Origin of the sequence: Martinezella miluonensis, assembly GCF_900094545.1 — a bacterium.
GTDB classification, from domain to species: Bacteria; Pseudomonadota; Alphaproteobacteria; order Rhizobiales; family Rhizobiaceae; genus Rhizobium; species Rhizobium miluonense.
In genome coordinates, this window is record NZ_FMAH01000010.1 from 1 (window position 1) to 114,174 (window position 114,174).

A 114,174-nucleotide genomic window follows, 5' to 3' on the forward strand; every position below is an offset into this window, starting at 1 on the left:
CCTATCACATCATGTCCATGCCGCCCATGCCGCCCATGCCGCCCGGCATGCCGCCAGGAGCGTCCTTCTTCGGCAGCTCGGCGATCATGGCTTCGGTGGTGATCAGCAGCGAAGCAACCGAAGCTGCGTCCTGGAGAGCCGTGCGAACGACCTTGACCGGGTCGACGATGCCCATGGCGATCATGTCGCCGTAGACGCCCGTCTGAGCGTTATAGCCGAAGTTGTCTTCGTTCTTGTCGAGGATCTTGCCAACAACGATGGAGGCTTCGTCACCAGCGTTTTCAGCGATCTGGCGGCAAGGAGCCTGCAGAGCGCGGCGAACGATGTTGACGCCGGCTTCCTGATCGTCGTTTTCACCCTTGACGGTGATCTTGACGGAGGAGCGCAGCAGAGCCGTGCCGCCGCCCGGTACGATGCCTTCCTGAACAGCAGCGCGCGTCGCGTTGAGAGCGTCGTCGATGCGGTCCTTCTTTTCCTTGACTTCAACTTCCGTCGAGCCGCCAACGCGGATAACGGCAACGCCGCCAGCGAGCTTGGCAAGACGTTCCTGCAGCTTTTCGCGGTCGTAGTCAGAGGTGGTTTCTTCGATCTGAGCCTTGATCTGGGCAACGCGGCCTTCGATGTCGGACTTCTGGCCAGCGCCGTCGACGATCGTGGTGTTTTCCTTGGAGATCGAAACCTTCTTGGAACGGCCGAGCATGTCGAGCGTAACCGACTCGAGCTTGATGCCGAGGTCTTCGGAGATGACAGTGCCGCCCGTCAGGATGGCGATGTCTTCCAGCATGGCCTTGCGGCGATCGCCGAAGCCCGGAGCCTTGACAGCAGCGATCTTCAGGCCGCCGCGCAGCTTGTTGACGACGAGCGTAGCAAGAGCTTCGCCTTCGACGTCTTCAGCGATGATGAGGAGCGGCTTGCCGGTCTGAACGACGGCTTCGAGAACCGGGAGCATGGCCTGCAGGTTCGAGAGCTTCTTCTCGTGCAGGAGGATGAACGCGTCTTCGAGATCGGCGATCATCTTTTCCGGGTTGGTCACGAAGTAGGGGCTGAGGTAGCCGCGGTCGAACTGCATGCCTTCGACGACTTCGAGTTCGGTTTCGGCGGTCTTGGCTTCTTCAACCGTGATAACGCCTTCGTTGCCGACCTTCTGCATGGCTTCAGCAATATCGAGACCGATCTGCTTTTCGCCGTTTGCCGAGATCGTGCCGACCTGAGCGACTTCTTCCGACGTGTTGATCTTCTTAGCCTTGGCCTGGAGATCCTTGACGACTTCAGCAACGGCGAGATCGATGCCGCGCTTCAGGTCCATCGGGTTCATGCCGGCTGCAACTGCCTTGGCGCCTTCGCGAACGATGGCCTGGGCGAGAACGGTTGCAGTCGTGGTGCCGTCGCCGGCGATGTCGTTGGTCTTCGAAGCAACTTCGCGGACCATCTGGGCGCCCATGTTTTCGAACTTGTCTTCGAGTTCGATTTCCTTGGCGACGGTGACGCCGTCCTTGGTGATGCGCGGAGCGCCGAAGGACTTGTCGATAACGACGTTACGACCCTTCGGGCCGAGCGTTACCTTGACTGCGTCGGCGAGGATATCGACGCCACGAAGCATCTTTTCGCGGGCGTTGCGGCCGAATTTTACTTCTTTAGCTGCCATGTCTAAAAACTCCTGAATTCGCATTGTCCGGGTTTATGGCCCGTCAGCTGTATCGGAAAAGGGAAAACCGGCTGGATTAGCCGATGATGCCCATGATGTCGGCTTCCTTCATGATGAGAAGGTCTTCGCCGTCAAGCTTGACTTCGGTGCCCGACCACTTGCCGAACAGGATGCGGTCGCCAGCCTTGACGTCGAGCGGGATGACCTTGCCGGATTCATCACGAACGCCGGAACCGACGGCGACGATTTCGCCTTCCTGCGGCTTTTCCTTGGCGGTATCGGGAATGATGATACCACCCTTGGTCTTTGCTTCGGACTCAACGCGACGAACGACGACGCGGTCATGAAGGGGGCGGAAATTGGTGCTTGCCATTGTCTAATCCCTCGATCAAATGACATTCACGGATCAGCGGGGATCCGTATGGACTTTGTTAGCACTCAGCATTGGCGAGTGCTAGCGACCGTGATTTAGGGGTGGCTACAGGGCGAGTCAAGAACAGCACTGTGAAATTTTTGCGGCGCCGTTCGGCTTGTTTCGAGGATGATTAACGGCCAAGGCCACCCTGCATAGCATGCCGTTGCAAAGACTCTCCCGTTCTGATCTCGTGCAGAAGGATGTGGCAACGCCCTTTCTCGCTCGTTCCGCCGAGGTTTCCGCCCCGTCGTTTTCGCTGATTGCCGGCGCTGCTTTCGCTTGTCCCTCGAGCCTTGTGCGGCGCAAAAACCTTGTGTGCCGCTCTTGTAATTTGCCGGCCGGTTTGCGATGTCAGCCCGTGATTTATTTGATGCGAGGACGGCATGGGCAAACGGATCGAAAGCTTTCGCGACATCGGCGGACTTTATGACGTTGCGCTCTGCGATGTCTGGGGCGTGCTTCACAACGGCGTCACCGCCTACAAGGAAGCCTCGATCGCGCTCGAAGCTGCCCGCGCCGAAGGGCTGACCGTCGTCCTCATCACTAATTCCCCGCGCGTCGCTCCCAAGGTGGTCGAGCAATTGCGGGCGATCGGTGTTCCCGACAGCGTCTACGACCGCATCATCACCTCGGGCGACGTAACGCGCAAGCTGATCGCCGAAGGCCCGAAGAAGGTATTTCTCCTCGGCCCCGAGCGGGATATTGGTATCCTTGAAGGACTCGATGTGCAACGTGTCGACGTCGGCGAGGCCGAAAGCATTGTCTGCACCGGCTTTTTCGATGACGAGACGGAGACGCCGGACGACTATACGGACATGCTGATGGCGTGGTCCGCCCGCGAGGTGCCGCTCATCTGCGCCAATCCGGATCTCGTGGTCGAGCGCGGCCATCGGATGATCCCATGCGCTGGCGCCATGGCCGCCTATTACGAGCGCCTCGGCGGCCGGACGCGGATTGCTGGCAAGCCGCATCAGCCGATTTATGAGGCGGCACTCGCAGCAGCCCGCGAGGTGAAGAGCGAATTCCCGCTGTCGCGCGTCGTCGCCATCGGCGACGGCATGCCGACCGACGTGCGCGGCGCGCTCGATTACGGTCTCGATCTTCTTTATATCAGCCATGGCATCCACGCCCGCGAATATGTTGTCGACGGGCACACCGACGAAGCTGCACTCGGCGCGTTCCTTGCGCGCGAGCAGGCATCGCCGAAGTGGTGGATGCCGCGCCTTGCCTGAGGAGAGTGGCAGACGATGACCGTTTTCCATCGCAATGAGACGCGCGAACCGCTTCCAGACGCTCTCAAGGGCGGGGTCGTCGCCATCGGCAATTTTGACGGCGTGCATCGCGGCCATCAATCGGTGCTCAATCGCGCGCTGGAGATTGCCAGAGAGCGCGGCGTTCCGGCCCTGGTGCTGACCTTCGAACCGCATCCGCGCACAGTGTTCAAGCCGGATCATCCGGTCTTCCGCCTGACGCCGGCGCCGCTGAAGGCCCGCCTGCTGGAAGCTCTCGGCTTCAACGCCGTCATAGAATATCCGTTCGACCGCGCCTTCTCCCAGCGCTCCGCTGATGAGTTCGTCCATTCGATCCTCATCGATTGGCTGCACGCCTCCGAAGTCGTCACCGGTTTCGATTTCCATTTTGGTCACGACCGTCAGGGCGGCCCGGCCTTCCTGATGAATGCCGGCAGCCACAACGGCTTCGGCGTGACGCTCATCGACGCTTTCCGCGACGAAAATACCGAGGTCATCTCATCGAGCCGTATTCGCACGCTTTTGGCCGAAGGGGAGGTGGCCCAGGTCGCCGGTTTGCTCGGCTATCGCTATACCGTTGAAGCTCCCATCATCGGTGGCGAGAAGCTCGGCCGCACGCTCGGCTTCCCGACGGCCAACATGCAGCTTCCGCCGGAAATATCGCTGAAGGCCGGCATTTATGCCGTCAGGTTCCGTGCAGCCGATGGCGTCATTCGCGACGCCGTCGCGAGCTATGGCCGCCGTCCGACGGTGACCGACAACGGTGCGCCGTTGCTCGAGACCTTCGTCTTCGATTTCAGCGGCGATCTCTACGGCCAAAACTGTTCGGTTTCCTTCTTCGGCTATCTTCGCCCCGAACTGAAGTTCGATGGCCTGGATCCGCTGGTCGCGCAGATCCGCAAGGATGAGGACGAGGCGCGTACATTGCTCGCTGGCGTCCGGCCGCTCGGCGACCTCGATCGGGTCATCGCCTTTAGCTGATTTCATCCAGCAATCGCGCGCGGAGATTGCGGCAGTGCGGTATCTTTTTGCCTTGAGCGGGTAGGCAGATACTGCAATGCTCGTGCTGTAGGGCGCGAGTCGCCGCGCCCGTTTTCCGAAAGGCGCACGGGATGGATAAACGTTTCGGAACGGCGGCCTGCTGGCTGCTCGTCATTCCATATATCGGCTTGCTTTGGGTCCCCTTCTATAACGGTCACGATCCGGTCCTGCTCGGGTTTCCCTTCTTCTATTGGTATCAGCTCGCCTGGGTGCCGGTCACGGCCACCCTGACGTGGATCGCCTATCGGAGCATGCGCAATGATGACTGAGATCGATACGACCGCACTCGCCGTCTTCATCTTCTTTTTGGCGCTCGTGACCGTCATGGGCTTTGTAGCCGCCCGTTGGCGCAGGCCGAAGACCCTTGCCCATATCGACGAATGGGGCCTTGGCGGACGCACCTTCGGCACCTGGATCACCTGGTTCCTCGTCGGCGGCGACTTCTATACCGCCTATACCGTGATCGCCGTCCCGGCCCTTGTCTACACGGTCGGTGCCTATGGCTTTTTCGCGCTGCCTTATACGATCGTCGTCTATCCCTTCGTCTTCATGGTCATGCCGCTTCTGTGGAGGCGCGCGAAGGATCATGGCTACGTTACGGCGGGCGATATCGTGCACGGCCAATACGGCTCGCGTGCGCTCGAATTGGCAGTTGCGCTCACCGGTGTCATCGCCACCATGCCCTACATCGCTTTGCAACTCGTCGGCATGACGGTGGTGTTCAAGGCCCTGGGGCTTCATGGAGAATTGCCGCTTGCCGTCGCTTTCATCATCCTGGCGCTCTACACCTATTCGGCAGGTCTTCGTGCCCCGGCGCTGATCGCCTTCGTCAAGGATATCATGATCTATATCGTGGTGATCGCCGCCATTGCGCTCATTCCGGCGAAGCTTGGTGGCTACGCCAATGTCTTTGCAGCGGCCGATGCGGATTTCAAAGCCAAGGGGGCGGGCAGCTTGCTGCTCGGCGGCAACCAGTACGTCGCTTATGCGACTCTGGCGCTCGGCTCGGCGCTTGCGGCATTCATGTATCCGCATACGCTCACCGGCATCTTCGCCTCCAACAGCGGCAACACCATTCGCAAGAATGCCGTGCTGCTGCCGGCCTATACGCTGCTGCTCGGTCTGTTGGCTCTGCTCGGCTATATGGGCCACGCGGCAAATCTGAAGCTGGACAGCCCGAATGATGTCGTTCCGGCGCTGTTCCAGACATTGTTCCCAAGCTGGTTTGCGGGCTTCGCCTTCGCAGCCATCGCCATCGGCGCCCTCGTTCCCGCCGCTGTGATGAGCATCGGCGCCGCCAATCTCTTCACCCGTAATTTCTGGAAGGCTTACATCGATCCGCAGGTTTCCGATGCTGGCGAGGCAAAGGTCGCCAAGATGACCTCGCTCGTCGTCAAGGTCGGCGCGCTTCTCGTCATCATTTTCTTGCCGACGCAATTCGCGCTCGATCTCCAGCTTCTGGGCGGGATCTGGATACTGCAGACCCTGCCGGCTCTGGTCTTCGGCCTCTATACCAAATGGTTCCGCGCGCCTGCGCTGCTTGCCGGCTGGTTCGTCGGCTTCTTTGGCGGCACCTATCTCGTCTGGGATGCCGGCTGGAAGCCGCTGCATATGGTTCCCCTCGGAGAAGCTGGTTTCACCGTCTATACGGGGCTGCTGGCGCTCGCAGCAAATATCGTTGTATCTGTAGTCCTCAACGCGGTCATGCCGGCTCGCGCGACGGCGCGCGCCTGATCCGAACAGTGCCCTATTGGCCGCGGGCGGAAACGTCCGCGGCCTTTCTATATGTCGCTGGCGTTGTTTCCTCTTCCTTTCCTTGGAAAAAACGCCTATGAACCGGCGGCTATGACCCAATTTCGGCTGAGCCTATCGATACGAATTATTGGCCCGGCCTTCCGCGCGCTTTGAGCTGCCGGAAGGTCCGGGTTTCCGGCGCCCGTTCCCAGGGTGCTTTCAGCCGCCGAAAATCCCCATATGGCTGCGCCAGATGAGGCGCAAGACGCCCGAGACACCGAGGCAATTGTCACGACTATGACCGATACCGCTGAAAAGATGGACTATTCCAAGACCCTTTACCTGCCGGAAACCGATTTTCCGATGCGCGCCGGATTGCCGCAGAAGGAGCCGGAGCTGGTAAAGCGCTGGCAGGAGATGGATCTCTATAAGAAACTGCGCGCTTCTGCTGCCGGCCGCGAAAAATTCGTCCTGCATGACGGCCCGCCCTACGCCAACGGTCACATCCACATCGGCCATGCGCTGAACAAAATCCTCAAGGACGTCATCACCCGCTCGTTCCAGATGCGCGGCTATGACAGCAACTATGTTCCCGGCTGGGATTGCCACGGCCTGCCGATCGAATGGAAGATCGAGGAAAAATACCGCGAGAAGGGCAAGAACAAGGACGAGGTTCCGGTGAACGAGTTTCGCCAGGAATGCCGCGACTTTGCCGCCGGCTGGATCAAGATCCAGTCCGAAGAGTTCAAGCGCCTCGGCATCACGGGCGATTTCGACAATCCCTATTTGACCATGAATTTTCATGCGGAATCCCGCATCGCCGGCGAACTGCTGAAGATCGCCCGCACCGGCCAGCTTTACCGTGGTTCGAAGCCCGTCATGTGGTCGGTGGTCGAGCGTACGGCTCTGGCTGAAGCCGAAGTCGAATATGCTGACGTCGACAGCGACATGATCTGGGTGAAATTCCCGGTGGCCGAAGGTTCGGCTCATCTTGCCGGCGCCTTCGTCGTCATCTGGACGACCACGCCTTGGACGATCCCCGGCAACCGGGCGATCGCTTATTCGTCGCGCGTGTCCTACGGGCTTTACGAAGTCACGGGAGCTGCCAATGACTTCGGTCCGCGCCCCGGCGAAAAGCTGATCTTCGCAGACAGGCTCGCCGAGGAATCTTTTGCCAAGGCAAAGCTCCAGTACAAGCGCCTCAGCGACGTGAGCGCAGCCGATATGGCTGCGGTCATCTGCGCCCATCCGCTGGCCTCGCTCGGCTATGATTTCAAGGTGCCGCTGCTCGACGGCGACCATGTCACCGACGATGCCGGCACGGGCTTCGTGCATACCGCACCCAGCCACGGCCGCGAGGACTTCGACGCCTGGATGTCGCATGCACGCCACCTCGAAGCGCGTGGCATCTCGTCCACCATCCCGTTCCCGGTCGATGATGCCGGCTTCTACACCGCCGATGCCCCTGGCTTCGAGGGTGGCCGCGTCATGGACGACAACGGTAAGAAGGGCAATGCCAACGATCTGGTCATCAAGGCTTTGATCGAGACGAACATGCTGTTTGCGCGCGGCAGGCTGAAGCATTCCTATCCGCATTCCTGGCGGTCGAAGAAACCGGTCATCTTCCGCAATACGCCGCAGTGGTTCGTCTACATGGACAAGGACTTTGCGGACGGCTCGACGCTGCGTTCGCGTGCCCTGAGGGCCATCGACGATACCCGCTTCGTACCCGCCGCCGGCCAGAACCGCCTGCGCGCCATGATCGAGCAGCGCCCGGATTGGGTTTTGTCGCGTCAGCGCGCCTGGGGCGTGCCGATCTGCATCTTCGTCGACGAGCACGGTAACATCCTGCAGGACGACGCTGTGAACGCCCGCATCCTCGAGGCTTTCGAGCAGGAAGGTGCCGATGCCTGGTTTGCCGAAGGCGCACGCGAGCGCTTCCTCGGTGAGAAGGCCAACGAGCCCTGGACGCAGGTCATGGATATCCTCGACGTGTGGTTCGATTCCGGTTCGACCCACTCCTTCACGCTCGAAGATCGTCCGGACCTGAAATGGCCGGCAGACGTCTATCTCGAAGGCTCCGACCAGCATCGCGGCTGGTTCCATTCGTCGCTGCTCGAAAGTGCCGCGACCCGTGGCCGCGCGCCATACGACACGGTCGTTACGCACGGCTTCACCATGGACGAGCAGGGCCGCAAGCAGTCGAAGTCGCTCGGCAACGTCGTCGCCCCGCAGGACGTGATGAAGGACGCCGGCGCCGATATCCTGCGCCTCTGGGTCATGACCACGGACTACTGGGAAGACCAGCGCCTCGGCAAGGCCATCATCCAGACCAATGTTGATGCCTATCGCAAGCTGCGCAACACCATCCGCTGGATGCTCGGCACGCTGGCGCACGACAAGGGCGAAGTGATCGCCTATGCCGACATGCCGGAGCTGGAGCGGCTGATGCTGCATCGCCTCGCCGAACTCGACGAGCTGGTGCGTGAAAGCTACGATGCCTTCGATTTCAAGCGCATTGCCCGCGCCCTCATTGATTTCGCCAATGTCGAGCTTTCGGCCTTCTATTTCGATGTCCGCAAGGATGCGCTCTATTGTGATGCCCCGTCGAGCCTGCGCCGCCGCGCCTCGCTCGCCGTCATCCGCACGATCTTCGATTGCATGGTGACGTGGCTGGCGCCGATGCTGCCCTTCACCACGGAAGAAGCGTGGTTGTCACGCAATCCGTCGGCAACCTCGGTTCATCTCGAGCAGTTCGTAACCGTTCCCACCGAATGGAAGAACGAAGCGCTGGCCGAGAAGTGGAAGAAGATCCGTGCCGTGCGCAGCGTCGTCACCGGCGCTTTGGAAATCGAACGCAAGGACAAGCGCATCGGCTCCTCGCTGGAAGCTGCCCCGGTCGTCTACATCGCCGATCCGGAGCTGCTGAAGGTGCTCGAAGGGCAGGATTTCTCGGAAATCTGCATCACGTCCGGCATTGCCATCGAGGGCGGCGAAGGCCCCGCCGACGCATTCCGTCTTGACGATGTCGCCAAGGTCAGCGTCCTGCCGAAGCTTGCCGAAGGCCGCAAATGCGCCCGCTCCTGGCGCATCACCACCGATGTCGGCTCGGACCCGGAATACCCGGATGTGTCGGCGCGTGACGCCTTGGCACTGCGCGAACTCGCGGCTGTAAACTGAAGAATATTACCGGGTGAATTGCCTTTGCGGCACTCATCCGGTAAAAGCTGCCTGAAAATGGCCTGATTTTTACGGCAGTTGCCGTCAAATGGGGTCCTGTTAAGTTTATTCCGGCATAGCTGGGAAGGGTTTTCATGAGAGCGATGCATAGCGTTCGTGTCGGCGTCAGCTTGACGGCACTTGTGATTGGCTGTGGCGTGATGTCCGGTTGCCTCAGCAGCCCGACTTACGGCACTGACAAGACGGCTGGCGTGCAGCTCCTGGACGATATCGGGGACATGGCTTCCATCTCGGCCGCAACGGCCAAGGACAAGGGCGTTAAGTATCCGAATCGCCCCGGTCTGGTTGTGGGGGGCGACAAGGACAATCTGACCGCGCCGCAGCAGTCGCTGGCAAGCAAGGACAATCCGGCTTGGTTGGAATCGCCTGAAGAGGCCCGCAAGCGTCTTGCCTCAGAAGCTGACCAGAAGAAAAACGACGTCAACTATCGCTCGCCGCTGGCTCAGGCCGATAGCGTCAAGAACCACATGACCGAAGCGCAGCAGACGGCGGCCTATCGCGCCGCGCGCCAGGATCAGGCAGGCACCTACATCGACCAGCGCCGTTATCTGATCGACCCGCCGCAGCAATATCGTCAGGTTTCCGATCAGGCAGCCCTCAACGACGTCGGCACCCCCGAATCGAAGAAGGAAAAGAAGCGCAAGAAGGATGCGGAAGCTGCGCAGCAGTCCACCAACAGCAGCTGGTGGAAGCCCTTCCAATAAGCAATTTGCAAAGCGGCAGCATCAACTGCTGCTTTTCAGTCTTCGGAGCGTTTCGCTTGAAAGAAATCTCTGAGGATGCCGGCGGATGCCGTTTCCCCGATGCCTGAGTAGACTTCCGGTGCGTGATGGCAGGTCGTTTGATTGTAAAAGCGCACGCCATTGTCGACAGCGCCGCCCTTTGGATCCTCGGCGCCGTAATAGAGGCGGCGGATGCGCGCAAAAGAAATGGCCGCGGCGCACATGGTGCAGGGCTCCAGCGTAACGTAGAGATCGGCACCGGTAAGACGCTCTTGCCCCAGTTCCTCACAGGCCAGGCGGATGGCGACGATTTCGGCATGGGCGGTAACGTCGTTGAGCTCGCGAGTGCGGTTGCCGGCCTTGGCGATGATGGTGTTGTCAAGCACGAGAACAGCGCCGATCGGCACTTCGCCACGCTTGCCGGCGCTGCGTGCTTCGGCCAAAGCAAGCTCCATGAAATGATTTGTAGCCGCCATTCAAGATTTTCCACTTAACCGCAGGGGCGCGACCTGATAGGAACACGCCTTAAAAATTCAGGCAAACAACAAATGACAATGAATGACAAGCCCAAGCGGCCTGGGCCGAAACCCTTTAGCGGCGACAAGAAGACGATAAAGCGCGATGGCGCGAAACCGGCAAAGGCCTCTGCCGCCGGTGTGGCGGATGAGGCGGCGGCCGGAGATGGAAAGGCCGAGCGTATTTCCAAGGTGATGGCACGCGCCGGCGTGGCTTCGCGCCGCGACATCGAGCGCATGATCATGGACGGCCGTGTCACGCTGAACGGCGTGCTGCTCGATACGCCCGTGGTCAACGTGACCCTTTCCGACAAGATTGAGGTCGATGGCGTGCCGATCCGCGGCATCGAACGCACGCGTCTGTGGCTCTATCACAAGCCGGCCGGTCTGGTGACCACCAATGCCGATCCGGAAGGGCGCCCGACCGTTTTCGACAATCTGCCGGAAGACCTGCCGCGTGTCATGTCGATTGGCCGCCTCGACATCAATACCGAAGGTCTGCTGCTGCTGACCAATGACGGTGGCCTGGCCCGCGTTCTCGAATTGCCGACGACCGGCTGGCTGCGCCGTTATCGCGTCCGCGCCCATGGCGAGATCGATCAGGAAGCGCTCGACAAGCTGAAGGAAGGCATTGCCGTCGACGGCGTGCTCTATGGCTCGATCGAAGCGACGCTCGACCGCACGCAGGGGTCCAACGTCTGGATCACCATGGGCCTGCGCGAAGGCAAGAACCGCGAAATCAAGAACGTGCTTGGTGCGCTTGGCCTTGAGGTCAATCGCCTGATCCGCATTTCCTACGGCCCGTTCCAGCTCGGCGAGCTGCCGGAAGGCCGTGTACTCGAGGTGCGCGGCCGCACGCTGCGCGATCAGCTCGGTCCGCGCCTGGTCGAAGATGCCAAGGCGAATTTTGACGCGCCGCTCTATAATGCTCCGGCTGTTGCCGATGCAGAAGAGGCGGAGGTGAAGCCTGTGCGCGCGGCCAAGGAGGAGCGCCCGCGTCGCGAGCGTCCCGAAGACAAGCGCGAGCGCGCCCTGAGCCGCCTGGACACCAAGCGTGACGACCGTCGAGATGAGGGGCGCCGCGAAGGCGGCCGCAAGGATGATGATCGGCCGAAGCATCAGCCGGTTGGCCCCCGCCGCAGCGCAAACGTCTGGATGGCGCCCGGCGCCCGTCCGCTCGGCGAAAAGGCAGCTGCAAAGGCTGCCAAGAATGCAAGGACCGCCACAAAGCGCGGCGAAACGGAGCGCCCGCAGCGCAGCGGCTTCGATCGCTCCGACGAAGGCCCTCGCGTCCGCATCAATCGCGTCGACGAAGGCGATGGCGAATGGATCCGTTCGAGCGAAGAAGCCCCGCGCAGATCGCGTGGCGATGACGAGGGCTTCGATCGCAAGCGCTCCCGCGGCGATCGCCCGCAAGGCGACCGGCCTGCTCGTGGGGATCGTCCGTCTGGCGATCGTCCCCGCGGTGATCGAGCGTTTAGCGATCGTCCGCGTGGCGAACGTGGCTCGCGTCCTGAGGGTGGTGATCGCCCTCGTGCGAAGTCCTTCCAGGGTGAAGCCCGTTCCGAACGCTCATTCGGGGATCGCCCGTCGCGCGGCGATCGGCCTTTCGGCGACAAACCGCACGGTGATCGTCCGTTTGGAGACAAGCCCCGTGGCGACCGGCGTCCGCGTGCCGAGGGAGACGAGCGTCCCCGCGGCAAATCTTTCGGCGGCGAACAGCGCTCCGAACGTCCTCGCGGCGATCGCCCGTTTGGGGATCGTCCACCCCGTGGCGACAGGCCCTTTGGTGATCGTCCGCAGGGCGAGCGCTCTTCCGGTGATCGGCCGGCCGGCAAACCATTCGGCAAAAAGCCGGGCGGCGGCAAATCCTTTGGCGGCAAGCCGGGTGGTAAGCCCGGCGGCTCGCGCGGCTTTGGCGGCAAGCCAGGTGGCGCAGGCCGTCCGTCCGGTGGCCCCGGTCGCGGTGGTCCCGGTCGTGGTGGCGCCGGCAGAGGCGGTCCCAAGGGTGGAAGGGGTTAACGCGCTGTGAGGATCGTCGGCGGTGAGTTTCGCGGTCGTTCGCTGGCAGCGCCGAAGTCGAACGACATTCGGCCGACGGCGGACCGCACGCGCGAAAGCCTGTTCAATATCCTGAACCATGCCTATCCGGGATCGATCGACGGCACCCGGATGATGGACGTGTTCGCCGGCACCGGCGCGGTCGGGCTGGAAGCGGCCTCGCGCGGCTGCCGCCATGTGCTTTTCGTGGAAAGCAGCGTCGAGGGCAGGGGCCTTCTCTGGGAAAATATCGACGCGCTCGGCCTGCACGGCCGCACGCGCATGTTGCGGCGTGATGCGACCGATCTCGGCAGCGTCGGCAACCTCGAGCCTTTCGAGTTTCTCTTTGCCGATCCGCCCTATGGCAAAGGTCTGGGCGAAAAGGCTTTTGCGGCTGCCGCCGCCGGAGGCTGGCTGGTTCCTGGCGCTCTGGCGATCCTCGAAGAGCGTGCCGACGTGACTGTTTCCGTGCCGTCGGATTTCCTGTTTCTCGAAGTGCGCACCTTCGGCGACAGCAAGATGCATTTCTTCCGCTATCAGCCGCAAACGGCTTAACGGTGGAAGGAGAAGGATATGGGCGATTATGCTGATTTCGTCGGCAGCGACTATCCGCTTGCTGCCTCCAGCACGCCGAGCGTCGCAGTCGCTTTCGGCTGCGGCGGCGCCCGCGGTCTTGCCCATATCCATATCATAGAAGCTCTGGACGAACTCGGCATCCGCCCGGTTGCGATCGCAGGCGCCTCCATCGGCTCGATCATGGGTGCGGCCATGGCGGTCGGCATGAGCGGCGCCGAAATCCGCGATCATACGCTTGCAACCGTCGGCAATCGCCCCGCAGTGCTCAACAAGATCTGGAGCTTGCGGCCGATCAGCATGCGGAGCATCCGTTTCGGCCAGTTCAATCTCGAACGCATCCTGCGCACCTTCCTGCCGACCACATTTCCGGAGAATTTTTCGGAATTGCACATACCGCTGAAGGTGGTGACGACGGATTACTACGATCAGGCCGAGGTCGTGATCGAAAAGGGCGAGCTCTTTCCGGTGCTTGCCGCCTCCGCCGCCATTCCCGCCGTGTTCATGCCGGTCAGGCTCGGCGAGCGCGTGATGATCGACGGCGGCATCATGAACCCGGTCCCCTACGAGCATCTGGCCGGGCTTGCCGATATCATCATCGGCGTCGACGTCGTCGGCGGCCCTGAAGGTGGCGGCCGGCATATTCCCAATCGCATCGAAAGCCTGTTTGGTGCCGGTCAGCTGACGATGCAGTCCAACATCGCGCTGAAGCTGCGCCTGCAGGCGCCGCAGATCTTCCTGCGCCCGGCCGTCGGCCGCACCGGCGTCCTCGATTTCCTGAAGGCGCGCGATATTCTCGCCATGTCGGCCGGCGTCAAGGACGAGCTGAAATTCGCCCTCGACCGCGTTATCACGGCAAAGAACTGAGAACATTCAACCGGAGCCTTGCCTTTCGCCTTTCGCCCCGGCGCTGCGCAACCGATAGGGGCTAAGCCCGCTCCGGTTCCTCCTGCGGCAAGGCCACGAGATCGTCGGCATCGCTGTAGGTGTCGGCTGCGCGCTTCGGCTTGACCAGCGGTTCCGGCTTGACCGGACGCGAATAGAGCATGTCGGTTCCGGCCTGCAGCCCCTCGCTCACCTGCAGCACGAGCCGCTGCTCGTCACGCTTGCGGATATCCTCGCCGATGTCATAGGCTTCGGTCTCGCTGACGCCGAGCGCCTCCAGGGTGCGGCGGCCGAAGAGCAGGCCGGATTCCAGCGTTTCGCGCAGCTCGTAGTCGACGCCCTTGTGGCGCAGTTCGATCGAATGAACGCGGTCATACGAGCGGACGAAGATGCGCGCGTGCGGATAATCCGTCTGCACGAGCTCGACGATCTTGTCCGTCACCTCGCGCAGATGCGTGCTGACGACGACGATCTTCGCGCGATCGATACCGGCGGAGCGCAGCACGTCCTTGCGGGTGCCGTCGCCGAAATAGATGCGGAAACCGAAGCTTGATGCCTGGCGGATGCGGTCGGCGGAGAAGTCGATGACGGTCACGTCCCGTCCGCTGGCAAGCAGGATCTGCGCGGCGATCTGGCCGAAACGCGAGAAGCCGATCATCAGCACATCGGAGCCGGCGCCTTCGAAATCCTCGTCCAGCTCCTCCTGCGCATCACCTTTCACCAACCGCTTCGAGAGCGCCGAGCCAAGCGGCGTCAGCGCCATCGATAGCGTGACGATCGCGATCAGCATCGATGCCGTGCTGGCCGAAAACAGGCCGCCGCTGGCGCTGGCCGCACTGAACAAGACGAAGCCGAACTCCCCGCCTTGCGGCAGCAGTCCGGCAATGCGCACGGCGTCATTGTACGATGAGCCTGCCACGCGGCAGAGCGCATAGATGACGACAGCCTTGATGATCATCACGACCGGGACGGCGAGCAGGATCAGCAACCAGTTGTCCAGGATGACATCGAGCTTCAGCGACAGGCCGACGGCGATGAAGAAAATGGCGAGCAGCACGCCGCGGAAGGGCTCGATATCGGCTTCCAGCTCATGACGGTAAGAGGATTCTGCCAGCATCACGCCGGAAAGAAACGCGCCCATCGCCATTGAGAGGCCGGCAAGCTGCATCAAGGTCGCCGATCCCATGACGACGAACAGGGCGGCGGCAATCATCGCCTCGCGTGCGCCGGTGCGGGCGATCACCTGGAACAGCGGCGTCAACAGGTAGCGGCCGGCAATGACCATAGCCGCAACCGCACCGAGGGCGATGGCAAGGTCCGGCAAAGGATTTGAGGTTTCCTTCGCGCCGTCGAGAACGGTGATGAGCGCCAGCAGCGGCACGATGGCAAGATCCTGCAGCAGCAGCATGGAGAACGAGCGCTGGCCGTATTTCGTGTTGACGTCGCCTTGTTGCTCCAGGATCTGCATTGCAAAGGCCGTGGAGGAGAGCGCCAGGCCGAAACCGACGATGATGCTGCCCTTCCAGCCGGCAATATTGCCGAGATAGGCGGCAAGCGTCAGAGCCAAGCCGCTCAGGATGACCTGCGCCGTGCCGAGGCCGAAAATATCGCGCCGCATCTGCCAAAGCCGCGATGGCTTGAGCTCAAGGCCGATGATGAACAAGAGGAAGACGACGCCCAGTTCCGCAACCGCAAGCACGGCCTCGCTATCGCCGATGCCATGCAGGATCGGCCCGATCACGACGCCTGCCGCCAGGTAGCCGAGCACTGTGCCCAGGCCTAGCTTCTTGAAGATCGGCGCGGTGACGACAGTGCCTCCGAGCAGCATCAGGGTTTCGGTGAAGAGACTATTGGGGGCGGACATCGTCTGTTTCTTTCCGTAGAGCAGGCGGTATTGCGACACATGGCCATCGTAAACAACCAGGCGTGAAGGGATTAGAACAAGAATCGGCTTTGCCGCCCTTGATGCTTCATGTAGTGCACAATAAATGGAACGCGAAGGAAAGGCCAAATCATGACCTCAGAAATCGATTCCGCCACTCTGCTTTCCCGCGCCAGCCAGTTGATCGATCTCGCCCGGAAAGCCGGGGCGGATGCGGCCGATGCCGTCGTCGTGCGATCGCGCGCCCATTCCGTCAGCGTGCGCCTCGGCAAGGTCGAGGGCACCGAGTCCTCCGAGAGCGACGACTTCTCGCTCAGGGTCTTCGTCGGCAATCGCGTCGCCAGCGTTTCGGCCAATCCCGGCTTCGACCTGAACGCCCTTGCCGAGCGCGCCGTGGCCATGGCCAAGGTCTCGCCGGAGGATCCCTTTGCCTGTCTGGCCGATGAGGCGGATCTGGCCAAGAGCTACCCCGATCTCGAACTGTTCGACCCGACCGAGGTTTCCACGGAGCAGCTTCGCGAAGCGGCCTTGGCGACCGAAGCGGCAGCGCTCGCCATTTCCGGCGTCACCAATTCTTCCGGGGCCGGTGCTTCGGCCGGCATGGGCGGCCTGGTGCTCGTCACGTCGCATGGCTTTGCCGGCCACTATATGGGCTCGCGCTTCGGGCGCTCCGTCAGCGTGATTGCCGGCGAGGGCACCGGCATGGAGCGCGATTACGATTTTGACAGCCGCCTCTATTTCGCCGATCTGGACACGGCTGAGGAGATAGGGCGCCGCGCCGGCGAGCGTGTGGTCAAGCGCGTCAATCCGCGCCAGGTTCCGACAGACAAGAATGTCACCGTCGTTTTCGATCCGCGCGTCGCGCGCGGCTTCGTCGGCCATATCGCCGGCGCCATCAACGGTGCCTCCGTCGCCCGCAAGACCAGCTTCCTGCGCGACAAGATGGGGCAGCAGGTATTGAAGGCCGGGCTTTCGATCACCGACGATCCGTTGGTCGTGCGCGGTCCGGCTTCGCGCCCCTTCGATGGCGAAGGCGTGTCGGGCAAGCGGCTCGTCATGATCGAGGACGGCGTGCTGAAATCATGGTTCCTCTCCACCTCGGCGGCGCGCGAGATCGGCGGTGGCCTGAAGACCAACGGCCGCGGCGTGCGCGGCGGCACGGCCGTATCGCCATCCTCCACCAATCTGGCGCTGGAACCCGGCGATATATCCCCGGAAGAACTGATCCGCAGTGTCGGAACCGGCTTCTACGTCACCGAGCTGATCGGCCAGGGCGTCAACATGATCACTGGCGAATACAGCCGCGGCGCCACCGGTTTCTGGATCGAGAACGGCGAATTGACCTTCCCGGTTTCGGAGGTGACGATTGCCTCCAACCTGAAGGAGATGTTCATGCGCGTGACGCCGGCCAACGATATCGACCGCGATTTCGGCGTTGCCGCCCCGACGCTCGCTATCGAAGGCATGACGCTGGCCGGACGTTGAGGAACAAGCTGAGATTGGAAGTTGTGAATGAGCGATAGCCAGAAGGCCGGCCGGCCGAGCGATGTGGACCTGATTGTCGAGGCCGCGCTCGAGGCAGGCAGGATCGCTCTCGGCTTCTTCCGGCAATCGCCGGAGGTCTGGTGGAAGAACAACGGCCAGTCGCCCGTGAGCGCGGCCGATTTTGCCGCCAATGAAAGCCTGGCGGCCGCTCTGCGTTTGGCGCGGCCCGACTATGGCTGGCTTTCCGAGGAAACCGATGACGATGCCGAACGGTTGTCGCACGCGACCGTCTTCGTCGTCGATCCGATCGACGGCACCAGGGGCTTCCTCTCGGGATCGGATTTGTGGTGCGTCAGCGTCGCCGTCGTGACCGACGGCCGGCCGGTGGCAGGCGTCCTTTATGCCCCTGCGCTGGATGAACTCTTCGTCGCGACCGCTGGCGGCCAGGCGCTGAAGAACGGCAAGCCCATCAACGTGTCTCAAAGGCTTGGCGACGATCTTCAACGGCTGGCGACCGGCGAAGATATGCTCAAGGGGTTCGATCCCGACTTCCGCAAGACCGTCGAGCGGGTCAAACACATTCCTTCGCTCGCCTATCGCTTGGCCATGGTGGCGGATGGCAGGCTGGAGGCGACGCTCGTCAAGCGCAACTCGCACGACTGGGATCTCGCCGCTGCCGATCTCATTCTGGAGCGGGCAGGCGGAGCACTCGTGGACCTCTCGGGCAATGCCTTGCTCTATAATCGCCCGGAAGTCTCGCATGAGGAACTTTGCGGCGCCCCTGCATCGCAGCTTCCCGAATTTCTCCGCCAGCTTTCACACAGACGAGACGGTTGACCTTTCGGTCAAAATCCCTCAGATGAAGGGCGGAGGGGGACGACAGTAGAAAGAGACGAAAATGACTGATACCAGCGGCAAAAAGCAACTCCTGCACCTCGTCTTCGGCGGCGAGCTGGAAAGCCTCGAAGACGTCCAGTTTCGCAATCTCAGCGAACTCGACATCGTCGGCATGTATCCCGATTATGCGAGTGCACTGACGGCCTGGAAGTCCAAGGCGCAGCAAACCGTTGACAACGCCCACATGCGTTATTTCATCGTTCACCTGCATCGTTTGCTCGATCCGATGGAAAAAGCGGCGTCCTGAGCTGCCTAACACCGAAATTAGCGTTTGATATTCTCGTCCGGAGAGGCGTTCTCGCTTTAAAACCGGATATGAAGCAGTATCTTTGACACAATAAAAACGAAAAATCGGCCGTTTATTCGGCCGTTTGACAATCGGGATTTGGCATCGATGATGATCAGCTGGGATAGGAGTCGATCGAGATGAGCAGCCTCAGGGCGCGTCTTGCCTTGAGCGCCTATCGTCTTGGCGGCATCGCCCTTTATCCGTTTATCGGGCCGTATCTCGCCGTCCGGGCGGCGAAGGGCAAGGAAGATGGTGCGCGCAAGCTGGAACGTTCCGGCTACGCGAGCGCCAACCGCCCGCAAGGACCGCTGATCTGGTTCCATGCCGCAAGCGTCGGCGAGACCTCGGCAGTCATTCCGCTGATCCGCGAAATCCGCCGCCGTGATATTCACGTCATCCTAACGACGGGCACGATCACCTCCGCCAAGGTGGCGCATGAGCGCCTCGGCGAAGAGGTGATCCATCAATACGTGCCGCTCGATCTCAAACCCGCTATCAAGCGCTTCCTGGAATACTGGCAGCCCGATTGCGCCATCTTCGCCGAATCCGAGATCTGGCCGACGACGATCACGGAGCTCGGCCGCCGTCGCATCCCGCAAATCCTCGTCAACGCCCGCATGTCGGATCGCTCCTTTGCCCGCTGGAGCAAGCATCCGTCGCTTGCCGAGGCGCTGTTCGAAAATCTTGCTTTGGTGGTCGCACAGTCAGATCTCGATGCTGAGCGTTTCCGCGATCTCGGCGCCGTGCAGGTGCTCAAGTCGGGCAACCTCAAAGTGGATACCGACGCGCCGTCTTATGACGCGCCGACGCTTGCCAGCTATATGAAGCAGATCGGCAATCGCAAGACTTGGGCCGCGGTTTCGACCTTCGAGGGCGAGGAGGGGGCTGCCGCCTCTGTCCACGCCATGCTCAAGGAGCATAACAGTCAGCTTACCATCATCGTGCCACGCCATCCCGATCGCTGTAACGCGATCGAGGCGATGCTCGTGGAGCAGGGCCTCAAGGTGGCCCGCCGAACCCGCAACGATATCCTGTCAGCGGATGTGGATGTCTTCCTCGGCGATACGATCGGCGAGATGGGGCTTTATCTGCGCATGACCGAAGTCGCCTTCATGGGCAAATCGCTGTTCAACGAGGGCGGCCAGAATCCGCTGGAGCCGGCAATGCTCGGCTGCGCGATCCTGACCGGCGGCCATGTCCAGAATTTCCGCGATGCCTATCAGGTGCTCGCCCGCCGCGGCAGCGCCCGCATGGTGCGCGATACCGAGATGCTGGCGCGGGGCGTGCATTATCTGCTGACCAACGACACGGCGCGGCGCACTATGATCGATGCCGGCTTCGTTGCCGTGCATGATATGCGCGGTGCACTGGCGGCAACCGTCAAGGGTTTGGAACCCTACATCAATCCGCTTTCGGTGAAGGCGCGGTTGATGCCGAAGACGATGGCAAACGGTTAAGAAGGAAAAGGCATGGCAGCGGTCAAGCTGGGAGCGATTGCGGGTATTCTTTTCGACAAGGACGGCACGCTGCTCGACTATGACGCGAGCTGGTTGCCGGTCAATCGCGAGCTGGCCAGAATTGCCGCCCAAGACGATCCCATTCTCGCCGATCATCTGCTTTCCGCCTGCGGCATGGATCCGATCACCGGTCACATCGTCCCCGACAGCCTGCTGGCGGCCGGCAATACCAGACAGATTTCCGAGGGCCTCGTGGCCGCCGGCTCGAAAGTGGCTGTTTCGGAGCTGGTAGGAAAGCTCGATGCACTCTTTGCGCACGCGGCGGATTTCTCCTCGCCGGTTACCGACCTCGCCTCTTTCTTTCAGAGATTGCATCAGCGAGGCTACAAACTCGGGGTGGCCTCGAGCGACAATGAACGCTCCATCCGCCAGACCGCCCGCCGCTTCGGCTTCATCGACTATCTCGATTATATCGCAGGCTACGACAGCGGTTTCGGCACCAAGCCGGAGCCGGGCATGGTACTCGGCTTCTATGCGGCAACCGGTCTTTCTCCGGCCCAGGTGGCCGTCGTCGGTGATAACAATCATGACCTCCATATGGGGCGCAATGCCGGCGTGGGCCTGACCGTCGGCGTGCTGACCGGTACCGGTTCGCGCGAGACGCTGACTGCCGCTTCCGACTATTGCCTCAACGATATTACGGAGCTGGAAAGCCTGCTCATGCCGGTCGCCCAGTTGGCGTAATCTTGGCAAAGGCTTGCTTTTTCACGCAATCTGCCCTTTCTTGCCGCCTTGCTGAAGTCGCAGGCGCGAGACGGGGTTAGAGTATGGTATCGGAAGCACCACCCTTCTGGTGGCGAAAACCGGATTGGCGTGCCTGGGGGCTCTCGCCCTTTTCCTTTCTTTATGGCCGCATTGCCGGACATCGCATGGCGCATGCCCGCCGCGCCTCCGTGCGGGTGCCGGTCATTTGCATCGGCAATTTCACTGTCGGCGGAGCCGGCAAGACGCCGACGGCGCTTGCTCTCGCCCAGGCTGCGAAAGCCAAGGGTCTGACACCGGGCTTTCTGAGCCGCGGTTATGGCGGCTCGCTCGATGTCACCACGATCGTCGATCCCGCACATCACCACGCAACGGCGGTCGGCGACGAACCGCTGCTGCTTGCCCGCGAGGCACTGACGGTCATCGCCCGTCGCCGTGCCGAAGGGGCAGAACGGCTCGTGCGTGAAGGCGCGAACCTCATCATTATGGATGACGGTTTCCAGAGCGCGCATCTCGCCATCGACTACGCCCTCGTGGTGATCGATGCCGGCCGAGGCATCGGCAACGGCTATCTCGTTCCCGCCGGCCCGGTGCGAGCGCCGCTGCGCACACAGCTTCTTTATGCCTCTGGCATATTGAAGGTCGGCGAGGGCATTGCGGCCGACCGCGTCGTGCGGCTGGCAGCGCGGGCCGGAAAGCCTTTCTTCACTGCCTCGGTCAAGGTACGTGGCCAAGAGGATCTGCGCGGCCAAAACGTCCTTGCCTTCGCCGGCATCGCCGACCCGAGCAAATTCTTCCGCACGGTTGAGGCGCTCGGGGCGAACATTGCGGTCACCCGCACTTTTGGAGATCACGAGCATCCGGGCGAGGATGAAGTGTCGGATATGCTCGACATCGCCTCCCGCGAAGGTCTGGAGATCGTCACCACATCAAAGGATTACGTCCGCTTGATCGGCCATCACGGCCGCGTCGACGAATTGCTGAGGCGTTGCAGGGTGATCGAGATCGATATGGTCTTCGAGGATCCGCAAGCGCCCGGCCTGATCATCGACAGGGCGATCGCAGCCGCCCGCGAGCGGCGTCTAGGCGAAGGAAGCAGCATAAAGACTGGCTAGAGCGCTATTGCCGTGCAATGCGGACGCGCGAAGAGAAATCAGCGCTTCTGATTGGGAAGCGCGCCGGCGCGCTTTTCGGCTTCGAGCGAGGAGATCACGTCGGCATAAGGCTCTTGGCGGGCGACGCTCCAGTAGCGCAGCTCATCCAGCGCGATGCGCTGGCCGGTCACGGCGCAAATGACATGAGAGCCGGGCATCAGGATCTGGAAATCGCCGTCGAGATAGCGAATTTTCGCCTCGCGGTTCCCATGTCCCTCGAAAAGATTCATATGCTGCCCGTCCTCGATCTCTGTCACCTGTTTGCCATACAGCGCCGGACGGGACTTTTCCAGAGCATTTCCCGGAAAAGTGCGCAGCGATTTTCCGTCTGGAATGCATGGAACACTCTACTCCCTTCGAAGCCGGCTGTCTTCAGCTGCGTCCGAAGAGCCGCTCGATGTCCGTGAGCTTCAGCTCTATATAGGTCGGCCGGCCGTGATTGCACTGGCCCGAACCCGGCGTTGCCTCCATCTGGCGCAGCAACGCGTTCATCTCCTCGGGCCGCAAGCGCCGTCCCGAGCGCACGGAACCGTGGCAGGCCATCGTCGCCGCGACATATTCGAGCTTGGCGGCAAGCCCGGAGGCCGTATCCCACTCCGCGATCTCGTCGGCCAACTGCCGGATCAGCCCTTGCGCATCGACCTCGCCGAGCAAGGCCGGCGTCTCGCGCACGGCAATCGCCCCGGGGCCAAAACGCTCGACGGCAAGACCGAGTTCGCCAAGCTCCTCTGCAAACACCATCAACCGGTCGCAATCCTCTTCCGGAAGATCGACGATCTCCGGGATCAGCAGGACCTGCGAGGACAGCCGTTTCGAGTGCAAGGCTTTACGCATCGCCTCAAATACCAGCCGCTCATGCGCAGCGTGCTGATCGACGATGACGAGGCCATTGTCCGTCTGGGCAACGATGTAATTCTCATGCAGCTGCGCCCGCGCGGCACCCAGCGGGAAGCCGGCCGCTTCTTCTGCCCGCACCGATTCAACCGGCGGGGTGGCTTCGGCGCGTGCTGTGGGCGTGATAAGTCCTTCAAAGGCAGCTTGAGACTTTTCTCCGAAACCATATCCTCCCGCGGGTGCGGGCCTCTCATAGGGGCGGGATGGCGAGGTCTCCTGCGTCCAGGGTGCAGCTGGTGGCGATGGCCGCCATCCCGGCTGGAAACCGGAACGGCCGGCGCTGAAGGCACGCAACATGCCATCCGCGCCTGTGGTCGCGGCGCGATCCCCCTCCCGTGCCAGGGCCTCGCGGACAGCGCCGATGATCAGGCCGCGCACGAGGCCGGGATCGCGGAAGCGTACGTCGGATTTCGCCGGATGCACGTTGACGTCAACCAGCGCGGGGTCGAGCGTCAGGGAGAGAACGGCGACCGGATAGCGGCCGGCGGGAATGGTTTCGGCATAGGCGCCGCGGATCGCCGACAGGATCTGCTTGTCTTGCACCGGCCTGCTGTTGACGAAAGCATATTGATGGGCCGAGTTGCCACGATTGAACGTGGGAACGCCGGCAAAGCCGGTGAGACTCACATCCTCGCGCACCGCGTCGAGCGCGATGGCATTGTCCTTGAAGTCGCTGCCGAGGATCTGCGCCATGCGGGCGAGATGATCGTCGCCGGTTGCCGGAAATTCCAGCGTCGAGCGGTCGCTGCCCGACAGCACGAAGCGCACCTGCGGGAAGGCGATTGCCATGCGCTTGACGACTTCGGTGATGGCAGCTGCTTCCGCCTTCTCGGTTTTCAGGAACTTAAGCCGGGCCGGCGTGGCGAAGAACAGGTCGCGCACCTCGACGATCGTGCCGGGATTGGCCGCTGCCGGACGCAGATGCAACACCTTGCCGCCGGCAATCGCAATCTCGGCGCCACCGGCGGCACCCGCCCTGCGGCTGGCGATCGACAGTTTCGACACGGAAGCGATGGAGGGCAGGGCCTCGCCGCGGAAGCCGAGCGTGCGGATATCGTCCAGCGTCTCGGAAATTTTCGAGGTGCAGTGTCGCCGGACCGCGAGCTCGAGGTCCGCTTCTTCCATGCCGGAGCCGTTGTCGCTCACCCGCAGCAGCGCCTTGCCGCCGCCGGCCGTCGCAATTTCGATGCGCGTCGCGCCGGCATCCAGCGCGTTTTCGATCAATTCCTTTGCGGCGCTCGCCGGGCGCTCGATGACTTCGCCGGCGGCGATCTGGTTGATCAGGGTTTCGGAAAGTTGCTTGATGGCCATGTTGTCATTCTCGTGGATTCGCGGCGGCGAGGGAAGAGGAAAGGCGGTCCGGCCGTTCTCATCCACGCGTTTCCACCCCGGACTTTGTTAAGGAATTTAATCAATGTTTAAGGGAATGATGACAGGTTGCGAGGCAATAAACTTGAAATGACTGCAGGTGGCGCGCCTCGTGCACGCTGAGGGCTCTTGATGGCAGGTTGGCGGCCATCAACTTCCACGAGCTAAGTTCCATCTGTTTCGAGTGCCCAGGCCAACATGATATTTTCATAAATTTGCCCTGCAGAGCGAGCGGCGCCCTGCCGATTTGCCATGCTGTGAAACTGGTTGAGTGTAGGAATCGAACGAATGACTGCCGAGATTGAGAAGGCAGCTTTGGCAATGATGACGGAAGATCTACCTTCCGGCAGCGTTCTGCACCCGATGTTCTTCGACGCTCTCTGTGACGGACTTTCCAGCGCCTTCTTTGCCTACGACAAGAACGATCTCCTGCTGTTTGCCAGCCGCCAGGTTCTGAACTTCTTTCCAATCCAGCCCGAGTTCCTGCAATCCTCGACGCGATTGCGCGATTTCCTGGGCGCGGTCTTCGATAGCGGTGTGCTGAGCCAGGGAAATCAAGGCAAATCTCCGGCCAACCGTGACGGCTGGATCTCGCAACGCATCGCCTCGCATTGGCGTGAGCGCGTCGAGATGACCGAACATTTCGTCGACGATCGTCGGATCCGCATCATCAATCGGCGGCTTTCGTCCGGGATCGGCTTCTGCATCCTCTCCGACGTCTCGGAAATGAAGAAGCGCGAAGAGCAGTGGCGCATCGACATGGAGCGGGTGCAGCTCACGGAAGATATTCTCGACAACTTGCCTTTCCCGCTTTTCGTCAAGGACCAGAACATGGTCTACGTCGCGGTCAACAGAGCATTTTGCGATAAATTCCAGACCGCGGCAGACGAGGTTCGCGGTCGCAAGGGCGTCGATCTGTTCTCTACTGACCTTGCCCATCGTTTCGACGAGAGCGACCGGCACGTCATCGACACCGGAGAGATGTCGATTTCGCGCCAGCGCCAGATCGCCCGTGATGGCGTCGAGCGCGATATCGTGACGCGCAAGCAACGCATCGGCAAGCCCGGCCGCTATTTCCTGGTCGGCACCATGCAGGACCTGCCGAAGGCCGGAGCCGATTTCGACGAGTTTGCGCTGGCGTCGCACATCAAGGAAAACGGCGACCGATCCTATCGGCGCGCCTATGTTCCGATGGCTGCCCTGCAGACCATTTCGCGTCGTCCCGCCGCGATGGAGACCTTCGCTCCGGAGAATTTCAGCGGTCGCAAGATTCTCGTCGTCACGTCAGATTTTGCCGCCGAGACGGCGGCGCTGAAGACTCTCGGCACATATGGTTTCGACGCCTGTGTCGTCCACGACGAGAACGAGGAGGCCGCGTTTCTGGATGTGGCAAGCGCCCACGACGTCAAGATCGATCTCGTCATCGTCGACAATCAGCTCGGCAAGCGCGGCATCGAGCTGGCGGAGCGGCAGAACGTGCCCGCCCTGTCGCTGGATGGCTCGCAGCTCACCACGGAGCTGCCGTTCCTGATCGCTCGCCATTTCAACCGCAATATTCGCGGCGAGCTCGGAGACGTCAAAGGAGCTGCGCTTGCGCAGGAGTGGCGGCACGGAAGCGGCGAAGACCGCCGCGTGCAGGTTGTGGTCGCCGAAGACAACGACATCAATCAGATCGTCTTCGCGCAGATCCTCGAAGGTCTCGGATATAGCCATGTCATTGCCGCCAGCGGCGATGACGCCGTGCGCCTCTGGCAGGAACATCGCCCCGAACTGATCCTGATGGACATCTCGTTGCCGGGCCTGAACGGGTTCGAGGCGGCAAGATTGATCCGAGGTGCGGAAAAGGGCAGCGGCTCGCATACGCCGATCATCGGCGTGCTCACCCAGGCCTTTGAGCGCGATCGCAACGAATGCGCCGATGCCGGCATGGACGATGTCATCCTGAAACCGGTCAGTCCGGATATTATCGAGACTGTATTCCAGAAATACATGCGCAATATCCGCAAGGTACAGAGCAGGTAGATGTTACGATGATACCACATTCGGCGGCGGGTTATTGTGGGCGTCGAATAACCGTCGTCTTGCCATCCTTTGTTAAGACTTCGCCTTCATGCTTTTTCCAGGGTGGAGAAAACATCGGAACCGAATATGAAATCGGCTGAAATGCTGCTTGGGCCAGTCAGTCAGGAATCGCAGGCCTTAGCTTATACCGATCCGCTGACGGGATTGGGCAATCGCCATCGCATGCGCGAACGCACGCGCCAGCTTTCGCTCGAGCGCGCCAGCGATCCCGCGCCCTTCACCGTCGGTATTGTCAATCTGGACTCCTTTAAACCGATCAACGATCTGTTCGGCGTCGAAGCCGGGGACGAAATCCTCTGTCAGGTTGCGCATCGCCTCAAGGCATGCATTCCGGATGGGGCGGCTGTAACCCGTCATGATGGCGACGAGTTCGCCTTCGTCCTGCCCCTGGTTTTCGAGCGTCTCGGCGCCGAGAAATTCGGGCAGATGATCCGCGAGGTGCTGTCGGCTCCCTATGATCTCGGCGATCGCAACGTTCGACTATCCGCCTCCTTCGGCTTCGCCATCCATCCCTTCGGAGGCGAGGAGTTCGACGATCTCCTGAAGAACGCCGAAACGGCACTCTACCGCTCCAAGCGCCGCGGCCGCGGCCAGATCACCGTCTATTCCCGCGAGATCGCCCAGGAGATGAAGCGGGCGACGCAGCTGGAGCAGGCGTTGCGAAATGCCATCATTTCCGACGCTATCGACGTGCATTTCCAGCCGATCGTTTCGCTCGCCAACAATATGGTACTCGGTTTCGAGGCTCTTGCCCGATGGAACGATCCCGATCTCGGCTTCGTTTCTCCTGCCGTCTTCGTGCCGCTCGCCGAGGAGCGCGGCTTCATCGACGCGCTGTCCGAAACGCTTCTGCGGAAGGCGGCGGAGGCGGCGCTCTCCTGGCCGCGCGAGCTTTTCCTGTCCTTCAACTTGTCTTCGGCACAGCTGATGGATCCCGGCACCAGCAGCAGCGTCCTTGCCATTCTCGCCCGCGTCGGCCTGGATCCGCATCGCCTCGAGCTCGAAATCACCGAAACCGCTGTAATGAGCTCGGCCGAAACCGCGCATCGTATCATCGCCGATCTTCGGGCTGCCGGAGTCCGCATTTCCCTCGACGATTTCGGCACCGGTCAATCGAGCCTTGGCCGTTTGCGCGAATTCATCTTCGACAAGGTGAAGATCGATCGGGCCTTCGTCTCCCGCATGAATTCCGACAGGGCCTCCGAGCACATCATCAAGGCTGTTCTTGCCATGTGCGAAGGGCTGGAGCTGCGCGTGGTCGCTGAAGGCATCGAAGAAAATTCGGAGGCCGCGAAGCTGAGGGCGCTCGGCTGCGCGATGGGGCAGGGCTACTATTTCGGCAAGCCGGCCGATAGCGCTGCGACGCTTCGCTATCTGCAAACACATTATTTCGAACTCGGCAGCGAGCGCGAGATCGCTTGAGGCGGCAAGCATGTCCAAAGAAAGCGGCGGCCGGAAAGGGTCGCCGCTTTCTTTTTGATCAGGCTAATCCTGTTACTTGCTGGTCGACGACGTCGTCATGTTGTCGGTCGCCGGCATGGTTGTCGTTCCCTCCAAACGCGCCGCCTTTTCCGAAGCCTGCATCATAAGCGTCTTGAACTCGGGCGCCGATTTCAGCGCGGCGGCCGTTTCCGTCGTCGTCAGCTTGATTGTACCATCCTGTGCATTCTGGGTGGCGTTGATCTTGCTGAACGGCACGGCGACATTCTTCTGGCCGAGGCCGAGGAAGCCACCGACGCCGACCACGGCTGCGACGACACCGCCCTGCTTCTGCAGGATCAGGTCGTTGATGCTGCCGATACTTTCATTCTGACCATTATAGACCGACTGGCCCATATAGGTCCTGGCACTGATCTGATCCGCGGACTGCGTGGTCAGATAGCCGCCCGCCTGCTCGGTGCCCGTTGAGCCTGTTGACGCAGCGGGAGCCTGAGCCTTGGTTTGCGGCGTTGGGCTATCCGGCTTTGCGGCGCCGGGCGTCGCCGGAGCGGATTGTGTCAGCGGCGCATTGCCGCTGTTGCCTGTGCCTCCGTTCGACGGCTGTTGCGCCTGTGCGAAAGCCATCGGCGAGAGCACGGATCCAGCGGCAAAGATTGCGCCTGCAGCGACGGAGGTGAAGAGTTTCCCAGTCATCGTGAACCTACCTTTCATTCTGATGGGCATGCCTAGTGACAGGCATGCATACCAGTGCGAGTGGATTTCCTGATTACTGACCATCATCGTACCGGTCGTAAGGCAAATGGCTCAGGGAAGCTTTGGTTCCGTCAAAAGTTGCAGAAAGTCGATGTCTCGAGGTTGCAAACGGGGATAATGTTATGAGAAAACAATGCGTTGATTTACCAATGCGGTCCGAAAGTTTAAACGCGTCAGCTGCGTCGAAATATGGCTGCGCCTATTTTTACGACATATAACCTGATCGCGGCGGCGCCATCCGCATAGCGGAAATCGCCTTCGCACCCGAGCGCGAAGGCGAAGGTCAATCAAAGCTTGTAGGGCGGATCGAAGACGCCCCGGACAGTCGGGCCGAGCTCCAGAAGCGCGCCGGCCTGTGGCTGCATGGAGCGCGCTTCGTCATCGAGCCCTTCCCAAGCGGTGGTCACCGCCAACCGGTCGGCATTCTTGCCGATGAAGGCGGGGCAGGAGGGCTGCATGGCAGGCACGCGATAGCGCTCGATGCGCAGTCCGTCCGGGCTGTATTTGTCGACGAAGCCGGATCCCCAGCGAGCATTCCAGATATAGCCGTCGGCATCGCAAACCGACCCATCGAGACCGCCCGGATCTTCCATACTGTCGACCATGACGATCGGCTCGCCCGCCGGAAGCCCGGTCTCCGGATCGACGAGGACGCGCATCAGCTGGCTGACGCGCGTGTCGGTAAAATAACCGATGGTGCCATCTGGTGAAAAGCAGATCGAGTTCGGGATGCTGATCTGATCGAAGATCTTGGTGACCTTGCCGCCGGCGACATGATAGATGGCGCCCGCCTGCATCTCGGCGCGCTTGCCCATGGTGCCGATCCAGAGCGAACCGGAAACATGCGTGCGTCCATCGTTGGAACGGTTTTCCGGCTTGTCGGCCTCGATTGCCGCATAGAAGCTCAATTCGCCGCTCGCGATGTCGCGGAGGAACAGGCCTTCTTCGGTGGCGATCATCTGCCGCTCCGCATCGACGCGGGCAAGCACGCTCGCCATCATCGGCAGCTCGTGGACCTGCTTCTTGCCGGTCGGCAGATGCAGCTCATGCAACTCTTTGCCGAGGATATTGAACCACCAGACAGTGTCCGTATCGGGATCGTAGGTCGGGCCTTCTCCAAGGACGGATGAGGTATTGCAGAGAATATTTCCCTGAAAATCATGAATATCGGTCATAGATCAGGCTCCTATGGCGGCGTCATAGGCGTAAATGGTGGTCTTGGCGCGTTCGGCAACCTCTGCGGCCGTCATTCCCGGCTTGTAAAGGCTGGTTCCCAAACCGAAGGCCAGGATGCCAGCTTTGGTGTAATCGGCGAAATTCTTGTCCGAAACGCCGCCGACTGCAGCGATAACAAGCTCCGGCGGCAGAACGGCGCGAATGGCTGTGATACCGGAAGCGCCGAGCACGCCGGCGGGGAAGAATTTCAGGCCGGTAGCGCCGGCACGGGCGGCCGAAAGCGCCTCGGTCGCGGTGAAGACACCGGGCATCGTCACCATGCCCTTGTCGCGCGCGCGGCTGATCACCGCGGGCTCGACATTCGGCGTCACCAGCAGCTTGCCGCCGGCGCCGTCCAGCCTGTCGACATCTTCCACAGTCAGCACCGTGCCTGCGCCGATCAGGCAACCGGCAGGCGCCATCTTGGCAGCGATTTTGATCGAGTGAAAAGCCTCGGGCGAATTCAACGGGATTTCGATGGCAGTGAAACCGGTTTCGATCAGCGCGCCGACGATATCGGCGGTTTCCTCTGGCTTGATGCCGCGGAGAATAGCAATCAGCGGGCGCTTCATGGGCGGAAAGGGGACACGGGTTGTCATCAGCTTTTGCTTTCGTTCTTGAGCCAGATCGCTTCGGCCGCAGCGGAAAGCCCGCGACGAACGGCAGCATCGGCGTCGATGGTCTGGTAGGGGAGGGACAGGCTGCGGAACGCTTCTTCATAGAGCGTCTGCAGGCGTCCGGAGGCGACGAGCGTGATGGCGGCTCCTTGCCCGGCAGAAGACAGAGCGCCGGCGATCTCGGCGCCGATCAGCGTGCCCGAGATCAGCGCCTGCGCCCCGGCCGCCGTTGTGCCGTGGAGAAGCTGGCCGGAGCGGGCGGTGAACATCAGATTGGTGACGAGCTGCGGCTTTTCGAATGCAGCCTTGAGGGCCGCTTCGAAGGCCGTGGTGTCGGCAGGCATGTCAGCGGCGCCGGCCACGGCATGCGACAGAATGCTGTGCTTGGTGATGACGTCGAAAAGTTCGCCCGTCATGAAGGTGGAAAAGCCCGTCACCCGGCCGTCGACAACGCGCACCCATTTCGAATGCGTTCCCGGCATGCAGACGATCTGCTCGCCTTTGGCATCGGCGGCAATCGCGCCGAGCAACTGCGTTTCTTCTCCACGCATGACATCCGGAGCGTCCTTGGCTCGCTGCGCCAGGCCTGGCAAAATGCGCACGTCGCGCGACTGCCCGGGAACGACAACTGCGCCCGTGAGAATAGCTGCCAGCGATGTCGGCGTATCGATGTAGCCGGCTTCGACCCAGCCCTGGCGCGCACCTGCCATGCCGCAGACGATGACAGGAAGATCCAAGGGCGCGGAGATGGCATCCAGATGCGCCTGCAAGATATTGGCGAAGCCGGCTTGAGCTGCCGTCGTCATGCCTTCGCCGCTTCGGCGTTCCGCCAGAATATTGCCGTCTTCGCCGATCAGCCACAGCCGGAAACTGCTGGTGCCCCAGTCCACCGCGATAAATGCGGGCTTAGTCATGAGAAATGCTCCAAGTCTTTCATTAGAAAATGCCGCCATCGACGATAACGGATTGTGCCGTCATCCCGCCCGAGCAGTCGGACGCAAGGAAAAGCACGGGTCCCACAAGATCCTCGGCCTTCAGCACGCGCTTGAGGCATTGCCGCTCGATGGTTTTGGCCATGCCGTCCGCCGTCAGCCACAGCTCGAGCTGTCGCTCCGTCACGATCATGCCGGGCAAGACGGCGTTGACGCGGATGTTTTCCGGACCGAAGCGACCGGCAAAACTTTTCGTCAGCCCGATAATGCCGGATTTCGCCGCTGCATAGGAAGAAAGCGCCGGCGGGTTCATCTTGAAGACGATCGAGGAGAAATTGATGATCGATCCGCCACCGGCCGACCGCATGCCGGGTGCCGCAGCCTGCGAAACGAAAAAGACCTGCTTGAGGTTGATCGACTGGCTGTTGTCCCAATATTCCTCGGTCGTCGTGTCGATATCGTGCCGGTCGTCCCAGGCCGCGTTGTTGACGAGCACGCGGATCGCACCGAGATCGGATTCCACTGCCGCAACCGTGCTCTTGATCGTGCCGACATCGCGCAGATCGGCGTGGTAGAAGGAGACGGGATGCGCCGACTGCGACGAGAGCCTCGCGGCGAGCGCCTTGCTCGGCTCCTCCGCAATGTCGATGAAGGCGACTTTCGCGCCTTGTTGGGCGAACCCTTCGACGAGTGCTGCGCCAATGCCGGAGCCGCCGCCGGTGATCAGCACCGTACGATCCTTCAGATCGGGAAATTGCGCCTGTGTCTCAGCCAAGGTGTCTCCTCCTCGGTTTGCGAATTAGTTCCATTATTTGGAACAAAATTTGACTATGTGGAATTATCTGATTACACTTCCATCGTGTCAAGGATACCGCGCCAGTGCGAGCGATAAATGAAAGGATGTGGAGCTGAGTTCGGATAGCGAAAAGGCAGATCGCCGTCGCGAGCGGGAAACCGGCACGCTGGGAAAGCTCGTCGCACTGCTCGACCTCGTTGCGCTCGCCGAAGGTCCAATGCGCTTCACCGATATTCTTTCCCTGTCCGATCAGCCGCGGGGCACGCTGCACCGGCAATTGTCGCATCTCGTCGAAGAAGGGCTCCTGGAGGTCGATCGCGATGGGCGCTACCTCATCGGCATCAGGCTCTTGAAACTGGCCTCGCGCAGTTGGGCGCGCAACGAATTTCGCGCCGTTGCCGAGCCGCATCTGCGACGCCTGCAGGAGGTCACCGGCGAAACCGTGCATCTTGGCGTCCTGCGCGGTTCGGAAGTGATCTATCTCGACAAGGTCGAGGGCCGGCAGTCCGTCCGCATGTATTCCCAGATCGGCAACGCGTCCCCGGCGTACTGCACCGGCGTCGGCAAGGCAGCCCTCTCTGCGCTCGACGATGCCAAACTTGCCGAGCGGATCGCCGACCTCGAATTTCGACCCTATACCGAGCACACGCTGCGGAGCGCCGCTGAATTGCTCGCGGATATCCGCGACATCAGAGTGCGGGGCTATGCATTCGATCGGGAAGAGCATGAGAGCGGCATATGCTGCGTTGCCGCGCCGATCTGCTCCGATGGCGATCACATGCTGGCGGGTGTCTCGGTAACCGGTCCCGCCTATCGTGTCACGTCGGGGAAACTGCAGGATTGGGCGCCCCTGGTGGTCGCAACTGCCGATTCGATTATGACTGATATGCGCAATCGGATGGGTCCGAAGCGATAATCCGGTGCCCGTTTGCCGCAGCCATCACATGAAATTCGTCAATTTATCGCTGTTCGCGCTGGACCTTAGCGAAATTGCGTATTTAACTTAAATTTGATTATTGAGATGTGCGTAAGAACTGCCATTATCCTCGCATGATTGCTGAGATCATAAAGGATTTGGCGGAATGGCAGACGGACATCGTAGTAATGAACGTTGAAGCGATCGGAATCCTGTAAATCTTATATTTGCGCAAACGCCGGTTATCCGGCGCCGGTACGATGACGTCGACGGAAAAGGCGACAGAAGTTACTCGTTTTTTCCTCTTTTACATAAAGAAGACTAGCAAATGGCAGCATTGATGCAGGCGGGAGCGTCTCCTCGAGGCGAAGATTTTATTGAGGAAATTGGCAGGCTGAAGACACAGTTTGATGTGTTTCGTTTCATGAAGGGATTGACCGAAGCCTATCGTTGCCGGGCCTTCATGGTCGTCAACCTGCCGCCGATCACCTCCTTCGAATTGCAGAGCAATACCGTGATCAACAATTGGCCGGCAGAGCTTCTTTCGACCTACGATCAGGAGGGATTGCTGCCAACCAGCCCCGTGCTGCAGCGTCTGCGCCGCACCACGCTGCCCTTTGTCTATGACCTGGCGCTGGCCCCGAACCGCGAGGCGAGCAAATCCCAGCTCGTCATCGCCTTGTTCGAGAAGTTTCGCATGACGCGCTTCATCTGCCTGCCGACCCATGATGCATCCGGCATGCGTGGCGCGGTCTCCCTGGCCGGCGATCGCGAACCCTTTTCGCCCGAGGAGATCAAGGATCTTTGCTACGTTGCGATCCACGTTTATGACCGGCTTGCGGAGATCCGCAGCATGGATGTGCGGGTCGTCGATGCGCTCACGGATCGCGAGATCGATTGTCTCAACTGGACCGCGGCGGGCAAGACCAGTGCCGAGATCGCCGAAATCCTTGCGCTCTCGGAGCACACCGTCAATCACTACCTGAATCGAGCGACCAAGAAACTCGACACCGTCAACCGCACGCAGGCCGTCGCCAAGGCCTTGCGGGTGGGATTGATCAAGTAGCAGCCTTTCCGGCCGATAGCTTCGCTGGCGTCTTAATGGCAGAGCCCGATGATCGAGATTCGAGCAGCTTTGTGCCCGAATCTGGCATGTTGCGCATAAAATATGCGGAAGCGCCGCTCTGCGGCTGACAGGTCAAGTGGGCCGACTGCCGCCAGACGATTGAAATGCATCGATTTTCGCGGTCCTGTGAAAAGTGGCACGCTTCCTGCTTCTTAAGTGGCAGAAGTCCGGAGGGGACTTTGATAACAGCGCCGAACAACGTGCGCGGATCAAATGACCGTCGCCGATGCCCTTGTCGAAGTTTTTTCGGCGAAAAGTATCGGCGGCGGTTGTTGCTTATTTGGCACGCCGGCCGAGATCAGTGGCGCTCACTGGGCGATTTTCGCATTCTTGCCTTATTCCTTTCGGCTGCCTGCCCTATGTCCGCCCGCGAAAACGTCCTTCCCGTTTGGGAGAGTGTTGCGGCTGGTAGGGTCATAGACCCGGCGGACCTGCCGGCCGCAACCAAGACGCTTTTTAACGACTGCGCCGAATTTCGTTTGGCGAAGTCCTGCCACTCCACTATCTAAGCCAGATGGATGTCGAGAGTTTGCTGTGAATGGCGCTCTCTCGATGCAGCGCGTAGTGAGGATGGCATGGCAGACATCACCAAGGAACAGGTGCTGGAAACGTTGAAGACGGTTCGCGGCCCGGATCTCGAGCACAATATCGTCGAGCTTGGCATGGTGTCGGATGTCTTCATCTCGGACGGCAAGGTGTATTTCTCCATTACCGTCCCCGCCGAGCGAGCCAAGGATCTCGAGCCGATGCGTCTTGCGGCCGAGCGTGTGGTCAAGGACATGCCCGGTGTGAAGGGCGCCATGGTTGCTCTGACCGCCGACAAGAAAGCCGGCAGCCCGACGCCCCCTCCGCCTCCGTCGCAGGCTGCCCCTCATGCTCATGGCCATACTCATCCGCACGGTCAGCAGCAGCCGCGCGCTGCCAAGATTGGCGTTCCCGGCGTCGGCGCCATCATCGCGGTCGCTTCGGGCAAGGGCGGTGTCGGCAAGTCGACGACGGCGGCCAATCTCGCGCTCGGCTTGGTGGCCAATGGCCTGCGCGTCGGCATACTCGACGCCGACATCTACGGTCCGTCGATGCCGCGCCTGCTCAAGATCTCCGGTCGGCCGACCCAGATCGATGGCCGCATCATCAATCCCATGCAGAATTACGGCTTGAAGGTCATGTCGATGGGCTTCCTCGTCGAAGAGGAAACCGCCATGATCTGGCGCGGGCCGATGGTGCAGTCCGCACTGCTGCAGATGCTGCGCGAAGTCGCCTGGGGCGAGCTCGATGTGCTCGTCGTCGACATGCCGCCAGGCACCGGAGACGTACAGCTGACCATGGCGCAGCAGGTGCCGCTTGCCGGCGCGGTCATCGTTTCGACGCCGCAGGATCTGGCGCTCATCGATGCCCGCAAGGGGCTGAACATGTTCCGCAAGGTCGAGGTTCCCGTCCTCGGCATCGTCGAGAACATGAGCTATTTCATCGCTCCGGACACTGGCACCCGCTACGACATTTTCGGCCATGGCGGTGCGCGCAAGGAGGCCGAGCGGCTCGGCATCCCCTTCCTCGGCGAGGTGCCGTTGACCATGGGTATCCGCGAGAGCTCGGATGCGGGAACGCCGCTGGTTGCGGTCGAGCCGAACGGCGTCGTCGCCGGTATCTACCGCGAGATCGCCGCCAAGGTTTGGAAGCAAATAGCCGATACGCCGCAGCGTTCTGCCCCCTCGATCGTGTTTGAATAATTCACGGCACCTTGTCTGCTTTCTGTATAGCGACGGATTGTCTTGCCTGTATCCTGTGCTATGACTTCGCCGGATTGTGAAATCTGCGGTGAAAGCGCACGGTAAAGGGGTTGTGACTTGATTCTTTGCGAGCTTTGCTGCATATGCGCCGCCGGCGTGGAGCTGGTCGGTTATTTCCGATGATTGCCCTCCGCCGAATGGTGGTTCCGTTTCGTCCGGTCAGGCGGCTTCGCCGGGACGGACAATTGATTGGTACAGCAGCGCAGTGCAACGTGGACACGGATTCCCGGCCGGCCCGGCGGGATAAGGCCGGGGTTTTATGAGCTTTTTTCGTTGGTCATTGTTGGGATCGCGGCAGGCGTGCGTAACGCGCTTCGGCCGTCGCTCCGTCTCCGCCGCGGGAGCGCGCAGTTGATCACTGCCTATTGCTCAGATTCCAAGCAGCTTGAGCTTCCCGATCTCTCGGCCGCGGCCCGATTGCCCGACAACGCCGTCTGGATCGACATGGTCGAGCCGTCCCGCGAGGAAGAAGCCAACATTGAGCGCCTGCTTGGGCTCGAAGTGCCGACGCGCGAAGACATGAAGGATATCGAGCCGTCGAGCCGCCTCTATATCGAGAACGGCTCGGTTTTCCTGACCGGCTCGTTGCTGTGGAAGGCCGATACCAATCTGCCGATGCTGACCGATGTCGCCTTCATCCTGACGGGAGATCGGCTGGTCACCATTCGCTACGCACGGCCGAAATCCTTCGCGTTGTTCATTGCAGCGCTGCAGCGAATTCCGCAGGAGCGGCGCACGGGCGTGGCGCTCCTTGCCAAGCTGCTCGAAACGATTGTCGACCGTACCGCCGAGGTTCTTGAACAGGCCGCCGCCAGCATCGATATATTGTCGGTGCACGTCTTCGGCGATCGCTTGAAGAAGATCCGCCGTCCGTCGAATTATCTGGAAGAAAAGCTCAAGGACATCGCTGGCTATCACCGTACGATCAGCAAGGTACGTGACAGCCTGAGTTCCCTGTCCCGGCTGCTGACCTTCCTTTCTACCATCCCCGCAATGCAGCAGGACACCGAGGCCAGGGAGCTCTGCCGCAATGTGTCGCGGGATGTTCAGTCTCTGTCGGAGCATGCCTCTTTCGTCGCAGGCAACATCACTTTCCTGCTGGATGCATCGCTCGGGCTGATCAATATCGAGCAGAACGCCATCATCAAGATCTTCTCAATCGCTTCCGTGGTGTTTCTGCCGCCGACGCTCGTGGCGTCCGTTTATGGCATGAATTTCGAGCGTATGCCCGAACTGCATTTCGCTTACGGCTACCCGGCTTCGTTGACGCTGATGGTCGTATCCGCCGTCGTCCCGTTTTTCTTTTTTCGCTGGAAAGGCTGGCTCTGAGAGTCTAGTGATCCTGAATGTCTAACGAAACCAATCATTCTCCCGACGGGACAATGAACGCTCGTAAGCTTGCCTACCTAGCCCTCGGTTCGATCGGTGTGGTGTATGGCGATATCGGTACGAGCCCCCTCTATGCCTTTCGCGAAGCGCTGAAACCGGTGGCTGCCGACGGGCTGACCCGCGGCGAAGTCATCAGCGTCATCTCGCTGATGTTCTGGACGCTGACGATCATCGTCACCATCAAGTATGTCCTTTTTCTGCTCCGCGCAGACAACGACGGCGAAGGCGGCACGTTGTCGCTGCTGGCCCTGTTGATGAAGACGGCGAATGGCCATACTGCCATTCTGATGCTGTTAGGCCTGCTGGGCGCGGCACTTTTCCTTGGCGACGCCATGATCACGCCGGCGCTTTCGGTTCTTTCGGCAGTCGAAGGTCTGAAACTCGTCACACCGCAACTGTCGGACTATATCGTGCCTATATCGGTCGCGATCATGGCGCTGCTTTTCGCGATCCAGTCGCACGGCACCGGCGCGGTCGCCCGCTTCTTCGGCCCGATCACCGCCCTCTGGTTCATCGTCATGGGCGTTGCGGGCATCATGCACATTTCCGATGACTACAGCATTCTGGCAGCGCTCAATCCCTGGTATGCGGTCAGCTTTCTCTTGCGTGAAGGTTTTCTGGGCGTCGTCGTGCTTGGTGCGGTGTTCCTGACCGTGACGGGTGCGGAAGCGCTCTATGCCGACCTCGGCCATTTCGGTCGCCGCCCGATCCAGTGGGCGTGGTTCGTGCTGGTGTTCCCGTCGCTGACCCTAAACTATTTCGGCCAAGGCGCCCTGGTGCTGCGCCAGCCCGAAGCCATGTCCGATCCGTTCTTCCTGATGTATCCGCATTGGGCGATCCTGCCGGTGGTCATTCTCGCCACGCTCGCGACGATCATCGCCAGCCAGGCCGTCATCACGGGTGCCTTCTCGCTCACGCGCCAAGCCATCCATCTCGGCTTCCTGCCGCGCATGGAAATCCTGTTTACCTCCGAAACCAACACCGGCCAGATCTTCCTGCCGTCGGTCAACACCGTGCTGTTCTTCGGCGTCATCTTCCTGGTGCTAAGTTTCAAGACCTCGGATGCCCTGGCGACGGCCTATGGTATTTCGGTCACCGGCGCGATGGTCGTCACCTCGATCATGGCCTTCGAATTCGTCCGTGTTCGCTGGAACTGGTCGCTGCCGATGGCGGCCGCCGTGCTAACGCCGCTGGTATTGCTGGAATTCGTCTTCCTCGGCGCCAACCTGCTGAAGATCCACGACGGCGGCTACGTTCCGGTGACGATCGCAACGGCCTTCACCGTCATCATGTGGACCTGGCGCCGCGGCACCAGGATCCTGATGGAAAAGACGCGTCACACCGATATTCCGCTGTCGTCCTTCGTCAGCTCGATCGAGCGCAAGAGTGATCATTCTCCCGCGCATGTGCCGGGCACCGCGATCTTCCTGACCAGCGATCCGGAATCGGCACCCGCCGCGCTGCTGCACAATCTGAAGCACAACCACGTTCTGCACGACAAGAACGTCATCCTGACGATCCGCACCACCAACAAGCCGCGTGTCGTCCAGGAGGATCGCTATTCGGTCGAGAAGGTTTCCGAACGCTTCTCACGCGTCGAACTGCGCTTTGGCTTCATGGAATCGCAGAACGTCTCGCAGGCATTGGCGACCCTTCGCAAGACTGGCCTGAAGTTCGACATTATGTCGACCTCCTTCTATCTGGGCCGCCGCAAGCTGGTGCCGGATGCGAAGTCTGGCATGCCGCATTGGCAAGACCGGCTCTACATCGCACTCGCCAATGCCGCGACGGATCCCTCCGACTACTTCCGCCTGCCGGCCAACCGCGTGGTGGAACTGGGCTCGCACGTCATCATCTGAGGCGGGTGCTATCGTTGTTTGTTGGAAGGCTCGGCGGATATCCGCCGAGCCTTTCCTCTGTTTAGGCCTGCCACGTTCGTGACACGTCTTCACCCGAATTAACCATCCATCAAGGTTAATGGGAGATTATTCCGGCTCCTGGTTTCGAGTGCCGTTTGGAGTTCGGTGTTGTCTCGTTCGCGTCATGTCAGTCGAAAATTGCGGTTTCTGCCGCAAAACTGGACGTCTCCAGCCGTTTTCGGGCTTTGCGCATGGCTGATCTTTCCATCGCCCGCGGCCTATGGAGATCTTGCCGGTCTGCTTGCGGGCATAGACAGGCAAGGGGCCAACTGGCGCATGGTGATGACCAATTCGCCGGCCGGTTCCACCCACCAGGCGGAACTCGCCTTCGGTGATGCAAGTGCGGCCGCAGCCATCGGCGATGGCGGCCTGCTGTTGCCGGATGGAAGCCGCGTCGCTTTCCAGTCCGAACGGAAGGGCAGCGATCCCAGGCCGGATGAGGAGCGCATCAACCGTCAGGCAAAGAAGGGCCGGGTGGTTGCCGTCGCGCCGATGCTGCCGCCGAAGGATTTTTCCGCCGGTTCCGTACTGCAGCGTAACAGCATGCTGCTTCGTCCCGAATCCGAGACCGGCGAGCGTACCGCTTTCCTGAAGCCGAAGTTGGGCGGCAAGGAGATCCAGATTGCCACTGCCTTCTACAAGAAGCAGCCGCCGAAGCCGGACGGCAGCGTACCGGCCTACCTGGCTAACCTCGTTACCAATCAGAATGCCGATATTCTTGCGGCCGCCTATGCGCCGCCGACGCCGGACTACGCCCGGACCTCTCCCTTTGATTCCATCCTTGCCAAGGATCAGGACGGTGAAGGTCGTTTCGTGCCGCAGATCGGGCCGAAGGATCATTCCTGGGCCGCCAATGTCCTGCCACCCTCGGTGTTCTCCTCGGATGAGCAGCAATGTCTCGCGACAGGCATTTATTTCGAGGCGCGCGGGGAATCGGTGAAGGGGCAGGCAGCCGTTGCCCAGGTTATTCTCAATCGCGTCCGCAACCCGGCCTATCCCAAGACCATTTGCGGTGTCGTCTATCAGAATGAGGATTGGCACAATGCCTGCCAGTTTTCCTTTGCCTGCGACAACGTCAAGGAGCGGGTCAACTCGCCGGAGCACTGGCGTATCGCACGCCAGGTCGCCATGGCGGTTACCGCCGGCAAGATCTGGTTGCCCGAAGTCGGCTCAGCCACACATTATCATGCTGTCTATGTCAGGCCGAATTGGGCGGCCGAAATGGTGAAGGTCGGCCGCATAGGCATGCACATCTTCTATAGGACCTATGGCGGCGGCTGGAGCTGAACCGTCCGGGCTTGCAGATTTCGACCTTTCGAACGCCCCGGTGGCTGACAAAAAAGCCGCAGCAACGCGTGGGCTGAAGAGGATTCTTCGGCTCAGTTTTCGCCTCTGATGGTTCTTTCAATTTAACGTCATGATTTAATTGGGCTAATTTATGGCTGGACAGATGCCGTCTACGCCTTGACTATGCTTTTTGCTAAAACTATGTTGCGCGCGACTTCAAAACGGGCCGAAAGGTGGCGAAACCTGCTGTTCGTTTGCGCGTTGACCGGGGATTGGGATAGCGCGCGACGGAAAGAGAGGACATCACCATGACGGATGACCGCGACAAAAGTCTGGAACAGCGGCGTGCGCAGCTGGATGCCGAATTGGCAAGCAAGCGCGCTGCGATGAGAGAGGATGAAGACGGGGAGGTTCGCGCCGAGGAAAGCCGTAAAGGCTATGCTCAGGCGATGAAGCTTTCCAGTGAATTCATAGCCGCTATCATCGTAGGTGCTGTTCTGGGCTACGTCTTCGATCGTTTTGTCGGTACGGCGCCGTGGGGCATGATTATCTTGCTGCTGCTCGGATTCTGTGCCGGTGTACTGAATGTGCTGCGTTCCGCAGGCAAGGTGGCGACACCGGCGCTCGAGGAACGTCGCTCGGACAAGAAATGAGCGGAAACAACGCTGCGGCGCTGTTTCCAAGTGAGAGGCATCCGCTCGCTCGAGCGGAAAAATGAAAGAGAACAAGCGGTGGCAAACGGACCTACCCATCAGTTCCTGATCTTCAAGATTATCCCGATCGATATCGGCGGAATTGATTTTTCGTTCACCAATGCCTCCCTGTTCATGGTCGCCTCTGCAGTGATCTCGGCCGGCTTCCTCTATTATGCCTGCGCACCGCGCAGCGTTATCCCGAGCCGCTCGCAGTCGGTTGCGGAAATGGCCTATGAGTTCATCGCCTCGATGCTGAAAGAAGGGGCGGGAACGAAGGGAATGAAGTTCTTCCCGTTGGTCTTCTCGCTCTTCATGTTCGTGCTGACGGCAAACCTGCTCGGCATGGTTCCCTATTTCTATACCGTCACCAGCCAGATCATCGTCACCTTCGCACTGGCGCTGCTGGTTATCCTGACGGTCATTCTCTACGGCTTCATCAAGCACGGCTTTGGCTTCCTCAAGTTGTTCGTGCCGCATGGTGTTCCGGGCATTCTTCTGCCGCTGGTGGTGGTGATTGAAATCATCTCCTTCCTGTCCCGGCCGATTTCGCTCTCCGTTCGTCTTTTCGCCAACATGCTGGCTGGTCATATCACGCTGAAGGTGTTCGCAGGCTTTGTCGCCTCGCTTGGAGCCCTCGGCGCGCTCGGCATCGGTGGCGCAATTCTTCCCCTCATCATGACCGTCGCCCTAACCGGTCTCGAGTTCCTTGTCGCCTTTCTCCAGGCCTACGTCTTCGCGGTACTGACTTGCATGTACCTCAACGACGCAGTTCACCCGGGTGGCCACTAAGGATAAAGACATTGGCGTCTAAGGGCGTCAGTCATTCACCGCACAACCATTTCAAAGGAGTTCAACATGGACGCGGAAGCAGCAAAGTTCATCGGCGCAGGTTTGGCTTGCTTTGGTATGGCCGGCACGGCTCTTGGCCTCGGCAATATCTTCGGCAGCTACCTGTCCGGCGCACTGCGCAATCCGTCTGCCGCTGACAGCCAGTTCGGCCGTCTGGTATTCGGCTTCGCCGTTACGGAAGCTCTGGGCATCTTCTCGCTGCTCATCGCTCTCCTCCTGCTCTTCGCCGTCTGATATCAGCGGCGTCATAGATCACGGTTCGCGGGTAGCGAGCCGTGATTCTTTGTATTTGCAGACCACCTGGAGGTGAGCATGTTTGTGACCCCGGCATATGCTGACGAAGCACCGCCGGCCGCCGGTGCGGTGCACACGGCAACGGGTGCGCCGAATGAAGGCCATCACGCCGGCGTTTTCCCGCCGTTCGACCATACGACGTATCCGTCACAGCTGCTTTGGCTGGTGATCACCTTCGTTATCTTCTACGTGGCCATGCAGAAGATCGTCATTCCGCGCGTTGGCAATATTCTGGAGAGCCGGCATGACCGTATCGCCCAGGATATCCAGGAAGCCTCTCATTTGAAGGCTGAGGCCGATGCAGCCGTGGCGACCTACGAAAGCGAATTGGCCGCTGCACGCGCCAAGGCAAATTCAATCGGCGCGACCGCTCGCGATGCTGCCAAGGTAAAGGCTGAGGAAGATCGTAAGACCATCGAAGCAAGCCTTTCCGAAAAGCTCAAGGCCGCTGAAGCTCGCATCGCCGAGATCAAGGCGAAGGCATTTGGCGATGTCGGCGCGATTGCGGAAGAAACGGCTTCGGCCGTTGTCGAGCAGCTCGTTGGCAATGTCGCTGGCAAGGCAGATGTCGCATCGGCCGTTGCTGCAGCATCCGCGAAGCAGGAGGGTTGATCCATGACATTCGGTCTTGACGAAACTTTCTTCGCTTTTGTTGCTCTCATCATCTTCCTTGGCCTGATCGTCTATCTCAAGGTTCCGGGCATGATGGCAAAGTCGCTGGACGACCGCGCCGACCAGATCCGCAACGAACTGGCGGAAGCCAAGCGCCTGCGCGAAGAGGCCCAGCACCTGTTGGCCGAATACCAACGCAAGCGCAAGGAAGCGGAGGCAGAGGCAGCGAATATCGTTGCTGCCGCAGAGCGCGAAGCTGAGATGCTGACGACTGAAGCCCGCAAGAAGACAGAGGAATTCGTCGCCAACCGCACGGCTCTGTCAGAGCAGAAGATCAAGCAGGCTGAAGCCGATGCGATGAAGGCGGTTCGTTCCGCAGCCGTCGATCTGGCGATCGCAGCTGCTGAGACCGTGCTTGCGAAGAAGGCTGATGGAAGCGTTCAATCCGGTCTCTTCAACGACGCAGTCAATGAAGTGAAGACCCGCCTGAACTAAGCGTGCGAGAGATCATGCTTCGAAAGCCCCGCCTCGGCGGGGTTTTTTGTTTTCGCATGCTGCCTTTTGGCGTTTGACGAAGGGGCTTCGCACGCGTAGATCCCGTCATGTGGTTGGGGGCGGTAGATGCAGGCATCGAACGATCTGGGACCATTTCGCGAGGGCGACAGCGTCCTGCGGCCGGTTCGCCCATGGACAGCGAGCATTCACGCTTTGCTGGCCGCCCTGCGGCGGCATGGATTTGCTGCGGCGCTTCTGCCTCAGGGATTTGATGAGGTCTGGGAGAGGGTAGCCTATCTGCCCGGGACGACCGGCGACCTCGACGACAATGAAGAAATGCGCTCCGAACGGGCTCTGCGATCTGCAGCATCGCTCCTTCGGCGTTACCACGATTGCTCCAGGCTGCCTCTGCGCGACCTCGCGGTCGATGGCCTATGGCAATTGCCGGCCCGCGCGCCGGCGGAGGTCATCTGCCACGGGGATTTCGCACCCTACAATGTCGTTTTGAACGATGGCGAGGTGACCGGCATCATCGATTTCGAGACGGCTCATCCTGGCCCGCGATGCTGGGATCTGGCCTATGCCGTCTATCGCTGGGCGCCGTTGTCCTCGGAGAGCCGCGTGGAGGGTCTGAGCAGGCTGGATGATCAGATCCGGCGCGCCCGCATCCTTCTCGATGCCTATGGCTTGCCCGTCGCCGAACGCAGCCTCATGCCGGACACCATCATCGCGCGATTGGAAGCACTGCTGACCTTCATGGAGCAAGAGGCGGCCCGCGGTGTCGAGAGATATCGCCGTGACTTGCAGGACGGGCACGATAACATTTACCGTCTCGACATTGCCTATGTGTCGAAATGGTCGCCGGAGATCATTGCGGGGCTCTGCGAATGAGGCGCTGCCTCAGGCGCTGTCCTTCTTCAGAGGGCGAAAGCTCATGCGATGCAGGGAGCAGGGGCCATGCTGGGCGATGCCGGCGCGATGCCGGGCAGTACCATAGCCGGCATGCGCTGCGAAACCATAATCGGGAAACACAATGCCCGCGCGCGTCATCATCCGGTCGCGCGTCACCTTGGCGACGATCGAAGCGGCGGCGATCGAGAAGGAGCGTGCGTCACCCTTGACCACGGCCTTTCCGGGGCAGGCGAGACCAGCGGGCACATCGAGGCCATCGGTCAGCACATAGCTTGCCGGCATCGCCAGGCTGCAAATCGCACGGCGCATCGCATCGAGGCTTGCTTTGCGGATGTCGGTCCTATCGATGCTGGTGGCGCTTGAGGAGGCGATGGACACCGTCGCCGTTGCGAGAATTTCGGTAAACAGCGCTTCTCGCTTGGCGGCGGTCAGCTGCTTCGAATCGTTTAATCCCTGCGGAATACGGTCGGGATCGAGGATAACCGCCGCTGCCACGACAGGCCCCGCGAGCGGCCCGCGGCCAGCCTCGTCGGCACCGGCAACCGGCCAATGGCCGGCGCGTCGGGCGATCAGCTCCAGCTCGAAGGTCGGAACGATCGGCCCCTCGTCAAAGAGCATGGGAGAATCGGGTGATGTGCGGCGTGGCATGCGGCGAAGCTCGCACACCACCCGATCTCCTGCAAGCCCCCGGTGGATCAGAGCGGCGAACCAGGGGGCTTTTCCGGCGGGTACAGGGAAAACCCGCGAGGAAGGTCAGAGCATGTCGCGCAAAAGCGTGCAGCGGTTTTGCGATGACGACATGCGAGAAATCAAAGACCTAAAGCGCAAGAAGCGAATCTGAAAAATCGCGATGCGCTTTAGAGCAGCGACAGCTGGACGCCGCTGCCGTCGGGCGGCACGAACATGTCGTCGCGCAATGCAATGTTGCGCCTCACAAGCTCGAGCCGCCGCGTCGCCATTTCGAAGCGTCGGCTGATCTGCCAGGCATAGGGTCCGGCACCCTTCATGCGTTTGCCGAATTCGGCATCGTAATCCTTGCCGCCGCGCATCGAGCGGATCAGCGACATGACGTGGCGATAGCGGTCCGGATAGTGCTGCAGCAGCCAGTCGCGAAACAGCGGGCTTACCTCCAGCGGCAGCCGCAGGATCACATAGCTTGCCTCCTGCGCGCCGGCGGCCTTGCCGGCATCGAGGATACGTTCGATCTCATGGTCGTTGAGAGCAGGAATGATCGGCGCCACCATGATCGAGGTTCGGATGCCCGCCTCGTTCAGGGCCTGGATCGCCTCCAGCCGCCGCGGCGGCGTCGCAGCACGCGGTTCCATGGCGCGCGCCAGCTTGCGGTCGAGCGTCGTCACCGACAATCCCACCCGCACCAGGTTCTTGGCAGCCATCTCCTTCAGGATGTCGATATCGCGCATGACCAGCGCCGATTTGGTGACGATGGCAACCGGATGGTTCGCCCTGTTCAGCACCTCGAGAATCTGGCGCATGATCCGCCATTCCTTCTCGATCGGCTGATAGGGGTCCGTATTGGTGCCGATGGCGATGACGCGCGGCTTGTAGCCGGGCTTTGCCAACTCGCGTTCCAACAGCTTCGCCGCATCCGGCTTGGCAAATAGCTTCGATTCGAAATCGAGCCCCGCAGACAGGCCCATATAGGCATGCGTCGGCCGCGCGAAGCAGTAGATGCAGCCATGCTCGCAGCCGCGATAAGGGTTGATGGATCGGTCGAAAGGAATATCGGGCGATTCGTTGCGCGTGATTGCGGTGCGCGGCTTTTCCACCTGCACCTCGGTCTTGAACGGCGGGAGCTCCTCCCAGTTTTGCCAGCCGTCGTCGATGGCTTCGCGCTGCTGCGGTTCGAACCGGCCGCTCGGATTCAATCCGGCGCCGCGCCCGCGTCGGCGTTCGGCCTCGACCCTGAGGCCGGCATCGGCGATCAAGGCGTTGGCAACGTCTGCCGTATTGGCAGGCGCAAATGCGGCCTGCCCTGCAAGGGACTGCTCGTTCATCGGTAGCTCCAGGGCGATTCATGCCATTGCATGCCGCGTCTAAGATGATTAAATTCCTATCCGACAAACGAGAACATTGCAAGAACAAAATCTCGAACCAAGCGGCTGCGGCGCAACATCCTCCGAGATTTAAGGTGGCCGTGGAGGCGCTTCATATCCGTCCATAAGCCCTCGCTCAAACAGTCGGGGTGACGGCTTATACGCTGGCAATAAATTGTGCGTCGCTCTATAAATGGGCAATGTTGACGGTAATCATCGAATGCCAGGATCACGAACCCGAGCTGGCGCAGACATTGGCGGCATTGGTGGCAGGCGCGGTCGAGGGGCTGGTCAGCGATGTGGTCGTGCTCGATCACGGCAGCAGCGACGGCACGTCGCAGGTCGCGGATGCAGCGGGATGTCGCTTCCATTCGCAATGGGATATCGAGGACATATTGCGTTCGGCGCGTGGCGAATGGCTGCTGCTGGTCGAGCCGGGCGCGCGGCCGCAGGCGGGCTGGATCGATGAGATCGCCGAATATGTCTCTCTGAACAAGGTCCCGGCGCGATTCACCGCTTCACGAGGCTATCGCCGGCCCCTCCTGCAGAGAATCGGCCGCAGCACTCCGCCGCTGGAACTCGGCCTGTTGCTTTCCAAACATCAGGCTATCTCCGTCGCCAGAAGCGGCATGCGGCTGGCGGAGTTCGCCAAGGGACAGAAGGGACGGCGGCTTTCAAGCGAGCTCATTCCCTCCTGGGTGGCGCGCGCGGCACGGTAAGGCGCCTTGCCCGATCCGAGATTTCATTTGAAAAGTTACAAATAGCTGCGATAATTCTTCTGTGGCGGCACCTTTCGCGTGTCGCGTCAGGCAACCGACCATGAAATGCCGATATGCGGCGGAATAGGTCAGCAAAACACTCCTTGTCTGCCGGGATACCGGCGAAAGGAGGTGCGTCATGAAACGCACGATGCTCACACGCCTCGCGGCAATGGTCCTTGTAGCAACAGCAATCCTTTACCCCGGCGTAGCCGCTTCCCAGGCGATACTCGCTTGCGCCAAGCGTGTCGATATCGTTGTCTTCCTCAGAGACCACCTCTCGGAACGGCTTTCGGCCGTCGGTAAGCTCGATCCCAACACGATCGTTGAAATCTATGCTGCCGATAGTGGCAACTGGACGCTGATGCTCAGCGACGCTTCCGGCCGTAGCTGCATCATCCTCAGCGGCGAGGGCTGGGAATCAATTCCTGTTTTGCCGGGGGAGAAGGCATAGCGTCCTGGTAAGCATTGCGAACCAGCGAGGCCTACTTGGGGCCGGCGCCGCGCCTCAGATGCTCGTCAAGGCGCGGCATGATCTCAACAAAATTGCAGGGCATGTGGCGATAGTCGAGCTGCGCCTTGAGGATGCCGTCCCAGGCATCCTTGCAAGCGCCGGGGGAGCCCGGCAGCACGAAGATGAAGGTGGCGTTGGCGACGCCGCCGGTTGCCCGCGACTGGATCGTCGCCGTGCCGATCTTGTCGTAGGAGATGCGATGAAAAACCTCGGAAAAGCCGTCCATGCGTTTTTCGAACAGAGGCTCCAGCGCCTCGGGCGTGACATCGCGGCCGGTAAAGCCCGTCCCGCCGGTGGTGATTACGACGTCGATGGCATCGTCCTTCGTCCAGGCTTCCACCTGCGCGCGGATGCGCTCCTTGTCGTCGGAAACGATGGCGCGGGCGGCAAGCCTGTGGCCGGCGTCCGCGATGCGCGCAACCAGCGTGTCGCCGGATTTGTCGTCGGCCAGCGTGCGCGTATCGGAAACGGTCAGCACGGCGATGCCGACGGGAATGAAGGATCTTTCACTGACTGAACCTGCCATCATACGTCTCCCGCAATCGTCTCCGTCACCTGGAAATACCAGTCCGGCTTCAGTCCGTGAAGCGAAGCGGCCGCTTCCTTTGCCTGTTCGACGTCAACGAAGATGCCGAAGCATGTCGCGCCGGAGCCCGACATGCGCGTCACGATCGGAGACTGGCTTTCGATCAGGCCGGAAAGCACCGAAATCTCGCCGCAGATCGAGCGCGCCGGTGGTTCGAGGTCGTTGCGCAGGTTTCGGATCGTGTCGATCCATTCGCCGTATCCCTGCGGCATCTGCGATGGAAACAGCAATGGTGGATTGTCCTTGCGGACCAGCTGACGGAAGACCTCCGGCGTGGAGACGCCGACGAGCGGATTGCCGAGAACAATGGCAAAAGAGGGAAATGCCGGCAGCAACTCGATCGCCTCGCCGATTCCGCGCGCTATCAACGGCTGGCTGGCAAGGCACATCGGCACATCGGCGCCAAGTTTCAAGGCGATGGCGTTGATCTTCTCTTCCGGCAAGACGAAGCGCCAGAGCCGCATCAGCCCGCGCAACGTCGCGGCCGCATCCGCCGAGCCGCCGCCGATGCCCGAGGCGATCGGCAGGTTCTTTTCCAGATGGATATGGGCAGCGGGCGCATCGAAGCCGGACGCGTGAGCTGCCTGTCGCAGAAGATCGCGCGCTTTGAGCACGAGATTGTCGCCAGCCTCGGCGTCGGCGGAAAGAAGCGGGCCGAAGCGTCCGGATAGACTGAATTCATCATGCTCGTCTGCGCGAAAGCCAAGGCGGTCGCCGTGACGGGTAAAGCTCACCAGCATGTCGAGCAAATGATAGCCGTCGGCGCGGCGACCGGTGACATGCAGCGCAAGATTGATCTTTGCGGGCGCCTCCTCCGTGAGGTCGAATTCGCCCGTTGCCAAGATCGCGTTCATGAGAAGTTTTAGGACTTCTTGTCGACCGGAGCCGGCGCTTTCGAATCAGGCGCGGGAGCCGGCACCGGATCGGGCTGCTTGCTCTTGTCGACGGTCTTCGGGTCGGTGTCGAGCGCAGGCAGGCCCTTCTCGATCTTTTCCTTGATCTTCGGGATCTCGGCTTCTTCCGGCTTCGAGGCCAAGGCCCGGTTCCACTGGTAAACGGCTTCCAGCTTGCGGTTGACGCGCCAGTAGGCATCGCCGAGGTGGTCGTTGATCGTGGGGTCGCCGGCCTTGAGCTGCGCTGCTCGCTCCAGCTCGTTCACCGCGTCGTCGAAGCGGTTGAGACGGAAATAGGCCCAGCCGAGCGAATCGACGATGTAGCCGTCATCCGGCTTCAGATCGACGGCCTTGCGGATCATGTCGAGACCCTGGTCGAGGTTCATGTTCATGTCGACCCAGGAATAGCCGAGATAGTTCAGCACCTGCGGCTGATCCGGGTTCAGCTCGAGGGCCTTCTTGAAGTTTGGCTCGGCCTCGGGCCACTTCTTCAGCCGCTCGTAGGCGATGCCGCGCTGGAAGAACACGGCCCAGTCGCTGCGCCTCGGCGCGGGGCCGATGATCTGCACGGCCTTGTCGTAGTTCTCGGCCATGGCCTGGAAGTCCTTGGCATCGGAAAGGACGCTGCCATAGGCGAGATAGCTGCGGACATCGTTGGGATCGGAATCGATCAGCGCCTTCAGATGCTTGCGCGCATCGTCGACCTTGCCGGATTGGGCGAGCGCAAGGCCGAGCTGAAGCTCGGAGATGCGGGCCATCGGCGAATTGTCCGGCACTTTCTTGTAGAAGGCGATGGCGCGATCGGTCTGTTCCTGCTTTTCGGCCAGCCCGCCGAGCAGAACCAGCGTATCGGCAGCCTTCGGGTCCAGCGAATTGGCAATCTGCAGGTAGAGCGAGACGACATCTTCGGCGCCGTCGCGGTTCAGCGCCGCGCCGATGCTAAAGAGCACTGCGGCTGCCCCTTCGCTGGCGTTGGTCACCTGCTGGTCGGGCGTATCGCCCTTGCTGATGCTCGCACGGAGCGCATTGAGCGGCGCATAATTGCTGACGAGATTGTCGCCGACCGAAATCGCGTCGAGGGCCTTCTGCTTGTCGCCGGCCTTGGCTTCAAGGCGTGCGAGCGCCATGACGGCGCGCATGAAGGTGTCCGGAGCGGTGGCGCCGCCGGTCTTATCGAGGACCGCGTCGTTCAGGTGCGAGCGCGCCGATTTATTATCGCCGATCGTCAGGGCGATGGCGGCGGCATGATAGTTCTTGAAGATGTTGAACCAGTCAGGGCCCTTCATCTTGTCGACCATCGAGATCGCTTCCTTGCCGCGGCCGGCGCCGGCGCGGGCCCAGGCCGAAAGCAGGTTGGTCATCATCCGGTCGAGATCGTTCGGACCGTTATATTTCAGGATGTCCTGCGCTGCCCGGTATTCGTGGCGGCGAATGGCGTCCATGCCGCGCACGATCGTGGTGACGCGCTCGACGGAGGGATCGCTTTTCAGCTCGTTGGCGTATTTGACGCCCTCCTCGAGATTGCCGTTCAAAAGCAGCGAGATCATCAGCCGCTGACGAATTTCCGGATTGCCCGGGTCGATCATCAGCGCCTTCTTGTAGAGCGCGATGGCAGTATCGTAGTCGTGATCGACATCGGCCGTGCGGGCAGCCAGGAAAGCCCCTGCGAAAGTATCGACACTATCCGGATCGAAGGCAACCGGGGCGCTGACCTCCGGCTTTGCCGGCTTGTCCTCAGCCCGCGCGACACTCAGGGCGGACACCGAAAGGACCGCCGCCAAGGCTACGCCCGAGAGGAAACGGATGGCAAGTCTTTGCCGCATTAGAAAGCCTTTCATCGAGGGACGGCCAGCGAAGTCGCCGGCGGCATAACGCATTCGTGTCAACTGATTCACAACAGGATGGCTTTTTTGAAGCGGCCCTGCAACAAATTCGGGCGCCGCTATCAATTAACGCGTTCGATGCAGAAATCGATCACTTCCAGAAGTGCCGATTTCCAGGGCGTTTCCGGCAATGGTGCCAAGGCGTCGCGGGCGATGGTGCCGTAGTGGACGGCACGGGCTATCGTGTCGGCCAGCGCGCCGTATTTCGTGATCAGCCCGAGGGCCTTTTCGAGATTCTCGTCGCTGTTGTTGCCGGATTCGATGGCGTCGCGCCAGAAGGCGCGCTCCTTCTCGGTGCCGCGGCGATAGGCGAGGATCACCGGAAGCGTGATCTTGCCTTCGCGGAAATCGTCGCCGACATTCTTGCCAAGATCGGCAGCCTTGCCGCCGTAATCGAGCGCATCGTCGACGAGCTGGAAGGCGAGGCCGAGATTGGTGCCGTAGGATTTCAGCGCATTGCGCTCGGCTTTGCCGGCATTGGCGACGATCGGGCCGACCTCGGCCGCGGCGGCAAAAAGCGCTGCGGTCTTGGCGCGAATGACCGAGAGATAATCGTCCTCAGTCGTTTCCATGTTCTTGGAAACCGAGAGCTGAAGCACCTCGCCCTCGGCGATGACGCAGGCGGCCGACGACAATACGTCGAGCGCTTCGAGCGAGCCGACTTCCACCATCATGCGGAAGGCCTGGCCGAGCAGGAAGTCGCCGACCAGAACGCTTGCCTGGTTGCCCCAGATCATGCGGGCGGTGGACCTGCCGCGACGCAGATCGCTTTCATCGACCACATCGTCATGTAGCAGCGTAGCCGTGTGCAGGAATTCGACAGATGTCGCGAGTTTGATATGATTGTCGCCCTGATAGCCGTAAAGTGCGGCGGAAGCGATAGTCAGCATCGGCCGCAGGCGCTTGCCGCCGGAGGAGATGAGATGCTCCGCAACCTCGGGGATCATCTGCACATCGGAGCCGGCCTTCGACAGGATGAGCTGATTGACGCGTTCCATGTCCGCCTTGGTCAGATCCACCAATGGCTTGATGGATGCCAGTTTATTCTTGCTTTCTTCCAGCGGTATCACGACGCCCAACGATCCGGACTCCTGTTCATTTTCTGCAAAGCACAATAAGAAGGGGCGAAACAAGCGGCAAGAGGCGAAATGTCTCGTCGCATAAATTTGACAGGAATTCTAAGGCTTATGCACGAGCTGATCCGCACCAACGACCCGGTCATCCTCTCATTTGCGGAGAGTCTGATGAAGGATGCTGGGATTCACTGCTTCGTTGCGGATCAGGCCATGAGCATCCTTGAGGGCTCGCTCGGCATGCTGCCGCGCCGTTTTCTGGTGGAAGAAGCGCGCGCTGATCAGGCGCGGCGTATCCTCATCGATGCCGGTCTCGGCGACGAGTTGCGCCCGGCGAAGACTTGAGATCCGCCATGGTCGTCAGCCCCTCCGAAACGATAGATGCCTTCCATCGCGGCGCCTTCCATGTCGTCCAGCCGAAGGGCAGGGGGCATCGTTCGGGCATGGATGCCATGCTGCTCGCAGCGCTCGTGGCGGACGAGCGCACGATCAGGGTCGCCGATCTCGGCGCGGGAGCAGGGGCGGCTGGAATGGCAGTAGCGTCCAGGCTCGCTCGTGCGGAGGTCGTACTTTTCGAACGTTCGCCCGATATGGCTGAGTTCGCCCGCAAAAGTCTTTTGCTGTCGGAAAATGCCCGTTTCGCCGAGCGTGTCTCAGTTATCGAGGCCGACGTGACGCTGACCGGCAAGGATCGCAACGAGGCGGGCCTGGTCGACGACAGCTTCCATCACGTCATCATGAACCCGCCTTTCAACGACGCCAGCGACCGGCTGACGCCCGATGCGCTGAAGGCCGAGGCGCATGCCATGACCGAGGGGCTGTTCGAGCGCTGGATACGCACGGCGGGCGCCATCATGATCCCCGGCGGCCAGCTTTCGCTGATTGCACGACCGGAATCGATCGGCGAGATCATCGCCGCCTGCGGCCGACGCTTCGGCGGTATCGAGATTACATCGATCCATCCGCGCGAAGGCGAAAATGCGGTGCGCATTCTGGTGACGGCGATCAAGGGGTCGAGGGCGAGATTGGTGCTGCGCGCGCCGTTGACGATGCACGGCGAAGGAACGCATAAATTCACCGATTTCGTCGATGACATGAACAATGGCCGCGCCCCATATCCGCGCCGATAGCGTCCTGCCCACATAAATCCAGACGTGAAATGCGATCCGCAATGTTGCGTTTGCCGTTTCCATGCATACATCACGGAGCAGCAAATATCATGATTCAGGGATGACGAATGGTTGGGTTCTTGAGACGTATGCTTCCGAAGCGCTTCCGCAAGGAACGAGTGATCGTACCCGTCGTTCGTCTGAGCGGCGTCATCTCGTCCGGCGGCGGCCCGCTGCGACAATCGCTGAATCTGGCGGGCGTATCCCAGGCGCTTGAAAAGGCCTTCGAGATAAAGGCCGCGCCAGCCGTTGCCATCGTCGTCAACTCGCCGGGGGGCTCTCCGGTGCAGTCCCGGATGATCTACAATCGCATTCGCGATCTTGCCGCCGAGAAAAAGAAGAAGGTTCTGGTCTTCGTCGAGGATGTCGCTGCATCCGGCGGCTATATGATTGCACTGGCAGGCGATGAGATCATTGCCGACGCCACCTCCATTGTCGGTTCGATCGGCGTCGTCTCCGGCGGCTTCGGTTTTCCGGAACTGTTGAAGAAGATTGGCGTCGAGCGCCGCGTCTATACCGCTGGCGAGAACAAGGTGATTCTCGATCCGTTCAAGCCGGAGAAAGAGAAGGACATTGAATATCTGAAGAGCCTGCAGCTCGAGATCCACAAGGTCTTCATCGACATGGTGCGCGAACGTCGGGCGGGAAAGCTGACATCGGACGAAACCGTGTTCTCCGGTCTGTTCTGGACGGGCGGACGCGGGCTGGAGCTCGGCCTAATCGATGGCCTCGGCGATATGCGTCAGGAATTGAGGAAGCGTTTCGGCGACAAGGTCAAGCTTACGCTGGTCACCACCCCTCGCAGCCTTTTCGGCCGCAAGGCTCCGGGCATTTCGCTTGGCGGCATGGACGGTCTCGGCGCCGGTCTTGCGTCCGGGCTTGCGGAAGCGGCAGAGGAAAAGGCATTGTGGGGAAGGTACGGATTGTAATCGGGAGCGCTGGGTAATGCCCCAGATCATCTTCTTCATCATCGCCGTCGGCGGCATCTGGTTCTTGTATCGGCGCTTCGTGCGCGATGCCCAAAAGCTCGCCGAAAAATCCCGCCGCGCCGAAACGGAACGCCGCACCGGTGCCATGGGAACGCTGGTTAAGGATCCGAAGACCGGCGAGTATCATGTGAAGCGCGACGACGAGTGAGCATTTGCAGCCGCCGCGGGGCGGACAACGGCTAGGCGACAGTTTGCGCGCCGAAGTCTTGACCCTTTCGTCCCGCCGTGGCACCTGTCCGCCAAACAACTCGCTAGCAGAAGAAATCAGCTCTCATGACTGCCAACGTGCCCGACCATATGAACCCGAAGCGCTCCTTTCAGGCGCTGATTCTGACGCTGCACAATTACTGGGCCGACAAGGGTTGCGCGGTTCTGCAGCCCTACGACATGGAAGTCGGCGCCGGCACGTTCCATCCCGCGACCACGCTGCGTGCGCTGGGTCCGAAGCCTTGGCGAGCCGCCTATGTCCAGCCGTCCCGCCGCCCATCCGATGGCCGCTATGGCGAGAACCCGAACCGCCTGCAGCACTATTATCAGTATCAGGTCATCCTGAAGCCCAATCCGCCGAACCTGCAGGAGCTTTATCTTGGTTCGCTGAAGGCGATCGGTCTCGATCCGCTTCTGCACGATATCCGCTTCGTCGAGGACGACTGGGAAAGCCCGACGCTCGGCGCATGGGGCCTCGGCTGGGAATGCTGGTGCGACGGCATGGAAGTCTCGCAGTTCACCTATTTCCAGCAGGTCTGCGGCATCGAATGCGCGCCGGTCGCCGGCGAGCTGACCTATGGTCTGGAGCGTCTGGCGACTTACGTTCAGGGTGTCGACAGCGTCTACGATCTGAACTTCAACGGCCTCGAAGGCGAAGACAAGATCACCTACGGCGATGTCTTCCTGCAGGCCGAGCAGGAATATTCCAGGCATAATTTCGAATATGCCAATACCGAGATGCTGCATCGCCATTTCATCGATGCCGAGAAGGAATGCCTGGCCTTGCTGGCAGCCGGCGCCCCCGGCGACAGCGATAACCGGCGCCTGCACAAGTGCGTCTTCCCGGCCTACGACCAGTGCATCAAGGCGAGCCACGTCTTCAACCTGCTCGACGCCCGCGGCGTCATTTCGGTGACGGAACGCCAGAGCTACATCCTGCGCGTGCGCACGCTGGCCAAGGCCTGCGGCGAGGCCTTCTTGCTGACGGATGCCGGCGGCATCAACTGGAACCAGCAGGCCGCCTGAGTCTGAAATGCGGCCGAAGAGGGCGGCGTGTTCGCGCTCCCTAAAGCCATGATGATGTCTGGCAATTCCGGCACGGCTTTCCCCGGGATTGGGCTAAGCTGGCCTGATCTTGCTTCTGTTGTCGCTAAAGCCGGGTGACATTGCCGGCAAATCTGCCTAGTGTCCCCATGGTTGCAGTCGCCATGGGGATTCGAGATGTTTATTCTTCTAGCGATTATAGTGCTGGCCGCGCTCTATGTCGTCTTCATCTATAACGGGCTCGTTCGCGCACGCCAGGTCGCGGAAGAAGCGTGGTCCGGTATCGACGTGCAGCTGAAGCGTCGCGCCGATCTCATTCCCAATCTGGTAGAGACCGTCAAAGGCTATGCCGGCCATGAGAACAAGACGCTGGTCGAGGTCACACAGGCGCGGGCTGCCGCCCAGGCTGTGCCCGCTGGCGACGTTGCCGGTCGCGCCGCCGCCGAGGGCATTCTCAGCCAGGCGCTCGGTCGTCTGATGGTCGTGTCCGAAGCCTATCCGGACCTGAAGGCCAACACGGGCTTCGTCGAGCTGCAGCAATCGCTGGAGACGACCGAAAACGAGATCCAGATGTCGCGCCGTTACTACAACGGTGCCGCACGCGATCTGAACGTCAAGGTCGAGACCTTCCCCAACAATCTCATCGCCGGCCCCTTCGGCTTCGTCAAGAAAGCCTATTTCGAGATCACCAACGAAGCGGATCGCGCCGTTCCCGCGGTAAAGTTCTGAGATTTCCGCTATCGGTTTTTCATGCAAGGCGGTAAAGGATGCCGACCGCCGGCCATCGGCCGTTTTCCTGACTGACCAAAGAGAATGATGATGGGTAGAGCCAAACTCACGATTATCCCGCCGGGCAAGCCTTTGACCGGGCGCGCCATGCCGCCGGGATCGAAGTCGATCACCAACCGCGCGCTCCTGCTGGCAGGCCTCGCCAAGGGCACGAGCCGCCTGACCGGCGCGCTGAAGAGCGACGATACCCGCTATATGGCCGAAGCGCTGCGCGCCATGGGCGTTGTCATCGACGAACCCGACGACACGACCTTCATCGTGACCGGCAGCGGCAAGCTGAAGGCGCCTGCGGCTCCTCTCTTTCTCGGCAATGCCGGAACGGCGACACGCTTCCTGACGGCGGCTGCAGCACTGGTAGACGGCAAAGTCATCGTCGATGGCGATGAGCACATGCGCAAGCGGCCGATCGGCCCGCTCGTTGACGCGCTGCGCTCGCTCGGCATCGATGCTTCGGCTGAAACCGGCTGCCCGCCTGTGACCGTTAACGGCACCGGCCGTTTCGAGGCAAGCCGCGTGCAGATCGATGGCGGCCTCTCCAGCCAGTATGTTTCGGCGCTGCTGATGATGGCTGCCGGCGGCGACCGCGCTGTCGATGTCGAGCTGCTCGGCGAGCATATCGGCGCCCTGGGTTACATCGATCTGACGGTTGCGGCAATGCGTGCTTTCGGCGCCAAGGTCGAGCGCGTGAGCCCAGTCGCCTGGCGCGTCGAGCCCACCGGCTATCATGCCGCTGATTTCCTGATCGAGCCGGATGCCTCTGCCGCGACCTATCTCTGGGCTGCTGAAGTGCTGAGCGGCGGCAAGATCGATCTTGGCACCCCGGCCGAACAGTTCTCGCAGCCGGATGCGAAAGCTTATGATCTGATTTCGAAGTTCCCGCATCTTCCGGCCGTCATCGACGGCTCGCAGATGCAGGATGCCATCCCGACGCTTGCCGTCCTTGCCGCTTTCAACGAAACGCCGGTACGCTTCGTCGGCATCGAGAACCTGCGCGTCAAGGAATGCGATCGTATCCGCGCACTGTCGAGCGGCCTGTCGCGCATTGTTCCGAACCTCGGCACGGAAGAGGGCGATGATCTGATCGTCGCTTCCGATCCGAGCTTGGCCGGCAAGATCCTGCCGGCCGAGATCGATAGCTTCGCCGACCATCGCATCGCCATGAGCTTTGCCCTTGCCGGCCTGAAGATCGGCGGCATCACCATTCTCGATCCCGATTGCGTTGCCAAGACCTTCCCGGCCTATTGGGATGTGCTGGCGTCGCTCGGCGTCGCCTACGAAGACTGACGTTCTGCCATCCCAAAGAGGGGCGGGGCGCGGAAGCATCTTGACGTGAAGCGGCGCCCGCAACGGCGCCGCGTATCTCTTGGGGGAGTGATGACACGGCTTTGCGGGTTCTTCCTGGCCTTGTGCCTGCTGCTTTGCGCAACGGCGGTAACTGCGGCCGAGATCATCACCAATTTCGATCAGGCGATCGCCCTGCACCGCGACGGTTCCATGCGGGTGGTCGAGACGATCTCCGTGAATGCCGAAGGACGTGATATCCGTCGCGGCATCTTCCGCGATTTCCCGCTGACAATGACCGATGCCAACGGCCGTCAGATCCTGGTGGATTTCAAGGTCGTCTCCGTCGAACGCGACGGCCAGCCGGAGGATTGGCGCACCGAGCGCATCAGCGGCGGCGAGCGCATCTATATCGGCAACGCCGATCGTGTCCTGAACCCAGGCCCGCATACGTTCCGCATTACCTATGACACCAATCGTCAGATGCGCTATTTCGACGATCATGACGAGCTTTACTGGAACGTGACAGGCAATGGCTGGCTGTTCCCGATCATGAATGCCAAGGCTTTGGTCACATTGCCCGATGGCGTGCAGCCGCAACAACTTGCCTTTTTTACCGGCCCACTCGGCGCGCAAGGTAAGAATGCTAACGCCAGCACTCAGCGTAATACGGCCACCTTCGTCACAACCCGCCCGCTTGATCGTGCCGAAGGCCTGACGATCGCCATCAAGCTTGCCAAGGGAGCGATCGCGCCGCCGAGCGGCAGCCAGCAATGGAGCTGGTTTCTCCGGGATCATCTCGACACGAGCATTGCCATCGGCGGGTTGATCGTATTGTTCGTCTATTACCTGCGAAGCTGGATTGCGGTCGGCCGTGATCCTTCGCCCGGCGTCATGGTTCCGCGCTGGGATCCGCCCGAAGGCATTTCCCCGGCGCTGGTCAACTATATCGACAATAAAGGCTTCGCCAGCTCGAGCTGGACGGCGTTTTCGGCAACGGCAATCGATCTTGCCGTGCGCGGCTATGTCATTCTCGATGACCTGAAGGGAAAGGTGGTCATCCGCCCCACGGGCAAGGCGGGTAGCGATCTGGGCGGCGGTGACAAGGTGCTGATGCAGGCCGTTGGTCCATTCTCGCCGCTTGTCATCGACAGGGAAAACGGCGAGGCGGTGCAGCAACTCGGCTCGAAGTTCCGCAGCGCCATCGAGCGCGATCATCGCGGCGAATATTACAAGGCCAATTCAATTTATGTCATCGCCGGCATCGCGCTATCGGTTCTCATCCTGGCCTCCATCGTCATATTCGGCCGCCTGCACGAGAATGCGTTGCCGCTCATCTTCGTACCTGGATTTCTGTCGATATTCGTCACGATTTTCGCGAGTTCGATTGGCCGCAGGTTCCGCAGGCACAGCGCCAGCCTCGCACAGCGCATTTTTTCCGTGCTGGTCTTTGCCTTCTTCGGCTTCGTTTTTGTCTCGATTGCCGTTAGCGGCTTTGCCGCGGCCGTCATGCCGCTATGGGAAGCGGGCTTGTTGCCGCTGGTGGCCGGCATCGTCGGCATTTTCGCGCTCAACGTCGTCTTCTATTTCCTGATGGGTGCGCCGACGCCGCTCGGGCGCAAGATGATGGATGGCATCGCCGGCCTCAGGCAATATCTGACGCTCGCCGAACGCGACCGTATGAACATGCAGGGCGCTCCGCAGATGTCGCCGCAGCATTTCGAAAAGCTGCTGCCCTATGCGGTCGCGCTCGGCGTCGAAAAGCCCTGGTCGAGCGCCTTCGAGACATGGCTCGCGACGGCTGCCGGTGCGACTGCGGCCGCTGCCTATGCGCCGATCTGGTATTCGGGCGATTTCCGCCCGGGCAGCATCGGCGGAACGATCGGTGATTTCTCTTCCTCAATGGCCTCCACCATCGCCTCGACGATTCCCGCGCCCGTCTCGAGTTCCTCCTCGGCCTTCTCAGGTGGTGGGGGTGGCGGCGGTGGCGGTTCCTCCGGAGGCGGTGGCGGAGGTGGCGGCGGCGGCGGATGGTAAATTCGCCTTTTGCCTTGGTGACTTTTGCCGCCGGGCTTGCTAAGTCCGCCCGGATCATTTCCGCCTCAAGGTAAAGACAGCTCCCATGCCCGATCTCCTGCTCGAACTCCGCTCCGAGGAAATTCCCGCCCGTATGCAGCGCAAGGCTGCCGGCGACCTGAAGAAGCTGGTGACCGATGCTCTGGTCGAAGCAGGCCTTTCCTATGAAGGTGCCAGGGAATACTGGACGCCCCGGCGGCTGACGCTCGATATCCGCGGCCTGACGGCGCGCTCGGCTGACGTACTCGAGGAGCGCAAGGGTCCGCGCACCGATGCCAACGAGAAGGCGATCGAAGGCTTCCTGCGCGGCGCCGGCCTTTCCTCCATCTCCGAAGCGCAGGTGCAGAGCGACCCGAAGAAGGGTGATTTCTACGTTGCGATCATTTCCAAGCCCGGCCGCGCCGCGGAAGAAATCGTCGCCGCCGTGATGCCTGATATCGTAAGAAATTTCCCCTGGCCGAAATCCATGCGCTGGGGCAAGGCATCGGCCAAACCCGGCTCGCTGCGCTGGGTGCGCCCGCTGCAGTCGATCGTCTGCACCTTCGGCACCGAACATGAAGAGACCGTCGTCATCCCCTTCGAGATCGATGGCATCGTCGCTTCCAACGTGACCTACGGTCATCGTTTCCATGCGCCTGATGCGATCACGGTCAAGCGCTTCGATGACTACGTATCGAGCCTGGAAAAGGCCAACGTCATCCTCGATGCCGAGCGCCGCAAGGACATCATCCTGCACGACGCCCGCGATGTCGCCTTTGCCAATGGCCTGGAACTGGTCGAGGACGAAGGCTTGCTGGAAGAGGTGTCCGGCCTGGTCGAGTGGCCGCAGGTGCTGATGGGTTCCTTCGAGGAAGACTATCTCTCGATCCCCTCGGAAATTATCCGCCTCACCATCAAGACCAATCAGAAGTGTTTCGTCACCCGCCCGCAGGTGGGAGAAACCCTGTCCAACCGCTTCATTCTCGTCTCCAACATCCAGGCGACGGATGGCGGCAAGGAGATCATCCACGGCAACGGCAAGGTCGTGCGTGCCCGCCTGTCCGACGCGCTGCATTTCTGGAAGCGCGACCAGGGCGATCTGCCCGATCTCGAAACGCTTGAAGCCTCTGCTGCGAAATTCGGTCTCGACCTGAAGAAACCGCTCGATCAGCGCATGGCCAAGCTCGACGCACTGAACGTCACGTTCCATGCCAAGCTCGGCAGCCAGGGCGAGCGTGTTGCCCGCATTCGTGCGCTGGCCGCTGACCTCGCCAAGATCACCGGCGCCGATGCCGCTCTGGTCGACCGCGCCGTCGTGCTGGCCAAGGCAGATCTGCGCACCGAAGCCGTCGGCGAATTTCCCGAGCTTCAGGGCCTCATGGGCCGCAAATATGCGGTGCTGCAGGGCGAGAATGCCTCGGTCGCCGCTGCGATCGAAGATCACTACAAGCCGCAGGGCCCTTCCGACCGCGTTCCCGAAGACAAGGTCGCGATCACAGTCGCGCTTGCCGACAAGCTGGATACGCTCGTCGGCTTCTGGGCAATCGACGAGAAGCCGACAGGCTCGAAGGATCCTTACGCGCTGCGCCGCGCCGCCCTCGGCGTCGTTCGTATCCTCTTGGAGCGGGGCGTGCGCCTGCCACTGCTGGCAACCACCAAGGACGCCGATCTGCTGGCGTTCTTCCATGATCGCCTCAAGGTCTACCTGCGCGATCTCGGCGCCCGCCATGACCTCATCGACGCCGTGCTGACACCGGTGACCGACGATCTGCTGATGGTCGCCCGTCGCGTCGAGGCGCTGACCGCCTTCATCACGTCAGAGGACGGCAAGAACCTGCTCGCCGGCACCAAGCGTGCCACGCAGCTTCTGGCAGCCGAGGAGAAGAAGGGCACCGTTGTCGCTGACAGCGTTTCGGAAGCGCTGCTGAAGCTTGATGCCGAAAAGGATCTCTTCGCCGCCGTCAAGGCCGCCTCCGCCGAGGCATCCGATGCGATCGCCAAGGAAGATTTCCGCTCGGCCATGGCAGCCCTTTCGAAGTTGCGCGCGCCGGTCGATCGCTTCTTCGAAGACGTGCTCGTCAACGATGAAGACGCCGCTATCCGCGCCAACCGCCTGGCGCTGCTGCGTCTGATCCGCGAGGCAACCAGCACGGTCGCCGACTTCTCGAAGATTGCGGGATAAGATATGGGGGCGCGATGACCGGAAAGATCCTCGTCAGCGCCTGCCTCATGGGCCACGCCGTCCGCTATGACGGCCGTTCCAAGCCGCTCATCCATCCGGCGATCGATTGCTGGCGTGAGGAGGGGCGGCTGGTGACGATCTGTCCGGAAATGTCTGCGGGCATGGCCGTTCCGAGGCCGCCGGCCGAAATCGCAGACGGCGCCACCGGCGAGGATGTGCTTGCCGGCACTGCGCGGGTGATGGAGATCACCGGCGGTGATGTCACGGCGGAATTTCGTCAGGCGGCTGAAAATGCTCTGGCGCTCGCACAGGATACCGGCTGCCGCTATGCCCTGCTGATAGACGGCAGCCCATCCTGCGGCTCTGGCTTCATCTATGACGGAAGTTTTTTCGGTGGCCGGCAGAGCGGCCGGGGCGTCACCGCGGCGCGGCTGCAGCAGGCCGGTATCGAGGTCTATTCCGATCGCGAGATCGAAAAATTGGTCGAGCTGCTGAAGGCGGCAGACTGAAGCAGCCAATTAAAGCTCAAAAGAAAACCGCCGGACGCAAGCCCGGCGGTTTCTCATTTTCTGACCTATGCTGCTCAGGCGGCGCGGCGGCGGTGATCCATGGCCGGGTGGCCGTCGTTGACACGGAAGCCGCGGATGAGTGCGAGCAGATCTTCCGTATCGGCGGCGAGCGTCTCGGCCGAGGCCGTCGTTTCTTCAGCCATGGCGGCGTTCTGCTGCGTGGCGGCATCGAGCTGGTTCATCGAAGACGAGATCGAGCGCAGCGTCGTATCCTGCTCGGAGGCGCTGTGGGCGATCTTCGAGACGATCTCGTTGGCAGCCTTGATCTGGTCGGAGATGCGCTTCAGCGCTTCGCCTGCCTCGCCGACAAGGCGGACGCCCTGGTCGACCTGGCCGGAGGAACGGGCGATCTGGTCTTTGATTTCCTTGGCGGCCGCCGCGGAACGCTGAGCCAGTTCGCGCACTTCCTGGGCGACGACGGCAAAGCCCTTGCCGGATTCGCCGGCGCGGGCGGCTTCGACGCCGGCGTTCAGAGCCAGAAGGTTGGTCTGGAAGGCGATCTCGTCGATGACGCCGATGATCTTGCCGATCTCCGCCGAGGACTTCTCGATGCCGCTCATCGCTTCGATTGCCTGGGCAACCACGGCGTCGCTGCGCGATGCTTCGGTGCTGACGGTGTGAACGCGCTTGCTGGCCTCATGCGCGCCTTCCGCGGTCTGACGGACGGCGACCGTGAGCTCGTCGAGGGCCGCCGAGGTCTCTTCCAGGCTGGCGGCCTGACGCTCGGTGCGCTGCGACAGCTCGTTGGAGGCGCGACGGATTTCTTCCTTGCTGAGGCCGATGTCGTTGCCCTTGGCGTTGACCCGCCCCATCGCGGCTTCCAGATGCGACAGCGCCTCGTTGAAGTTGTTGCGAAGGCCGGCATAGCTGGCGCCGAGATCGCCGCAACGCACCGTCAGGTCGCCGCGCGCGAGATCTTCGAGCGCCTTGCCGATAACGGAGACGACGCGCGCCTGTTCGCGGGCTTCGTCCTGCTGCTGGCGCAGGTTCTGTTCGCGCTCGCTGCTGATTTCGAGCTCCTGCGCCGCCTGGCGGTCGGCCAGGATGTGGCGTTCGCGGATCTTTTCCTGCAGCGCCTGGGTCGCCTTGGCCATCAGGCCGATCTCGTTGCGCATCTCGACATGCGGGATTGTGATCTTCACGTCTTCGTCGGCCACGGCCTTGAGGGCTGCGTGGACGTCGGCGAGTGGCCGGGCGATGCCACGGATGCAATAGAGAGACGCGCTGATGCCGACGAGGAAAACAAGTCCGCAGATCAGCAGGGCACGCCACATCGTCGTGTTGATCTGCTCCTGCAGGTCATCCATGTAGACGCCGCAGCCAAGCACGATCTGCCAGGGAGCGAAGGCGCCGGAATAGCTGCCCTTCAGGAAGAACTCGCTTTCGGGGCGGCCAGGCTTGTTCCAGTAATAGATCGTGCGGCCACCGCCCTTGATGGCCTTTTCGACCATTTCCTTGCTGAAATGCGTGCCGTTCTTGTCGACCTGCGAGGACATGTCCTTGCCGATATTGACGGGGCTTGGGTGAATGCGCTGGATGACATTGAAATCGAAGCCGAAGAAGTAGCCTGCCGGCGCGAAGCTGACATGCGACAACACCTTGAAGGCCTCGGCCTGAGCGGCCTCATGCGTCATCTCGCCGGATTTTTCGCGCTGATAATATTGGTTCAAAACAGAGATGCCGGATTCGACCTGCGTGCGCAGCATGTCGAAGCGGTCGTCGTAAATGGTATCGGCTTGAGACCGGATCTGGAAATAGGTGGCCACCGCGAAGGCAGCCATCAGCAGGCCGAGCAGGGCGAATAGTTGATGTGCGATCTTGAGATTCTTCAATAGTGCCTCCACAGGTAATTGAATACCGGTGCGGTATCCTACCGCCTGTGCGATCGCCTGAGAGAGTCCCAATACGCTTGCCGCTGCTTCAAATGACATGCTGCTGTCCGGTGGACAACAAAGTCGCTGTTTATGTCTAATAAAGCTTTAATAGCAGGGGTTCGATTGTATTTCGCAAGAGATGAAACCAGGGATATGCTCTCGCTGATGTCAGTAATACATAGTTAGATTTGAGAATATTATCCACAAATCTATCATATTTTCGAAAATTCGAATATTAGCGAAGTTTGTTTTGAGATACTGCTGCGCGGCGGCTGATCCGTCGACCTAAGAGTCGCAATTATTGGCGAAGCTGGAAGGCGGAGAGATCGAGCGGCGCCGGCTCGGGAGCTGTTGCCACTTCCGTCAAGGATGCGGTCTTTGCTGTCACGTCGATGCCGTCGGAAGAGGTGCCGGCCGCAGCCAGGGCTTCCGGAGTAGGCTTGCTGACGAACATGACCGGAGAGCCACCCATCCAGGCTTCAGTGCGCACGACCCTTTTTTCGCCGTCGATATTGCGGATGACAACCGTCTGAGTGCCGGGTGCCAGCGTCGGAACATTATATTCCTTTTCCACCATTTGCGGCTTGAGGGGAGGGCAGTCGGCGCAATTCTTGGCGACGATGCTGCCCTTGCCGCCGATCATCTTGCCGTCGACCGGCTGGATCGACGAGGCCATGGCGGAGCCGCCGGCCAGCACGCATGCCAAGGTCAGGAAGAAGGAACGCATCACCAACAACTCCGTCCGAAGCATGTCGCGCAAAACTGTGCAGCGGTTTTGCGATAACGACATGCGTAAAATCAAAGAGCTAAAGCGCAAGAAGCGAATCTGAAAATCGCGATGCGCTTTAGATTGATGGAGACATTAGCGAAGCTTTGTTTCCATACCGTCAGGAGATTAGGTAAAAATTTAATGGACTTTCAGTGACCGGATCGGCTCGGTAGTTTACGCTTCGCGCTCGACCGCGCGCCAGCCGATGTCATTGCGATAAAAGCCGTTTTCCCATTCCACCTCGCCGGCAAGGGCATAGGCGCGCTTCTGCGCTTCGCCGACCGTCTTGCCTGTCGCGGTAATGTTGAGAACGCGGCCGCCAGTCGCGATCAGTGCGCCGTCCTTCAAGGCTGTTCCGGCATGAAACACCTTGGCTCCCTCGCCATCGGCCGGTAGCGCTGCGATCGGCGTGTTCTTGGCATAGGAGCCGGGATAGCCCTTCGAGGCCATGACCACGGTCAGAGCGACATCGTCGCTCCATTCGGCGGCCACCTGATCGAGCGTACCGTTGGCGCAGGCGAAGAGTAGCGGCAGCAGATCGCTCTTCAGCCGCATCATCAGCACCTGGCATTCGGGATCGCCGAAGCGGACATTGTATTCGATCAACTCGGGGCCCTTGGCGGTGATCATCAAGCCCGCGAAGAAGACGCCGGAGAAGGGATGGCCGCTTTCCGCCATGCCGCGCATCGTCGGCTCGATGATCTCCTTCATGGTGCGCTCGACCATGTCAGGGGTCATGACCGGGGCGGGGGAGTAGGCGCCCATGCCGCCGGTGTTCGGTCCGGTATCGCCGTCGCCGACGCGCTTGTGGTCCTGGGCGGTTGCCAGCGCCAGCGCATGCTTGCCGTCGCAGAGGCAGAAGAAGCTTGCCTCTTCGCCGTCCAGATAGGCTTCGATGACGACTTCCGCGCCGGCCTCGCCGAATGCCCCTTCGAAGCAATCGTCGATGGCCGCCAATGCTTCGTCGACCGTCATGGCCACCGTCACGCCCTTGCCGGCAGCAAGTCCGTCGGCTTTGACCACGATCGGCGCACCCTGCGCACGGACATAGGCTTTCGCCTTCGGCGCGTTGTTGAAGCGCTGATAGGCTCCCGTCGGGATGTCATAGCGTGCGCAGATATCCTTGGTGAAACCCTTGGAGCCCTCGAGCTGGGCTGCCGCTGCCGAAGGGCCGAAGACGGCAATGTCTGCGGCGCGCAGTGCATCGGTGATGCCAGCGACCAAGGGTGCTTCCGGTCCGACGACGACGAAATCGATGGCCTTCTCCTTGCAGAAGGCGACGACGGCATCGTGATTGTCGATATCGAGTGACGCAAGCGTCGCATGCTCGGCAATGCCCGGATTGCCGGGTGCGGCATAGAATTCCGTCATGAGAGGCGATTGCGCCAGTTTCCAGGCCAGTGCGTGCTCGCGTCCGCCCGATCCGATCAACAGAACTCTCATGGCTTGCCCTTTCGTTGCATCCCTTTGCGCGGTTAAGCGGGCTTGGGCCAAAGGTCAAGCATCAAATCCTGTGGAGGTTTGGCGACCAACATTGCCACGCCTTTTTCTATCGCTAAAGCGGGTATGGTTTTGGACGCGAGATCTCCCCTTCCATGCGGGATCGGCATGATCGGCGTCGAAAACTGTTTCTTATACCAACGGGATCGTGCTTATGGTCCCCTCACGATTGTCCAGTTCAGAGAGTCACATGGCCGCCGATATCCGTTCCCTTGCTGCCACCATCGCCGCCGAGATCAATGCCCGCCCGGATCAGGCCAAATCCGCCATCGAGCTTCTCGACGAAGGCGCGACCGTGCCGTTCATCGCCCGCTACCGCAAGGAAGTCACCGGCGGCCTCGATGACACACAGCTTCGCACGCTGGCCGAACGGCTCGTCTATCTGCGCGAACTGGAAGCCCGCCGCGCCGCCATCATCGAATCCATCACCGGCCAGGGCAAGATGACCGACGAGCTGATGCGCAAGGTCGCAACCGTCGCCACCAAGGCCGAGCTGGAAGATCTCTATCTGCCCTACAAGCCGAAGCGCCGCACCCGCGCCGAGATCGCGAGGGAGCGTGGGCTCGGCCCGCTCGCCGACACGATCCTCGCCGATCGCTCGAAAGAGCCCGCCGTTCTCGCCGAAGGCTTCATCACAGCCGAAGTTACGGATGTGAAGACGGCGCTCGAGGGCGCGCGCGACATTGTCGCCGAAGGCATTGCCGAAAATGCCGACCTGCTCGGCAAGCTGCGCGGCTATATGAAGACGAACGCCACCCTCAAAGCCGCCGTCGTCGACGGCAAGCAGGAAGCCGGCGCAAAATTCTCCGACTATTTCGCGCATCAGGAGCGCTGGGCAACGGCCCCTGGCCATCGTGCACTCGCCATGCTGCGCGGCTGGAACGAAGAGTTCCTGACGTTGAATATCGAAGTCGATGTGGACGCCGTTTCGCCGAACAAGCCGGTCGAGCGAATGATCACCACCGCCTATGAAATCGGCTCGAACCGGCCCGGCGATCGCTGGCTCATGGACGTCGCCAGCTGGACATGGCGCGTGAAGCTCTCCATGTCGCTGTCGCTCGATCTGATGCGTGAGCTGCGCGAGCGCGCCGAAGAAGAGGCGATCCATGTTTTCGCCCGCAATCTGAAGGATCTGCTGCTGGCCGCGCCAGCCGGCTCGCGTGCCACCATGGGTCTCGACCCAGGCATCCGCACCGGCGTCAAGGTGGCTGTCGTCGACGGCACCGGCAAACTCCTGGAAACGACGACGGTCTACCCTTTCCCGCCGAGGAACGACGTGCGCGGTACGCAGGCGACTTTGGCGGCCCTTGTCCGCAAGCACAATGTCGAGCTGATCTCCATCGGCAACGGTACCGGCAGCCGCGAGACGGAAAAGCTGGTGGCCGACATGCTCGCTGATCTGCCGGCGCCGAAGCCGACCAAGGTTATCGTCTCGGAGGCAGGCGCTTCCGTCTATTCCGCCTCGGAAACGGCAGCGCTGGAATTCCCCGGCCTCGATGTCTCGCTGCGCGGCGCCGTCTCCATCGCCCGCCGCCTGCAGGATCCGCTGGCTGAGCTGGTGAAGATCGAGCCGAAGTCGATCGGCGTCGGCCAGTATCAGCATGACGTGGATCAGCAGAAGCTGTCCCGCTCGCTGGATGCGGTTGTCGAAGATGCGGTGAACGCTGTCGGCGTCGATCTGAACACGGCCTCGGCGCCGCTGCTTGCCCGAGTCTCGGGCCTCGGTCCCTCGATCGCCGAGGCGATCGTCAAGCATCGTGACGGCGAAGGGGCATTCGAAACCCGTCGCGATCTGTTGAAGGTCGCCCGTCTCGGCCAGCGCACCTTCGAGCAATGCGCCGGCTTCCTGCGCATCCCCAATGGCAAGGAGCCGCTGGATGCTTCCTCCGTGCATCCGGAAGCCTATGGCGTCGCCAAGAAGATCGTCGCCGCCTGCGGCCGCGATCTGCGGACCCTGATGGGCGATACTGCTGTCCTGAAGGCTGTCGACCCGAGGCAGTTCATCGATGACAAGTTCGGCCTGCCCACCGTGCGCGACATCATCGCCGAGCTGGAAAAGCCCGGCCGCGACCCCCGTCCGAGCTTCAAGACCGCGACCTTCGCCGAAGGCGTCAACGAGATCAGCGACCTCAAGCTTGGCATGCTGCTGGAGGGAACGGTTACCAATGTCGCTGCCTTTGGCGCCTTCGTCGACATTGGCGTCCATCAGGACGGTTTGGTGCATGTCTCGCAACTGGCCGACCGCTTCGTGAAGGATCCGCATGAGGTCGTGAAGGCCGGCGATGTGGTGAAGGTGAGGGTGGTCGAGGTCGACGTGAAGCGGAAGCGAATCGCCCTCTCCATGCGCAAAGATGGCGGCACTGTGGCGGCCCCCTCCGGGCGTGAGTCGCGCGAGCAAGGCGGCGCTCGCAACGCTGGCGTTAGGAGCAACACCCGTCCAAAGACCGAGGAACGGGGTAGTTTTGGTGCCGCCTTGGCGGACGCATTCAAACGAAAATAAGGACTTAGCGAGAGATTATGCAAGAATGTCACACTCTGGCAGAGTTGTTGCCAGAGTGCCAACGTGTGCGAAAAGCTGCGCTTGCCACAAGGCTGTGAAGCGCTAAAGTTGCCTCAATGTCATGTCATAACATTCGAGGCGTCCATGGCGTCGGTACTTCTCTCTCTCGTTAAGAAGCTTATCCGTAAAGGCTCCCTCAAGCTTATGCTCGCTTCCGGCGAGACCCATATGGTCGGCGACGGAACCGGTGAGACAGTGGCTGTCCGCATTGCCGACCAGCAGGCGGAGGACGCGATTGCTCGCGATCCGACGCTCAAGCTCGGCGAAATGTACATGGAGGGGCGCTTCATTCTTGAGCAAGGGGATATCTATGAATTCCTCTCGCTGGTGAAGCAGAACACCACCAATGAGATCTTTGATTTCCGCATGGCGGCGCTGCTGCTCGGCCGCATCGCCTTGCAGCAGATCAAGAGCCGCTCGCCGATCAACCGCAATAAATACAATGTTGCGCATCACTACGATCTGTCGGCCAAGCTGTTCGATCTCTTCCTCGATGAGGATTGGCAATATTCCTGCGCCTATTTCAATCCGCCAGGCATCAGCCTCTACGAAGCGCAGGTGGCCAAGAAGCGCCATATCGCTGCGAAGCTGCTGGTCGAGCCCGGTCAGAAGGTGCTGGAGATCGGCTCGGGCTGGGGCGGCATGGCGATGTATCTTGCCGAAGCCTATCCGGGCCTCGACGTCACCGGCATCACGCTTAGCGAAGAGCAGCTGAAAGTATCGCGCGACCGTGCGGCCAAGCGCGGCCTGTCCGATCGCGTCCGCTTCGAGCTGCAGGACTATCGCTACCTGACCGGCAAGAAGTTCGACCGCATCGTCTCCGTCGGCATGTTCGAACATGTCGGCATCGGCGATTACGGCAAGTTCTTCCGCAAGGTTTCGGAATTGCTCGACGACAACGGCGTGATGCTGTTGCATTCGATCGCGCGTCCGAAGCCGAGCTACGCCACCAATGCCTTCATCGAAAAGTATATTTTCCCGGGTGGCTATATTCCGTCGATCGGCGAAACCACGCCGCCGCTTGAGAAGGCCGGTCTGCTGACGAGGGACGTCGAAACCCTGCCGATGCACTATGCCTATACGCTCAGGCATTGGCGCAACAACTTCGTCGCCCGCAAGGCCGACGCCGTCGCGCTCTATGACGAGAAGTTCTTCCGCATGTGGGAATTCTATCTGGCAGGCTCCGAAATGGGCTTCCGCTGGGATGAGCTTTTCATCATGCAGATCCAGATCGCCAAGAATCAGTTCGCCGTTCCGGACAACCGCAATTACATCGGGGAGCGCGAGGCGAAGCTGAAGGAATTCGAGGCGACGCGCGCACCTCTGGAAAAGGTGACGTTCTAAGCCTTCGCGTATCAATACGTCGTCGCGCCGGACTATGGGTTTCCATGGTCCGGCGTTTTTGTTCAGTCCTGCCAGTCAGCGAGGATATGAGTACTACTTGACCACTTTGACGGTCAGATTCTCGTCGCTGACTTTACTTCCGTACAACACGGTTACCCGCAGGGTGAATTGGTCGGTGCCGACAAAACCGGGATCGGATGTGTAATATATCGTAGTGCCTTCAACGGGCTTGCCGCTGCAGATATAGGCGTCGCTATCCTTGTCGTATTTGACGTGAACCGTGCCATGTTCGAATGTGACTTTGCCATGGCTGGGCTGCTTGACCACCCCTGTATAGGGGTAGGAGTTGAATGTGCAGTCCCGCTTCACCGACGAAGCCATTCCGAGCGCCGTCTTCTTGCCGGAAATGACTCTGTGCGAATATTGATCCTGCTTGGCGCCGCCGATCGGTGCGCTGACGCAACCTGATAGTACGACGTTTACGCCGAGGAATAGGCCTAGGGAAATCAGGGATGTGGTCTTCATTTGTTTCTCTTTTAGGGACCTGGGGCTGTGAATGGCCATGTACCACAGAGGATAGCTGGCATTACTTATGATTGAGTAGCCTATAGCTTAATTAAATCACCGCGACAGATCGGCGCAGGCCGGAGGATGCCAACTTCAACTTAAATTCGATCTCCCTGCCGATTCAGCTGCTTTTGGTTAAGAAGCCGGTAACGCGATCCGAATAATTTGAAGCAACTCTAGGGCCGCGTGTACGGCCCTTTGTATTGCGTATTATGGAGTTGCATTGTGTTTGCAAAATCGCGCCTTTTTATCAGTTTCGGTTTACTTGTCGCCTCCGCTTCTGCGGCTTCAGCTGGAGACGGCCAGCATTTCTGGTCGGGAAATTGGTATCTAAGCGTCGGGGCGGCCGGTTTCTCGGCGCCGAAATTCGAGGGCGGCAAGCACAACAAGCTGCAATGGCAGCCGCTGGTGTCGATCGGCAGGCAGGGGCCGGGGCCACGTTTCTCCTCGCGCAACGACAATCCATCTTTTGCTTTCATCGAGAGTGATGCCTTTCGGGTCGGCATCGTCGGCAAGTTCGTGCGTAGCCGCGACAGTGGCGACGGTCGCGAGCTTACGGGCCTGAAAAAGGTGAAGTGGGGCCTGGAAGCCGGCGGTTTTGTCGAGGCTTACCCGACCGATTGGCTGCGCGCACGCGTCGAAGTGCGCCAGGGCATCCGCGCTCATAGCGGTCTCGTTGCCGATGCCGCCGTCGATGCCTTCACCGACATTACCCCGGAACTGCGTCTCTCCGGTGGTCCGCGCATGACGCTTGCCACCAACGACTATTTCAACACCTACTACGGCGTCAATGCACGGGACGCGGCGGCATCGGGCCTCAGCCAGTACAATCCGGGCGGCGGCATCAAGTCCGTCGGCGTCGGCGGCGCGCTGACCTGGAAGGCATCGGAAAACTGGACCGCCAGCACGTTCGTGGAATACACCCGCCTGACCGGCCCTGCCGCAGACAGCAGCCTGGTGAGAGAACGCGGCGATCGCAACCAGCTCCTGATCGGCATGTCCGCCAGCTACAAGTTCAACTTCACGACGAACTGAGAAATGAGCGGGGCTGCGACCCCGCCGCCGCTTGACCTTGAGCGCCAGATGTCACTACTACTCGCTCATGCAAAAGACAGGCGACATCAATGGGCGCGTCGCTGACGCGCCTTCCGGCAACTGGGTGTACCGCGTTCTGCCCCCAGGGCTCTGGCCCTATGCGCAGCTTGCTCGCTGGGACCGGCCCATCGGCTGGCAGCTCTTGATGTGGCCGTGCTTCTGGTCGGTCGCGCTCGCCGCCAATGCCTCGATTTCCATGGGGCGAGGTTCGCCCGGCTTCGTGGTGATCTACCATCTCGTGCTGTACTTCATCGGCGCGGTCGCCATGCGCGGCGCCGGCTGTGCCTATAATGACCTGGTCGATCACGAGATAGACATGTCGGTGGCGCGCACTCGCTCCCGCCCGCTGCCATCGGGCCGCGTGACGCGCCTTCAGGCCAAGGTCTTCATTGCCCTGCAGGCTCTGGTCGGTCTTTTCGTGCTGCTGCAGTTCAACTGGTTTGCCGTCATTCTCGGCCTGTTGTCGTTGGGCATCGTCGCGCTCTATCCCTTCGCCAAGCGCTTCACCGATTGGCCGCAATTCTTCCTCGGCCTCGCCTTCTCCTGGGGCGCCCTCATGGGATGGGCCGGCATTTTCGGCAACCTGTCGCTTACCTCGATCATCCTTTACATGGCCGCCATCCTTTGGACGATCGGCTACGACACGATCTATGCGCATCAGGATAAGGAAGATGATGAACTGATCGGTGTGCGCTCGACCGCGCGGCTTTTTGGCGACCAGACACGCCTTTGGCTGGTCGGCCTCTATGGAGCGACGCTGCTTCTGATGCTGATCGCTTTCACATTGGCCGGAACAAGCTGGCTCGCTTATCTCGGCCTGATCGCCGCCGGCGGCATGTTCGCCTATCAGATTGCCGTGCTCGACATCAATGATGGCGAGCAATGCCTTGCTTTGTTCAAATCCAACAACCGGGTCGGCCTGATCATCTTCGCAGGTCTTTTCCTGTCGTTTCTGCTGCTCATTCCCTGACGGCGAAGCGCTTTCGTAAGGTCGCGGACACAGCTCTTCGCTGTAGTCGTAACGATTTCGGCCGCGGGACTGGGTATCCCACGGCCGATCTTTTGCAATATTCAGTTTTTAAGCGCGTGCGGCTTAGTGCCTTGCGATGATCTCGCGGCCTTCGATCTTCATCTTGATGCCGAGCTTGCCGGTGGAGCGGCGCACGAGGAAGCGCGGGCGGCGATCGGCGAAGTAGGAGTGGCGGCGACGCGGCTGGCTGTCCTGCGAGCGGACGCCGCCCAGATGCTCTTCCAGCGGGCGGGCAACGCCGTCTGCTTCGATCATCAGCATCGGAATGCGGAAGGCGTCCGACCAGGAACGCCAGTCGGCAGCGATATCGCTCAGATCGTGAGCAACGAGAAGGGGGATGCAGAGATCCGGATCGGAATGATGCAGTTCCAGGGTGACGGTTACTTCGCCGTCGCCATGGTCGATAGCCCGGGCGGCGACACCCTTGAAGGCGCGTTTCGGCAGGGCGACGGATAGCGGCAGCCCACTGGAGGGCAGGATCTTGCGCAGCACTGCGCCGCGCTCGTCGATCGTGATGGTGACGTCTCCATCGGCACCGCGCATGGCGTAGCTGACCTGTTGGGGAAAGCGCGTCGGATCAAGCCGCAGTGTGGTTCCAGCCCAATCGGGCTTTAGGACGGTATTTGTCATCGATTTTCTACCCTTGCTTTACCTGAGAGCCCGTTTCCCGGCCTTCTCTCGGAGAACTTTTGTCCTCTCGTTGTTGGGCAGATTAGGCGCCGTCCCTTCCGGACAGCTTAAAAATCGAGGTTAAGAAAACTTTGCGTCGTCAAATGGTTAGCAAAGTCGAATGCATCAGGGTTTCCATAAGGTGAACACACGGCAGGGAAGTCGTCTCGATATAGTGCACGTATAGAGTGAGCACGTGTAAGTCTCGGGTAAGGTTTGCATGTAATGATGAAGGCTGGATTCGCCGTCTATATTGAAGATCTATTGGGATTTTGCTAATGATATCCACCTATCTAGGTTATAAGATCACAACCAGAGATATGGCGACCTCGCTCAATCAGGTGGCATCGCAGTCGCAAAACAAGCGTCTGATCGACTATTACAAAGCCAATATAGGCAAAGTAACCAATGTCGATGACTTCCTGAATGACTATCAGCTATACAGTTATGCCATGGAAGCCTACGGGCTCTCCGACATGACCTATGCCAAAGCCTTTATGAAACAGGTGCTGACCAGCAACCTGAGCGATTCCACCAGTTTTGCGAATCAGCTCAACGATTCCCGCTACAAGGCATTCGCTGCCGCGTTCAATTTCGGTACGGGCAGCACGAAGACGGCGCAATCGGGAGCGCAGGAAGACGATCTCATCGGGCTTTATCAGCAATCGTTTACGAATGAAGAGACGTCCGCGGCCACCGAAACAAGCTATTACGCCCAGAACATCGGCTCCGTTAAGACGGTCGATGACCTTCTCGGTAACACGCGGCTGAGAAACTATGTGCTGCAGGCCTACGGCATCGATCCGACCAATGCATCGAATTCCAATCTCAGGCAGATGCTGACGAGCGATCCGAGCGACCCCAACAGCTATCTCAATCAGAATGGCGGCACCGCGGATAAGGCTCTCGCGGCCGAATTCAATTTCAATGCGGACGGCACGGTCAAGGCTTCGACACCGGACAGCGACACCGCCTTTTATCAGGCCAATATCGGGACGGTCACCTCGGTCGGCCAGCTCACATCCAATCCGCGGCTGTTCCAATACGTCAAGACCGCCCTCAACATCCCGGCCTATATCACCGCCGACCAATTCAACGCTTCGGCCGAGGATGCCGGCGTCGCGACGTCGAACGGGCTGACCAATGTCATGGCCCAATTCAATTTCCAGTCGGACGGGACTGTTGCCGCCGGCTCGCAGGCGCAGACATCGGCTCAGGTGAGCGCGACGACAGCGGCCTATACCGCGAACTACGTCGGCGGTCCACAGACGCTCGGCCAGCAGGCCGATGTGATGGGCGCCTACAATTCCACCGTGCCGTCATTCATTACGAGCATCGGTGCGACCGACAATAACCAATATTACAAGGACCATATCGGCTCCGTTACATCGGTCGATCAGCTGACCTCGGATCCGCGCCTCTTCAACTTCATCAAGACCGCCTACGGTATCGATCCGACCACGCCCGCCGTTGTTTTCAAGAATGCTTTCGGCGACCCGACGACCGCCTCCATCTTCGGCCTGACGAACGTCGTCGCCGCGTTCAATTTCCAAGCGGACGGGACACTTGCCGCCGGTCAGGCGGCGCAGTCTCAGAGCGCGACCGACGCGGCCTCGGCGGCCTATATGAGCAATTACAAAACGTCGCAATCGAGCCTGACGACGGATGCGGTCAACAACTACAAAAACCGCATCGCCAGCGTGAAGACCATCAAGGATTTCTTCACGAGCAATACGGCCGACGGCAGCACATCCAACGACAGTGCCCCCGAACTCTACCAGATGGCGCTGCGCGCCTATGGCATCGGCTCGGACGAGGTGACGAAGTCGCAGTTGACGAAGATTCTCGAAAGCGATCCCTACGATCCGAAGAGCTACGTCAACTCGCTCAAGGACTCACGCCTTACCGAGCTTGCAAAGGCCTTCAACTTCGACAGCAAGGGTAACCTGAAGGTTCCGGTTCAATCCCTGTCGCAGGGGCAGATCAACAGCTTTATCTCTCAATATTCCAGCCACACCACCGCCGGGCTCTCAGGCGCCTTGCTGACCAAGGCCAGTAGCGACGCCAAGACCGCCGGCACCTACTTCGCGACCAATATCACCAAGGTTAGCACCGTCACGGAACTCCTGGCCGACAGCAAGCTCACCAATTTCATCCTGACGGCCAGCGGCATCGATCCGAAAACCGTCGATACGGCGACGCTGAAGAAGGCCTTCGCTTCCGATCCGTCCGATGCGAAGAGCTTCATCAACACGGCTGCTGGTGCCAAGTTCAAGAGCATCGTCGAGGCATTTAACTTCGGCACGGATGGCAATCTGACGGATAGCAAGCTCGGCACGGCGCAAAATCAGGGAGCGCTCGCGTCTACCAACGATCTCTACCTGCATCAGACGCTGGAAGATCAGCAAGGCGACACCAACCCCGGTGTGCGTCTGGCCCTCTATTTCCAGCGCAAGGCGCCGAATATCAATTCCGTCTACGACATCATGGGCGATGCGGCGCTTTATGCCGTCATCACCACGACCTATAGCCTGCCGAGCGCGATGTCGTCGATGGATGTCGATACACAGGCCAAGATGCTGGGCAACTTCGTCAAGGTCAGCGATCTGAAGGACCCGACCAAGGTCGACGCGCTGATGCAGCGATTCTCCGCGATGTACGATCTGCAGAGCAATACGACGTCGTCCACGTCGCCGGCCCTATCGATTCTCTCCGGCTCTTCTTCCGGCGTCGGGATCAGCGCCGACACCCTGCTTTCGATCGCGCAACTGTCCTCGGCGAGATAGCGAGCCACGCAAAAAATTTAACGGGTCTCTTTGCCGCGTTTTTTGCGGCAAAGTCGTTTCCGTGCGCCTGTTTGCCTGGGGTTTTCGATGTTGTCGCAGCGGCACAGGGGGCGGGAAATAAGAGCTTTCAGAGGCGTCAGGAAGGAACTTATTAACCATCCTTGCCCTATTCGATTTGAGAAGCCATCGGCAATATCAATGACTGGGTTGCAGGTCTCATGCGTCTTTCCCGAACGACAGTTTCAAATGCGTCACAAGGCGTTCAGCCAGAGGGCGAACTCGACCCGGAACAGGCAGCCGAAGAGGCGCGCCGGGCCGAGCAGATCGCCGCTCGCCGTGCATTCCTGGAAGAGAAGATCCGCAACGCCCGCGAAGCCAAGCGTAGGGCGGAAGAGCAGCGTCGCGCCGAGGAGCTGCGCCGTGCCGAAGAGATAAGGCAGCGGACCGCCGCCGCCCCGAAGCCGGTCGTCGAGGCTCTGCAGGCGACACCCGCGGTAAGCGCTCCGGTAATGCCCGTTTTGCCACAGGGAATCTCTGCGGAAGATCTTGCCTCGCCCGGCTGGCAGAACGCGTTCCTGATGGGGCCGAACGTTCGGTTTACCCGCACACGGGAAAACGAAATCATCAGCCGACGTCCCCCCGTAGAACCTCAGGTCGAGGTGACGCGGCCGGTCTCCGGGCACGCAACGATGCGTCTGATGGAGCCACCGGTCATCGGCTCCACGCCAGCCCTCGTCGCAACCTCGCCGGCGCAGCCTGCCGAGTTCCATTTGCCGCCGCTCGAGGACATGCCTTTTGCGGTAGAGGGTTACATGCCCTCCGTAATTCAGAAATCCCCGGCGAACGAGCCGGACGCATTGGAGATGACTGTTATCGCTACCGCATTTTCGAAGGCTCCGGCGATCGCGCTGGATGCTTCCTCAGTATCGTTGAATGTTCCCGAGTCCGTAGTCGCGCCTGTGGCCGAGTCGCGGCTTGCCCATCTTTCCGATTTCGCCTTCTGGGATGCGATGCCCTTCGACGGCGAATTCGTCTCTGCCGTCAAGGGCGAGCCGGCACAGCCGGTGATGATCCCGCAGCTTCTGGTCGAGGCCGAATCGATCGTTGCGAAATTCCGCGTCGTGGAATGCCGCCGGACGGTTGCAGCCGCAGAGATCCAGCCGGTCGTCGAAATACCTGCTGTGGTCGAGGCCGTTCCCAGCCTTCCTTTGGTGGCCGTCACCACGCCCGACATGGATGAACTCGCCGCATGGGAAGCTGTCGTTCTGGCGCCTGTCGTCGAAGAGATCCCGAAGATTGCCGCTCCGGCTCCCGTCGAGCCACAGGCCGCGACCCTGCCGGAAACATTCGTGCCACCCGCTTTCGTCACCGCCGTCTATGGCGCTGAAGCCCCGCCCTCTGTCGAATCTCGTCCTGCGCCGGTCATGGTCTTGGCACCGATGCCGACCAAGGTCGTAGCGCCTGCGTCGGCAGAACCTGTCGCCAAGGCGGCACCGACCCTTCCGGCCGTCGAAGCTGCCGCCCAGCGTTTGATCGATGCGCCGCCGTCACGGATCTCGCCGCGCCGGCCCGCATCCTTGACGCCGCCCGAGTGGCGCCCGATCGCCCTCAGCGTTGATGGCGAATACGAGCTTCCGCCACGCGAACTGCTGCAGGAACCTGCCATCCGTTCGGGCGTGATCATGACGCAGGAAACGCTGGAGCAGAATGCCGGCCTGCTGGAAAGCGTACTCGAGGACTTCGGCGTCAAGGGCGAGATCATTCATGTCCGTCCAGGCCCGGTCGTCACGCTCTATGAATTCGAGCCGGCGCCTGGCGTCAAATCCTCGCGCGTCATCAACCTCGCAGACGATATCGCCCGTTCGATGTCGGCACTGTCCGCTCGCGTCGCCGTCGTCCCCGGCCGCAACGTCATCGGCATCGAATTGCCGAACGTCAACCGCGAGACCGTCTATTTCCGCGAGATGATCGATTCGCCGGATTTCGAGAAGAGCGGCTACAAGCTGGCGCTTGGCCTCGGCAAGACCATCGGCGGCGAGCCCGTCATCGCCGAGCTTGCGAAGATGCCGCATCTGCTCGTGGCAGGTACCACAGGCTCGGGTAAATCGGTCGCGATCAACACGATGATCCTGTCGCTGCTCTACCGCATGACGCCGGAACAGTGCCGCCTGATTATGGTCGACCCGAAGATGCTGGAACTGTCCGTCTATGACGGCATTCCGCACCTTTTGACCCCCGTCGTTACCGATCCCAAGAAGGCCGTAATGGCCTTGAAGTGGGCGGTGCGTGAAATGGAGGATCGCTACAAGAAGATGTCGCGCCTCGGTGTGCGCAACATCGACGGCTATAACAGCCGCGTTGCCTCCGCCAAGGAAAAGGGCGAGACGATCCACGTCATGGTTCAGACCGGCTTCGACAAGGGCACCGGTGCCCCGATCGAAGAACAACAGGAAATGGATCTGACGCCGATGCCCTATATCGTCGTCATCGTCGACGAGATGGCCGACCTGATGATGGTCGCCGGCAAGGAGATCGAAGGCGCGATCCAGCGTCTGGCGCAGATGGCGCGTGCGGCCGGCATCCACCTGATCATGGCGACGCAGCGCCCTTCGGTCGACGTCATCACCGGCACGATCAAGGCAAACTTCCCGACGCGCATCTCGTTCCAGGTAACGTCGAAGATCGACAGCCGCACCATCCTCGGCGAGCAGGGCGCAGAACAGCTCCTCGGCCAGGGTGACATGCTGCATATGGCCGGCGGTGGGCGCATCTCCCGCGTTCACGGCCCCTTCGTCTCCGACGAGGAAGTCGAGAAGGTCGTGGCACATCTGAAGCTGCAGGGCCGCCCGGAATATCTCGACACGGTCACGGCCGACGAGGACGAGGAAGACGAGGAAGAAGACACCGCAGTCTTCGACAAGGGCGCCATCGCCTCCGAAGACGGTGACGATCTCTACGAACAGGCGATCAAGGTCGTCATGCGCGACAAGAAGTGCTCGACCTCCTACATCCAGCGCCGCCTCGGCATTGGCTATAACCGTGCCGCCTCGCTCGTCGAACGCATGGAGAAGGACGGTCTGGTCGGGCCTGCCAACCACGTCGGCAAGCGCGAGATCATCACCGGCAACCGCAACGGTGGCGGTAATTCGGGCAATGATGATCTCGATTGATTCAATTGGGGGATGATACTGGCTGCGGGCGTCGTGGAGAGTGAGCACCCCCTCTGTCCCTTCGTGACAGAGGGGGTATCAGACGCGCGGCATATTCAGAGCTGATTTCTCCCTATGGGAGCGCATCAGATCGACCTTGATGTCAAACCCGCTCGAGCTTGATATGCGGCAGCGGCGGCAACTCTACACGGATGTCGTCATCAGGTTTGACCCGGCCGCCCTGCGAGACGATGCCCATGATTCCAGCTTTGCGGACCAGGCCGCCATCGGCATCGCGATCGAGTACGGCGTGCAAGAGACCTTTCTGGAAATCGTCGATCTGCTTACAGGGATTGCGCAGCCCGGTGACCTCGACGATCGCCTCGTCGCCGATATGCAGGCTCGTTCCCTGTGGCAGCGAAAGCAAGTCGATCCCTCTGGTTGCAATGTTTTCGCCCATGTCGCCCGGAGTGACGGAAAATCCCTTCTCGGTCAGCTCCTCGAAAAGCTCTTCGTGGATGATATGCACTTGGCGCAGATTGGGCTGGCTTGGATCGACCGCGACGCGTGAGCGGTGTTTTACCGTCACTCCCATATGCGCGTCGCCCTCCACGCCGAGCCCTGTCAGCAGCTGGATATGATCCCGGTTCTGCTTGCTGAAACCGTGCATGTCGCTGCTGCTGACCGCCGTCACATATATGCGCTTGTCGCCCATGCCGAACCCTTCCATAAACGATCCAGATCTTTATAAATTGGTATATACCAATTTCAAGGCGACAGAATTGTGATGGTTGAGAAAAATCGGCAGGGAGAAGGCGTAAAAACCGGTGGCGGCTGGGCGACCGTTGCCGCGGAGCTGCGAAACGCCATTGATGAAGGCAAGCACGCTCCGGGTAGCCGCCTGCCAAGCGAGCGCGCTCTGTCCGAACAGTTCGGCGTCTCGCGGGTGACGATGCGGCGCGCGATTGCCGAGCTGGAGGGGGAGGGGCTGCTGCGCGTGGCGCGCGGAAGCGGCGCCTATGTCCGCGCCGACATGCCTGTTCGCTTCCAGTTGGGTGACAAGGTACGGTTCAGCAAGGATCTGACTGCGACGGATGCTAACCTCACGCGCAAGGTTCTCTCCGCCAGGGAGATTCCGGCCAATGCCGATATCGCTGCGAGGCTGGCTCTGCAGCCAGGCGATGCGGTGCTGGAAATGTGTGTGGTCGCCTATGCCGATGCGCTTCCCGTCTCGGTCGTCATGCGCAGCTGCTCGGCGGAACGCTTTGCCGATCTTGCGGAGAAGTTCGCCGCGACGGGCTCGTTCACAACGGCGCTGAGGGATTACGGCGTGACGGACTACTGGCGTCGCTCCACCGACATCACGGCGCGCATGCCGACAGAGGCTGAGGCGCGCCTTCTGCAGCAATCGCGCCTGACACCGGTGCTTGCCTATGCTGGGGAAGACATCGATGCCGATGGCACGATCATCTCGTGCCAGATCGGCTGCTTTGCTTCCGAGCGCGTCGTCGTAACCGTTTAATATCTCAGACCTTGAGGACCTTCCCCGGATTCATGATCCCGGCGGGGTCGAATGCCGTCTTGATCCGGCGCATCAGGTCGATTTCGATATCGGAGCGGATGGAGGCCAGCTCGTCGCGCTTCAGCTGGCCGATGCCGTGCTCGGCGGAGATCGAGCCGCCATGCTGCAGCACCAGCCCGTGCACAATCTTGTTCATCTCGCGCCAGTGGCCGATGAACTCCGCCTTGTCGGCGCCGACAGGCTGGGAGATGTTATAATGAATATTGCCGTCACCCATGTGGCCGAAGGCGCAGACGCGTGCGCCCGGCATGGCGGCGACAACGGCCCTTTCGGCCTCCGCCATGAATTGCGGGATCTGCGCCACCGGCACGGAAACATCGTGCTTGATCGAGCCGCCCTCCGGCTTCTGCGCGTCCGACATGCTCTCGCGCATATGCCAGATGACCTGCTGTTGCGCCTCGGAGCTGGCGATGGTCGCATCCCGGATCTGGCCCGCTTCGTAACCTTGCTCGAGCAGCGCCGCCATCATCCGCTCGGCCGTCTCGGCGGAATCCGAGGTGGATATATCGATCAGCACATACCAGGGATGCGCCGCCTCCAGCGGATCGCGCACGCCCGGAATATGCCGGGTGGTGAATTCGACGCCGATGCGCGGCATCAGCTCGAAACCGGTCAGCGCCGTGCCGCACAGGCTGGAGGCATTTTTGAACAGTGCCAGCGCGTCATCGACCGACTGCAGTCCGGCAAAGGCGACCTGATGGCCGAGAGGCTGCGGAAAGAGTTTCAGCACCGCGCCGGTGATGACGCCGAGCGTGCCTTCGGCGCCGATGAAAAGATCGCGCAGATCGTAGCCGGTATTGTCTTTCTTCAGTCGGCGCAGGCCGTTCCAGATCTCGCCCGTGGGCAGCACGACTTCGAGGCCGAGGCAGAGCTGGCGCATGTTGCCATAGGCAAGTACGGCGGTGCCGCCGGCATTGGTGGAAAGATTGCCGGCGATGCGGCAGGAGCCTTCGGAACCGAGCGAAAGCGGAAACATGCGGCCATGCTCCGCCGCGGCCTTATGGACATCGGCGAGAATGCAACCGCCGTCGACAACAATCGTATTGCCGACCGGATCGATATCGCGCACCCGGTTCATGCGTTCCAGCGACAGGATGATGTCGGAGCCGCCCTCGCGCGGCGTCTGCCCGCCGACAAGGCCAGTATTGCCGGTCTGCGGAACGATGGCCGTGCCGGTTTCACTGGCGAGTTTCAGGATCGCCGAAACCTCCTCCACCGAGCCGGGCTTCAGCAGCATGGGCGAAGCGCCGTGATAGAGCCCGCGATTTTCCACCAGATGCGGTGCGATCTCGGCGGGGTCCCGCACGGCATGTTTTTCGCCGACGATGGCGGCGAAGCGATCGAGGAGGTCGGAAGAGGGGGCGGAGCTGCTCATGGCGTGTCCTTTGCCGATAGGTCGGGCGATTATTCTCTGGGTGCAGCTGCGCGGCGCAGCCGATCGTTGATGGCCTCGCCGAGGCCCTCGTCAGGAATATGCGAAAAAGCAATCGTCGCAGCGCCGGTGGCATCGGCGCGCTTCATGAAGTCGAAAAGATTTGCGGCGGCTTCCGAAAGATCGCCGCTGGCGCTCAGATCCAGCACGGCAACGGCATTTTCGCTTCCGGCAATATCAGGCATGCCAAAGCGGATCAGCGCCTCGTTTGAGGAGACATCCGTAGCGTCCAGCCGCACCGCTGCCCCCGGTGCATAATGCGAGGCAAGCATGCCGGGCGCCTCGATGGCAGCCGAGGCCTTCTTCTTGCGCTTCAACGGCTTGCCGGCCACTCGCTCGATCTCGCTTGCTGCGAGGCCGCCGGGCCGCAGGAGACGCATCTCGCCGTCCTCGACCTTGACGATGGTCGACTCCACGCCGACGACCGAAGCGCCGGCATCGAGGATCAGCGTGATCCGCTCTCCGAGATCGTCATCGACATGATCGGCACTGGTGGCGCTGATCTTGCCAGAGGTGTTGGCGCTCGGCGCGGCAAGGGGACGGTTGAAGGCGCGGATCAGCTCGCCGGCAAAGCCCTGGGGCACGCGAACGCCGACCGTGTCGAGCCCGGCCGTTGCCAGCGGATGGATGCCGCTTTCTGGCCTGAGTGGCAGCACCAGCGTCAGCGGACCAGGCCAGAAGGCTTCCGCGAGCTTGCGGGAAACGGGGTCGAAGACCGCGTAGCGTTCCGCCATGGCGAGATCGCTCATATGGCAGATCAGCGGATTGAAGCGCGGCCGCCCCTTCGTCTCATAGATACGAGTAATGGCAGCCGGGTTGGTGGCATCGGCAGCAAGCCCGTAGACCGTCTCCGTCGGCAGCCCGATCGGCAGCCCTTCGGCGAGGGTTGCCGTCGCGACGTCGATTGCCGTTTGCGGATGTTCGAGAATGTCTATGTGTCGTGCCATGGCCTGCCTGCTTGCAGTTCAGGCCGTTCTTATGCTTTTCGAGTTTTCGGATCAATCGTCAAAGCTGGCGAATGATGTCGCGAAGCTGTTCGTTGCGGGCGCCCAGCAGGAGAACATTGCGGATGGCGATCTGCGGATCGTGCGTGTGGAACAGCACGCCGTTGCCGCGAATGTCGCGATTGATCGTCAGCTTCTTGTCTTCCGCTTGCCTGTCCGGATGGACAGCGACGGCGAAATACATCCGCGAATATTTCAGGCTGATGTCTTCGAAGAAGTTCTCTTCCTGGCCGATACGGGCAAAGAAATTGGCGATATAGAAGGCCCAGTTCACTTCCTCATACTGCGCGAACTGCGTGCGCGCGGCGGTGACGTGGCAATAGCCGAGATGCGGCGTGTCCTTCAGCGTGTGATGGAAGATGAGCTTGGGGAAGCGGATGGATTTGTGAAAGCCGTTCAGTCGGTCGTGGGTCTTTTCGCCGGCGCTTAGCAGCTTCTGCGCCGTGCGCTCCGCTACCTCTTGGTGAGTCATGTATCGCCGCTCTTCGGCAAGCCAATCTGGCCTGTCACGATTGATGCGACCGGTGCGCAGGAATTCGCTATGCCCCGTCGTCGATACCGCTGGGGCCGGCTCGGGGTCGGCAGGCTTCCCAGTGTCGAAATATCTGAGTTTGGCCATGCCGGGTCTCGCTATAGAGGTCTGGAGACTGCATGATAACTAGCCTGGCTTGAGCCGGGCTTAACTACGCCGCCTGCGAATTCTCGGGGAGATCAAAAATGTCCGGAATAACCGATCTCAAGCTGCTGCTTTCCAGCATGAAGCCGAATCTCATCGAGGGCGAGTTCATCTATTGCAGCGTGCCGGCGTCTGCTCTCGGTGATCATATGAAGCTGGAACCCGTAGGCATTTTCCGAGAACGGGAGGGCGTGACCCTGATCCTTCCTCTGGAAACCGCCCGGCAGGCCGGGCTTCCGACTGCGCCTGCCATGCGCATGATCACGCTCGATATCCATTCCTCGCTGGAGGCCGTCGGTCTCACCGCTGCCTTCGCCACAGCCTTGGGAAATGAGGGTATCAGTGCCAATGTCGTCGCCGCCTATTATCACGACCACATCTTCGTCCCATCGAATGATGCTGACCGTGCGATGGCGGCGCTGCTCGCTCTTTCCGCTGCACAGGCGTCCCATTGAGCGCCCGCGGCCGACGATTCTGTCGCAATTAGAATAAAGCGTCATTGACGAGGTGCCGATCGACGGAAGCTCCCATGCCCGATGGCGTTGCTTAAGAGATTGAATTGCCTTTCTATATTGTCGCAGCGCACAACCGTCTCCACATATGGTTTCGTCTGTCGCCAATTTCGAAGTCGATGTCGCATTGTAGCGGAGCGGCCGATAGGGCCGAGAGCTATGATGATATCAATCTCAAGGTGCCGTCCGTTAGAGAGACGGAGATCCTGGCGACAGGGTGTTCCAGAACCCGGAAATCAGCCTTGGGCAGATATGGTTTATTGGCCGCAGCGGGCGGTCGGACATTGCTTTGGACCGTTCCTGATGGCCATACATGTTCTTCGCTCGTTCCGGTACTGCGCGAGGATAGGCAAATGGATATCAAGAGCAATGTTTTACGGCAATTGAAGAACCGCCGCGAGGGCTTCAGCCTGGAGCAGCCTTTCTATATCGATCAGGATTACTTCAAGCTCGATATGGAAATGATCTACTATCGCGACTGGCTGTTCATCGGCCATGATTGCGAAGTACCGCGCGCCGGCAACTATTTCACGGTTCAGATCGGCGAATATCCGGTCGTCATCGTTCGCGGCCGCGACCAGGTGATCCGCGCCTTCCACAATAGCTGTCGCCATCGCGGTTCGCGCGTCTGCTCGACCGAACGCGGTTCCTCGGCTAAGCTCGTCTGCCCCTATCACCAGTGGACCTACGAACTCGACGGCTCGCTGCTCTTTGCCCGCCAGATGGCGGAAGACTTCGACAAGACGCAATATTCCCTGAAACCCGTGCATTGCGAAAGCGTCGCTGGCTATATCTTCATCTGCCTGGCGCAGAACGCCCCGGATTTCGCCCCTGTCCGCGCCGCGATCGAGCCCTATATGGCGCCGCATCGCATGAGCGAAGCCAAGGTCGCCTTCCAGAGCACCATCATCGAGAAGGGCAACTGGAAGCTAGTCTGGGAAAACAACCGCGAGTGCTACCACTGCGCCGCCAATCACCCCGAGCTCTGCCGCACCTTCCCGGAAGCGCCGACCGTGACCGGCGTGCAGGGCGCGATGAGCGATCCCATCATCCTCGAGCATTGGGCGCGTTGCGAAGCTGCCGGCTTGCCGAGCGAATTCAAGATCTCGTCGGATGGTCAGTTCCGCACTGCCCGCATGCCGCTGATCGAAGGGGCTGAAAGCTACACCATGTCCGGCCAGAAGGCCGTCAAGCGCCAGCTGGCCTCCGACGTGACGATGAACGGCATTGGCACGATGCTGCTCTTCCACTATCCGACCACCTGGAACCACCTTCTCGGCGACCATGCCATTTCCTTCCGCGTGCTGCCGCTCAATGCCGAGGAAACCGCTGTCACCACCAAATGGCTGGTTCATAAGGATGCGGTCGAAGGCGTCGACTACGATATCGAGGAACTGACCCACGTCTGGAACGAAACCAACGATCAGGACCGCCGTATCGTCGAGGAAAATGCCTTCGGCATCCACTCGCCGGCCTACGAGCCCGGTCCCTATTCGGAAATCCACGAAGGTGGTGTCATGCAGTTCGTCGAATGGTACTCGAACTTCATGATCGACCGTCTGCAGGGCGATCAGGCCAAGCTCTCGGCGGTAGCCTGAATATGAGCAAGACCGCCTCGCAACGTCATCGACACCTCGATCAGATGCAGCCCTGGAGCGACAGGCAGCATCTGCTCGAATGCCTCTCCGTCACGCCCGAAGCGCCCGATGTGATGACCTTCACATTCGGACCCGACAAGGACAACTGGTTCCGCTATCTGCCGGGCCAGTTCGTGACGCTTGAGCTGCCGACGACGCCGGAGCCGGTCATGCGTACCTATACGCTGTCGTCTACGCCGTCACGGCCCTTTTCGGTCGCCGTGACGGTGAAGGCGCAGAAGGACAGCATCGGCACGCGCTGGATGTTCGATAACTTGAAGCCCGGCATGCGCATCAAGGCTTTCGGTCCTCTTGGCGATTTCAGCCATATCCGCCACCTCGGCGAAAAATACCTGTTCGTCTCGGCAGGTTCCGGCATCACCCCGATGATGTCCATGACCCGCTACATGGCCGACACGGCACCGCTCTCCGATATCAGCTTCATCAATTGCGCGCGCAGCCCGGCCGACATCATCTTCCATTCTGAGCTGGAATATCTCGCCCGCTTCATGCCGAACCTCAATCTCGGCCTGATCGTCGAGGGCTGCGGCCGCACCGATTTTTGGTCGGGCCTGAAGGGCCGTATCGACAAGGCAAAGATCGCCCTGCTTGCGCCCGATTTCATGGATCGCACCATCTTCTGCTGCGGCCCCGAAGTCTTCATGGATGCCGTTCGTTCCATGCTGGAAGCGCATAGCTTCGACATGTCGCGCTACCACCAGGAGAGCTTCCAGCCGGCGAATGCGGCAACGCCGCTCGCCGAGGTCGCCGACGATGCGTCGACCGAGGCCGCGACCACGATCCGCTTTACCATGGCCGGCAAGGATGTTGCCTGCCCGGCCGGTCAGACCGTGCTTCAGGCCGCGCGTGGCGCCGGCGTGCGCATCGGTGCTGCCTGCGAATCCGGTCTCTGCGGCACCTGCCGCGTGCTGAAGCTTTCGGGCGAGGTGGAGATGAGCCACAATGGCGGCATCCTCGATGACGAGATCGAGGAGGGCTATATCCTGGCCTGCTGCTCGCGCCCGAAGACGGATGTGCAGGTCGAAGCCTGAGTCGATCTCCGGCTTCGCCTGATCGCCTAGAAATCCTGATAGTTCAGCTCATTGATCTCGACCGGCTTGGGTTGCGGGGCCGATGCCGTAACGACAGGGTCGATCAGCAGCGAGACGAGCGTCTGTCGCGCTCCGTCGCAGGTCGCAGCCTGAGCGATCGTCAGGTCGGGTGCCGGGAGCGGCTTGGCTGGCACCAGCTCGCCCTGCGGCCAGATTTTCGCGAGCTGGATCTTCGTCATCGGCACGATGTTGACGTCGATGTCAGTCAGTGTGCCGGGAACGCGGTAGGGACAGTTCTTGTCGGAGCAGTTCTCTGACGAGACGAACTGCCAGATGGCATAATTGTCCCAATTGCCGAGCGGGAAGGTGCCATTCACATCCGGTTTGTAGCGTGCATACCAAAGCGGCAGCCGCGATAGCAGCGGATAGCTATTGCGATGATCCGCAATATATCGCGCCGTGTTGTGATTGGTGTAGAGGATAGGGTAGCGCCCGGTCCTGACCTTGATATGCGCAACGAAGATCTGGGCATCGTCCAGCGACATGAATTGCGTGGCGTCCATACCGTCTATGTCGAGCACCATCAGCTCGTCCGGCTGCGGGTCGGCATAATCAAGAAAATGGTTGGCCTGATCGATCGGATTGCCCGGCCGCCCCAGGTGATAGGCGCCCCATAATAGGCCATTGGTCTTCGCCAGCATGCGGCGCGTCTGATAAAGTTCGCGGCTGATGGCATATTTGCGCCAGATCGTCTTGCAGTGGGCAGGTGTGTCGCCGGCATGATTGCCAGTGCAATTATACGTCGCGGGCAGACCGTCCGAGGCCTTGGAGATGAAGGCGGCGATGCGCTTGTCCTGCAAAAACGCATTCCAGTCGATGGTATTCAGCTCGTAGGCGTCGACGATGAGGGCGTTTTTCGGATCCGTCCAGGGTTGGCTTTCACCAGCCGAAGGCTTCGTGGCCGGCCCCATGAAGGTCAGAACCGTTAGGAAGCTGCAAATCAGGGCGTGGGTCTGCCAGGATCCTTTCATGAAATAATAGTAAGGATTCCTGGTTAATCTTGGGTTAAGGACAAAAACACGATAGGTTCATTGTGGAACCCTCGCATAACTCCTTAAATCGGTAGGGATTTAAGGAACGGAATGAGGTGTTGTCGCGTTTCTTGTTGTTTAGTCAGACGTGCGACGAAGCAGTCGGTTGAATCTTACTCGGGAGGCCTTCCCGATATGAAACGCTGCGCACTTGTGCACAAGTCAAACCAGGGAATGGAGATAAGAATGCTTGGTTTCCGCGCGAGAATTGCGACCATCGCCATGACGGCCGCTGTCACTCTGACAAGCTTTACGCCGTCCTTCGCCATTCAAATGCCCGCCGCACCGATCATGTCCACCGTCGACAAGGCCGCACCTGCCAATGTCGAACAGGTTCAGTGGCGCGACTATCGCGGCGGCTATTATCGCCGCGGCTGGTATGGCGGCTATCGCGGTTATCCGGGCTATCGTCATGGCTATCGCTATTACGACGGCTACTGGTTCCCGCTCGCCGCCTTCGGCGCCGGCGCCATCATCGGCGGCGCGATTGCGAGCCAGCCCCGCTATTATGCCGCTCCGGCTCCGTCCGGCAGCATCAATCCGCGCCACGTCGAATGGTGTGCAGACCGCTATCGCTCATACCGGGCTTACGACAATACCTTCCAGCCGAATTATGGCCCACGCCGGCAGTGCTATTCGCCCTTCTATTGAGCGAGATCCCTGAATGATCGATAGAGGCCGCCCTGCATATGCCGGGCGGCCTTTTGCATATCCCGATGTCAGAGAATGTCGACCCGTTTCAGCAGCCACCATGCCAGCAGGATGGAGGCGACGATGAAGCCGACGGCATAGCCGGTGCCGCTCGCACCGCCGGCAAGCGGCAGGCCCGATGTGTTCATGCCGAAGAAGCCGGTCACCAGCGTCGGCGGCAGCAGAAACGCAGTCATGATCGACAGGACATAAAGATGGCGATTGATCTCGGAGGAGAGCTTCGCGCCGATTTCTTCGTGCAGCAACCTGGCGCGCTCCTGCAGCGCAAAGACATCGTGATCGACCGCTTCCAGCCGTCCGCTCAAACGCGCGGCCACATCCTCGAATCCGAGCGGCATCTCCTCATCGTCCGAGGCGGCGGCATGGCGCATCAGCGACAGGACCGTGCGCAAGTGGCGGTGCAGCCGCACGATCGTCCGTCGAACGGACGGAAGCCGCGTGCGTTCGTCGCGAGACGTGTTCCCATGGACGAAGTCTTCGATCAGGTTCAGCTCTTCGCTGATCTCGATGACGACGGAAATCAGGGTGCGCTGGAACTCGACGACCAGCAGCTCGAAAATATCCAGTGGCCGGGAAAATCTGGTGGCGTTCTTCTCGATCAGCACGCGAGCCCGGTCCAGGCTGCGAAGCGGCTGCAGGCGGCTGGTGATGAGCATGCGGTCGGTCACAACGAAGTGCAGCCAGCCGATATCGCGCGTATCCTGGGCGAAATCCCGCTGGAAGTCGACGAGCGTGCCGAAGAGCATCTGATCGTCGACGGTGAGCGTCGCATGGCTCTCGTGCGTCGTCAGGGCGATGCGAGCGGCTTCGTTTAGTCCGGGCGCATCCTCGAGGAAGGCCGGCACACGCGCGTCGACGAGATTGAGATGCAGCCAGAGAAACCCTTCTTCGCTGAAGAGCGTCGAGCGATCGGTGTCATCAGGCAGTCGTTCCGGCTTGGTCGAGCCGGGACGGAGACGATAGGCCCAGACGAAACCCGGTATTGTGGTAGCTGACGTGAGCGTGTTCATGGAGTTGTCGTTCGCATTGTCTGAACAGTTGCCTTAGTCTTCGTTCATGACGGTTGTTTATGCAAGTCCGCCTTCTCATGGAATAATTGCATGTCCCGGCATCAATTTCGCACGCGTAAAGCGCGCGCAAGACGTACGCGCCGCTCCCGTTCGCGACAGGGTGGAAATCGTCGCGAATGGCATCCCGTCAAAATTGACGTTTACGTAAAAATAAACTAGCTATACTGCACATCGGCGACGACCCGGGTGAGGCGGGTCGCCGGCAGCACCAATGCGGAGGAAGCAGCATGTACAAGGCACCCGTCGAAGAAATCGCATTCACGCTGAAGCATGTCGCGGGCATGGAGCGCGCGATGGAGGAGGGCATTCTCGGCGATCTCAGCGCCGATGTCGTCGATGCCATCCTATCGGAAGCGGGGCGATTTGCCGGCGAGGAGGTTGAGCCGCTCGCCGGCAATGGCGACAGGCAGGGCGCAAGGCTGGTCGACGGCAAGGTGGTGCTGCCCGATGGCTGGGAGAAGCTCTACCGCGATTGGATTGCCGGCGGCTGGAACGGGCTGACGGCGCCGGAAGAGTATGGCGGGCAGGGCCTGCCGCACATGCTGAATATCGCGACGCTGGAAATGTGGAATTCCGCCTCGATGGCGTTCGGCCTTGCGCCGACGCTGACCATGGGGGCGTCCGAGGCGCTGCGAGCCCATGGCAGCGATGATCTCAAGAGGAAATATCTGGCGAAGCTCGTATCGGGCGAGTGGACCGGAACCATGAACCTGACGGAGCCCCATGCCGGCTCCGATGTCGGGGCTCTGCGCTCGCGCGCCGAACGTCGTGATGACGGCACCTATCGCATCTTCGGCGAGAAGATCTTCATCACCTGGGGCGATCATGAGGCGACCGAGAATATCATTCATCTCGTCCTCGCCCGTCTACCGGATGCGCCTGCCGGCACGCGTGGCATTTCGCTCTTTCTCGTGCCGAAATTCCTCGTGAACGAGGATGGCTCGCTTGGCGCCCGCAACGATTATTTTGCCCATTCTCTGGAGCACAAGCTCGGCATTCACGGCTCGCCGACCTGCACGCTCATCTTTGGCGACGGCAAATATGGTGCAGAAAAGGGCGCCATCGGCTGGCTCGTCGGCGAAGAGAACAAAGGCCTCGCCTGCATGTTCACGATGATGAACAATGCCCGGCTAGCCGTCGGCATCCAGGGCGTGGCGATTGCGGAAGCAGCCACGCAGAAGGCCATCGCTTACGCCGGAGAGCGCACCCAGGGCCGCGCGCCGGGCACGACAGCATCGGGCATGAGCCCCATCATCGAGCATCCCGATGTCGCCCGCATGCTCTTGACGATGAAGTCGCTGACACAGGGTTCGCGCGCCATCTGCTACGCCTGCGCAGAGGCGATCGACATGTCTCATCGCGACCCGCAAAAGGCCGGCTTTTGGCAGGAGCGCGCAGCATTGCTGACGCCGATCGCCAAGTCCTTTTCCACCGATGCCGGCGTCGATGTCGCCTCGCTTGGCATTCAGGTCCATGGCGGCATGGGCTTCATCGAAGAAACCGGTGCGGCACGCCTGCTGCGTGACGCGCGCATCGCGCCGATTTACGAGGGCACTAACGGCATTCAGGCCATCGACCTGGTGACGCGCAAGCTGACGATCGCGAACGGCGATCATGTGCGTGGCTTTATCGCCGAACTGCGCGGGATCGCCGACGCCGTCGCCAAATCCAATCTTGCAGGTTTCGGCGAGACGGCGCCGCGGCTGCTGGCAGCCATCGCCGATCTGGAAAAGACAAGCGAATGGCTCCTGTCGAGGCAGGCGGAGGGCTCAGTCACCGAAGCCCTGGCCGGCGCTACACCTTACCAGCGGCTCTTCGGCCTCGTGCTGACCGGAAGCTATCTGGCCAAGGGCGCCCTTGCGGATGCGGGGGATGGCGAAGGGGCGAAACGTGTCGCGCTCTGCCGTTTTGCAGCCGAGAATCTTCTGGCTGAGACTGCAGCTCTTTCCGACCGTGTCGTTGCCGGAGCCGGCAGCCTTGAAGCCGCCCGCATCGCGTTTGCTTAGGGAACCAGCATGACCGACCATATCCTCATTGAACGCCCCGAAAACGCCCCGCATATCCAGATTATCCGGTTCAATCGTCCGGAAAAAAAGAATGCGATCACGCGGGCCATGTATCAGACGATGACCGATGCGCTGAAGGCGGCGGAAGATACAGCTGATATCCGCGTCAACGTCTTCCTCGGCACCGAGGGCTGCTTCTCCGCCGGCAACGATATGGCTGATTTCCTGGCCTTCGCCATGGGCGGCAGCATGGGCCGGGAGGTGATCGATTTTCTGATCGCGCTGGCGAGCGCGCGAAAGCCCGTCATCTCCGGCGTTGACGGCCTGGCGATCGGCATCGGCACTACGATCCATCTGCATTGCGATCTGACGGTTGCCTCCGATCGCAGCCTGTTCAAAACGCCTTTCGTCGACCTTGCTCTCGTTCCCGAGGCCGCATCGAGCCTGATCGCGCCGCAGGTGATGGGGCATCAGCGGGCTTTCGCCCTGCTTGCCCTCGGCGAAGGCTTTTCCGCTGCCGAAGCAAAGGATGCCGGCCTGATCTGGAAGGTGACCGCGCCGGACGCGGTGGAGACCGAAACGCTGTCTTTAGCAGCCAAGATCGCCGCCAAGCCGCCCGAAGCCTTGCGGATTGCGCGCGACCTGATGCGCGGCCCGCCGGACGCGGTCCTCGACCGCATTCACAAAGAAGCCGAGCATTTCGCCGCCCAGCTGAAGAGTGCCGAAGCCCGCGCGGCTTTCGAGGCGTTCATGAAGCGCTGAAGGCTTATTTCTCCAGCGCCGCAACCACCTCGACATGCGAGGTCCACAGGAACTGGTCGATCGGTGTCACCCGGGTGATGCGGTAGCCGCCTTCGACCAGCAATGCGAGATCGCGGGCGAAGGTCAGCGGATTGCAGGAGACGGCGACGATCTTCTTGACCTGCGACCGGGCCAGTTCCTTGCACTGGAATTCGGCCCCTGCACGAGGCGGGTCGAAGACGACGGCGTCGTAGACCTTCAGTTCCTGTGTCATTAGCGGTCGGCGGAAGAGATCGCGACGCTCGACCGTGACGGGCTTCAGCCCCGGTGTATTGCGCGCGGCATGGTCGAGCACTGCGAGCGGCTTGTCTTCGCCTTCCACCGCATGCACGCGCCCGATCCGCGCCAGACGAAGCGAAAAGGTGCCGCTGCCGGCGAAAAGATCGGCGATGCGCTTCGCCTTGCCGACATGGGCCGTCACCAGCTCGGCCATGGCGTCCTCGGCCTGCTTGGTCGCTTGCGTGAAGGCGCCCGGCGGCGGCGAGACCTGCACGCCGCCGAAATCGATGATCGGCTTTGCCGGCTCCACCAGGATTTCTCCGTTCAGCGAAAGGCGCGCAATGCCGCGAAGCGACAGCACGGTTTCGATCGTGCTGCGGCGCTGCTTATCAGAGAGCGACTTGATGCCGTCGACGGCGAGATCGAGGCCGGTCTGCGTCTCCAGCACGGAAATGCGGAAGGCCTCAGCATTGATGGCCATCGCCGCGGCGATCGTCCTGATTGCCGGCAAGCGGGCCATGATGCCGGCTGCGGCAATGGGACATTCCTCAATGGCGACGATGTGATGGCTTTCGGCCTGGTTGAAGCCGATGAGCATGTCCTTTTCGGTTTTCCGTGCGGCGAGGACCACCTTGCGTCGCTCGCCGGGATGGGCGGCAACGATATCGTCCACCTCGGGCGTCAGACCCTTCGAGCGCAGCGCATCGATGACGAGCTGGCGCTTGAAACCCCTATAGGGCGCGTCCGTATAGTGCTGCAGGGTGCAGCCGCCGCAGGCGCCATTGACGCCGTGCGGGCCGAAGTGCCGACAGTGTGGCTCCTGGCGCTCCGGCGAGGCCGTCGTGATCGACATCAGCGTGCCCTGGCTTTTCACCCGCGCGATGGCGACGTTTTCGCCCGGCAGCGTGAAGGGCACGTAGATCGGGCCATCAGCGCCCTGCGCGATGCCGTCGCCCTGGGCGCCGAGCTTCTGGATGGTGACATTTTCAGTGCTCATGGCTTGATCCCTGCGAGAAGAAATTCATGGTTGCCGTCGCCGCCTGTTATCGGCGAGGCAATGAGGCCGAGGCTCCGCCAACCCATATCCTCGGCAAACCAGCGCTCGAGTTCGGCGGCGACTGTCGGAGCGGAGGAGGGGTCCTTCAGCAGGCCGTTCTTGCCGATCGCATCGCGGCCTGCCTCGAATTGCGGCTTCACCAGCAGCGCTGCACGCGCACCCGGCTCGGCAAGAGCGAGCGCCGGTGCTAGCGCCAGCTTCAGCGAGATGAAGGAGACGTCGGAAACGATGAAGGAAATGGGCCTGCCGATGTCCTCGGCTGTCAGGTTGCGGGCGTTCAGCCCCTCGATATTGGTCACACGTGGATCGGCCGAGATGCGCGGATGCATCTGGCCGTGGCCGACGTCGATGGAGGTGACATGGGCTGCGCCGCGTTGCAGCAGCACTTCGGTGAAGCCCCCGGTCGATGCGCCGACATCGAGGCATTGCTGCCCTTGCGGATCAAGGCCGAAATGGTCGAGGGCGGCTACCAGTTTCAACGCCGCGCGCGAGACATAATCCTGGGCGGGATCGTCGATGCCGATCTGCGCCTCTTCGGTAAACAGCGCCCCCGGTTTGGTCACGACTTTGCCGTCGACGGTCACGGTGCCGCGTTGAATGGCATCGCGCGCACGGGATCGGCTGGCGAAGAGCGAAAGGGAGACGAGAAGCTGGTCGAGGCGTTGCGGTTCGGACATAGGCAGTCCATGCCGGGCAATGCAGTGCGTTGCAAGCCTTTTGTGCTGATGCCGGCGTTGACGGCGGATTGCAGCTGGCCATAATCGAACAAATCTGCGGTTGGGGAACACCATGCGAAAAATCGGTGGCTATACGGCGCTATTGGCGATGTTCGCCGCGCCCGCCTTGGCGAATGACACGATGGCCGAGCTGCGGACGGGCGGCCTCGCCTATGTCCGCTCCGGCGATATCAGCATGGCCCAGGAAAAGCTGTTCATTTCGCCCGCCGAAGTGCGCGTCGATTATGTGTTCGAAAATACCTCCGACAAAGAGGTCGAGAGCCTCGTCGCTTTCCCGATGCCGGATATCAAGGGTGATGTCGACAGCACGGTCGATGCCGGAGATGTCGAGGCCGACAACTTCCTCGGCTTCACCGTGACGCAGGACGGAAAGGCCATAACCCCGACCCTTCAGCAGCGGGTTACGGTCGCCGGGGTCGACATGACGGATGAGCTGAAGGCGCATGGCGTGCCGTTGTTGCCGCTGAGCGGTGCGGCAACGGATGCCGCCGCCAAGCTGCCCGCGGATGTGCTGGAAGACTGGACGGCTCGCGGACTGATCGCAGATGACGAATACGACAATGACGGCCAGGGCATGAAGCATCATCCGACGCCGATGTGGACGCTGCACACGACCTATTGGTGGCGCACCAAGTTTCCGGCCAAGGCCAAAATCGCTGTCCAGCATCGCTACAAGCCGAGCGTCGGCGGCACCGTGGCCATCACCTTTGCCGGTGAGGAGGAGTATCAAACGCAGCAGCTGCAGGCCTATCGCGGTAAATATTGCCTCGACGAGGCTTTCCTGAAGACCGCGACCAAGCTTGCCGCCGCAGCAGACAAGGGCGGACGCACCTATACCGAGAGCTGGATCTCCTACGTGCTGACGACGGGCGCCAATTGGTCCGGCCCCATCAAGCATTTCGAGCTGACCGTCGATAAGGGCAGCCCGGATAACTACATCAGCTTCTGCGGCAAGGACGTGAAGAAGACCGGTCCGACCAGTTTCCAGATGACGGCGCAGGATTTCTATCCCGACCGGGATCTCGACATCCTTATTCTCACCGCGACGCCTGTGAATTAGGCCCGTTTAAAACCGGTTGCGCAAAATTAAATAATTTTAAAGCGGTAGCCACTACTGATGCGCAGGATTGCGATGATCTGTTTCGAGGTCGTCGCCTGCCATGAAGGCTTCGCGCTTCTGCGCCCCAATCATGCCTCTCCCTGAATTCTTCGGGCGTCCGGCTGTGTTTCCTCCCAATCGCGGCCTGTCGATGCTCGCCAGGACCGGCGCTCAGGAGGCGCTCACTCATGTTTGCACAAAAACTTTCGTTGAATGGCAAGCTTGCCATCACGTTTACCGTATTGATTGCCATTTTCGCCTGCGTTTCCGCATTCGTTTACGCCAAGGAAGAGGTCTCGGCCAAGGCTGCCTCTGAGCAGGCCGGTTCGCACCAGCTTGTCAACCTGATCGATGATTCCCTGCAGGCCATGCTGGAGCAAGCCGTCAATCTGCGCGGCTTCCTGCTGCTGCGCAGCGACAGCACCTATGGCGATATCTTCAACAATCGCGAGCGGATGCTGAAGAGCATCGCTGCGGCCAAGCAGGTCGCAGCCGGCTCTCCGGATCTGCTGCAGGCCATCGACAACATGCAGAAGGCTGCCGATCTCTATTTCCACCAGCTCGCAGAGCCGCAGGCCAAGGCCCGCAAGGAAACCGAGATGCCGCTCGACCAGATCGTCAAGATCGGTCAGAACGAAACCAAGGGCCAGCTCGATGGCTTCCGCGAAGCTGCCGCCAAGATCAAGCAGGCTGCCCGTACCAAGGCTGCTGAGCTGGCCGCGACGCAGGACGACGCCAATGGCGATCTGCGCCTGACCCTCATTCTGGGCAGCATTCTCGCGTCGCTCGCCGCCGCCGTGCTTGCCTGGTTGCTGTCGCGCGTCATCGTGCGCCCCATCGTCGGCATGACGGCGGCAATGGGCCGCCTGGCGAATGGCGATCATGATGTAGAAGTCCCGGCTGTCGGTCGTGGTGATGAAGTCGGCCGCATGGCCGACGCTGTCCTCGTCTTCAAGCAGGCCGGCATCGAGAAGCTGCGCCTTGCCGGCGAGACCGATCGCATGCGCGACGATGCGGAGCGTCAGCGCCAGATGAGCGATGAGCAGAAGGCGCGCGAAGACGGTGAAATCCGCTTCGCCATGGAAACGCTTGCAGGCGGGCTTTCCACACTCGCCGGCGGCAATGTTGCGGCGCGCCTGGAACGGGCCTTCGCGCCGCAGTTCGACAGCGTTCGCGCCGACTTCAACAATGCCGTCGAAAAGCTGGAAGCGGCGCTGCAGTCGGTTGGTCACAATGCCGCCGCCATCAATGCCGGTGCCGACGAGATCCGCTCGGCTGCCGACGATCTGGCGCACCGCACCGAGCAGCAGGCTGCCGCGGTCGAAGAGACCGCCGCGGCGCTCGAGCAGGTAACGACCACCGTTCGCGACTCCGCCAAGCGGGCTGAGGATGTCGGCCATCTCGTCGAGCGCGCGCGCGTCGGCGCCGAAAAGTCCGGTGAAGTCGTGCGTAGGGCGGTCTTCGCCATGCAGCAGATCGAAAAGTCCTCGGGCGAGATCAGCAACATCATCAGCGTCATCGACGATATTGCTTTCCAGACCAATCTTCTGGCACTGAATGCTGGCGTTGAAGCCGCCCGCGCCGGAGATGCCGGCAAGGGCTTTGCCGTCGTTGCTCAGGAGGTGCGCGAGCTTGCCCAGCGTTCCGCCAATGCGGCCAAGGAAATCAAATCCCTGATCAATACGTCGAGCGATCAGGTCAACACCGGTGTCTCTCTGGTTGGTGAAACCGGCAAGGCTCTGGAAATGATCGTATCCGAAGTGCAGGAGATCAACCGGCACGTCGGCGCGATCGTCACCGCCACCCGCGAGCAGTCGACCGGCCTGCAGGAGATCAATACCGCCGTCAACAACATGGACCAGGGCACGCAGAAGAATGCGGCCATGGTCGAGGAGCAGACGGCCGCAAGCCATGCGCTTGCCCGCGAAGCTGCAGCTCTCAACGAGCTGCTTCGGCAATTCCGTTTGAGCAACGCCGTGCAGGCTGCACCCGCCCGGCCAGCGATTGCAACGGCGCGGTCGAAGCCGGCCGCATCGCCGGCCCGGGTTCTGGGTCGCACCGTCGCCAAGGCTTTCGGCGGTAAGGCGACGGCTGCTGCTGCCGTTGCCGCTCAGGACGATTGGGAAGAGTTCTGATCACCCTGTGACCGCTGCTCTGTAGACGATGTCTGGCAGAGCGGCTCGCGACGAATCACCTCCATGAACGTCATCGGCCCGTCGCTTTGCGGCGGGCCGTTCCGTTTTTCACAGGCTTTGCGAAAATATCATTCGCCGACGCCTGCGTTATTTTGGAGCAGCCTTGTCTTTGTCGTCAGCGCTCTTTTCCTTGGGAAGCACGCTGTTCGGGCCTATACGCTCGTGTTCGGCAATTTGACGGATCATCCTTTGGTCAAGATTTATTAAATATTTGATCGGTGGCAGGGTTGCTCTGAGCGGCGAACCGCCATTTTTATAAATCGTAGGATGATCGCCGAGGGAGGTTCGAATGGGACAGCTCGTCCGAGTTCCGGCCAACGAAACACAGAGACTTTTGGCCGTACGCTCCCTGAATGCGGTACACAGCAGTCCGACGCCGGAGCTTGCGACCCTCGCGGAGTTGGCGAGAGGCGTGTTTGAAACGCCCTATGCGGCCATCAACATCATCGATGAGGATTGGCAGCGTATCGCCGGGCAGGCAGGGCTGAAGATCGCTGAATGCTCGCGTGATATGTCGATCTGCACGCGAGTGGTTTTCGATGATGAGCTGCTTGTTATTCCCGATCTTGTCGAGGATTCGGAACTGAAGGCCGCCCCCTTCGTTCTCGAAGACCCGTATTTCCGCTTCTATGCAGGCGCACCGGTCAGATTGGAGAATGGCTTGCCCGTCGGCGCCTTCTGCATTCTCGATCAGGCGCCGAGACGCTTCAAGGAGAGCGAGCAGCAGAGCCTCATGCGGTTTGCTCAGATCGCGGGCGCGCTTCTGCGCCTTCAGAAGACCAATCTGTTGATGGGGATCGCCGAGAACGGCTTGCGTACCGCCGCCATGACCGATCCTCTGACCCGTTTCTTCAACCGGTCGGCGCTGGAGGGCATCGTCGATGGAGCCCTGAGCGCCGCCATCGCTGACGACCGGGGCTTCGGCGTGCTCTATCTGGACATGGATGGCTTCAAGGCGATCAACGACCGCTTCGGCCACAATGTCGGTGACGAGGTGCTATGCGAAGCTGCGGCCCGCATCCGCTCCGTCATTCGCATCGATGACATCGTCGTGCGCATGGGGGGCGACGAGTTTGCGATATTTGTTCCCGACCTGCCCGAAAGGCACACGCTTGTTTCCCTGTCCGAGCGCTTGCTCGCAGCCTTTCGGGCGCCATTCATCGTTGATGGCGGATCCATTTTCGCGCGGCTGAGCATCGGCGCCGCCGCTGCGCCGCAGGATGGGGCAACGCGTATATCGCTGCTGAGGAATGTCGATGCCGCGCTCTACAAGGCAAAAGCCGCCGGCCGCGATCGCGTCGCGGTCTTCGGTGCCTGATACTTAAGGCGAGGCCGGGTCGGGATAGAATTGCCGACGGGTTAAACTAGCCGACCACTTCGGCGATCCGGCCATGGCCGAGCGCTCTGAACACGGTCTGGACGATGCCGGCGCGGTCGAGGCCGGCCATTGCGTTCATCGCCTCGGGCTTCGCCTGTTCCATCCAGATATCGGGCATGACGAGCGAGCGGATCTTCAGGCCGTTGTCGAGCAGGCCTTCGCGGGCGAGGAACTGCATGACCTGGCTGCCGAAGCCGCCGACCGAGCCTTCCTCGATGGTGATCAGCATCTCGTGGTGAGCGGCAAGCTGGCGGATGAGGTCGTGGTCGAGCGGCTTGGCGAAACGCGCGTCGGCAACCGTCGTCGACAGGCCGGCGGCATCGAGATCTTCCGCTGCGGCGAGGCTATCTGCCAGGCGTGTGCCGAAGGACAGCAGCGCGACTTTCGAACCCTGCTTGACCACGCGGCCCTTGCCGATTTCCAGGATCTGGCCGCGCTCCGGCAGCTCGATGCCCACACCTTCGCCGCGCGGATAGCGGAAGGAGATCGGGCCGAGATCATAAGCGGCGGCGGTGCGCACCATGTGTTTGAGTTCCGCCTCGTCGGCGGCAGCCATGACGACGAAGCCGGGCAGTGTGGCGAGGAAGGCCGTGTCGAAGGAGCCCGCATGGGTCGGGCCGTCGGCGCCGACGAAACCTGCGCGATCGATCGGGAAGCGGACCGGCAGGCCCTGGATCGCCACGTCATGCACCACCTGGTCATAGGCGCGCTGCAGGAAGGTGGAATAGAGGGCGGCAAAGGGCTTGTAGCCTTCGGCGGCGAGGCCGGCTGCGAAGGTCACGGCATGCTGTTCGGCAATACCGACGTCGAAACAGCGCTTGGGGAAGAATTCCTGCAGCTTGTCGAGGCCGGTGCCGTTCGGCATGGCGGCGGTAATGCCGACGATCTTCTCGTCCAGTGCCGCTTCCTGCACCAGAGCATCGGCGAAGACACTCGTATAGCTCGGCGCGTTCGGCTTTACCTTGGTCTGCGTGCCGGTGATGACGTCGAACTTGTTGACACCGTGATACTTGTCGGCAGCCGCCTCAGCCGGCGGATAGCCTTTGCCCTTCTGCGTCACGACATGGATCAGCACAGGCCCTTGCGCATTGTCGCGGACATTGCGCAGCACGGGCAGCAGGTGCTCGAAGGAATGGCCGTCGATCGGGCCGATATGGTAGAAGCCCATCTCCTCGAACATGGTGCCGCCGGTCACATAGCCCCGTGCGTGCTCTACCGCCCGGGTGATGGCGCGGTCGACCTTCTTGCCGAGATAGGCGGTAAGTTTCTTGCCGAAATCGCGGAAACCCATATAGGTGCGGCCGGAGGCGAGGCGGGCGAGATAGGCGCTCATTGCCCCCGTCGGCGGGGCGATCGACATGTCGTTGTCGTTGAGGATGACGATCAGCCGCGCATCGAGCGCGCCAGCATTGTTCAAGGCTTCGTAGGCCATGCCGGCCGACATGGCGCCATCGCCGATGACGGCGATGACGCGTCGGTCGGTTTGATCAAGCTCGGCGGCAACCGCCATGCCGAGGCCGGCGGAGATCGATGTCGACGAATGTGCAGCACCAAAGGGGTCGTATTCGCTTTCGGCCCGGCGCGTAAAGCCGGAAAGGCCACCTTCCTGACGCAGCGTGCGAATGCGATCGCGCCGCCCGGTCAGGATCTTGTGCGGATAACACTGATGCCCGACATCGAAGATCAGGCGATCGTTCGGCGTATTGAAGACGTTGTGGATAGCGATGGTCAGCTCGACGACGCCAAGTCCGGCACCGAGATGTCCGCCCGTGCGCGATACCGCATCGATCATCTCGTCACGGACTTCGCGGGCGAGCTGCGGCAACTCACGGTCCTCCAGCTTTCGCAGGTCGGAAGGATAGCGGACCCGATCGAGCAGGGGCGTCTGTGGCATTTGTGTCAAGGCTGAAGCCTCTTTCTTGCTATTCTTGGGCGGTGGGCCGCCTTTATGTCAAAACAAATTGCGACAAAAGACGCCAAATTCAAGGTGTTCCCGAACAAGAAACATGTAGGGTTGTTATGAACCTGTTAGCCTTCCGGCAGGGGGATGAACTCTTCTTCGTCACCCGGTACGATGTCGAAGCGGCCTGTGCGCCATTCTTCCTTGGCTTTCTCGATGCGCTCCTTGGAAGATGACACGAAATTCCACCAGATATAGCGCTTCGAATTGAGCGCCGCACCTCCAAAAAGCATGAGATGACAGCCTTTTTCCGCAGCTTCGAGGGTGATGGCATCGCCGGGGCGGAAAACGAGGAGCTGATCCTGTTCGAAACGGTCGCCGGCGACGACGAGCGAGCCGGAAAGGATATAGACGGCACGCTCCTCATGCGCCGCTCCGAAAGGAAACTTCCCGCCCGGCTGCAGCTGTAGATCGACATAGAGCGTGTCGGAAAAGGACTTTACCGGCGAGGTGAGGCCTTCGAAACTGCCGATCACCACCCGTCCCGTCACACCGCCATCGTCGATGACTGGCAGGTCGTCTTTTTCCGTGTGGGCAAAGGAGGGATCGATTTCTTCCCTGTCATCAGGAAGTGCCAGCCATGTCTGCAGGCCCGACATGGCAAACGGATGGTCACGCAGATTTTCGGGGGTGCGCTCGGAATGCACGATACCACGCCCGGCCGTCATCAGGTTGACGTCGCCGGGGCGGATCACCTTGGCCGTGCCGAGGCTGTCGAGATGGCGAATCTCGCCGTCGAACAGATAGGTGACCGTGGAAAGGCCGATATGCGGATGCGGGCGGACATCGAGCGCTTCGCCTGGCCGCAGGATCGCGGGACCCATGCGGTCGAAGAAGATGAACGGCCCCACCAGCCGCCGCCGGCTGCTCGGAAGCGCGCGCCGCACCGAAAAACCTCCAAGGTCGCTGGTACGCGGAATGATGAGGTTTTCGATCGCGTCGCAGGCGAAGGCATCACCGGCCTGAGGATCTTTGCCTGGGAAGAAGGACATATGGGCTCTCCTTTCGGTTGACGCTCAACCTACCGGGAATGTCAGGCAAACTCAAATTTTCTCGCTGCTCTCACGCACCGTCCAGCGGTTCCGTGCCCTGCGGCTTGCCGGCGCGGTCGAGCCTGATTTTCTCGATGCGGTTCTCGGCGGCCGACAGCAGCGCCTCGCAATGCTTCTTCAGCGCTTCGCCGCGCTCGTAGATGGTGATGGATTCATCCAGGGCCACGTCGCCGCGTTCCAGCCGCGCAACGATGCTCTCAAGCTCCGCCACGGCCTTCTCGAAGGAATAGCCTGAAACATCTACCTTGGCGCTCTCGCTCATCGTCAACCCTTCATCATGCGTAGAATATGCATCCCCGCCGACTCGGCGAGGCCTTCCAGATCATAGCCGCCTTCGAGCAGGCTGACGACCCGGTTGTTGGCGCTGCGGTCGGCGACCTCCAGAAGCCGCCCCGTCGCCCAGTCGAAATCCTCGCCGGTGAGGTTGAGCTGCGCCAGCGGATCGCGGTAGTGGGCGTCGAAGCCGGCGGAGATGATGATGATGTCCGGGCGGAAATCGTCGAGCGCCGGCAGGATCCGCGATTTGAAGGCCTCACGGAAATGATCCCCTCCGGTGTTCGGCGAAAGCGGCGCATTGACAATGGTATTGTGCGCGCCGCGCTCGTCCTTCTTGCCCGTGCCCGGATAGAGCGGCATCTGATGGGTGGAGCAGAAGAGCACCGACGGGTCGTCCCAGAAAATGTCCTGCGTGCCGTTGCCGTGGTGCACGTCCCAGTCGACGATGGCGACGCGCTCGGCGCCATGGGCCTTTTGCGCATGGCGGGCGGCGATCGCGGCATTGTTGAAGAAGCAGAAGCCCATGGCCTTGGACTTCTCGGCGTGGTGGCCGGGCGGGCGGGCCGCGACGAAGACATTGTCGGCAGCGCCGGAAAACACGTCGTCCACCGCCGCCATGGCGCCGCCGACGCCGTGCAGGATCGCCTGCAGCGTCTTCGGGCTGGCATAGGTGTCTGCCTCGAGCTGGTTGATCTCGCCGTCGTCGCCTCTGTCCGGCATCGAGCGCAGGACGAATTCCAGGTGTTCTTCGGGATGTGCGAGCAGGATCGCATCCTCGGGAGCGGGCGGAGCCTTGCGCCGGTCCAGCCGCTCGAAGTTCGGATGCTCAAGCGCGATATTCAGCGACCGCAATCGGTCCGGCCGCTCCGGGTGGCCGGGCGGAACAATATGTTCTAGGAAGATCGGATGTTCGTAAAGACGTGTGCTCATGGGGCCAATCTATAGAGGAGGTGTGACGCCTATTACAGGACATGGACAATGTCACCACGATGTCAACAATCCATCTTAACCACTTTGGAAGGGCGCCCGTTTACTTATCGAGGCGCGGTGTTAAGCTTTCATTAAGGTCAGTATGGCGTCGACCAGGGTTGTTGCGTGATGATGAGTGTAGAGCGATCCGATGTCATCGAAGTCAGGGTGCCGCCGCGCGATGTCGACAGGCATGGCCACATGTTCATAGCATCCTATATCTCGCAGGCGGAGACGGCGCTTTCGAATTTTTGGCGCACGCGGCCTTTGGTCGATGACGAGCCGATCTATATCGCCAGGAAGGCGTCCTGTTCCCTGCACAGGCCCCTTCGCTACGATGATCTTGCTCGCTTTTCGATCAGCGTCAACAAGATTGGCGGAAAGTCGATCGGCTTCGTCGTTGCGGTCGAGGCCGGCAATGAACTCGCGGCAGAGGTAGAAATTCTCTGGCTCGCGGTTCGCGGCGACGAGCACGATCCCGCGCCGCTGCCGGAAGACACGCGCGATTGGCTCTACAAATATCTGGCCTGAACCCGGCCTAGCTTCGCTGCGGCAGCAGCGGGTAGCCGACCATGACCGCACGGCCGGCAAGGGCTGCGACAAAAGCCTTTATGAGGTCCCCCGGCACGAAAGCCAGGGAGCCGAAGAAAGCCTTGTTGAAGCCGATATTGATTGCCAGCCAGGCAATGCCGAAGGCATAGAGCACCACGACGCCGCCGGTCACGGCCGCGACAAAGAAGCTGATGCCCTGGTTGAGGCCGCTCTGCTCGGGCTTCACCAGCCGCTCCGAGAGATAACCGGTGGCGAAGGCTGCAAATATCCAGCCGACGAAGAAGCCGGCCGTCGGACCTGCAAAGACGGCAAGACCGCCGCGGCCGCCCGACAGCACCGGCAGGCCGATGATGACGAGCGCAACGACGATCAGCACTGCGATGGTGCCACGCTTCGCTCCGAGCACCACGCCCGTCAGCATGACGCCGAGGGACTGCGCGGTTATCGGTACGGGAATGATGCCGATCGGGATCGGCGGCAGCAGGCCAAGCGCCACGATGATGGCGGCAAAAAGTGCCGAGAGGACGAGATCGCGGGTGTTCATGGCGGCTCCTTCCGAAAAAGATCTATGTTCATTGCCGCCGAATGCCGCGCGCGTCAATCGCCGCCGCAATATTGTCCGCATCGCGCAGCGTCAGGATGATCAGCGGCGCAAGCGTGGTTGCCAGCCGTATCTCGATCCCCCGGGCCTGATGCGCTTCGCGGATCGCGCGGTAGCGGTCGAGAATTTCAGGCACGAAACGGATAACGAGGCCGATCGCAAGCCCGATATCGGCTGCTTTGAGCAGGCCCATCTTATCGAGCGGCATAGCAAGGGCGGTGATCTCGTCGATGAACCCAGCCATCGATGTCGTCGCGGTCACGGTGGCGGCAAACAGTGCGAGCGCCGTCAGGCGCAGCGCGGTGACGATTGCGATGTGAAGCGGGCCGAAAAGTGCTGCAAAGACAGCCAGCACGGTAATCGAGATCAGGATAGGACGCAATCGCTTCAGCGCATCCCCGAACGCCAAGCCGGTGCGAAAATAGAAGCCTGAGCCGATGAGATTTGCACAGGCAAGCACCGTGATGGATTGCGTCAGGAACAGCAAAACGCCAAGTGCCGCGAGTGCCAGCAGCTTCACGCGCGGCGAAAGCCGATGCATCCATGTATCCGCGTCGACATGCAGCGTTTGCATCAGCCTGCCAGCTCCTTGTAGAGAGCAATGGCTTCGGCGGCCGGAGCATCGGCCACCAGGCGGCCTTGGTCGAACAGCAGCACCCGATCGAAATCCTCGACCAGCGGCAGGTCATGGCTGATGACGATGACGGCCTCGGGCAGCCCTGCGATGGTCTTCTGCACCAATGCCCGGTTTTTGAGGTCGAGCTGGTTGGTTGGTTCGTCGAGGATCAGGATGTCGGGGCCGGTGACCAGCACCGAGCAGAGGGCAGCCATCTGCAATTCTCCGCCGGAAAGCTCGTGGGCGCGCCGTGCGCCGAGATGGCTGACGCCGAACCGGTCGAGAATGTTCTCGACGGCCGCCTCGATCTGTGTCTTGCCGTATCCGCGCGCCTTCAGCCCGAAGGCGATGTCGTCGCGCACGATGGGCAGGATGATCTGGTTCTGCGGCGACTGGAAGATATAGCCGACTTTTCCGAGCACTTCACTGGCGTCACCGACCGTGTCGAACCCATCGACCACGATGCGTCCGGTCGTCGGCTTGACGAGCCCGTTGATCAGCCGCGCAAAGGTGGTCTTGCCGGAACCGTTAAGGCCGATCACACCGATGCGGCGCTCCCGAAGCGCCAGGCTGAGCGGAAACAGCGCGGTGCGCGTGCCATAATCGACACCGGCATTGTCGAAGCGAATATCCAAGCGGCTTCCCCGTCCCATGATACTGGAGCGGTTCAGCGCTTCACGGAACCTCTGAACCGCTCTATCTCTTTATTTCAAGCAATTCCGGACGGAAAACCGCTGCACACTTTTCCTGGAATTGCTCTATCGCGGAGCTATAGCGCATCGCATCGATTTATCAAATCAATGCCTCTTTGAACGCATGGGAATTTATGCCTATGATCCGCCATGACGAATCTGCTTTCGAATCGTGACGCCCGCCGCGTGTTCCTTGCCAAGCAGGGGCTCGCCAATCCGCCGAACCGCGCCTTGACCAAGGCGGGGTTGCTGCAGCTCATTAATGACATCGGTTTCGTGCAGGTGGACAGCATCGCCACCGTGGAGCGCGCCCATCATCAGATCCTGTTTTCGCGCAACCAGACCTATCGACGAGAGCATCTGACGGAGCTCTTGGAAAAGGATGGCGCACTCTTCGAGAACTGGACTCATGATGCCTCCATCCTCCCGAGCGCCTTTTTCGTCTACTGGAAGCATCGCTTTCGCCGCGAAGAAGTGACGATCGTCGAACGGTGGCGCAAATGGCGCGGGGAGGGCTTCGAGGCCGCCTTCGAGGAAACCTACGAGCGTGTGCTGAAGAACGGCGCCATCACCGCCCGTGAAGTCAAGGCGGAGGATCACGTCTCCGGTGGCTGGTGGAATTGGCACCCGAATAAGACGGCGCTCGAATATTTCTGGCGTACCGGCAAATTCGCCATCGCCGGCCGCACCAATTTCCAGAAGGTCTACGATCTCGTCGAACGCGTGCTGCCGAGCCGTTTCCATGAGCCGGAAGTGGAGCATGACGAGTTCGTCGACTGGGCCTGCCGCAGCGCGCTGCAGCGCCTGGGCTTTGCCACCTCGGGTGAAATCGCTGCCTTCTGGGATCTTGTCAAACCCCATGAGGCCAAGGCCTGGGTCGAGACGCATCGTGACGAATTGACGGATGTGCTGATCGAGCCTGCCGGCGGCGGCAAGCCGCGCCCATCCCTTGCCTTCACGCAATTCCATGCAACGCTCGATGATCATCCGGAAGCGCCGGCGCGCATCCGCATCCTCAGCCCCTTCGACCCGATGTTGCGAGACAGAGACCGCACCGAACGTCTCTTCGGTTTCTTCTACCGCATCGAGATCTTCGTGCCGGAACCGAAGCGCGAATACGGCTATTATGTCTTCCCGCTGCTGGAGGGAGACCGGCTGATCGGACGGATCGACATGAAGGCCGATCGCAAGTTGGGCACTCTGGACGTCAAGCGCCTGTGGCTGGAGCCGGGTATTAAGGCCTCGGCCGGCCGGCTGGAGAAGCTGGAGGCCGAGCTGGACCGCGTCGCTCGCTTCGCCGGCGTCGAAAAGGTCGTCTTTCTCGAGGGGTGGCGGGGCTCACCACCTCCGCCTTGAGAGGGGAGATCGCCCGGAACACACGGGGTGGGGTGACCCTGAGTGCGGAGAGACATCGCCTCACCCCGGAGCTCTGCTCCGACCCTCCCGGTCAAGAGCAGGGCGAATTTCAGCAGATTTCCGTCTTGGCGATCTTGATGCCAAAACCTTCGAGGCCGACATAGTGCCGCTCGCGGCTGGTAAGCAGCTTGATCGAGGTGACGCCGAGATCCTTCAGGATCTGTGCACCCAGGCCGATTTCCAGCCATTCGTTCTCGCGCGTCTGGGCTTCGGCATGGGCTTCGCGGCCGGTCTGGCGCGATTTGCGGCCGTTGTCGAAATGGCCGACGCCGACGGAGCCTTCGCGCAGATAGACGATGATGCCGCGGCCCTCTTCGGCAATCTTCTGCATGTAGAAATCGACCGGGCTGCTCTTGCCGAAAATATCATCGGCGACGTTTTCCGGATGCAGGCGCACCGGTATGTCGATGCCGTCGCGGATATCGCCGAAGACGACGGCGAGATGCTGCATCGGGTCCCAGGGCAGCGAATAGGTATGTGCGCGCGCCTTGCCGAACGGCGTCTCGATATCGAAGCTGTTGCCGAGTTCGATCAGCGTTTCCTTGCGCTGGCGATAGGCGATGAGATCGGCGACGGAGACAAGCTTCAGGCCGTTCTGTTCGGCGAATTCCACCACCTGCTGGCCGCGTGTCACCGTGCCGTCGTCATTGACGAGCTCGCTGATGACGCCGATCGGCGGCAGGCCGGCAAGCTTGCAGAGGTCGACGGCAGCTTCCGTATGGCCGGAGCGCATGAGCACGCCGCCCTCGCGGGCAACGAGCGGGAAGATATGGCCGGGACGGACGAAATCGGTGGGCCCGACATTCGGATTGGCGAGGTTGCGCACCGTCAGCGTCCGGTCGTCGGCGGAAATGCCCGTGGTGGTGCCATGCTTGAAGTCGACGGAGACGGTGAAGGCTGTCGTGTGGGCGGAATCGTTCTCCGCTACCATGGCGTTGAGGTTCAGGCGCTTGGCTTCCTCTCGCGGCATCGGCGTGCAGACGATGCCCGAGGTGTGCCGAACGATGAAGGCCATCTTATCCGGCGTGCAGTGAACCGCCGCGACGATCAGGTCGCCTTCGTTTTCACGATCGTTATCATCCATGACCACGACGATTTCGCCGGCCTCGAAGGCCCGGATGGCATCGACAACACGCTTCTGGTCGTAAGGCATCTAGAAATTCCTATCTCTGCTGGCCCGTCTGGCCGCGATCCCTCAGATAATGGTCGGCAACGGCGCAAGCAACCATCGCTTCGCCGATCGGCACGGCACGAATGCCGACGCACGGATCGTGACGGCCCTTGGTGCGCACATCGACATTGTGGCCATCGGCATCGATCGACTGGCGTTCGGTCAGGATCGAAGAGGTCGGCTTGATGGCGAAGCGGGCGATCACCGGCTCGCCGGTGGAAATGCCGCCGAGGATGCCGCCGGCATGATTGGACAGGAAGATGCGCTTGCCGTCATTGCCCATGCGCATCTCGTCGGCATTCTCCTCGCCTGTCAGCTCGGCAGAGGCAAAGCCTTCACCGATTTCGACGCCCTTGACGGCGTTGATCGACATCAGCAGCGAGGCGATATCCTGATCGAGCTTGCCGTAGATCGGTGCGCCGAGACCGGCCGGCACGCCTTCGGCCACGACTTCTACCACAGCGCCGATCGAGGAGCCGGCCTTGCGGATACCATCGAGATACTCTTCCCACACCGGCACGATTTCCGGATCGGGGGCGAAGAAGGGGTTCTGATCGACCTTAGTCCAATCCCAGTTGGCGCGGTTGATCTTGTGCTTGCCGATCTGTACCAGCGCGCCGCGGATCGTCACGCCGGGCACGACGAGGCGGGCAATGCCGCCGGCAGCAACGCGTGCGGCTGTTTCGCGCGCCGACGAGCGCCCGCCGCCGCGATAGTCGCGAATGCCGTATTTGACGTCATAGGTGTAGTCGGCATGGCCTGGGCGGTAACGCCGCGCGATCTCGCCGTAATCCTTCGAGCGCTGGTCGGTATTCTCGATCAGCATCGAGATCGGCGTGCCCGTCGAGATCATGGTCTCGCCGTCCTCGTCCATCATCACCCCGGACAGCACCTTGACGAGATCGTCCTCGCGCCGCTGCGTGACGAAGCGTGATTGTCCCGGCTTGCGCTTGTCGAGCCAGACCTGAAGATCCTCGAGCTTGAAGCGGAGACCTGGAGGGCAGCCGTCGACGACACAGCCGAGTGCCGGGCCGTGGCTTTCGCCCCAGGTGGTGACGCGGAAGAGGTGACCGAAAGTATTGTGCGACATGAAAAACGACCGGATTGGTGCGGCCTGACGAACAGACCGCGTCTTGTCTCTTGCGATTGTGGCCCACTCATAGGCCAAAAAGCCGGTAAGACAAAATCTTTCTTTCCGTTGCCGCAGGACCGGCGCTTGGCTCCCATCTTGCACCGACCATCGGCATGGTAAACAAAGATTAATCCGAATTGTGGATTGTGACGAGACATTCATCAATTGGGCGGGCGAAGTCACTATTGGGGGCAACTTCCGCCATATTCGACGTGTTTTCTACGCCGCATAAGAAATCACGAGCAAATTGACCTGAAGGGTAACGACCATGCGCTTTTTCGTAGCGACGCTTTTAGCAACGGCAAGCCTGCTTGCTCCCGTCGCTGGCTTTGCCGAGAGCGCGGATGTCGAGGCAACGATCAAGAAGGTCGATACGAAGAATTTCAGCATCACGCTGGATGATGGCAAGAACTATCAGGTTCCCGAGGATTTTGATTTCAACGGCCTGCAGGCCGGCGTCAAGGTCGTGGTCTTCTACACGGAAGTCGACGGCAAGCGCGTCGTCAACGATCTCGATATCGTCCAGTAAATGCTGACGCCACTAGGCTGCCGGCGGCTCATGGGCACCGTGGCAATGTGTGATTTCATATAATTCCGGTCGAAGAAAGCCGCCGACTCTTCCCGGAAATATCTTAGATCCAGCCGATAATCTTCATTTGCGGATCGACCTTCAGGATCTGGTCCTGATGGATCGGGATTTCGGCCGCCTCTTCCTTCGCAACATCGCCGATCAGACGGAATAGCGTGCGGATGACGCCGCCATGCGTGACGCAGACGGTTGGCCGGTCGACTGAGGCCAACCAGGAGCCCACGCGCCAGGAGAGGATTTCGTAGCTTTCGGCGTCATCGCCGGGTGGGATGAAATCCCATTTATTCGCCTTGCGCTCTGCAAGCCGGTCAGGCTGCGTTGCCTTCAGTTCCTTGAGGGTAAAGCCTTCCCAGGCGCCGAACGACAGCTCGATCAGCCTGTCGTCGGTGAGATAGTCCTTGGGCGGCAGGCCGATGGCCTGCCGGGCGATTTCCATGGTCTCGCGCGTGCGCCGCATCGGGCTGGCGATGAAATCGAAAGGTCGGTTTTCGAATGCGAGGATTTCGGCGAGGTCGATGCCGTTCTGCCGCGCCTGTTCGCGGCCGATGGCATTGAGATCGATGTCCTTCTGCCCCTGCAGGCGGCGCTCGGCATTCCAGTCGGTCTGACCGTGACGTATCACATAGAGGATGGGCGCCACGGTCAGTCTTCCTGTTGATCAGTCCTTCGCCACGGAAATGTCGGGCGCGTCCACAGCCTTCATGCCGACTGTGTGATAGCCGGAATCGACGTGATGGATTTCGCCTGTGACAGCCGTCGACAGGTCGGACAGAAGGTAGAGGGCGGAGTTGCCGACCTCGTCGATCGTAACGGTCCGCTTCAGCGGCGCGTTGTACTCGTTCCACTTCAGTATATAGCGGAAGTCGCCGATGCCGGAAGCTGCGAGCGTCTTGATCGGGCCTGCCGAAATCGCATTGACGCGAATGCCGCGGCTACCGAGATCGACTGCGAGGTAGCGCACGCTTGCTTCCAGAGCAGCCTTGGCGACACCCATGACGTTATAATGCGGCATGACCTTCTCCGCACCGTAATAGGTGAGGGTGATCATCGAGCCGCCGTCATTCATGATTCGCTCGGCGCGCTGTGCGACGGCCGTGAACGAATAGACGGAGATGTCCATCGTCTTGGTGAAGTTGTCGCGGCTGGTATCGAGGTAACGGCCGGTCAACTCATCCTTGTCGGAGAAGGCGATCGCGTGCACGATGAAATCGATCTTGCCCCACTTTGCTTCCAGCGCGTCGATAACGGCGTCGATCGTTGACGGCTCGGTCACGTCGCAATGGCCTGCCATGAAGGCGCCGAGTTCCTGAGCGAGCGGCTCGACGCGCTTCTTCAGAGCGTCGCCCTGCCATGTCAATGCGATCTCGGCTCCGGCATCCGAACAGGCCTTGGCAATACCCCACGCTATCGAACGGTTGTTTGCTACGCCGAGGATGACGCCGCGCTTGCCTGCCATGAGGCCAGTGGATTGAGCCATATTCTGCTCCCTTGAACTTTCGAATGACCCTGCCTATGGCATAGGCCGTTCCCCTGTTCAAGCATCGTAAAGATCATCAACTGTTAGGGATCGTAACAAAGGGTGCTGTTGTCACCAAAATTTCACAGGAAAAGCCCTTCGCGCATGCTGCGCATCAGGTCTGTAATCTTGTCGTCTGGTTTTTCCCAAAGCATCAGCCGCAATTCGACGACAAGATCGCCCTTGCCGCCACTGCCGTCAGGCAATCCCTCGCCGGGAATACGAACGATCTGATCCGAGCCGGACCATGCCGGTACCGTAAGTCTGACCTGACCGTTCAGCCCTTCGACCGTGGTTTCGCAGCCGAGCACGGCATTTTCTATCGTCACGGGCAGTGTGGTGCGAACGTTATGGCCATCGAGCGTGAAGCGGCTGTCGGTGGACAAATGGATGGTGACGGCGACATCGCCGCGCAGCATTCCCGGCAGCTTCAATCCCTGGCCCTTCAGGTGAAGCACCTGGCCGTTGCTGATATCCGTCGTTGCCTGGAAGCGCGCCTCGCGACCGTCGGACAGAGGCACGGTCATCCAGCGCGCCTTCAGCATGTCGTCGAGCGCCACGGTCGCTTCGGCAGCGACTTCCGGCGTCTTTTCCGGTGGCTTCTCCTGAACATTGCTGCCGGTAATACGGCGCACGAACGAGCTTAGAATGCCGAATGCCGAGCGCGAGCTTACCGAGCCGGTTCCCGTTGCCAGCAGTTCCTCTTCGACCTGTGCCTCTTCGGTGGTGGTCGTGTCGGCTTCCTGCGGCTTGCCGGCTTGCTGCTTACCGGCTTGCTGTGCAACCGCCTCGGCCGTGGCCTGCTCCTGCTGCGTGCGGGCGGCTTTTGCGCCGAAGATGCGCTCGACCACGTCCTCGGGCGACTCGTTCGTGGCCGTCTGCTGACTGGACGCGGCAGCGGCTGCGGCCGCCTTGCGGGCGTTTGCCCGGGCCAGTTCCTCCATGACTTTTTCAGCATTGGCACGTGCAGCCCTGGCGCGCTCGGCCATTTCGCGCGCCGCCTGGCGCTGCTGTATGATCGTCTGCTCGGTGCTCTGGCCTTTTGCTTCGGCCATGCGGGCGATCTGGTCGTAGCGGCTGCGCTTTTGCGGGTCCTTCAGCGTCTCGTATGCCCGGCCGATCTCGGCGAAACGCTCGGTGGCGGTTGGATCGCCCATATTGTGATCGGGGTGGGCCGTTTTTGCGAGGTTGCGCCATGCGGACTTTATCTCGTCCGCCCCGGCATCCTTCTTTACGCCCAGCACCTTGTAAGGATCACGCATCTTTCCCGCCACTGTTTCATGGGTGTGCCCGGCACCGTAGGAGCATCCCAGCAAAATAAATTCATGGTCCGCGCTTCGCTGTCCTGCGCCCTTTAAGAGGCAAGGTCGTTGCGCGTATGAAATGATCCTGCGGGAAAAGTTGCTAATCAGGCGTTACGCCTGGTGGGAGCGGACAATGGCCATTTTGCGAGATGGTTAGCCGATTGCTAACGACGGGCGCGTGAAACTGGAGTAGCATGCCATATGTATTGTGGCGGCCGTCGAGCCGGACTGCCCTGGCTTTGGGAAGCTAGAAAAGTGCTAATCAGCCGGCCTGCTGAAAGCTCAGCAATTGCCATTCGCCTTGGCCGACGAGGCA

Annotated in this window: 104 protein-coding genes (1 of these 104 only partly in view); 61 read left to right on the forward strand and 43 right to left on the reverse strand. The window is 60.9% G+C overall.

Features of this window, described 5'->3' with window-relative positions; genetic code table 11:
• Positions 1-4: 4 nt before the first annotated feature.
• Positions 5-1,645, reverse strand: a complete 1,641-nt coding sequence (groL, locus tag GA0061102_RS11265; RefSeq protein WP_092846898.1) for a chaperonin GroEL — start codon at positions 1,643-1,645, stop codon at positions 5-7.
• Between the two features lie 76 nt (positions 1,646-1,721).
• Entirely contained in the window at positions 1,722-2,018 is a 297-nt protein-coding gene (gene groES, locus GA0061102_RS11270; protein WP_092846900.1) for a co-chaperone GroES, read from the reverse strand.
• A gap of 425 nt (positions 2,019-2,443) precedes the next feature.
• Between groES and GA0061102_RS11275 the strand changes: the two genes are divergently transcribed.
• From GA0061102_RS11275 to GA0061102_RS11300, 6 genes are all read left to right on the forward strand, one after another.
• On the forward strand, positions 2,444-3,292 hold the full coding sequence (locus GA0061102_RS11275; RefSeq protein WP_092846902.1) for a TIGR01459 family HAD-type hydrolase: 849 nt from the start codon (positions 2,444-2,446) through the stop codon (positions 3,290-3,292).
• Positions 3,293-3,307: 15 nt separating this feature from the next.
• Positions 3,308-4,291: a bifunctional riboflavin kinase/FAD synthetase gene (locus tag GA0061102_RS11280; RefSeq protein WP_092846904.1), complete on the forward strand. Its 984-nt coding sequence runs from the start codon at positions 3,308-3,310 to the stop codon at positions 4,289-4,291.
• Positions 4,292-4,422: 131 nt separating this feature from the next.
• Positions 4,423-4,620, forward strand: coding sequence for a DUF3311 domain-containing protein (locus tag GA0061102_RS11285; RefSeq protein WP_092846906.1), 198 nt, complete (start codon positions 4,423-4,425; stop codon positions 4,618-4,620).
• A complete protein-coding gene (mctP, locus tag GA0061102_RS11290) occupies positions 4,610-6,085 on the forward strand; it encodes a monocarboxylate uptake permease MctP (protein WP_092846908.1) in 1,476 nt (491 codons plus the stop codon). The genes GA0061102_RS11285 and mctP overlap by 11 nt, the downstream gene beginning before the upstream one ends.
• Before the next feature lie 297 nt (positions 6,086-6,382).
• Complete coding sequence (ileS, locus tag GA0061102_RS11295) at positions 6,383-9,265, forward strand: isoleucine--tRNA ligase (RefSeq protein ID WP_092846910.1); 2,883 nt, start codon at positions 6,383-6,385, stop codon at positions 9,263-9,265.
• A gap of 134 nt (positions 9,266-9,399) precedes the next feature.
• Positions 9,400-10,029 carry a hypothetical protein gene (locus GA0061102_RS11300; RefSeq protein WP_092846912.1) on the forward strand — a complete coding sequence of 210 codons (630 nt, stop codon included), beginning with the start codon at positions 9,400-9,402 and terminating at the stop codon, positions 10,027-10,029.
• Between the two features lie 35 nt (positions 10,030-10,064).
• Here the strand turns inward: GA0061102_RS11300 and GA0061102_RS11305 are convergent, their stop codons facing one another.
• Entirely contained in the window at positions 10,065-10,523 is a 459-nt protein-coding gene (locus GA0061102_RS11305) for a nucleoside deaminase (RefSeq protein WP_092846914.1), read from the reverse strand.
• Between the two features lie 72 nt (positions 10,524-10,595).
• Between GA0061102_RS11305 and GA0061102_RS11310 the strand changes: the two genes are divergently transcribed.
• The 3 genes from GA0061102_RS11310 to GA0061102_RS11320 are packed head-to-tail and all read left to right on the forward strand — an operon-like array spanning position 10,596 to position 14,042.
• The gene (locus GA0061102_RS11310) at positions 10,596-12,584 is read left to right on the forward strand and encodes a pseudouridine synthase (protein WP_092846916.1); all 1,989 of its coding nucleotides are present in this window, start codon (positions 10,596-10,598) and stop codon (positions 12,582-12,584) included.
• Between the two features lie 6 nt (positions 12,585-12,590).
• Positions 12,591-13,157, forward strand: coding sequence for a 16S rRNA (guanine(966)-N(2))-methyltransferase RsmD (gene rsmD / locus GA0061102_RS11315; protein WP_092846918.1), 567 nt, complete (start codon positions 12,591-12,593; stop codon positions 13,155-13,157).
• Between the two features lie 18 nt (positions 13,158-13,175).
• Positions 13,176-14,042: a patatin-like phospholipase family protein gene (locus GA0061102_RS11320; protein ID WP_092846920.1), complete on the forward strand. Its 867-nt coding sequence runs from the start codon at positions 13,176-13,178 to the stop codon at positions 14,040-14,042.
• Positions 14,043-14,103: 61 nt separating this feature from the next.
• On the opposite strand, the gene GA0061102_RS11325 is transcribed toward GA0061102_RS11320, so the two are convergent.
• Positions 14,104-15,924, reverse strand: coding sequence for a monovalent cation:proton antiporter-2 (CPA2) family protein (locus GA0061102_RS11325; RefSeq protein WP_092846922.1), 1,821 nt, complete (start codon positions 15,922-15,924; stop codon positions 14,104-14,106).
• A gap of 150 nt (positions 15,925-16,074) precedes the next feature.
• Between GA0061102_RS11325 and GA0061102_RS11330 the strand changes: the two genes are divergently transcribed.
• From GA0061102_RS11330 to lpxK, 6 genes are all read left to right on the forward strand, one after another.
• Positions 16,075-17,427 carry a TldD/PmbA family protein gene (locus GA0061102_RS11330; RefSeq protein WP_092846924.1) on the forward strand — a complete coding sequence of 451 codons (1,353 nt, stop codon included), beginning with the start codon at positions 16,075-16,077 and terminating at the stop codon, positions 17,425-17,427.
• A 27-nt stretch (positions 17,428-17,454) separates the two neighbouring features.
• The gene (locus GA0061102_RS11335; RefSeq protein ID WP_092846926.1) at positions 17,455-18,264 is read left to right on the forward strand and encodes a 3'(2'),5'-bisphosphate nucleotidase CysQ; all 810 of its coding nucleotides are present in this window, start codon (positions 17,455-17,457) and stop codon (positions 18,262-18,264) included.
• 61 nt (positions 18,265-18,325) lie between these two features.
• Positions 18,326-18,571: a DUF4170 domain-containing protein gene (locus tag GA0061102_RS11340; protein ID WP_092846928.1), complete on the forward strand. Its 246-nt coding sequence runs from the start codon at positions 18,326-18,328 to the stop codon at positions 18,569-18,571.
• A gap of 179 nt (positions 18,572-18,750) precedes the next feature.
• Positions 18,751-20,070: a lipid IV(A) 3-deoxy-D-manno-octulosonic acid transferase gene (waaA, locus tag GA0061102_RS11345; protein ID WP_092846930.1), complete on the forward strand. Its 1,320-nt coding sequence runs from the start codon at positions 18,751-18,753 to the stop codon at positions 20,068-20,070.
• Between the two features lie 12 nt (positions 20,071-20,082).
• Positions 20,083-20,814, forward strand: a complete 732-nt coding sequence (locus GA0061102_RS11350; protein ID WP_092846932.1) for an HAD family hydrolase — start codon at positions 20,083-20,085, stop codon at positions 20,812-20,814.
• A gap of 83 nt (positions 20,815-20,897) precedes the next feature.
• Complete coding sequence (lpxK, locus tag GA0061102_RS11355) at positions 20,898-21,947, forward strand: tetraacyldisaccharide 4'-kinase (protein ID WP_092846934.1); 1,050 nt, start codon at positions 20,898-20,900, stop codon at positions 21,945-21,947.
• Positions 21,948-21,985: 38 nt separating this feature from the next.
• Here lpxK and GA0061102_RS11360 read toward each other — a convergent pair whose 3' ends face one another.
• Positions 21,986-22,216: a DUF2093 domain-containing protein gene (locus tag GA0061102_RS11360; RefSeq protein ID WP_092847137.1), complete on the reverse strand. Its 231-nt coding sequence runs from the start codon at positions 22,214-22,216 to the stop codon at positions 21,986-21,988.
• A 142-nt stretch (positions 22,217-22,358) separates the two neighbouring features.
• On the reverse strand, positions 22,359-24,191 hold the full coding sequence (gene mutL, locus GA0061102_RS11365) for a DNA mismatch repair endonuclease MutL (protein WP_092847139.1): 1,833 nt from the start codon (positions 24,189-24,191) through the stop codon (positions 22,359-22,361).
• Between the two features lie 345 nt (positions 24,192-24,536).
• Here mutL and GA0061102_RS11370 point away from each other — a divergent pair, with 345 nt between their 5' ends.
• Positions 24,537-26,270, forward strand: a complete 1,734-nt coding sequence (locus GA0061102_RS11370) for a response regulator (RefSeq protein WP_092846936.1) — start codon at positions 24,537-24,539, stop codon at positions 26,268-26,270.
• A gap of 126 nt (positions 26,271-26,396) precedes the next feature.
• Complete coding sequence (locus tag GA0061102_RS11375; protein WP_092846938.1) at positions 26,397-27,752, forward strand: putative bifunctional diguanylate cyclase/phosphodiesterase; 1,356 nt, start codon at positions 26,397-26,399, stop codon at positions 27,750-27,752.
• A 72-nt stretch (positions 27,753-27,824) separates the two neighbouring features.
• On the opposite strand, the gene GA0061102_RS11380 is transcribed toward GA0061102_RS11375, so the two are convergent.
• The 5 genes from GA0061102_RS11380 to GA0061102_RS11400 all read right to left on the reverse strand — a co-directional run bounded on the left by GA0061102_RS11380 (position 27,825) and on the right by GA0061102_RS11400 (position 32,062).
• The gene (locus GA0061102_RS11380) at positions 27,825-28,463 is read right to left on the reverse strand and encodes a PRC-barrel domain-containing protein (RefSeq protein ID WP_092846940.1); all 639 of its coding nucleotides are present in this window, start codon (positions 28,461-28,463) and stop codon (positions 27,825-27,827) included.
• A 347-nt stretch (positions 28,464-28,810) separates the two neighbouring features.
• Entirely contained in the window at positions 28,811-29,698 is an 888-nt protein-coding gene (locus GA0061102_RS11385; RefSeq protein ID WP_092846942.1) for an SMP-30/gluconolactonase/LRE family protein, read from the reverse strand.
• 3 nt (positions 29,699-29,701) lie between these two features.
• Positions 29,702-30,337, reverse strand: a complete 636-nt coding sequence (locus tag GA0061102_RS11390; protein ID WP_092846944.1) for a 2-dehydro-3-deoxy-6-phosphogalactonate aldolase — start codon at positions 30,335-30,337, stop codon at positions 29,702-29,704.
• The gene (locus tag GA0061102_RS11395; protein WP_092846946.1) at positions 30,337-31,269 is read right to left on the reverse strand and encodes a 2-dehydro-3-deoxygalactonokinase; all 933 of its coding nucleotides are present in this window, start codon (positions 31,267-31,269) and stop codon (positions 30,337-30,339) included. Before GA0061102_RS11395 ends, GA0061102_RS11390 begins: the two co-directional genes overlap by 1 nt.
• A 22-nt stretch (positions 31,270-31,291) precedes the next feature.
• A complete protein-coding gene (locus GA0061102_RS11400; protein WP_092846948.1) occupies positions 31,292-32,062 on the reverse strand; it encodes an SDR family NAD(P)-dependent oxidoreductase in 771 nt (256 codons plus the stop codon).
• A gap of 133 nt (positions 32,063-32,195) precedes the next feature.
• On the opposite strand from GA0061102_RS11400, the gene GA0061102_RS11405 reads away from it, so the two are divergent.
• From GA0061102_RS11405 to GA0061102_RS11460, 12 genes are all read left to right on the forward strand, one after another.
• Positions 32,196-32,999, forward strand: a complete 804-nt coding sequence (locus GA0061102_RS11405) for an IclR family transcriptional regulator (RefSeq protein WP_092847141.1) — start codon at positions 32,196-32,198, stop codon at positions 32,997-32,999.
• A gap of 328 nt (positions 33,000-33,327) precedes the next feature.
• Positions 33,328-34,065: a LuxR family transcriptional regulator gene (locus tag GA0061102_RS11410; protein WP_092846950.1), complete on the forward strand. Its 738-nt coding sequence runs from the start codon at positions 33,328-33,330 to the stop codon at positions 34,063-34,065.
• 635 nt (positions 34,066-34,700) lie between these two features.
• The gene (locus GA0061102_RS11415; protein ID WP_092846952.1) at positions 34,701-35,852 is read left to right on the forward strand and encodes an Mrp/NBP35 family ATP-binding protein; all 1,152 of its coding nucleotides are present in this window, start codon (positions 34,701-34,703) and stop codon (positions 35,850-35,852) included.
• Between the two features lie 411 nt (positions 35,853-36,263).
• Positions 36,264-37,241, forward strand: coding sequence for a magnesium transporter CorA family protein (locus GA0061102_RS11420; protein ID WP_092846954.1), 978 nt, complete (start codon positions 36,264-36,266; stop codon positions 37,239-37,241).
• Positions 37,242-37,294: 53 nt separating this feature from the next.
• Positions 37,295-39,160, forward strand: coding sequence for a potassium transporter Kup (locus tag GA0061102_RS11425; RefSeq protein ID WP_092846956.1), 1,866 nt, complete (start codon positions 37,295-37,297; stop codon positions 39,158-39,160).
• Between the two features lie 168 nt (positions 39,161-39,328).
• A complete protein-coding gene (locus tag GA0061102_RS11430; RefSeq protein WP_092846958.1) occupies positions 39,329-40,507 on the forward strand; it encodes a cell wall hydrolase in 1,179 nt (392 codons plus the stop codon).
• 308 nt (positions 40,508-40,815) lie between these two features.
• Positions 40,816-41,160, forward strand: a complete 345-nt coding sequence (locus GA0061102_RS11435) for an AtpZ/AtpI family protein (protein WP_092846960.1) — start codon at positions 40,816-40,818, stop codon at positions 41,158-41,160.
• A gap of 78 nt (positions 41,161-41,238) precedes the next feature.
• Positions 41,239-41,991 (forward strand): F0F1 ATP synthase subunit A, encoded by a 753-nt coding sequence (locus GA0061102_RS11440; RefSeq protein WP_092847143.1) that lies wholly within the window; start codon positions 41,239-41,241, stop codon positions 41,989-41,991.
• A 66-nt stretch (positions 41,992-42,057) separates the two neighbouring features.
• Entirely contained in the window at positions 42,058-42,285 is a 228-nt protein-coding gene (locus tag GA0061102_RS11445) for a F0F1 ATP synthase subunit C (protein ID WP_004109844.1), read from the forward strand.
• 78 nt (positions 42,286-42,363) lie between these two features.
• The gene (locus GA0061102_RS11450; RefSeq protein WP_092846962.1) at positions 42,364-42,957 is read left to right on the forward strand and encodes a F0F1 ATP synthase subunit B; all 594 of its coding nucleotides are present in this window, start codon (positions 42,364-42,366) and stop codon (positions 42,955-42,957) included.
• Positions 42,958-42,960: 3 nt separating this feature from the next.
• Complete coding sequence (locus GA0061102_RS11455; protein WP_092846964.1) at positions 42,961-43,452, forward strand: F0F1 ATP synthase subunit B; 492 nt, start codon at positions 42,961-42,963, stop codon at positions 43,450-43,452.
• Between the two features lie 126 nt (positions 43,453-43,578).
• On the forward strand, positions 43,579-44,343 hold the full coding sequence (locus tag GA0061102_RS11460) for a phosphotransferase enzyme family protein (RefSeq protein WP_092846966.1): 765 nt from the start codon (positions 43,579-43,581) through the stop codon (positions 44,341-44,343).
• Positions 44,344-44,352: 9 nt separating this feature from the next.
• Here the strand turns inward: GA0061102_RS11460 and GA0061102_RS11465 are convergent, their stop codons facing one another.
• Both GA0061102_RS11465 and GA0061102_RS11470 read right to left on the reverse strand, forming a co-directional pair.
• Entirely contained in the window at positions 44,353-45,012 is a 660-nt protein-coding gene (locus tag GA0061102_RS11465) for a ribonuclease HII (RefSeq protein WP_092847145.1), read from the reverse strand.
• Between the two features lie 209 nt (positions 45,013-45,221).
• Positions 45,222-46,379: a PA0069 family radical SAM protein gene (locus GA0061102_RS11470; RefSeq protein WP_092846968.1), complete on the reverse strand. Its 1,158-nt coding sequence runs from the start codon at positions 46,377-46,379 to the stop codon at positions 45,222-45,224.
• 239 nt (positions 46,380-46,618) lie between these two features.
• On the opposite strand from GA0061102_RS11470, the gene GA0061102_RS11475 reads away from it, so the two are divergent.
• Both GA0061102_RS11475 and GA0061102_RS11480 read left to right on the forward strand, forming a co-directional pair.
• Positions 46,619-47,137 carry a glycosyltransferase family 2 protein gene (locus GA0061102_RS11475; RefSeq protein ID WP_092846970.1) on the forward strand — a complete coding sequence of 173 codons (519 nt, stop codon included), beginning with the start codon at positions 46,619-46,621 and terminating at the stop codon, positions 47,135-47,137.
• A 178-nt stretch (positions 47,138-47,315) separates the two neighbouring features.
• Positions 47,316-47,630 carry a hypothetical protein gene (locus tag GA0061102_RS11480; RefSeq protein ID WP_092846972.1) on the forward strand — a complete coding sequence of 105 codons (315 nt, stop codon included), beginning with the start codon at positions 47,316-47,318 and terminating at the stop codon, positions 47,628-47,630.
• 31 nt (positions 47,631-47,661) lie between these two features.
• Here GA0061102_RS11480 and moaB read toward each other — a convergent pair whose 3' ends face one another.
• The 4 genes from moaB to GA0061102_RS11500 all read right to left on the reverse strand — a co-directional run bounded on the left by moaB (position 47,662) and on the right by GA0061102_RS11500 (position 52,131).
• Positions 47,662-48,216, reverse strand: a complete 555-nt coding sequence (gene moaB, locus GA0061102_RS11485) for a molybdenum cofactor biosynthesis protein B (protein ID WP_092846974.1) — start codon at positions 48,214-48,216, stop codon at positions 47,662-47,664.
• On the reverse strand, positions 48,216-49,130 hold the full coding sequence (locus GA0061102_RS11490) for a 4-(cytidine 5'-diphospho)-2-C-methyl-D-erythritol kinase (RefSeq protein WP_092846976.1): 915 nt from the start codon (positions 49,128-49,130) through the stop codon (positions 48,216-48,218). Before GA0061102_RS11490 ends, moaB begins: the two co-directional genes overlap by 1 nt.
• Positions 49,131-49,138: 8 nt before the next feature.
• Positions 49,139-50,992, reverse strand: coding sequence for a tetratricopeptide repeat protein (locus tag GA0061102_RS11495; RefSeq protein ID WP_092847150.1), 1,854 nt, complete (start codon positions 50,990-50,992; stop codon positions 49,139-49,141).
• 122 nt (positions 50,993-51,114) lie between these two features.
• On the reverse strand, positions 51,115-52,131 hold the full coding sequence (locus GA0061102_RS11500) for a polyprenyl synthetase family protein (RefSeq protein ID WP_092846978.1): 1,017 nt from the start codon (positions 52,129-52,131) through the stop codon (positions 51,115-51,117).
• Positions 52,132-52,239: 108 nt separating this feature from the next.
• On the opposite strand from GA0061102_RS11500, the gene GA0061102_RS11505 reads away from it, so the two are divergent.
• The 10 genes from GA0061102_RS11505 (at position 52,240) to GA0061102_RS11550 (ending at position 62,350) form a co-directional block, all read left to right on the forward strand.
• A complete protein-coding gene (locus GA0061102_RS11505; RefSeq protein ID WP_092846980.1) occupies positions 52,240-52,470 on the forward strand; it encodes a putative signal transducing protein in 231 nt (76 codons plus the stop codon).
• 8 nt (positions 52,471-52,478) lie between these two features.
• The gene (locus tag GA0061102_RS11510) at positions 52,479-53,255 is read left to right on the forward strand and encodes a tRNA1(Val) (adenine(37)-N6)-methyltransferase (RefSeq protein ID WP_092846982.1); all 777 of its coding nucleotides are present in this window, start codon (positions 52,479-52,481) and stop codon (positions 53,253-53,255) included.
• 107 nt (positions 53,256-53,362) lie between these two features.
• Positions 53,363-54,223, forward strand: a complete 861-nt coding sequence (locus GA0061102_RS11515) for a S49 family peptidase (protein WP_092846984.1) — start codon at positions 53,363-53,365, stop codon at positions 54,221-54,223.
• Between the two features lie 16 nt (positions 54,224-54,239).
• Positions 54,240-54,431: a hypothetical protein gene (locus tag GA0061102_RS11520; protein ID WP_092846986.1), complete on the forward strand. Its 192-nt coding sequence runs from the start codon at positions 54,240-54,242 to the stop codon at positions 54,429-54,431.
• 125 nt (positions 54,432-54,556) lie between these two features.
• On the forward strand, positions 54,557-55,516 hold the full coding sequence (locus GA0061102_RS11525) for a glycine--tRNA ligase subunit alpha (RefSeq protein WP_092846988.1): 960 nt from the start codon (positions 54,557-54,559) through the stop codon (positions 55,514-55,516).
• Positions 55,517-55,711: 195 nt separating this feature from the next.
• Positions 55,712-56,263, forward strand: coding sequence for a LemA family protein (locus GA0061102_RS11530; protein WP_092846990.1), 552 nt, complete (start codon positions 55,712-55,714; stop codon positions 56,261-56,263).
• Between the two features lie 87 nt (positions 56,264-56,350).
• Entirely contained in the window at positions 56,351-57,607 is a 1,257-nt protein-coding gene (locus tag GA0061102_RS11535) for a 3-phosphoshikimate 1-carboxyvinyltransferase (protein ID WP_208858641.1), read from the forward strand.
• 90 nt (positions 57,608-57,697) lie between these two features.
• The gene (locus GA0061102_RS11540) at positions 57,698-59,641 is read left to right on the forward strand and encodes a DUF2207 domain-containing protein (RefSeq protein WP_092846994.1); all 1,944 of its coding nucleotides are present in this window, start codon (positions 57,698-57,700) and stop codon (positions 59,639-59,641) included.
• Positions 59,642-59,726: 85 nt separating this feature from the next.
• Positions 59,727-61,841 carry a glycine--tRNA ligase subunit beta gene (gene glyS, locus GA0061102_RS11545; protein ID WP_092846996.1) on the forward strand — a complete coding sequence of 705 codons (2,115 nt, stop codon included), beginning with the start codon at positions 59,727-59,729 and terminating at the stop codon, positions 61,839-61,841.
• A 14-nt stretch (positions 61,842-61,855) separates the two neighbouring features.
• Positions 61,856-62,350, forward strand: a complete 495-nt coding sequence (locus tag GA0061102_RS11550; protein ID WP_092846998.1) for a 2-thiouracil desulfurase family protein — start codon at positions 61,856-61,858, stop codon at positions 62,348-62,350.
• A gap of 74 nt (positions 62,351-62,424) precedes the next feature.
• Here GA0061102_RS11550 and GA0061102_RS11555 read toward each other — a convergent pair whose 3' ends face one another.
• The 3 genes from GA0061102_RS11555 to purD all read right to left on the reverse strand — a co-directional run bounded on the left by GA0061102_RS11555 (position 62,425) and on the right by purD (position 66,496).
• Positions 62,425-64,242 (reverse strand): methyl-accepting chemotaxis protein, encoded by a 1,818-nt coding sequence (locus GA0061102_RS11555; protein WP_092847000.1) that lies wholly within the window; start codon positions 64,240-64,242, stop codon positions 62,425-62,427.
• A 340-nt stretch (positions 64,243-64,582) separates the two neighbouring features.
• A complete protein-coding gene (locus GA0061102_RS11560; protein WP_092847002.1) occupies positions 64,583-65,011 on the reverse strand; it encodes a plant virulence effector HPE1-like domain-containing protein in 429 nt (142 codons plus the stop codon).
• 216 nt (positions 65,012-65,227) lie between these two features.
• Positions 65,228-66,496, reverse strand: coding sequence for a phosphoribosylamine--glycine ligase (gene purD, locus GA0061102_RS11565; RefSeq protein ID WP_092847004.1), 1,269 nt, complete (start codon positions 66,494-66,496; stop codon positions 65,228-65,230).
• A 247-nt stretch (positions 66,497-66,743) separates the two neighbouring features.
• On the opposite strand from purD, the gene GA0061102_RS11570 reads away from it, so the two are divergent.
• Both GA0061102_RS11570 and GA0061102_RS11575 read left to right on the forward strand, forming a co-directional pair.
• Positions 66,744-69,053: a Tex family protein gene (locus GA0061102_RS11570; protein WP_092847006.1), complete on the forward strand. Its 2,310-nt coding sequence runs from the start codon at positions 66,744-66,746 to the stop codon at positions 69,051-69,053.
• A 144-nt stretch (positions 69,054-69,197) separates the two neighbouring features.
• Positions 69,198-70,457: a cyclopropane fatty acid synthase gene (locus tag GA0061102_RS11575; RefSeq protein ID WP_092847008.1), complete on the forward strand. Its 1,260-nt coding sequence runs from the start codon at positions 69,198-69,200 to the stop codon at positions 70,455-70,457.
• Positions 70,458-70,550: 93 nt separating this feature from the next.
• Here the strand turns inward: GA0061102_RS11575 and GA0061102_RS11580 are convergent, their stop codons facing one another.
• On the reverse strand, positions 70,551-70,982 hold the full coding sequence (locus GA0061102_RS11580; RefSeq protein WP_092847010.1) for a hypothetical protein: 432 nt from the start codon (positions 70,980-70,982) through the stop codon (positions 70,551-70,553).
• Between the two features lie 267 nt (positions 70,983-71,249).
• Here GA0061102_RS11580 and GA0061102_RS11585 point away from each other — a divergent pair, with 267 nt between their 5' ends.
• Positions 71,250-72,059 (forward strand): MipA/OmpV family protein, encoded by an 810-nt coding sequence (locus GA0061102_RS11585; protein WP_092847013.1) that lies wholly within the window; start codon positions 71,250-71,252, stop codon positions 72,057-72,059.
• Between the two features lie 67 nt (positions 72,060-72,126).
• A complete protein-coding gene (gene ubiA / locus GA0061102_RS11590; RefSeq protein ID WP_092847015.1) occupies positions 72,127-73,089 on the forward strand; it encodes a 4-hydroxybenzoate octaprenyltransferase in 963 nt (320 codons plus the stop codon).
• A 123-nt stretch (positions 73,090-73,212) separates the two neighbouring features.
• On the opposite strand, the gene GA0061102_RS11595 is transcribed toward ubiA, so the two are convergent.
• A complete protein-coding gene (locus GA0061102_RS11595) occupies positions 73,213-73,779 on the reverse strand; it encodes a DUF6101 family protein (RefSeq protein ID WP_092847017.1) in 567 nt (188 codons plus the stop codon).
• 317 nt (positions 73,780-74,096) lie between these two features.
• Here GA0061102_RS11595 and GA0061102_RS11600 point away from each other — a divergent pair, with 317 nt between their 5' ends.
• On the forward strand, positions 74,097-76,604 hold the full coding sequence (locus GA0061102_RS11600) for a DUF1217 domain-containing protein (protein WP_092847019.1): 2,508 nt from the start codon (positions 74,097-74,099) through the stop codon (positions 76,602-76,604).
• A gap of 218 nt (positions 76,605-76,822) precedes the next feature.
• Positions 76,823-79,774 (forward strand): DNA translocase FtsK, encoded by a 2,952-nt coding sequence (locus GA0061102_RS11605; protein WP_092847021.1) that lies wholly within the window; start codon positions 76,823-76,825, stop codon positions 79,772-79,774.
• A 142-nt stretch (positions 79,775-79,916) separates the two neighbouring features.
• Here GA0061102_RS11605 and GA0061102_RS11610 read toward each other — a convergent pair whose 3' ends face one another.
• Complete coding sequence (locus tag GA0061102_RS11610) at positions 79,917-80,468, reverse strand: MOSC domain-containing protein (RefSeq protein WP_092847155.1); 552 nt, start codon at positions 80,466-80,468, stop codon at positions 79,917-79,919.
• A 72-nt stretch (positions 80,469-80,540) separates the two neighbouring features.
• Here GA0061102_RS11610 and phnF point away from each other — a divergent pair, with 72 nt between their 5' ends.
• Positions 80,541-81,275, forward strand: a complete 735-nt coding sequence (gene phnF / locus GA0061102_RS11615; protein WP_092847023.1) for a phosphonate metabolism transcriptional regulator PhnF — start codon at positions 80,541-80,543, stop codon at positions 81,273-81,275.
• A 4-nt stretch (positions 81,276-81,279) separates the two neighbouring features.
• On the opposite strand, the gene GA0061102_RS11620 is transcribed toward phnF, so the two are convergent.
• The 3 genes from GA0061102_RS11620 to GA0061102_RS11630 are packed head-to-tail and all read right to left on the reverse strand — an operon-like array spanning position 81,280 to position 84,390.
• Positions 81,280-82,710, reverse strand: coding sequence for an FAD-binding oxidoreductase (locus tag GA0061102_RS11620; protein ID WP_092847025.1), 1,431 nt, complete (start codon positions 82,708-82,710; stop codon positions 81,280-81,282).
• Between the two features lie 29 nt (positions 82,711-82,739).
• Positions 82,740-83,714: an L-threonylcarbamoyladenylate synthase gene (locus GA0061102_RS11625; protein ID WP_092847027.1), complete on the reverse strand. Its 975-nt coding sequence runs from the start codon at positions 83,712-83,714 to the stop codon at positions 82,740-82,742.
• A gap of 58 nt (positions 83,715-83,772) precedes the next feature.
• Complete coding sequence (locus GA0061102_RS11630) at positions 83,773-84,390, reverse strand: DUF6656 family protein (RefSeq protein ID WP_092847029.1); 618 nt, start codon at positions 84,388-84,390, stop codon at positions 83,773-83,775.
• A 98-nt stretch (positions 84,391-84,488) separates the two neighbouring features.
• Between GA0061102_RS11630 and GA0061102_RS11635 the strand changes: the two genes are divergently transcribed.
• The 3 genes from GA0061102_RS11635 (at position 84,489) to GA0061102_RS11645 (ending at position 87,648) form a co-directional block, all read left to right on the forward strand.
• Positions 84,489-84,902, forward strand: a complete 414-nt coding sequence (locus tag GA0061102_RS11635) for an ACT domain-containing protein (RefSeq protein WP_092847031.1) — start codon at positions 84,489-84,491, stop codon at positions 84,900-84,902.
• Positions 84,903-85,312: 410 nt separating this feature from the next.
• Complete coding sequence (locus GA0061102_RS11640; protein ID WP_092847032.1) at positions 85,313-86,557, forward strand: aromatic ring-hydroxylating oxygenase subunit alpha; 1,245 nt, start codon at positions 85,313-85,315, stop codon at positions 86,555-86,557.
• A 2-nt stretch (positions 86,558-86,559) separates the two neighbouring features.
• On the forward strand, positions 86,560-87,648 hold the full coding sequence (locus tag GA0061102_RS11645; protein WP_092847033.1) for an FAD-binding oxidoreductase: 1,089 nt from the start codon (positions 86,560-86,562) through the stop codon (positions 87,646-87,648).
• A gap of 26 nt (positions 87,649-87,674) precedes the next feature.
• Here the strand turns inward: GA0061102_RS11645 and GA0061102_RS11650 are convergent, their stop codons facing one another.
• Positions 87,675-88,679: a glycoside hydrolase family 25 protein gene (locus GA0061102_RS11650; RefSeq protein ID WP_092847035.1), complete on the reverse strand. Its 1,005-nt coding sequence runs from the start codon at positions 88,677-88,679 to the stop codon at positions 87,675-87,677.
• Positions 88,680-88,925: 246 nt separating this feature from the next.
• On the opposite strand from GA0061102_RS11650, the gene GA0061102_RS11655 reads away from it, so the two are divergent.
• Positions 88,926-89,390, forward strand: a complete 465-nt coding sequence (locus tag GA0061102_RS11655; protein WP_092847037.1) for a BA14K family protein — start codon at positions 88,926-88,928, stop codon at positions 89,388-89,390.
• A gap of 68 nt (positions 89,391-89,458) precedes the next feature.
• On the opposite strand, the gene GA0061102_RS11660 is transcribed toward GA0061102_RS11655, so the two are convergent.
• Positions 89,459-90,460 (reverse strand): transporter, encoded by a 1,002-nt coding sequence (locus GA0061102_RS11660; RefSeq protein WP_092847039.1) that lies wholly within the window; start codon positions 90,458-90,460, stop codon positions 89,459-89,461.
• 287 nt (positions 90,461-90,747) lie between these two features.
• Here GA0061102_RS11660 and GA0061102_RS11665 point away from each other — a divergent pair, with 287 nt between their 5' ends.
• Both GA0061102_RS11665 and GA0061102_RS11670 read left to right on the forward strand, forming a co-directional pair.
• A complete protein-coding gene (locus tag GA0061102_RS11665) occupies positions 90,748-92,526 on the forward strand; it encodes an acyl-CoA dehydrogenase family protein (RefSeq protein WP_092847041.1) in 1,779 nt (592 codons plus the stop codon).
• A gap of 9 nt (positions 92,527-92,535) precedes the next feature.
• The gene (locus GA0061102_RS11670) at positions 92,536-93,288 is read left to right on the forward strand and encodes a crotonase/enoyl-CoA hydratase family protein (protein ID WP_092847043.1); all 753 of its coding nucleotides are present in this window, start codon (positions 92,536-92,538) and stop codon (positions 93,286-93,288) included.
• Positions 93,289-93,292: 4 nt separating this feature from the next.
• Here GA0061102_RS11670 and GA0061102_RS11675 read toward each other — a convergent pair whose 3' ends face one another.
• Positions 93,293-94,543 carry a class I SAM-dependent RNA methyltransferase gene (locus tag GA0061102_RS11675; RefSeq protein WP_092847045.1) on the reverse strand — a complete coding sequence of 417 codons (1,251 nt, stop codon included), beginning with the start codon at positions 94,541-94,543 and terminating at the stop codon, positions 93,293-93,295.
• On the reverse strand, positions 94,540-95,280 hold the full coding sequence (locus GA0061102_RS11680; RefSeq protein WP_092847047.1) for a TlyA family RNA methyltransferase: 741 nt from the start codon (positions 95,278-95,280) through the stop codon (positions 94,540-94,542). Before GA0061102_RS11680 ends, GA0061102_RS11675 begins: the two co-directional genes overlap by 4 nt.
• A gap of 112 nt (positions 95,281-95,392) precedes the next feature.
• On the opposite strand from GA0061102_RS11680, the gene GA0061102_RS11685 reads away from it, so the two are divergent.
• From GA0061102_RS11685 to GA0061102_RS11700, 4 genes are all read left to right on the forward strand, one after another.
• Positions 95,393-96,400: a DUF4424 domain-containing protein gene (locus GA0061102_RS11685; protein WP_092847049.1), complete on the forward strand. Its 1,008-nt coding sequence runs from the start codon at positions 95,393-95,395 to the stop codon at positions 96,398-96,400.
• Between the two features lie 227 nt (positions 96,401-96,627).
• Complete coding sequence (locus tag GA0061102_RS11690) at positions 96,628-98,574, forward strand: methyl-accepting chemotaxis protein (RefSeq protein WP_092847051.1); 1,947 nt, start codon at positions 96,628-96,630, stop codon at positions 98,572-98,574.
• Positions 98,575-98,637: 63 nt separating this feature from the next.
• Complete coding sequence (locus tag GA0061102_RS11695; protein ID WP_092847053.1) at positions 98,638-98,841, forward strand: hypothetical protein; 204 nt, start codon at positions 98,638-98,640, stop codon at positions 98,839-98,841.
• 82 nt (positions 98,842-98,923) lie between these two features.
• Positions 98,924-99,952: a sensor domain-containing diguanylate cyclase gene (locus GA0061102_RS11700; RefSeq protein ID WP_092847055.1), complete on the forward strand. Its 1,029-nt coding sequence runs from the start codon at positions 98,924-98,926 to the stop codon at positions 99,950-99,952.
• 46 nt (positions 99,953-99,998) lie between these two features.
• Here GA0061102_RS11700 and dxs read toward each other — a convergent pair whose 3' ends face one another.
• The 4 genes from dxs to GA0061102_RS11720 form a co-directional block, all read right to left on the reverse strand.
• Complete coding sequence (dxs, locus tag GA0061102_RS11705; protein WP_092847057.1) at positions 99,999-101,915, reverse strand: 1-deoxy-D-xylulose-5-phosphate synthase; 1,917 nt, start codon at positions 101,913-101,915, stop codon at positions 99,999-100,001.
• A gap of 125 nt (positions 101,916-102,040) precedes the next feature.
• Complete coding sequence (locus GA0061102_RS11710; protein WP_092847059.1) at positions 102,041-102,964, reverse strand: pirin family protein; 924 nt, start codon at positions 102,962-102,964, stop codon at positions 102,041-102,043.
• A gap of 70 nt (positions 102,965-103,034) precedes the next feature.
• The gene (locus tag GA0061102_RS11715; RefSeq protein ID WP_034488124.1) at positions 103,035-103,286 is read right to left on the reverse strand and encodes an exodeoxyribonuclease VII small subunit; all 252 of its coding nucleotides are present in this window, start codon (positions 103,284-103,286) and stop codon (positions 103,035-103,037) included.
• Positions 103,287-103,288: 2 nt separating this feature from the next.
• Complete coding sequence (locus GA0061102_RS11720; protein WP_092847061.1) at positions 103,289-104,230, reverse strand: histone deacetylase family protein; 942 nt, start codon at positions 104,228-104,230, stop codon at positions 103,289-103,291.
• Positions 104,231-104,398: 168 nt separating this feature from the next.
• On the opposite strand from GA0061102_RS11720, the gene GA0061102_RS11725 reads away from it, so the two are divergent.
• On the forward strand, positions 104,399-104,800 hold the full coding sequence (locus GA0061102_RS11725) for an acyl-CoA thioesterase (protein WP_092847063.1): 402 nt from the start codon (positions 104,399-104,401) through the stop codon (positions 104,798-104,800).
• A 7-nt stretch (positions 104,801-104,807) separates the two neighbouring features.
• Here the strand turns inward: GA0061102_RS11725 and GA0061102_RS11730 are convergent, their stop codons facing one another.
• From GA0061102_RS11730 to GA0061102_RS11740, 3 genes are read right to left on the reverse strand one after another with little or no spacing between them, the layout of a single operon-like run.
• Complete coding sequence (locus GA0061102_RS11730) at positions 104,808-105,365, reverse strand: biotin transporter BioY (protein WP_092847065.1); 558 nt, start codon at positions 105,363-105,365, stop codon at positions 104,808-104,810.
• 28 nt (positions 105,366-105,393) lie between these two features.
• Positions 105,394-105,996: an energy-coupling factor transporter transmembrane component T family protein gene (locus tag GA0061102_RS11735; protein ID WP_092847067.1), complete on the reverse strand. Its 603-nt coding sequence runs from the start codon at positions 105,994-105,996 to the stop codon at positions 105,394-105,396.
• On the reverse strand, positions 105,996-106,673 hold the full coding sequence (locus tag GA0061102_RS11740) for an energy-coupling factor ABC transporter ATP-binding protein (RefSeq protein ID WP_092847069.1): 678 nt from the start codon (positions 106,671-106,673) through the stop codon (positions 105,996-105,998). The genes GA0061102_RS11735 and GA0061102_RS11740 overlap by 1 nt, the downstream gene beginning before the upstream one ends.
• A 207-nt stretch (positions 106,674-106,880) precedes the next feature.
• Here GA0061102_RS11740 and GA0061102_RS11745 point away from each other — a divergent pair, with 207 nt between their 5' ends.
• The gene (locus GA0061102_RS11745) at positions 106,881-108,086 is read left to right on the forward strand and encodes a winged helix-turn-helix domain-containing protein (RefSeq protein ID WP_092847071.1); all 1,206 of its coding nucleotides are present in this window, start codon (positions 106,881-106,883) and stop codon (positions 108,084-108,086) included.
• Positions 108,087-108,195: 109 nt separating this feature from the next.
• Here GA0061102_RS11745 and ribB read toward each other — a convergent pair whose 3' ends face one another.
• Both ribB and aroC read right to left on the reverse strand, forming a co-directional pair.
• Positions 108,196-109,299: a 3,4-dihydroxy-2-butanone-4-phosphate synthase gene (gene ribB / locus GA0061102_RS11750; protein ID WP_092847073.1), complete on the reverse strand. Its 1,104-nt coding sequence runs from the start codon at positions 109,297-109,299 to the stop codon at positions 108,196-108,198.
• 10 nt (positions 109,300-109,309) lie between these two features.
• Positions 109,310-110,407 (reverse strand): chorismate synthase, encoded by a 1,098-nt coding sequence (aroC, locus tag GA0061102_RS11755; protein WP_092847158.1) that lies wholly within the window; start codon positions 110,405-110,407, stop codon positions 109,310-109,312.
• A gap of 310 nt (positions 110,408-110,717) precedes the next feature.
• Here aroC and GA0061102_RS11760 point away from each other — a divergent pair, with 310 nt between their 5' ends.
• The gene (locus GA0061102_RS11760; RefSeq protein WP_004110020.1) at positions 110,718-110,978 is read left to right on the forward strand and encodes a DUF1344 domain-containing protein; all 261 of its coding nucleotides are present in this window, start codon (positions 110,718-110,720) and stop codon (positions 110,976-110,978) included.
• 103 nt (positions 110,979-111,081) lie between these two features.
• On the opposite strand, the gene GA0061102_RS11765 is transcribed toward GA0061102_RS11760, so the two are convergent.
• The 4 genes from GA0061102_RS11765 to GA0061102_RS11780 form a co-directional block, all read right to left on the reverse strand.
• Positions 111,082-111,678, reverse strand: a complete 597-nt coding sequence (locus tag GA0061102_RS11765; protein ID WP_092847075.1) for a histidine phosphatase family protein — start codon at positions 111,676-111,678, stop codon at positions 111,082-111,084.
• An 18-nt stretch (positions 111,679-111,696) separates the two neighbouring features.
• The gene (gene fabI / locus GA0061102_RS11770; RefSeq protein ID WP_092847077.1) at positions 111,697-112,515 is read right to left on the reverse strand and encodes an enoyl-ACP reductase FabI; all 819 of its coding nucleotides are present in this window, start codon (positions 112,513-112,515) and stop codon (positions 111,697-111,699) included.
• Between the two features lie 122 nt (positions 112,516-112,637).
• Positions 112,638-113,816: a DnaJ domain-containing protein gene (locus GA0061102_RS11775; protein WP_092847079.1), complete on the reverse strand. Its 1,179-nt coding sequence runs from the start codon at positions 113,814-113,816 to the stop codon at positions 112,638-112,640.
• A gap of 304 nt (positions 113,817-114,120) precedes the next feature.
• Positions 114,121-114,174: the 3' end of an RT0821/Lpp0805 family surface protein gene (locus tag GA0061102_RS11780; RefSeq protein WP_092847081.1), read on the reverse strand. 405 nt of this gene lie beyond the right edge of the window; only the last 54 of its 459 coding nucleotides appear in the window; its start codon lies beyond the right edge, outside the window; it ends in the stop codon at positions 114,121-114,123.

Bases quoted from the DNA above. Each gene is read 5' to 3' on its own strand.
- GA0061102_RS11320 (WP_092846920.1), top strand. From the start codon at position 13,176: ATGGGCGATTATGCTGATTTCGTCGGCAGCGACTATCCGCTTGCTGCC.
- ileS (WP_092846910.1), top strand. From the start codon at position 6,383: ATGACCGATACCGCTGAAAAGATGGACTATTCCAAGACCCTTTACCTG.
- GA0061102_RS11665 (WP_092847041.1), top strand. From the start codon at position 90,748: ATGTACAAGGCACCCGTCGAAGAAATCGCATTCACGCTGAAGCATGTC.
- GA0061102_RS11690 (WP_092847051.1), top strand. From the start codon at position 96,628: ATGTTTGCACAAAAACTTTCGTTGAATGGCAAGCTTGCCATCACGTTT.
- glyS (WP_092846996.1), top strand. From the start codon at position 59,727: ATGCCCGATCTCCTGCTCGAACTCCGCTCCGAGGAAATTCCCGCCCGT.
- GA0061102_RS11445 (WP_004109844.1), top strand. From the start codon at position 42,058: ATGGACGCGGAAGCAGCAAAGTTCATCGGCGCAGGTTTGGCTTGCTTT.
- GA0061102_RS11635 (WP_092847031.1), top strand. From the start codon at position 84,489: ATGTCCGGAATAACCGATCTCAAGCTGCTGCTTTCCAGCATGAAGCCG.
- GA0061102_RS11685 (WP_092847049.1), top strand. From the start codon at position 95,393: ATGCGAAAAATCGGTGGCTATACGGCGCTATTGGCGATGTTCGCCGCG.
- GA0061102_RS11350 (WP_092846932.1), top strand. From the start codon at position 20,083: ATGGCAGCGGTCAAGCTGGGAGCGATTGCGGGTATTCTTTTCGACAAG.
- GA0061102_RS11455 (WP_092846964.1), top strand. From the start codon at position 42,961: ATGACATTCGGTCTTGACGAAACTTTCTTCGCTTTTGTTGCTCTCATC.
- GA0061102_RS11475 (WP_092846970.1), top strand. From the start codon at position 46,619: ATGTTGACGGTAATCATCGAATGCCAGGATCACGAACCCGAGCTGGCG.
- GA0061102_RS11650 (WP_092847035.1), bottom strand. From the start codon at position 88,679: ATGAAAGGATCCTGGCAGACCCACGCCCTGATTTGCAGCTTCCTAACG.
- mctP (WP_092846908.1), top strand. From the start codon at position 4,610: ATGATGACTGAGATCGATACGACCGCACTCGCCGTCTTCATCTTCTTT.
- GA0061102_RS11575 (WP_092847008.1), top strand. From the start codon at position 69,198: ATGGCGTCGGTACTTCTCTCTCTCGTTAAGAAGCTTATCCGTAAAGGC.
- GA0061102_RS11760 (WP_004110020.1), top strand. From the start codon at position 110,718: ATGCGCTTTTTCGTAGCGACGCTTTTAGCAACGGCAAGCCTGCTTGCT.
- GA0061102_RS11670 (WP_092847043.1), top strand. From the start codon at position 92,536: ATGACCGACCATATCCTCATTGAACGCCCCGAAAACGCCCCGCATATC.
- fabI (WP_092847077.1), bottom strand. From the start codon at position 112,515: ATGGCTCAATCCACTGGCCTCATGGCAGGCAAGCGCGGCGTCATCCTC.
- GA0061102_RS11335 (WP_092846926.1), top strand. From the start codon at position 17,455: ATGAGCGATAGCCAGAAGGCCGGCCGGCCGAGCGATGTGGACCTGATT.
- GA0061102_RS11730 (WP_092847065.1), bottom strand. From the start codon at position 105,365: ATGAACACCCGCGATCTCGTCCTCTCGGCACTTTTTGCCGCCATCATC.
- GA0061102_RS11415 (WP_092846952.1), top strand. From the start codon at position 34,701: ATGGCAGACATCACCAAGGAACAGGTGCTGGAAACGTTGAAGACGGTT.
- GA0061102_RS11725 (WP_092847063.1), top strand. From the start codon at position 104,399: ATGATGAGTGTAGAGCGATCCGATGTCATCGAAGTCAGGGTGCCGCCG.
- GA0061102_RS11775 (WP_092847079.1), bottom strand. From the start codon at position 113,816: ATGCGTGATCCTTACAAGGTGCTGGGCGTAAAGAAGGATGCCGGGGCG.
- GA0061102_RS11360 (WP_092847137.1), bottom strand. From the start codon at position 22,216: ATGAATCTTTTCGAGGGACATGGGAACCGCGAGGCGAAAATTCGCTAT.
- GA0061102_RS11325 (WP_092846922.1), bottom strand. From the start codon at position 15,924: ATGTCCGCCCCCAATAGTCTCTTCACCGAAACCCTGATGCTGCTCGGA.
- GA0061102_RS11660 (WP_092847039.1), bottom strand. From the start codon at position 90,460: ATGAACACGCTCACGTCAGCTACCACAATACCGGGTTTCGTCTGGGCC.
- GA0061102_RS11620 (WP_092847025.1), bottom strand. From the start codon at position 82,710: ATGAGCAGCTCCGCCCCCTCTTCCGACCTCCTCGATCGCTTCGCCGCC.
- GA0061102_RS11610 (WP_092847155.1), bottom strand. From the start codon at position 80,468: ATGGGCGACAAGCGCATATATGTGACGGCGGTCAGCAGCAGCGACATG.
- GA0061102_RS11605 (WP_092847021.1), top strand. From the start codon at position 76,823: ATGCGTCTTTCCCGAACGACAGTTTCAAATGCGTCACAAGGCGTTCAG.
- GA0061102_RS11625 (WP_092847027.1), bottom strand. From the start codon at position 83,714: ATGGCACGACACATAGACATTCTCGAACATCCGCAAACGGCAATCGAC.
- GA0061102_RS11495 (WP_092847150.1), bottom strand. From the start codon at position 50,992: ATGCGGCAAAGACTTGCCATCCGTTTCCTCTCGGGCGTAGCCTTGGCG.
- GA0061102_RS11470 (WP_092846968.1), bottom strand. From the start codon at position 46,379: ATGAACGAGCAGTCCCTTGCAGGGCAGGCCGCATTTGCGCCTGCCAAT.
- GA0061102_RS11680 (WP_092847047.1), bottom strand. From the start codon at position 95,280: ATGTCCGAACCGCAACGCCTCGACCAGCTTCTCGTCTCCCTTTCGCTC.
- GA0061102_RS11490 (WP_092846976.1), bottom strand. From the start codon at position 49,130: ATGAACGCGATCTTGGCAACGGGCGAATTCGACCTCACGGAGGAGGCG.
- GA0061102_RS11570 (WP_092847006.1), top strand. From the start codon at position 66,744: ATGGCCGCCGATATCCGTTCCCTTGCTGCCACCATCGCCGCCGAGATC.
- GA0061102_RS11720 (WP_092847061.1), bottom strand. From the start codon at position 104,230: ATGAGCACACGTCTTTACGAACATCCGATCTTCCTAGAACATATTGTT.
- GA0061102_RS11520 (WP_092846986.1), top strand. From the start codon at position 54,240: ATGCCCCAGATCATCTTCTTCATCATCGCCGTCGGCGGCATCTGGTTC.
- GA0061102_RS11560 (WP_092847002.1), bottom strand. From the start codon at position 65,011: ATGCGTTCCTTCTTCCTGACCTTGGCATGCGTGCTGGCCGGCGGCTCC.
- GA0061102_RS11310 (WP_092846916.1), top strand. From the start codon at position 10,596: ATGACAATGAATGACAAGCCCAAGCGGCCTGGGCCGAAACCCTTTAGC.
- GA0061102_RS11390 (WP_092846944.1), bottom strand. From the start codon at position 30,337: ATGACAACCCGTGTCCCCTTTCCGCCCATGAAGCGCCCGCTGATTGCT.
- ubiA (WP_092847015.1), top strand. From the start codon at position 72,127: ATGCAAAAGACAGGCGACATCAATGGGCGCGTCGCTGACGCGCCTTCC.
- GA0061102_RS11275 (WP_092846902.1), top strand. From the start codon at position 2,444: ATGGGCAAACGGATCGAAAGCTTTCGCGACATCGGCGGACTTTATGAC.
- GA0061102_RS11640 (WP_092847032.1), top strand. From the start codon at position 85,313: ATGGATATCAAGAGCAATGTTTTACGGCAATTGAAGAACCGCCGCGAG.
- GA0061102_RS11510 (WP_092846982.1), top strand. From the start codon at position 52,479: ATGGTCGTCAGCCCCTCCGAAACGATAGATGCCTTCCATCGCGGCGCC.
- GA0061102_RS11595 (WP_092847017.1), bottom strand. From the start codon at position 73,779: ATGACAAATACCGTCCTAAAGCCCGATTGGGCTGGAACCACACTGCGG.
- GA0061102_RS11480 (WP_092846972.1), top strand. From the start codon at position 47,316: ATGAAACGCACGATGCTCACACGCCTCGCGGCAATGGTCCTTGTAGCA.
- GA0061102_RS11540 (WP_092846994.1), top strand. From the start codon at position 57,698: ATGACACGGCTTTGCGGGTTCTTCCTGGCCTTGTGCCTGCTGCTTTGC.
- GA0061102_RS11645 (WP_092847033.1), top strand. From the start codon at position 86,560: ATGAGCAAGACCGCCTCGCAACGTCATCGACACCTCGATCAGATGCAG.
- GA0061102_RS11305 (WP_092846914.1), bottom strand. From the start codon at position 10,523: ATGGCGGCTACAAATCATTTCATGGAGCTTGCTTTGGCCGAAGCACGC.
- GA0061102_RS11435 (WP_092846960.1), top strand. From the start codon at position 40,816: ATGACGGATGACCGCGACAAAAGTCTGGAACAGCGGCGTGCGCAGCTG.
- GA0061102_RS11675 (WP_092847045.1), bottom strand. From the start codon at position 94,543: ATGAGCACTGAAAATGTCACCATCCAGAAGCTCGGCGCCCAGGGCGAC.
- GA0061102_RS11710 (WP_092847059.1), bottom strand. From the start codon at position 102,964: ATGTCCTTCTTCCCAGGCAAAGATCCTCAGGCCGGTGATGCCTTCGCC.
- GA0061102_RS11505 (WP_092846980.1), top strand. From the start codon at position 52,240: ATGCACGAGCTGATCCGCACCAACGACCCGGTCATCCTCTCATTTGCG.
- mutL (WP_092847139.1), bottom strand. From the start codon at position 24,191: ATGGCCATCAAGCAACTTTCCGAAACCCTGATCAACCAGATCGCCGCC.
- GA0061102_RS11300 (WP_092846912.1), top strand. From the start codon at position 9,400: ATGAGAGCGATGCATAGCGTTCGTGTCGGCGTCAGCTTGACGGCACTT.
- GA0061102_RS11280 (WP_092846904.1), top strand. From the start codon at position 3,308: ATGACCGTTTTCCATCGCAATGAGACGCGCGAACCGCTTCCAGACGCT.
- GA0061102_RS11745 (WP_092847071.1), top strand. From the start codon at position 106,881: ATGACGAATCTGCTTTCGAATCGTGACGCCCGCCGCGTGTTCCTTGCC.
- GA0061102_RS11285 (WP_092846906.1), top strand. From the start codon at position 4,423: ATGGATAAACGTTTCGGAACGGCGGCCTGCTGGCTGCTCGTCATTCCA.
- GA0061102_RS11735 (WP_092847067.1), bottom strand. From the start codon at position 105,996: ATGCAAACGCTGCATGTCGACGCGGATACATGGATGCATCGGCTTTCG.
- groES (WP_092846900.1), bottom strand. From the start codon at position 2,018: ATGGCAAGCACCAATTTCCGCCCCCTTCATGACCGCGTCGTCGTTCGT.
- groL (WP_092846898.1), bottom strand. From the start codon at position 1,645: ATGGCAGCTAAAGAAGTAAAATTCGGCCGCAACGCCCGCGAAAAGATG.
- aroC (WP_092847158.1), bottom strand. From the start codon at position 110,407: ATGTCGCACAATACTTTCGGTCACCTCTTCCGCGTCACCACCTGGGGC.
- GA0061102_RS11425 (WP_092846956.1), top strand. From the start codon at position 37,295: ATGAACGCTCGTAAGCTTGCCTACCTAGCCCTCGGTTCGATCGGTGTG.
- lpxK (WP_092846934.1), top strand. From the start codon at position 20,898: ATGGTATCGGAAGCACCACCCTTCTGGTGGCGAAAACCGGATTGGCGT.
- GA0061102_RS11380 (WP_092846940.1), bottom strand. From the start codon at position 28,463: ATGACTGGGAAACTCTTCACCTCCGTCGCTGCAGGCGCAATCTTTGCC.
- GA0061102_RS11340 (WP_092846928.1), top strand. From the start codon at position 18,326: ATGACTGATACCAGCGGCAAAAAGCAACTCCTGCACCTCGTCTTCGGC.
- GA0061102_RS11715 (WP_034488124.1), bottom strand. From the start codon at position 103,286: ATGAGCGAGAGCGCCAAGGTAGATGTTTCAGGCTATTCCTTCGAGAAG.
- ribB (WP_092847073.1), bottom strand. From the start codon at position 109,299: ATGCCTTACGACCAGAAGCGTGTTGTCGATGCCATCCGGGCCTTCGAG.
- GA0061102_RS11550 (WP_092846998.1), top strand. From the start codon at position 61,856: ATGACCGGAAAGATCCTCGTCAGCGCCTGCCTCATGGGCCACGCCGTC.
- waaA (WP_092846930.1), top strand. From the start codon at position 18,751: ATGAGCAGCCTCAGGGCGCGTCTTGCCTTGAGCGCCTATCGTCTTGGC.
- GA0061102_RS11600 (WP_092847019.1), top strand. From the start codon at position 74,097: ATGATATCCACCTATCTAGGTTATAAGATCACAACCAGAGATATGGCG.
- GA0061102_RS11630 (WP_092847029.1), bottom strand. From the start codon at position 84,390: ATGGCCAAACTCAGATATTTCGACACTGGGAAGCCTGCCGACCCCGAG.
- phnF (WP_092847023.1), top strand. From the start codon at position 80,541: ATGGTTGAGAAAAATCGGCAGGGAGAAGGCGTAAAAACCGGTGGCGGC.
- GA0061102_RS11535 (WP_208858641.1), top strand. From the start codon at position 56,351: ATGATGGGTAGAGCCAAACTCACGATTATCCCGCCGGGCAAGCCTTTG.
- GA0061102_RS11465 (WP_092847145.1), bottom strand. From the start codon at position 45,012: ATGCCACGCCGCACATCACCCGATTCTCCCATGCTCTTTGACGAGGGG.
- GA0061102_RS11700 (WP_092847055.1), top strand. From the start codon at position 98,924: ATGGGACAGCTCGTCCGAGTTCCGGCCAACGAAACACAGAGACTTTTG.
- GA0061102_RS11460 (WP_092846966.1), top strand. From the start codon at position 43,579: ATGCAGGCATCGAACGATCTGGGACCATTTCGCGAGGGCGACAGCGTC.
- GA0061102_RS11375 (WP_092846938.1), top strand. From the start codon at position 26,397: ATGAAATCGGCTGAAATGCTGCTTGGGCCAGTCAGTCAGGAATCGCAG.
- GA0061102_RS11370 (WP_092846936.1), top strand. From the start codon at position 24,537: ATGACTGCCGAGATTGAGAAGGCAGCTTTGGCAATGATGACGGAAGAT.
- GA0061102_RS11655 (WP_092847037.1), top strand. From the start codon at position 88,926: ATGCTTGGTTTCCGCGCGAGAATTGCGACCATCGCCATGACGGCCGCT.
- purD (WP_092847004.1), bottom strand. From the start codon at position 66,496: ATGAGAGTTCTGTTGATCGGATCGGGCGGACGCGAGCACGCACTGGCC.
- GA0061102_RS11330 (WP_092846924.1), top strand. From the start codon at position 16,075: ATGACCTCAGAAATCGATTCCGCCACTCTGCTTTCCCGCGCCAGCCAG.
- GA0061102_RS11530 (WP_092846990.1), top strand. From the start codon at position 55,712: ATGTTTATTCTTCTAGCGATTATAGTGCTGGCCGCGCTCTATGTCGTC.
- GA0061102_RS11410 (WP_092846950.1), top strand. From the start codon at position 33,328: ATGGCAGCATTGATGCAGGCGGGAGCGTCTCCTCGAGGCGAAGATTTT.
- GA0061102_RS11515 (WP_092846984.1), top strand. From the start codon at position 53,363: ATGGTTGGGTTCTTGAGACGTATGCTTCCGAAGCGCTTCCGCAAGGAA.
- GA0061102_RS11695 (WP_092847053.1), top strand. From the start codon at position 98,638: ATGAACGTCATCGGCCCGTCGCTTTGCGGCGGGCCGTTCCGTTTTTCA.
- GA0061102_RS11580 (WP_092847010.1), bottom strand. From the start codon at position 70,982: ATGAAGACCACATCCCTGATTTCCCTAGGCCTATTCCTCGGCGTAAAC.
- GA0061102_RS11450 (WP_092846962.1), top strand. From the start codon at position 42,364: ATGTTTGTGACCCCGGCATATGCTGACGAAGCACCGCCGGCCGCCGGT.
- GA0061102_RS11525 (WP_092846988.1), top strand. From the start codon at position 54,557: ATGACTGCCAACGTGCCCGACCATATGAACCCGAAGCGCTCCTTTCAG.
- GA0061102_RS11395 (WP_092846946.1), bottom strand. From the start codon at position 31,269: ATGACTAAGCCCGCATTTATCGCGGTGGACTGGGGCACCAGCAGTTTC.
- GA0061102_RS11385 (WP_092846942.1), bottom strand. From the start codon at position 29,698: ATGACCGATATTCATGATTTTCAGGGAAATATTCTCTGCAATACCTCA.
- moaB (WP_092846974.1), bottom strand. From the start codon at position 48,216: ATGGCAGGTTCAGTCAGTGAAAGATCCTTCATTCCCGTCGGCATCGCC.